We start from the raw sequence: 110,237 nt of genomic DNA, 5'->3' as shown, positions 1-110,237 counted from the left end.
CTGCGCGTCCGCGTCTCCGGGCTCAGCACCGCGGCCCTGGAGGGCGGTGCCCGCGAGGCCGTCCGGGAGGCCCTGGCCCGCCTCGCGGACCTCACGGCGGAGGGCCGTCCCGTCCCGGACCTCGGCGACCGGGTGCTCGCCGATCAGCTGGTCGTGCTCCTCTCCGACTGCCTGCCTGAGTACGGAGCGGCGGAGACGACCACGGCGCGCGGTCTGGACATCGCCAGGGAGCTGCGCCGCGCACTGCCGTGAGCCGGGCCGGCGCGGTATCCTCGCAGACACGGAGCAACGGGGCGGCGCACGGACGCGGAGCCCCGCGGCGTGCGGCTGCTCCGGGCCTCCCCGCGGCAGGATCTTCCTGCAGCGCACCGTCACACGACCGAGGAGGGCAGCCGCCATGGCTGAGCACGGAGCCGAATCCTTCGAGAAGATGAACTTCCACACCCGCAAGTGGGTGCGGCCGGAGGACCTCAACGCGAACGGCACGCTGTTCGGCGGCAGCCTGCTCCGGTGGATCGACGACGAGGCCGTGGTCTATGCGATGATCCAGCTGGGCAATCAGCGCATCGTCACGAAGTACATCTCGGAGATCGAGTTCGTGTCCTCGGCCATCCTCGGCGACATCCTCGAGATCGGCCTGCAGGCCGTGACGTTCGGCCGGACCTCGCTCACCATGCGGTGCGTGGTCCGCAACATCATCACGGAGGAGACGATCCTCTCCATCGACAGGATCGTGTTCGTGGGAGTGGACGAGCACGGAGCGCCCACACCTCACGGGTACGACAGCATCACCTACGCCCGCGATCGCTTCCCGGAGAGCCTGCGCAGCCGCACCCGCACCGTGCAGTGAGGGAGACGCGGTTCCTGCGAGCTGCCCGGGAGGACGCGGTGACCATACGGTGAGATGTGCGCCACGAGTCACGATCCGGTGTGTATCGTCCCTCACATGTTCGGACTTCCTGCCTTCACCACTGCGGTGATCTTCGGTATCCCCGCCGCATGGGCGGCGTACACGCTCATCTTCGTCTGGGCCTCGCGGAACTGGTCGCGGGAGGACGCGAAGGAGGCGGGTGAGCAGTGAGCATCGAACTCGTCTTCCTCATCATCTACTTCGTCGCGATGGGCGCGATCGGCGTCTGGTCGGTGAAGAAGGGCAGCGGTGACTCGGAGGGCTTCCTGCTGGGCGGACGCAGTCTGGGCCCGGCGGTGACCGCTCTGCGCCTGCAGAGCTCCTCGATGTCCGGCTACATGTTCATGGGCGCGGGCTCGCTGGGCAACACCCAGGGCTACTTCGGCATGTGGTACGCGATGGGCGACATCGGCGGCGGCGTGCTCAACCTCTCGATCCTCGGCCGCCGCATGCGCAAGCTCTCGCAGATGCTGGGCTCGCTCACCTCGATCGAGTACCTCGAGCACCGCTATCCCTCGAAGTGGACGCGCGCGATCGCCGCGCCCATCGCGGTGTTCTGCATCTTCTTCTACGTGATGAGCCAGTTCATCGGCGGGGGCCGCGGACTGGAGATGGTCACCGGGATCCCGTACGAATGGGCGCTGCTCATCGCGGTGGGCGTCATCGTGTTCTACACGTTCCTGGGCGGCTACCTCGCGGTGGCCTACACGGACTTCGTGCAGGCGATCATCATGCTCATCGGCATGCTGTGGATCTTCATCGCGACGATGATGGCCGTGGGTGGCCTCACGGCAGGCAACGAGAAGGTCGCGGAGATCAACCCGAACCTGCTCTCGATGTTCGGCCCGGACGGCTACCAGGGCGATGAGTGGGGGATCATCATCGGCGCGGTGCTGGTCTTCTCGATCGGCTACCTGGGCTGGCCGCACGTGGTCGTGAGCCACATGGCGATGAAGAAGCCGTCCGTGGCACGCTCCGCGAGCATGTACGCCACCGGCTTCAACCTGCTCTTCATCCCCGCCCCGTACATCATCGGCCTCATGGCGCTGCTGGTGGTGCCCGGCCTCACCAACCCGGAGATGGCGATCTTCGAGGTGGCGGACACGGTCCTGCCCCCGTTCGCGGTGGGGATCGTGATGGCGGCGATCATGGCCGCGATCATGTCGACGGCCGATGCGCTGCTGCTGCAGTCCGGGACGATCGCCAGCCAGGACCTCTACCGGCGGTTCTTCAACCGGAACATGTCCGAGAAGCAGTCCGTGTGGGTCTCGCGCTTCACCGTCCTGGGGCTGTCGATCATCGGCTACGTGGTCGCCGTCAACGATCCGCCGGCCGTCGCGGCGATCGTGATCTTCTCCACGACTGTGCTGGGTGCGGCGTTCGTGCCGGCCTACATCTGCGCGGTGTGGTGGAAGAAGGCCAACACTCCGGGCGCTCTGGCCTCGATGATCACGGGCACCGTCGTGGCGGTGGGCTGGGAGGTCCTGGGGCTGGCGGACCTCACCACCATCGACCCGATGGGCTCGGGCATCGTGTCCTCGACCCTGGCGATGATCATCGTCTCGCTCGCCACGCAGAAGTCCCATCCCGTGCCCGCGCACATCCGTGAGGCCGTCGTGGAGACGGCCAAGGTGGGCCCCATCCCGGCACGTCTCGCCGTCACGCAGAACAGCGGGCTGGCCGCGCAGGTGCCGGTCTCCGGTGCCGAGGCCGCGGACCGGGAGAGGTGACGCCCGCCTGCCACCCCGCGCTGCCGCCGGTCCTCACCGCCGCCGAGGCCCGCTCCCGGGGGCTCCACCTCCTCGAGGGGAAGGGCCGGGCGGGGGGATGGGCCACCGAGGGTGCGGCCGCGCCCTCCCGCTCAGGCCGGGCTGTCGGAGGTGCGCATGCCTCCGGTGCGGAGGCGGGCAGCGCGGAGGCGCGGCTGGTCCATCACCCCATGTGGGCCGTCCGCTTCGATGTGGAACGCGGGCCGCGCGGTCTCGAACGTCTGCTGTGCCTCGTGGATGCGGTGTCCACCACCGCCCACATGGTGGCCGAACCACAGCTGGCCGCGGCGGTGCTGGACGCGGTGCGCCGCGGGGAGGAAGGCCTCGTCGACGCCTCCGGCGCTCCTGGCGCAGCTTCCCCGCACCGTCCGCCCACGGTGTCTGCGGAGGACGCGATGGAGGCCGCCAGGGCCGTGGCGGGAGCGGCCATGCGGAAGCGGGCCAAACTGGCCTTCCTGTTCTCCCTCAGACCGGCCGCGCGCCCGGCGCTCGTCCTCAAGCCCAACTGGCTCGTGCGCGCGCAGGGGAGCGCGGCGGAGGCGGAGTTCCTGCTGGACGGCCTGGACGGGTCACACTATGTGATCGCCTTCAGGCGCCGGGCCGGGCGCGACCCGGAATAAGCGTGAAGACTGCGAATCTGCGCCTGTTTCGCCCATAGCCGCTCATAAGCGGCGGACGGTGAAGGGAATCTTGCCGAGTCTTGGACTCGTGGCGATACAGGCGAGTGAAGTGGAGCGCGCGGCATCACGCGCCCTCGGGGAGCTGCTGCGCACGCGGCGCTTGGCGAAGGCCCTCTCGCAGGAGCGGCTCGCCAACGAGATCGGCATCAACCGCAACTACTACCAGCAGATGGAGTCCGGGATCTCGCAGCGGAACCCGCGCACCCCTGCGAACCCCACCTTCCTCATGCTCATGCGCCTGAGCGAGGTGCTCGACGTGCCGGTGGGGCAGCTGGTGGATGAGGCGATCGAGGCGGGGAAGCAGGAGATCCGCAGACGCAACGGGGAGTGAGCGAGCTCCTCAGAAGCCCTCGACGAGGGCCTTCTGGAGCGTGGACAGGCCCACGGACCCCAGCCCCAGCGCTCGGGAGTGGAAGTCGCGCAGCGAGAACGCACGGCCGGCCGCCTCCTCCCGCGTGCGCACCTCCTCGCGGATCTGCTGCCAGATGCGCTGGCCCACGGAGTAGGACGGGGCCTGGCCGGGCCAGCCCAGGTACCGCTTGAGCTCGAAGTCGAGGAAGCTGTGCTCCATCGCGACGTTCTCGGTGAGGAAGGCCCAGGCCTTCTCGCGGTCCCAGACCCCGCCGCCCACGGAGGAGGGTGCCTGCTTCCTGCAGTGCACGCCGATGTCCACGCACACTCGCGCGGCGCGCAGGCGCTGCGAGTCGAGCATGCCGAAGCGGTCGCCGGGATCCGCGAGGAACCCGAGCTCGTCCATGAGCCGCTCCGCGTAGAGCGCCCAGCCCTCGCCGTGGCCGGAGACCCAGATGCCCTGCCGCCTCCACGCGTTGAGCCGGTCCTCCCTCATCACCGTCGCCCCCAGCTGGAGGTGATGTCCCGGCACGCCCTCGTGGTAGACCGTCGTCCTCTCCTGCCAGGTGGCGAACGACTCCACTCCGGAGGGCACGGACCACCACATGCGGCCCGGGCGGGAGAAGTCCGAGGTGGGCGGCGTGTAGTAGATCCCGCCCGTGCCGTCCTCCAGGACCATGCACTCGATGGTCCGCACCTCGTCCGGGATGTCGAAGTGCGTGCCGGCCAGCGCCGCGGTGGCCTCGTCGGCAGTCTCCTGCATCCAGCGGCGCAGGCCGTCGAGACCGTGGATCCTGCGGAGGGGATCGGCGTCGAGCCGCCGCATCGTCTCCGTCACGGATGAGCCGGGATACAGCTCCGCGGCGATCTCCTGCTGTTCGGCGTCGATGGAGGCGAGCTGCTCGAGTCCCCACTCGTAGGTCTCGTCGAGGTCGACCGTCGTGCCCAGGAAGGTGCGGGAGTGCAGGGCGTACTCCTCCCGGCCCACCGCGTCGTCCGCGCGTGCCTCGGGCAGCATCTGCTCGTGGAGGAAGGAGGCGAACCGCGAGTACGCGGTGCGTGCGGAGTGCGCGGCGTCGGTGAGCTCCGCCCGCAGCCCGGCGGAGATCCGGTCCGCGTCCGGCGAGTCCGCGGCTCCGGCGACGAACCGGTCGAAGTGGCCTCCGGCCTCGGCCGCGGCCTGCGCCTGTGCGATCACCGCCTCCACCTGCGTGCGTGCGGGGATGCGGCCGCCCGCCCGTGCCTCGAGGAGTGATTCGCGATGGCCCGCCAGCGCCTGGCTCACGGCGCGGAGGCGCGAGGCGTTGGCCTCCCAGTCCTCGGCCGAGGCGGTGGGCACGAGGTCGAAGAAGTCGCGCACCGCCTGCACCGGGGAGGCGATGACGTCCAGCTGCGAGGCGTCCGCGCCGATCGCGTGGATCTCGCGTTCGAGCCCGAGGCGTTCGCGCAGGGCGTGGGCGGTGACGGCGTCCGTCTCGTCGAAGGTCCCGGCGGCGCGGGAGGCCGATTCCGCGGCCTCGAGTGCGGAGAGCGTCCGCGCGGCGAGGTCGTCGCGGGCCGCCCAGCCGCCGGGGGAGAAGTCGTCGAGCTCGTCCTCCCGGCCGGGGGCTCCCACCTCCACGCGGAGCGCGGGGGAGAGGTCCAGCATGCTCCGGAAGTGGGTCTCCGCGACCTCGTCGACGGGAGTGGGTGTGCGGGGAGCCGTGGCGGGCGTGCCGGCTGCGGTGCCGGTGGCGGTCTGCTCAGTCATGGGAGCCAGCCTACTCAGGGTGCGCCCCCGCTGACGACACGACAGCGGGGGCGCCTGCGGCGGTGCGGCTCACTCCGGAGACGCGGCCTCGGCCGGTGCCGCAATGGCCCGGAGAGCGGCCAGATGGCGCTCCCAGCGGGCGAAGCCCTCCTTCGTGAGTGAGAGGGTGGTGCGCGGCCGCTTGCCCACGAAGCCCTTCGTGGCCTTCACCAGTCCCGCCTTCTCCAGTTCGGCGATCTGCTTGGAGAGGACGGAGTCGCTCACCTGGAGCTCATCGCGGAGCTCGCCGAAGGGGACGCTCTCGAGGGCGGCGAGGGAGGCGGCGATGGAGAACCGGACGGGGTGGGCGAGTGAGCTCTCGAGCCGGAAGCGCGGGTGGGCGGCCTGCGCGGTCATCGTCCTGCCCCTGCCTGCTGCGCCTGCCGTGCGTCCCGGGCCTTGGCGGCCTCCGTGCTCACGGCGATGACGAACGGGACCACGAAGGCCGGTGCGATGAACATGCCCAGCATCGTGCCGCCCAGCGTCATGCCGAGGACCCAGAGCACCGCCCAGACCCCCATGTAGACGAGCCAGCGCGTGCTCAGACCGCGGCGCCACCGCTCACGGAAGACCATGCCGGCGATGATTGCCGCACCGATCCACATGAACGCGAGGATGAGGATCGTGACGGTGGGCGACAGGCCTCCGGGAGGGGTTGTCATGTACGGGGCCAGGTGCATCCCGAGTGTGCCGAACGTGCCCACGGCGCAGAGGATGCCGTAGCAGATGAGGACGGCGGGGACCGGCGCCGGCAGGGTGCGCGCGGCACCTGCGGCCTGCGCGAGCATGGCCTGCGCCTGGGCCGCGCTGGGCTCTCCGCCCGGGCTCTGCGCCTCGCGGTCGGGTGGTGCGGGGTGGCTGGTGGGATGTTCCGGTGAGCGTGACATCGTCGTCTCCTCCTGTGCGGCTGCGGCTGCCCTGTGCGGCCGCCGCGGCCTCTGCGTCCCGAGCCCGGGTGAGGGGCTGCGGCTTCATCGATCGCCCTGTGGGTCCGTCCGGACTCTGCGGCGATGGATCCAGTATTGCAAGCACTTTCCAATCATGCAAGTACTTTCTTGAGGCTCCCCGGGGCCCGGGCGAGCGCGGGACGAGGCGTACGATGGTGAGGTTCTGCCGCGCCCGCGAGCGCGGCCGCCGCTGCACCCGCAGCCCCGTCCCTTCGTCAGAGGAGCAGTGCCCCCACGTGCCCGCATCGGAACCGCAGCCCGCGCAGGAACCGCAGATCCCCCAGCCGCTGTGGACGAAGACCTTCGTCATCGGCATCGTCGTCAACCTCTTCATGTCGATGGTCTTCTACCTCCTCATGACGACGATGGCGCTCTACGCGGTGGAGAGGTTCCGGGCCGCGGAGACGGGCTCCGGTCTCGCGTCCTCCGCGTTCATCATCGGCGCGGTGGCGGGACGCGTGATCGCGGGCAAGTTCCTTGACTTCATCGGCAGGCGCCGGTTGCTCCTGGTCTGCATGGCGCTGTTCGTGGTCGTGGGGCTGGCGTACCTGCCGGTGGGCGACCTCACCCTGCTCATCGTGCTGCGGCTGGTCCACGGCGTGGCGTTCGGCATGGGGAACACCGCCCTCGTCGCCTCCATCCAGTCGATCATCCCCGGCGACCGGCGCGCGGAGGGCAACGGCTACTTCGGCACGGCCACGACGCTCGCGACCGCGCTGGGTCCGCTCATGGGCATCTGGCTGTCCGGCCAGTTCGGCTTCGGCATCCTCTTCTGGATCTCGTCCGCCTGCGGCCTCGCCGCCATGGCGGCCGCCTACTTCTACGTCGTGCCGGAGCGCGAGCCGGACAGCGAGGAGCGCCGCCGCAAGTGGTCGCTCCACCCCTCCACCTTCATCGACGTGCCGACGCTGCGGATCGGCTCCGTCATGGGGATCGCGGGCCTCGCCTACTCGGCCGTGCTGGCCTTCCTCAGCGTGTACGCGAACGGGCTGGGTCTGCCCGGGGCCTCGGCGGTCTTCTTCCTCGTCTTCGCGGTGGGCTCGCTGGCCGCACGCCTCTTCGCCGGACGGCTGCAGGACAGCTTCGGTGACAACGTCGTGCTGATCCCCGTGTTCGTCTGCTATGCGGTCGGCATGATCATCGTCGCCCAGGCGCATGCGACCTGGGCGTTCGCCCTCGCCGGCCTGCTGGTGGGCCTGGGCTTCGGATGCCTGCTGCCCTCGCTCCAGTCGATCCTCATCGCCCGCACCCCGGCGGCGCGGGTGGGCGTGGCGACCTCGACCTTCTACCTCATGCTCGACGCGGGCACGGGAGTGGGTCCGGTGGTGCTGGGGGCCGTGGCGGGCAACGGCGGGTACTCCGCCATGTACTGGCTGTGCGGCGGGCTCGTGGTCGTGGCGGCCGCCGTCTACCTGCTGGTGCACGGACGTCGTGCCCGAGGCGGCCTGCAGGGGCGCTGAACCGCCTCGGGCCATCCGCTCATGTCTCACTCCACGTCGATGTGGGACCGGAGAATCCGCGCAGAGTGAGACATGAGCGGCGGGAGAGCGCTCCCCGCCGTGGTCAGCTCGCGCTGTGCGGGTGCACCCGCACGAGGCGCTCGTTCGTGAACTGGCCGAGGGCCCAGCGCTCGTTCTCCCGGCCGTAGCCGGAGCGGTCGATGCCGCCGAACGGGTACTCCGGTCCCGATTCCTGGTGTGCATTCACGAGGCACATGCCCGCCTCGACCCGCTCGGCGAATCGCCGGCCCCGGTCCTCGTCCCGCGTCCACACGGAGGACATGAGGCCGTACTCGGTCTGATTGGCGAGGCGCAGGGCGTCCTCCTCGTCGGCGGCCCGGTAGACCATGACCGCCGGACCGAAGAGCTCCTCCCGGCCCAGATCGGACTCCGGATCGATGTCCGTGAGCAGCGCCGGGGACATGAAGAAGCCGGGACGGTCGAGCACGCGGCCGCCGGTGCGGAGCACTGCGGTGCCCTCCTCCACGGCCTTCTCGATGCGGGCGACGACCTCGTCACGGGCGTCCTCGGAGGAGAGCGGGCCCATGTCCGTGTCCGGGGCGTCGTAGTCGCCCACGCGCACGCCGTCCACGGCCTCCTCGGCCGCGGCGACGAAGTCGTCGTAGAGCTCGTCCACGACGATCATGCGCTTAGGCGAGGTGCACACCTGACCGGCGTTCGAGGTCCGGATCCCCACGAGCTTCCGTGCGAGCGCGCCCACGTCGTCCGTGTCGAGGACGACGGCGGGGTCGTTGCCGCCCAGCTCCAGCACCGAGCGCTTGAGGTACTTCGCGGCGATGCCCGCGACGGAGGCCCCCGCGGCCTCGGAGCCGGTGAGGGAGAAGCCCTTGACCCGGGGATCCTTCAGGACCTCCTCGGCGTCCGAGCTGTTGAGGTAGATGTTCGTGTAGACCCCGCCGGGCAGTCCGGCCTCCTCCAGCATCTCCTGGAAGGTCCGGGAGGAGCGCGGGCAGATCGAGGCCTGCTTCATGAGGATCGTGTTCCCCACCATGATGTTCGGCAGGGCGAAGCGGGCGATCTGGTTGTACGGGAAGTTCCACGGCATGATGCCCAGGAGCACGCCCAGCGGGTCGTGCCTCACATAGGTCCGCGAGGCCACGGGCGCGTCCGGCAGCTCGGTGGGTTCGAGATGGACCTTCGCGTTGTCCGCGAACCAGCGGGCGGTCGCCGCCACCTTCTTCGTCTCCGCCACTCCCTGCGGCTTGGGCTTGCCCATCTCGTGGCCGATGATGTCCGCGAGCTCCTCGGCCCGCGAGTCCACGATGTCCGCGAACGTGCGCAGGATCGCCGCGCGCTCGTCGACGGACGTCTCCCGCCACGTGAGATGCGCCTCGTGTGCGCGGTCGATGAGCGCGGGGATCTCGTCCTTGCCGAGGGAGGGGAAGGTCTCCTCGACGACGCCGGTGTTCGGGTTGGTCACTGCGAATGTGCTCATGTCCGCCACCCAACACCCCCTGTGCGCTCATGTCCAGGGGGAGAGGCGTGTTTTCAGCTCGGAGCGCACAGACGCCCGGCGCACGGTCCGCCGGGCGCCGGGCGGTGTCTGCGGACTGCTGCGGGTCTCAGAACCGCGACCGCCAGCTCCCGCGCAGCGGACGCCGGACCGCGCGGGCGGGGGAGGAGAAGCCGCCCCGTCCCCGGTCCGCGGCACCGCTGCTCCCGGCGGCTCCGAGGCCGCGGTCCGCAGTGCCGCCGTCGTCGGTGCCGGCCGCGGTGCCGCGGAGGCGGCCCAGCGCGGTGAGCGCGGCAACCGCGCCCTGCTGCGCGAGGGTGCGCTCGAGGGCGGTGGTGCGGGAGGCGCGCGTGCTGCGGCCGCTCACAGCGGGATGTTCCCGTGCTTGCGCGCGGGCTGGTCCACGTGCTTGTTCTCCAGCGCGCGCAGCGAGCGGATGATCCTCGCGCGGGTCTCCGAGGGGCGGATGACCGCGTCTATGTAACCCTCCTCGGCCGCCAGGTAGGGATTGAGCAGCTCGTCCTCGTACTCCTGGATGAGCTCCGCGCGGCGGGCCTCGACATCGCCCCCGGCCTCCTCGACCGCCTTGAGGTCGCGGCGGTAGACGATGTTCGCCGCGCCCTGCGCCCCCATCACCGCGATCTGCGCCGAGGGCCAGGCGAGGTTGATGTCCGCCCCCAGCTGCTTGGAGCCCATCACGCAGTACGCGCCGCCGTAGGCCTTGCGGGTGATGAGGGTGATGAGCGGGACGGTCGCCTCGCCGTAGGCGTAGATGAGCTTGGCCCCGCGCCGGATGATGCCGCTGTACTCCTGGTCCGTGCCGGGGAGGAAGCCGGGCACGTCCACGAATGTGAGGATGGGCAGGCCGAACGCATCGCACAGCCGCACGAACCGGGCGGCCTTCTCCGAGGCGTCGATGTCCAGGGTGCCGGCCAGCTGCATGGGCTGGTTGGCGATGATTCCCACCGCGCGGCCCTCGACCCGGCCGAACGCCGTGATGACGTTGGGGGCGAAGAGCTCCGCGACCTGGAGCAGGGTGTCCTCGTCCAGCACGGTCTCCACGACGTCGAGGATGTCGTAGGGCTGGGAGGGGGAGTCCGGCACGAGGCCGTCCAGCGCGCGGTCCGCCTCGGACTCCTCGAGGTCCGCGGGCTCCTCGTAGGCCGGCACCGGGTCGAGGCTGTTCTGCGGCAGGTAGGAGAGCACGTCGCGGACGTAGTCGAGCGCGTCGGCCTCGCTGGAGGCGAGGTAGTGGGCATTGCCGGAGACGGCGTTGTTGGTGCGGCCGCCGCCCAGCTCCTCGTGGCCCACGTTCTCACCCGTGACGGTCCTGATGACGTCCGGGCCGGTGATGTACATGTGCGAGGTGCCGTCGACCATGACGGTGAGATCGGTGAGGGCCGGCGAGTACACCGCGCCGCCGGCGGACGGCCCCATGATGAGCGAGATCTGCGGGATGACGCCGGAGGAGGCGACGTTGAGGCGGAAGATCTCCGCGAAGAGCGCGATCGAGCCCACGCCCTCCTGGATGCGGGCGCCGCCGGAGTCGTTGATGCCGATGATGGGGCAGCCGAGCTTGAGGGCGAGCTTCTGCACCTTCACGATCTTGCGGCCGTTGGCCTCCGCCAGGGAACCGCCGAGCACGGTGAAGTCGTGGGCGAACACCGCCACGGTGCGTCCTTCGACGGTGCCCAGTCCGCAGACCACGCCATCCCCGTCCGGACGGTTGCGCTGCATGCCGAAGTGGGTGTTGTGATGCCGGACGAACTCGTCGACCTCCTGGAAGGAGCCTTCGTCGAGAAGCTGTGCGATCCTCTCGCGGGCGGTCTGCTTGCCCTTCTTCCGCTGGTTCTCGATCGACCTCTCCGAGCCTGCGTGCGCGGCGGCGCGGCGGGCCTCGAATGCGGCGATGCGCTCAGCCGTGGTGCGCGGGACCGAGGGTGCGGGGGAGGATGCCGTGGACTCACTCATGGGTCACAAGCCTACGTGCGTCCGCACTGTGGTGACGAGAGTCCCAGGACGGGCCCGCCCGCATTGTGGTGCCGCGCCAAAACGGACTACGGTGATGTGGTGCACACAGAGCAGTACCGTTCGCCTCTCTTCCCCGCCGGATCGCCCGGCTCTCCGCTTCTGACGGGCCCCGATGCGCCGGTGGTCCAGGAGTGGCCCCCGGAGCAGACCTCGACCAACACCCGGCTCGCCGAACTCCTCGAATCCGGCGTCCGCATCCCGGACTTCGCGGCCGTGGGCACGGACCATCAGGTGAACGGCCAGGGCAGGCTCGGCCGCACCTGGACGGTGCCCGCAGGGGCCGCGCTCACCTTCTCCGTCCCCGTCGCGCTCCCGCAGAACGCGGACCTCGCGGGGCTGGGCTGGATCCCCGTCGTGACCGGCCTCGCGGTCACCCGTGCACTGGCCGGTCTGGGCGTGGCCGCCCGCATCAAGTGGCCCAACGACGTGCTCACCCCGGACGGGCGCAAGCTCTGCGGGATCCTCTCCCGTCTGGTCCTGCGCCCTGACGGGGGCCGCAGCGTGGTCGTGGGCGCCGGCGTCAACGTCTCGCTCACGGAGGAGGAGCTGCCGGTGGAGACGGCCAGCTCCGTCCTGCTCGAGGGCGGTGACCCCGATCGCGCGGCCCTGCTCGTCGGCATCCTCACCCACCTGCCCGGTCTGGTGCGCGAGGTGCTGGCCGCGGGCACCGGCTTCTCCCGGTCGGAGGCTGCCGCCGAGGTGCGTGCGGCGATGGCGACGCTGGGCTCCCACGTGCGCGTCCACCTTCCCGGCGACACCTCCTTCACCGGGATCGCCGTCGACCTCGACGACGAGGCGAACCTCCTGGTCCGCGACGACTCCGCCCCGGCCTCGGCGGAGCCCGTGCGGGTGTCCGCCGGAGACGTGGTGCACGTGAGGCCGGCATGAGCGAGGAGACGCCCGCCCAGTCGGGTGCTCCCTGGACCGGTTCCGTCCGCTGGGCGGATGCCGCGGACCCGGAGGCGTGGAAGCCGCGCACGCAGGCCCTGCCCCTCGTCGAGGAGCCGGCGGAGGCGCTGGAAGCCGGTGGGAGCGGAACCTCTGCCGCAAGCTCTCGTGCCGAGGGCGCGGACGAACGGGCTGAGGCGGACTCCGGTGGGCAGGAGGATGCCGAGGCCCACGCAGACGCGGAGGCCGGTGCCGCGGTGCCGGTCCGTGCAGGCGGAGATCTCCCCTCGGCAGAGGCGCATGCAGACGCGAGCTCTCCGGGAGGCGAACCGGAGGCATCGAGCGGTGACGCCTCGGCGCGGTCCGCGGAGGCCGAAGGGGAGCACGCGTCCGCTCCCTCCGCGGACGGCACCTCGCGGGCTCGGACCGGCGAGGAGCCAGCGCCCCTTGCGGACGAGTCCGGCGAGTGGTCGGTCCCCGGCGATCCGGACGCCGAGCGCGAGCTCTACGAGGAGGCCGCAGCGCGTGAGGCGGACGAGGTCGCGGACACCGTCTACGAACTCCGCAGCGCCGCGCAGCGCCTCGAGGAGCTGCTGATCGGAGGCAAGCGGGTCCTCACCCGCAAGGAGGTCGCGCAGCTCGCGGAGGTCTCCTCCGTGTCCGCGCGGAAGCTCTGGCGCGCCCTCGGCCAGCCGCTCATCCCGGAGGGGGAGGCCGCCTACACCGTCAAGGACGCCGAGGCCGTGCGCAGCATCGCGGACCTCGTCGCCTCGGGCCTCGTCGACGAGGAGACCGCGATGCAGTTCGCCCGCGGCGTGGGGCAGATGACGGACCGCCTCGTCGTCTGGCAGATGGAGGCGATGGTCGAGTACCTCACGGAGGAGAAGGATCTCAGCGATGCCGAGGCCCGCCGTGCCGTGCTGGACGTCTTCGCGGACCTCGTCGATCCGCTGCAGGGACTCATGGTCTACGCCTGGCGGCGCAACCTCGCCGGTGTGCTCAGCCGTCTCAACGTCAACGTCGAGGACGCACTGGAGATCGGCGGGGTGGCCCGCGGGCACGATGCGACGATGCCGCTGGCCCGTGCGATCGGATTCATCGACCTCGTCTCCTACACGCGGCTGTCGCAGCAGCTGGACTCCCGCGAGCTCGGCCAGCTGGTGAAGCACTTCCAGTTCCTCGCCTACAACATCGTGGCCGCCGGCGGAGGCCGGGTCATCAAGACCGTGGGGGACGAGGTCTTCTTCTCCGCGGAGACCCCGCAGTCCGGTGCCGAGATCGCGATGACCCTGCTGGAACAGGTGAAGGCGGATGAGAGCCTGCCCCAGTGCCGGGTGGGCATCTCATGGGGGAGGGTGCTCTCGCGCATGGGCGACATCTTCGGCACCACCGTGAACCTCGCCGCCCGCCTCACCGCCGTGGCGGAGCCCGGCACCGTCGTGACGGACGCGGACACGGCCCGGATCATCGAACGGGACCGGACCTTCGAGTTCAGCGGCCGCCGCGACATCTCGCTGCAGGGCCTGGGCGAGGTGGGCGTGGTGGAGATGCACCGCCTCTCCGCCGGCACCATCGCCACCGAGGACATCATCGACTGAGACGCTCCGGCCGCGGCGCTGCCGGCGGGTTGCCGCGGGCACCGTGACCGGCACCCGCAGCTGTGCCGCTCAGTCCGTGGTGCCTGCCCTGCGCACGGTGAAGCGGGGCGTCTCGCGCAGGCTCTGCCCCACCACGCAGTAGCGCTCGGTGGAGGCGGCGAGGCGTTCGAGCTTCGCATCGTCGGCATCGCAGTCCACCTCCGCGACGACCTCGATCGGTCCCACGCCCACCGGTACGGAGGAGTCCATCCCGAGGGTGCCGCGGGCGTCGAAGGAGCTCCGCGCGCGCAGGCGGGCGCTGCGGATCTCGAGGTTCATGGCGGTCGCGACGCTGCGGAGGGTCACGCCTGCGCAGCCGAGCAGCGCCTCCATGAGCATGTCGCCGGAGCAGGCGTCCGCCCCGTCACCGCCGGTCGCGGAGTGCAGTCCCGCGCGGGTGGGGCCGGACCAGGTGTCGACGGTCGCGGTGATGCCGTCGTCGCGCCAGTCTCCCTCCGCGGCGATGGGAGTGTGGGCGGAGTCCGGGTCCTGGGTGTAGCGCTCGCGGAGCGGGGCCTGCAGTGCGCGGAGTTCTGTGCGATCCATGGTCCGGATTCTCCCATGCGCAGGCCGGCGGCGGTGCCGCAGATGTCATGAACGCGTCATGGTGTCGTGATGACGCGATGTTATAGTGTAGCCATGCGTACGACCCTGGACATCGACCCGGTGGTGCTGAGTGCCGCACGGGCGAAAGCGGCTGCGGAGCGGATCTCACTGGGGCGGGCGCTGTCGGACATCGCGCTGGCCGCTTTGGCTCCGCGATCGGTATCGTCACAGCCGGATTCCGCCTTCCCCGTGCTGGCTGGGAATCCGGCGCACAGAGTGACAGATGAACTGGTTGCGGACTTCCGTGATGACGACTGATCCTTCACGGCCCGCGCTGCTCGATGTCAACGTCCTGCTCGCTCTGAGCTGGGACCAGCACGTCCATCATGCCGCCGCGCACGCGCAATTCGGGAAGCTGATCGGCTGGCGGACCAGTCCGGTGACCGAGGCCGGCCTGGTCCGCCTGTTGCTCACCGAAGCGGTTGTGGGCAGGAAGGTGACAGGGCAGGAGGCGCTTGGGCAGCTGAAGGCGCTGCGAGGCGTCCCCGGGTGGGGGTGGCTCGAAGACGACCAGTCCCTTGCGGTGCCCATCGTGGACCTTCGCGTTCTCATGGGGCGCCGACAGGTCACGGATCTTCAGCTGGTGAATACTGCTGCCGCGCACGGTGCTGTGCTCGCCACATTCGACGCTGGTCTCCGTGATTCCCTTGCACCTGCGGATCGGCAGTGGGTGGAGGTCTGGTGAGACGCTTGCGTCGGATGGGCTGAGCGCGGTCACGAGACGCACAGCTGCGCAGGACCGCTCAGCTGCGTGCGGTCTGGCGCTGCCGGACTTCCTCGGAGACAGGTGCTCCGTCGCAGTCCAGGCCGGCGGCGATCAGTTCGCGGTAGTGGTCGATCTTGCCCTCCAGCGCGGCCTCGGCTGCATCGAACGCCCTGCGCCGCTCCGCCAGCATCACCCGGGTCTCCTCCAGCAGGGCGATGCGGCGGCCGTGGCTCGCGGCACCTCCCGCGAGCAGCGCCACGAAATCCTTCATCGCCGCCGTGGGCATGCCGTGCCCCGGAGCGTGGTGAGAAGCAGGACGAGGTCGCGCTCACGGGGGCTGTAGGTGCGGCGCCCGGTGGGGCCCCGGTTCACCGGCGGGAGGATGCCCTCCTTCTCGTACCAGCGCAGGGTGTCCGGGCTGAGCCCCGAGAGCTCCGCCATCTCTGTGATGCCCATGCCGGTCGTCTCCGCCGTCACCGCTTCTCCCATGGGCGAAGGCTAGCTCCTGGAGCGGACTCCAGGGCAAGACACGGCCGGAGTCCCGTCCGGGCCCGGGGGAGGTGGGCATCGACGTGACGACGGCGGGCATCGGCCTCATCGCCGCCTTCTGGGCCTCCGGAGTGATGCCGCAGGCGCCGGGCTTCATCCCCGGACTCGAGGTCTCCGGCATCGTGCGGGAGCTCGGTGAGGGGGTCACCGGGCTTGCACTCCGCGTCCGGGAGGGCTGACGCCTGCGCGGCACCCGAGGCGCGCCCCTGCGCCGTGCCGGTGCGACACGCGCAGGTGGCAGGATGGTGGGTGCCGTCTCCCTTCTCGCAGGATTCGGCGCTCCGACCGCCGAGTCCCGAAGGGTGCCACGTGACCGCCTCCTCTGCTCATCCGCGCACGCGCTGGGCCGCCGTCGCCCTGCTGCTGGTGGTCGGCATCGCCGCAGCCATGCAGTTCGCCAAGGTCGCGACGGTCTTCGTGCCGGTCTCGCAGGCCTACGGCGCGGCCGGCACTGCGGGTGCCATGCTCATCTCCGCTCCCGCCGTGGTGGGACTGGCGCTGGGCCTCACGGCGAGCGTGCTGGTCTCCCGGCTGGGGTTCCGCCGCGTGGTCCTGGGCTGCCTCGCGCTGGGGGCGGTGCTCTCCCTCACCCAGGCGCTGCTTCCGCCGCTGCCGCTCTTCCTCGCCGCCCGTGCGCTCGAGGGCGTGGCGCATCTGGGTCTCGTGATCTCCTGTCCCGTCCTCATCATCCAGCTCAGCGCACCGCGCCGGGTCTCGCTGGCGATGAGCATCTGGGGCACCTTCTTCGGCCTCGCCTTCGCCATCGCCGGCTGGCTGGGACCGCTCGCTGCGGAGGCCTGGGGCGTGGGCAGCGTGTTCCTGGGGCACGGGCTCCTGCTCGCCGTGCTGTTCGCAGCCGTGCTCACGGTGCTGCCGCGCACCCCTGTGGACGGGCCGCAGCCTGTCTCCGCGCATGACGGCTTCCTGCGTGCGCACCTCTCCGCCTACCGCAGTCCGCGTGCCGTGCTGCCGGGGTGCGTGTTCGTCTTCCACACGCTCATGTACACCGCGCTCATCACGTTCCTGCCCCTCTTCACGGACTCCGGGACCGCGGCGACCCTGCTCATCTGGATGCCGCTCGTCTCCATCGCAGGCACGGTTGCGGCGGGACTCCTCGCGGACCGGCTGATGAGCACCTCCGCCGTGCTGCTGCTGGGCTATGCCGGGGTGGGCGTCCTCGTCGTCCTGGTCTGGGCGCTGCTGGGCGCAGGCTCCGGGATCCTGACCGCGGCGCTGGCGATGATGTTCTTCTCCGGGCTCATCCAGGGAGGGTCCTTCGGCCTCATCCCCGCACTGTCGACGGACCCCACCGTCGCCGCCCGGTCCAACGGCGTGCTCACCCAGCTGGGCAATGTGGGCAACCTGCTGGGACCGCCGCTCTTCGCCGCGGCGATCACCTCCGCCGGCGGAGCGGGCGCCGGGCCGCAGGCGTTCACCCCCGCGACGGTGTGGGTGGTCGTCTTCTGCGCGGCGGGCGCGGTGGTGAGCCTCCTGGCTCTCCGGCTGACCGGAGCACGGGCACCGCAGCGCTGACCGCGCGGAGCCGGTGCGGGCCCGGCACCAGGCCCGGCCCGCGGGATGATCGGCCCTGAGCGGGTCATCTGCGCAGGGATCCGGACCGGCTCAGAACAGCGGGTCCGGGCCGTCCTCGGAGTCCTCGTCGTGCGAGACGATGACCGCGCCGTCCGCGTCTGCACGGGCGCGGGCGATCTCCTCCCGGCGCGCGGCCTCCGGGTCTTCGTCGTCCGTGAGCAGAGGGATCGTGCCCGAGGCCATCCCCGCGACGGAGCCGGTGCGGGCACCGGCGCCCGCACGCGAGCCGGCCGCGGCACCGGTTCCAGCAGCGTGTCCGCCCGAGGCGTCCGCACCGGTGCCGCCGCCTGTGCCGGAACCGCCGGCCGCTCCGTTCGCCCCCGCGCCGGCATCCGCCTCGAAGGGCACCGTCCCCACCGCGTCGATCTTCGCCTCGAGCGGGGCACCGGAGCCGTCGCGGCGCGTGAGCGACTCGGGCAGGCTCCGCGCACCGCCTCCCGCGGAGGCCGCCTGCGGCGACCGGCCCACCCAGCCGAGCGCCAGCTCCGTCTCCCCGGTGAGGAAGCGGTGCGCGCGGACCCCGCCGGTGGCCCTGCCCTTGGCGGGGAACTCCGCGAAGTCCGAGACCTTGATCGAGGAGACCGGGTCGCCGTAGAAGTTCTCCCCCTTGGCGATGGTCACCACCCGGTGCTCCTCCGCCGGGTCGAGGAGGGAGAAGGCGATCACGCGTGCGCCGTCGGTGAGCCGGATCCCGGCCACGCCTCCGGCGCTCCAGCCCTGCGCCCGCAGCACGGAGGCGGAGAAGCGCAGCAGCTGTGCGTTCGAGGTGAGCAGGGCGATCTCCCAGGAGTCGGCCTCGGCCCCGGGGCGCGCCTGCGCGGCACCCACGACGGAGTCCTTCCCCTTGAGGGTGATCGCCTCCCACTCGGTCCGGTTGCCGGGCGCCCCCGCACCGGCCGCGCGCTTGACGACGCCGGCGGCCGTGGCGAGGAAGACGTCCTGCTCCGGGTCCACGAGGGCCAGCACGTGCTCTCCCCGGCCCAGCTCCACGAGGTCCTTGGCCGGCACGCCGCCGGCAAGGGCGGGCCGCGTGGCCTGCGGTGGGAGCTGAGGGAGCACGACCACGTCGAGCAGGACCATCCGGCCGAGGTTCGTCACCGCCGCGACCTTCCCCTGCGCCGTGCTCGGCACCTGGGAGACGAGGGCGTCATGGCTGGCGCGGCGCCCGGTGGTGGGCAGCGGGTCCTGCGCCGTGGTGCGGGCGACGCGTCCGGAGGTCGAGAGCAGCACCCAGCACGGGTCGTCGGCGACGGTGAGCGGCGCGGCGGACTTCCTGCGGCCCTTCGCGGAGAGCTCCTTGAGGGAGCCCTCGACGAGCACGGTGCGCCGGGGGTCAGCGATCCGGTCCGCGATCTCGCCCAGCTCCGTCGCCACCAGCTCGCGGAGCTCGTCCTCGTGGGCGAGCAGCCGCTCGAGCTCCTCGATGAGACTCCGCAGCTCGTCCCTCTCCGCCTCCAGCTCCAGGCGGGAGAAGCGGGTGAGGCGGCGCAGCTGCAGGTCGAGGATGTAGGTCGCCTGGATCTCGGAGAGGTCGAAGACCTCCATGAGCCGGGTGCGCGCCGTCGCCGCGTCGTCGGAGGAGCGGATGAGCTGGATGACCTCGTCGATGTCGAGGATCGCGATGAGCAGGCCCTCGACCAGGTGCAGCCGGTCCTTCGCCTTCGCCAGGCGGAAGCCGGTGCGGCGGCGCACCACCTCGATGCGGTGGTCCACGTACACCTGGAGGAGATCGCGCAGGCCCAGCGTGCGGGGCTGCCCGTCGACCAGGCAGACGTTGTTGATCCCGAAGCTGTCCTCCATGGGGGTGAGGCGGTAGAGCTCCTCGAGGACCGCCTTGGGATCGAAGCCGGTCTTGATCCCGATCACCAGCCGCATGCCCTTCTTGCGGTCGGAGAAGTCGTCGATCGAGGCGATGCCGGCCAGACGCTTGGCCTGCACCTGGTCCTTCACGCGCTCGATGATCTTCTCCGGACCCACGAGGTAGGGCAGCTCCGTGACGACGATGCCCTTGCGGCGGGCGCTGAGGCTCTCGAACTTCACGCTCGCCCGGGTGCGGAACGTGCCGCGGCCGGTCTCATAGGCCTCGCGGACTCCGTCGAGGCCGATGATGCGGCCGCCGGAGGGCAGGTCCGGTCCCGGCACGAACCGCATGAGCTCGTCCAGCGTGGCGTCCGGGTGCCGGATGAGGTGCTGGGCGGCGGCGATGACCTCGCCGGGATTGTGCGGGGCCATGTTCGTGGCCATGCCCACGGCGATCCCCGAGGCGCCGTTGACCAGCAGGTTGGGGAAGGCGGCGGGCAGCACCTCCGGCTGCGTGATGGTGCCGTCGTAGTTGGGGACGAAGTCCACGACCTCCTCGTCCAGCCCGGCAATCATCGCCATGGCGGAGGAGTGGAGACGGGCCTCCGTGTAGCGGGGTGCGGCGGGGCCGTCGTCGAGGCTGCCGAAGTTGCCGTGGCCGTCCACGAGGGGCAGCCGCATGGTGAACGGCTGGGCCAGGCGGACGAGCGCGTCGTAGATGGCGGAGTCGCCGTGCGGATGGAGCTTGCCCATCACGTCGCCGACGATGCGTGAGGACTTCACGAACCCGCGGTCCGGGCGCAGGCCCATCTCGCCCATCTGGTAGACGATGCGCCGCTGGACCGGTTTGAGGCCGTCGCGGGCGTCCGGGAGGGCGCGGGAGTAGATGACGGAGTACGCGTACTCGAGGAAGGACGTCTCCATCTCCTGGGAGACGTCGACGTCCTCGATGCTCCCCGGCGCGTCGCGCCCTGCGGTTCCGTCTGCCATGTCCCTAGCCGCTCTCCGTTCCCGCTCCCGCGAGCTGTGTGCATCCTGCGCCGAGCGCCTGCCCTGCGCGCGGACCCGGTCTGTCACGTGCAGGGACATCCTAGCCGTTCGAGCCCGATTCGAACGCGTGCCGGTGCGGGCGCGTGTCGGGCGGGAAGCGGCGTTCGCGCGGAGGCGCGGGTCAGTCCTGCTTCCCGGTCGTCTCCGGGACGTGGGTGCGCATGCGGCTGAGGCGCCCGCCCACCGCGCTGATGATCCTGTCCACGGCGAAGCCCACGACCGTCCCGAGCACCACGCCGACCACCATCGCGAGCAGCGGCGAGTCGCTGAGGAAGTATCCTGCCGCCAGGCCCATCGCGACGGAGAAGCAGGCCCACAGCACGGAGGCGATGCCCGCGACGATCCGGAACCGCGCGGGCGGGAAGCCGACCGCGCCGGCGGTGAAGTTCACCGCGACCCTGCCGACGGGGATGAACCGGCCGGCGAGGACGAAGGTGGTCCCGTTGCGCTTCAGCAGCAGCCGGGTGCGTTCGAGGATCCGCGCCCCCCGCGCGCCGCGGAAGCCGGGGATGCGATGGACGGGCACCCGGGTGCCGATCCGGTAGGCGATGAGATCTCCGGTGAAGGCGCCCGCCGCGGCCGCGAGGACGAGGCCCGGCAGGAAGAGGACGGAGCTGTCGCCGGAGACCGCGAGCGAGGCCGCGGCGATGACGATGGACTCGCTGGGCACCGGCGGGAAGAACCCGTCGATGCAGGAGAGGACGGCGACCGCGAGCAGCAGCCACGGGGAGGCCCCCAGCTCCACGGCGTAGCCCTCGAGGTGCGTGAGCACCTCGCCGAGCGTGCTCAGCAGGTCCATCCTCGTTCCCTCCCAGGCCGGTGCGGTGCCGCGATCCGCCGGGGCTCAGGCATGCGGCAGGACCGCATGGACGCGGAAGCCGCGGTCCGGTGCGGGGCCCGCCTCCACGATACCGCCGAGCGCCTGGGCCCTCTCTCGGATTCCTCGCAGGCCCAGCCCGGCGCCGGGTGCGGGCGTGAGGGGTCCTGCCTGCGGCGACGCCTCGTTGGACACGTCCACGACGACCGTCTCCGCGCCCACGCTCACGCTCACCGCGATCGGTGCGCCGGGCGCGTGGCGGACCGCGTTGGACAGCGATTCCTGGACGATCCGGTAGACGGTGAGACCGGTGGCCGTGCCCACCTGCGCCAGAGCGTCGGGGGAGAGCCGGGCTCCGGGGGAGAGCCGGGCCCCAGCCGCGGAGTCGTCCTCGGCCTCGGACCCGGCGGCCGCGGCGGACGGCTGGGCGGAGAAGCGGATCTCCGCTCCCGAGGCCCGGGTCGCCTCCACGAGTGCCGGCAGGTCCGCCAGCGTGGGCTGGGGAGCGAGCGGGGCCTCGGCATCGGCGGCGCGGAGCACGGCGAGGAGCCCGCGCATCTCCGTGAGCGCACGCCGGGAGGAGTCCGCGATGGCGGCGAATTCGGACCGCTCCCGCTCGTCCATCTCCTCGATGCGATACGGAGCCGTCGTGGCCTGCACGCTGATCACGGACATGCTGTGGGCGACGACGTCGTGGAGCTCCTGGGCGATGCGGTTGCGCTCGGCGAGATCGCGCTGCCGGGCATCGAGCTCGGCGCTGGTCCTCCGTTCGGCGGCCAGCGCACCGCGGCTCTGCAGGAGGGCGCGCACCCCTGCGCCCAGCAGTCCCGCACCGGCCATGACGGAGGCACCGGTGATGAGACCGGCGAGTGCGCCGGGGGTGAGGCCCGCAGCGGCGGATCCGCCCGGGACGAGTGCGGGGGCGAGCATCACCGCGGCGAGCACCGCCGCCTGGGTGAGCACCCACGCGGCCGCCGCGCGGTGCCAGGGCCCGCGGACGGCGAGGACGAGCACCGTGGCGCTCGCGGCGAGCAGGCTCGTGACCAGCCAGGGCCAGGGCTGTCCCGGCGCGGGTGCGCTGAGGAGCGTGCTTGCACCGGCGGCGGCGGCCGTGAGCACCACCGCGGGGTAGGGCAGACGCACCGCGAGCAGCAGCGCGGCGCTGTGGGCGCCGGCCAGCAGCATGGCGAAGACCACGGGCACACCGTAGGCGGCGGCCGTGACCGGCCAGCCCACCGCCAGGAGGACGGCGGCGGAGAAGCCCGCCGCGATCCAGGTCCAGCCCTCGGCGGAAACACCGGTGGCCGAGGCCGCGGCAGCCGCGCCCTCAGGAGCCGTGCCGGTGGGTGCCGGGCTGAGGGCGGAACCTGCGGGCAGTGGCACGGTGGTGTCCTCGCCGACCGGATCTTCACCCACGGGCCTCCTACCCACGGGCACCGTGCCGGTGGAACCCGTGCCCGAATGCCCGCCGCTCAGCGCGGCCTGCGTCGTGAGCGCATCGAGGAGGGCGCATCCCCGGATGACGGGCGGCAGGCTCACGAGGAAGACGAGGCCGAGCACCGCGTTGCCGATCGCGTCGATGAGATAGCGCTGGCCGGTGTCCGCCGGCGCGAGCAGGCCGCTCACGTCGACCAGCAGGAGCGTGGCCAGCGCACCGTCTCCGTCCGAGTGGGGGAGGAACAGGCCCCAGAACCAGTAGGTGAGTCCGCCCAGGGCGCCTCCGACCCAGGCGACCGCCAGAACGAAGGTGACGAGGCGCAGCGGGAAGGCGACGAGGGTCTCGAAGAGGAGGTCCAGCCAGCGCCGCGGGTCCGCCATGATGCCGAGGACACCGCGGACACCGCGTCGCTGAGGACGGTACCGGGGTGCGGGGACCTCGGCGCCCCAGGCGCGGAGGCGGGCGCGGGAGAGACCGGCGAAGGCGGAGGCGAGCAGGAGGGTGAGCGGCAGGAGGAGCAGGCCCACCCACACCACCGCCGTGCCGATGCCTGCGGCCGTGAGCGGGACGAGGAGGCTGAAGGCGAGGGTGGACAGCACCATGCCGGGCAGCACGTAGGCGAGGTCGCGGAGCACGTGCGCGGGCGCGTACAGGCGGCGCGCGGGAAGAGCGCTCGCCGCCGGCGGCGCGGTGCCGGGGGAGAGCGGGGCGTGGCCGGGGTGGGCGGCGCTGCCGGTGTGGGCGGACATGGGTCCATCCTCTCGTGGTGCGGGGGCCGGCGGGGAGTCCGGCAGGGGAGGGCGTGCAGGTGTCCCAGGTGCGAGGTGCGGGGACGTGCGGTGCGGAGGCGCGGCCGTCATCGGACGGCGCCTTCCCGCGCGCGGACCCCGGCGGCGGGCGAGGCGGTGAGCGAGGCCGGCACCGCCTCGGCCGCGGCCCGCCCTCCCACGCCGGGGTGATGACGGGCGAGCATGCCGATCCCCGCGAACGCGACGAGAGCGCTGACGATGAGAAGGCTCAGGACCTCAGGCGGCATCGGCGCGTACTCGCCCAGCAGCAGGGCTCCCACGGCGACGGCCGTGAGTGGGTCCACGACCGTGAGTCCTGCCAGCACCGTCTCCGGCGGCCCGGAGGCGTAGGCGGTCTGCACCAGCCACATCCCCGCGCCCGAGGCCGGCGCGAGTGCGAGGACGAGGAGCCACACGGAGGGGGACAGGGCGCCCCAGTCCCCGGAGCGTGTGAACAGCTCGGCGGCAGCCAGGTGCGCTCCGGAGGCCACGGTGCCGAACAGCACGCCGGCCGTACCCACCCGCGCGAGGTGGCCGGCGCCGCTGCGGGCGAGCGCGACGGCGGCCGCCGCACCCAGACAGAGGAGGAGGACGAGTGTGCCGGCCGCCTCCTCGCTGACCTGGGCGGGGAGCGAGCAGCGGGCCGTCAGACCCACGAACACGGCGATGGATCCGGTGGTGAGGGCGATGGAGGCGAGCAGGCGGCGGGTGAGCGGCACCCGCAGCGCGCGGGCGCTGATGAGGGCCGCGCACACGAGGGAGAGCGCTCCCACCGGCTGGACGAGCGCCACCGGGGCCAGACCCAGGGCGAGGATGTTGAGGACGGTCTCCGCGGCGATCAGCGCGGTGCCCAGCAGCCAGACGGGGCTGCGGAGGACCGCGAGGCGCACGGCCGTGCCCGCGCCGCGGCCGCGGGTGACGGAGAGATGCTGCAGATGGGTGCCGACGGCGAGGAGGACGGCACCTGCCGCGGCCGCCGCGACCGCGGCGACGAGGACGGGGGAGAGGATCATGGCAGCGAACCTACGGGGCGGTCCCCGTCCGGTCGTCACGCCTGAGGATGATCTTCGGTGATACCTGCGAGTGACCGCTCCTGCCCGCCGTCCTCCGGCGGCCCGGATCCGCCCGCTACGATCTGCCGTATGGCATCCCATCCCGGCAGCAGCGCAGACGGACGGCCCACACCCGCGGCGACGGGAGGGGATCCGGTGCCTGACCGCGAGCGCGATGCGGCCGCCACCTCGCCCGTGACCGTGCGACGGGAGGCACCCGGCGGTGCTGCGGTGCGGGTGGCCGTGGTCGACGATCAGGCCATGGTGCGCGAGGGATTCGGCGCCCTCCTCGACGCGCAGCCGGACCTCGCGGTGGTGGGCAGCGCGGACGACGGCGCGGGCGCGGTGGACCTGGTCCGCCGGACGCGGCCGGACGTGGTCCTCATGGACATCCGGATGCCGCACATGAACGGCCTCGACGCCACCCGCGCGGTGCTCGCCATGCCGGGGGAGAAGCATCCCAAGGTCATCATCCTCACCACCTTCGACGCGGACGAGTACGTGTTCTCCGCGCTGCGGGCGGGCGCCTCCGGCTTCCTGCTCAAGGACGCGACGGCCGAGGAGCTCGTGTCCGCCGTGCGGATCGTGGCCGCGGGCGACGCCCTGCTCTCGCCCCGGATCACCCGCACGCTCATCGCGGACTACGCCTCCCGCCCGGCGCCCCGGCGGACTCAGACGCTGTCCGAGCTCACGGAGCGGGAGCTCGACGTCATGAAGCTCGTGGCGACGGGCAGGTCCAATGCGGAGATCGCCGAGGACCTGTTCCTGTCCGAGCAGACGGTGAAGACGCACGTTTCCCGCGTGCTGTCGAAGCTGGGCCTGCGCGACCGGACGCAGATCGTGGTGACGGCCTACGAATCCGGGGTGGTGAGCGTGGGCGGCTGAGGCTTCGCCGCGGACCTCCGGTGGGCGTCTCACCGGTCGGGTGAACGCGTTCCCGAGGCCCGCCTCACTCTCCGGGTGGTTCGCCGTTCCCTCCTGTGGGTGATGCCCCGGCGGCGTGCGCCTCCGTACGTTCCTGGGAGTCGATCCGAGGAGCGCCCATGTCAGTCGTCCCCACACACCCGCGCAGCGCAGACCGGACCGTCCTCGTGCGCATCGCGGAGCGCGACGGGAGCATCGACGCGGTGCGGGCGCTCTCCCTGCTCGTCGTCGTGATGCTCCACGCTCTCATGGCGGGCGCAGGGCGTGCGCCGGACGGCGGCCTCACCGCCTCCGTAGCCATGGCCGGTGAGGGCTGGTTCGTGCCCGTGAGCTGGGTGGTCCAGGTGATGCCGCTGTTCTTCATCGCGGGCGGTTTCGCCGGCCTGCACCAGTGGCGGCGGATGCAGGGCCGAGGTGACAGCGCTGTGGACTATGTGCGTGTACGGGCGATGCGTCTCATCCTGCCCGCCGCTGTCATGATCGGGCTATCCGGGCTCGTGCTCGCCGGTGCCTCCGCGGCAGGAGCGGACGGCGAACTCGTCGCCGAGGCCGGCCGCAGGATCACGCAGCCCCTCTGGTTCCTCGCCGTCTATCTGGGCGTGACCTCACTCGTCCCCGTCATGGCCCGGCTCCACGAGCGGCACCGGGCTCTCACCCTCGCAGTCCTGGCCGCAGCGGTGCTGGGCACGGACCTCCTCCGCATGCACACGGACCTGCCGGTCGGGTATCTCGGCCTCGGGCTCGTGTGGCCGCTCATGCAGCAGATCGGCTTCCTCATGCACGACGGCGCATGCGCGCCGCGCTCCGCAGGCGGTCGATGGACGCCGGCGATGCTCCTGACCGGGGCGGGCCTCGCCACCGGCGGCCTCGCAGCTCTGGTCTCCTGCGGCTGGCCGGCGGACATGCTCGTCAACCTCAACCCGCCCACGGCTGCGCTCGCCCTCCTGGGCGTCGTGCAGTTCTTCCTGCTCCAGCTCGCGCGTCCGGCCCTCGACCGCTGGATGCGCAGACCTCGACCGGCCAGAGCCGTGCGGGCCGCCGGGGCACACGCAATGACGGTGTACCTGTGGCACATGCCTGTGGTCCTGCTGCTCGTGGCCGTGCTCTGGGTGACGGGAATGCCGTTGCCGGACCCGCACACTGCGGCCTGGTGGGCGACCCGTCTGCCGTGGCTGGCGGCGGTCTGCGCCCTCGTCGTCCCGGCAGCGCTCCTGCTCGCGGGAATCGAGCGCGGGAGCCGGCGCGCGCAGGCGGGACGAGCGGCGGCGCCGGGCGCTCGCCTTGCGGCGAGGACCGCGCTCGCGGTGCTCTGCGGGATCGCCGGCGTGACCCTCGCGCTCCTCGCCGGTGCGGCCGACCTGCCGGCGGTGATCTGCGCGGTGGCGCTGCTCGCGGCGGGTGCGGGGCTGTCCGCCGGACGCGGACGGTGAGGACCGGAGTGCTCTGTTCGTTCAGGTGCTGCACGGTCGGGTGTGACGGTCTATGGACCCGCGGACTCGTCCTCCCAGGGATTCACGATGCGCACACCGGTGCCCTCGAAGTCGCGGGCGTTCCGAGTTGCCAGTGCGCAGTCCCGGGCGAGGCAGATGGCGGCGATCATCAGGTCCTCGGCACTCATCGTTCGTCCTGCGGCTCTGCCGGCAGCGCGGACCTGTGCGTACTGCCGGGCTGCCGCCTCGTCGAAGGGAAGCTGACGTGCGCCCGCCCCCTCGATCAGTGTTTCGACCTGCTCGTGCAACCGTGTTCTGCGTGCGCCGTCAGGGAGCCGTCGAACGCCGTAGAGAAGCTCTGCGATGCTGATGGTGGTGAGCGCGGATTCCAGGGAGTGCTTCTGCATCCACGTGAGCACCGCGGGAGAGGGGTGGGGCTTCAGCGGCTCCGAGAGGACATTCGTGTCCAAAACGATCATGACAGTGAGATATCTCTGGGAGCGGAGCGAGTCGGCAGTTCGAACTCGCCGCGCACCTCGACGGCTCCGCGGAGCCACTCCGCGATGAAATCGACCCGCGGCGCCGCAGCGGCTTCGAGAATCGTCCGCGCCTCAGCTTCCATCGAGCGGTTGTGCTCTGCGGCCATGCGCTTGAGCGCACGCCTCGTCTCCTCCGGCAGGCCTCTGATCGTCAGCGTCGCCATATCGCCCTCCTCATTTGCTTTCAATGCTAGCAAGCTGCCGCTGGAGTGAGAAGCCTCGTCGGTGGCGAGAGCGCGCAGCGCGGAGAGGGTTCGGTATGCGGAGAGGCGGTGACGGAGACCAGCCGGTGCTCACACGCGCCGGAGCCGGCGCAGGCCGAGGGCGAGGCCGCCTGCGAGTGCACCCCAGACGAGATTGGTCACCAGCACCATCGGGATCGCGACAGGGTGGGCGAGAGGACCTTCGAGACGTCCGAGGAGCAGAGGGGAGAGAACCCCGGAGAGCAGGATCGCGAGCACACCGTAGGCGAGTCCGGCCAGGAGGAGCGTGAGGAACGGCCGCGGGATCCGGCTCAGCCCCACCACGAACACCCACACGAGGGTGATGGCGACGGTGGCACCCAGGGAGCCGGCCGCGGAGGGGACCGGGCCCGCCTCCCCGACGACGCCGGTGATCTTCAGCAGCGGGCGGCTGAGTGCGAAGGCACCGAGGACCAGGGCCCAGACGAGGCTGGTCGAGGGGAGCCGAGGTGTGCTGCCGTCCGCTGGGCGCGGGGCGGGAGGAACTGCGGTCATGACGGGTCTCCGTGGGATTCTCGGTGCGAGGTGGGAGGTGCAGGGCACCAGGTGCATGGGGCAGGGGGAGCGGAGGGGCGGCCGTTCAGGTGCCCCGCACCCCGCGCGTCCGCGCACGAGCGAGCAGTGCGCTCAGACCTGCGGCGACGAGTCCGCACACCGCACCCACGAGCGTGCCGGTGACCAGACTGGAGAGCACCGCGAAGCCGCGGAGGATGAGGTTCTGCGCCGCAGGGGCGAGTTCCGTGAGATTCCCGCCCAGCCGCGGAGCGCCGGCGGGAAAGGCCGTCGTCCAGAAGATCTGGTGGATGACGGCGAGGAGGACGCCGTAGACCGCACCCACCAGGAGCAGCGTGAGGAACGGCCTCCGGATGCGGAGGAAGAGCACTGCGGCCACCCACACGAGGACGGGGACGTACACGAAGAGCGCATTCAGCGCTGTGCCCTCCTCGAGGATGTGCAGGTCATGGAGGATCACACGGGGTGCGCCCAGGAGCGCCAGGCCGAGGACGAGGAGGACGAGTCCCCCTCCTCGTGGGCCGGCGGCTGCGGAGTGTGGGTCGCCGGGTGCGGGCTGAGAGCTGATCGTGCTGCGTTCTGAGAAGGTCATGCCTCCACGCTAGGAACCGGGACGCCCCTCCCACATCCGTCCGGAAGCGACAGCTCGCGCCCGGCAGCTGTCGCCTCGGAGCGACTGTGCGGCGCCGCCGCCGTTCCTACACTGAGGTCATGACGTCGAGAGGCAGCCCGGAACGAGGGAACGGCCCGCGTGCGCGGGTGTTCGACCTCGTCCTCGCCGTGCTGGTGTGGGGCTCCGTCTCCTGGCTCATCACGGCCGATCAGGCGGGAGACCGTGCCCCGGACGCCCTGGCCTACCTCTGGGCGCTGGGCCTGGGCTGCCTCATGCTTGTCCGCCGCCGGTATCCGCTGCTCGTCCTCTGGATCACGGTGGCCGCGCTCTTCGGCTACTACACGGCCGGCTATCCCGCGGTGGGCCTGAGCGTGCCGGCGGCCGGCGCGCTGCTCACCGCTGCGGAGTTCCGCCGCCTGCGCTGGCCACTGCTGGCCTCGGCCCTCCTGCTCACCGTGAGCTACGGTGCCAGGACGCTGCAGGGACAGGATCTCACCCGGATCATCGGCTACGAGCTGGTGGGCCACCTGGGTCTCATGGCGGCTGCGATCGCCCTGGGCACGAGCATGCGGCTGCGGCGTGAGCTGCAGGAGCGCACGGCACAGCTCGTGCGCGCGGTGCGGGAGAAGGAGTGCCGCGAGGCCCAGGCCGCGCTCGCCGCCGAGCGCACCGCGATTGCCCGGGACCTGCACGATTCGCTGGGCCACCGCCTCGCGGTGCTGTCCCTGCACACCGAGGTCGCCGCCGAGGCGGCCGATGCGTCCGCGGCGCGCTCCGCGCTCGCCGTCATCCGGGAGACCGTCGACGCCATGTCCGTGGAGCTGCACCGGACCGTCCGTGCGCTGCGGCGGAGCGAGGACGGTCAGGGTGCGGTGCGCTCGCCGCGCTCGCTCGCCGGCCTCGAGTCCCTGTTTGCCGCCCTGCCCGTGGAGACGCACGTGACGATGGACCGCGCGCTGCGCACCGGTGCCGTTCGTCTGCCCGCGCCGGTCGAGGCTGCGGCCGTGCGGATCGTCCAGGAGGCCCTCACCAATGTCGTCCGGCACTCACTCGCCACGCGGGCGCGAGTCACGATCACCCTCGGGTCCGGGAGCGGGACCGAGACCGAGGCCGAGACCGAGACCGGGATCGAGGCTGGGACCGGGAGCAGGACCGAGGCCGGAGACGGAGGCGCCACCGAGACGCGGAGCGGAGCTGCGCCGGAGGGCGCCGAGCGACTGCACCTGGTGATCGCGGATCCGGGCCCGCCTCGGCGCGAATCGCTCGCGGACCGCCCCGAACCGCGGGACGGCGTGCCTCGGCGCGCGGCTGAGGACGGTCTCGGCGGCCTCGGCCTCCTCGGCATGCGCGAGCGAGCTGAGGCGCTGGGAGGCTGTTTGGAGGCCGGTCCCCGGGCGCTCGCGGACGCCGACCGCGCAGGCCCCGACGACGCAAGTCCCGATGGCGCAGGCCCTGACAGTGCAAGCCCCGATGGTGCAAGCCCCGACGGTGCAGGTCCCGGCGACGCAGCCCGCAGTCAGAGGGATCCGCTCGCCCGGGGGTTCGTCGTCGAGGCGCGGCTGCCGCTCGGTGCGGACGGGGGAGAGGAGGAGCACACGTGATCACCGTGCTCCTGGTCGACGACCAGGACCTCGTACGCGCCGGTCTGCGCGCCCTCCTGGAGAGCACGGAGGACATCGAGGTGGTGGCGGAGGCCGCCGACGGTGCACAGGCTCTCCGCGCAGTGGCCGCCCACGCGCCCGATGTGGTCCTCATGGACCTCCGCATGCCGGTCATGGACGGGATCGAGGCCATGCGCCGCATCCGCGGGGACGCGGCGCTGGAAGGCACCCGCGTGCTCGTGCTCACCACCTTCGACGACGACGCGGACGTCCTCGACGCGGTGCGTGCGGGGGCGGCGGGCTATCTGCTCAAGGACACGCGGGCGGAGGCGCTGCGGGAGGCAGTGCGCAGCACTGCGGCCGGCGGCAGCCTGCTCTCTCCGCGCGTGGCCCGGACGGTGCTGGACCACGTGGCCGCAGGTCCGGGGGCCGCCGGGGCGGGTTCGGCCCCTCCTGCTGCTTCCGTGACAGCAGCCCTGCACCAGCTCACGGAGCGGGAGCGCGAGGTGCTGGCACGGCTCGGGTACGGGGAGACGAACGCGGAGATCGCACAGAGGCTGTTCCTCAGCCCGGCGACGGCGCGGACCTATGTGAGCAGGATCCTCACGAAGCTCGGAGCCAGGGACCGGACCGAACTCGCGCTGCTGGCGGTGCGCGCCGGACTCACCGCTGAGGATCGCTGATCCGGGAACGAGCCCCGCATACCGAGGGCGGAGCACCGGTTCGAGAGGACCGAGCCGTGTGAGAGCAGATCCGCAGCGTGCCGAGCCTCAGCGCGCGGCCTCGGCCTCGCAGCGCGCGCAGGGGATGGGCTCGAGGCGTTCGTAGTCGGCGCGGCCGCGGCGCCAGTAGCCGTCCACGCTCCAGCTGTCGCGCGGCAGGCCCTCGCGGAACATGAGGTGGCAGCGCAGCGACTTCACGCTCAGTGCCTCTCCGGCGGCCCAGACATAGCCGCTGCGGTCCGGGAGCGTGTGCCGCATGACGGCGTCGGCGAGCATCGTCGTGGTGCCGGGAGCGGCATCGCCGCGGTGCAGCCAGTGGACGGTGAGATCCGCGCGGGTGGGCAGGTCGATGTGCGAAGCCGCGTCCTGGACCTCGACGTAGGCCGTGACCGGGGTGCCCTCGGGAAGGGACTCGACCCAGCGGGCCAGGGCGGGCAGCGCGGATTCGTCGGCGGCGAGCAGGTACCAGTCGTAGACGTCGTCCTTGACGAGGTACGCACCGCGCGGGCCCAGTGCGCCGAGCCGGTCACCGGGAGCGGCCTCGGCCGCCCAGTGCGCGGCGACACCGTGGGTGCCCAGGACGAAGTCGATGTCGAGGGTGCGCGCCTGCGGGTCGAACCAGCGCACGGTGAAGTCGCGGTGGACCGTCCCGCGGGGCGACCACTGTCCGCCGGAGAACTCCGGCAGCACCGGCTCTCCGGCGGCGTCCGTGTCGAAGATGAGCTTGAGGTGGTCGTCCGGGCTGATGAACGGGAACTCGGCGAAGTCGTCGTCGGCACGGAACCGCACCCGCTTGAGATTCGCGGAGAGCTGCGCGGCGCCGACCACGGTGAGCACGCGGGCGCGGGGCGTGAAGCGATAGGTGGCGGTGCGTGCGGACTCCCGCATCGCCTCGTGGGGCGTGCGGAACGCCGGACGGGGGACGGCGGGGGAGAGCTCCGCGAAGCGGCCTGCACCCGTGGTTCCCGGGATGCCGTCCGTCAGCAGAGTGCTCACTGTGTCCTCCTCAGACCTCGCGTGTGCTTCCACGGTACTCCGCGAGGACAGGTCAGGCAAGGCTAAGTGAGCGCAGTGTTGCCTGACCTGGGGGCTCAGCTCTGCAGGTCGATGAGGACCTTGATGTCCTCGGGACGATGTTCGAAGGCGGTGTCCAGCTCCGTGAGCGGGACCCTCCGGGTGACCAGCGAGGCCAGCCATTCCCCGTCCGCCCGGGCGAGCGCCTCGGCCGCCGTGGTCCAGTGGCGGACATTGGCGTTGACGGAGCCCAGCACCACGGCATTGCTGAGGACCATCCGCGTGCCGAGGGCCGCGAGGTCCAGCGCCTCGGAGCGGGCGCCGTCCCCCAGCCCCACCAGCGCGGTGAGGGAGTACGGGCGGTCCCTGCCGAGCACGGCGCTGATCACCGGGCCGGCACCGGTGGTCTCGAGCACGATGTCCGCCTCCGTCTCCGCGAGCACCGCGCCGGGATCCTCCGCGTGGTACTCGGCGCCGAGCGCTCCGACGAGCGCGGGCTTCCCACCGTCCTCCACACGATCGACCACATGGACCTCCAGCCCCCGCTGTCTGCCCATGAGCGCGGCCAGCAGACCGATCGGCCCCGCACCCGTCACCACCGCGACGGCCGGGCGGTACCAGGCGCGGGCTCCCACCCGGTCGAGCTGGTCCCATGCCTTCGCCACCACGGAGGCCGGCTCCAGCAGTGCACCGCTGAGCCCGAGGGCCGCGTCGACGCGGACGGCGAACTCCGGTTCCACGGTCCATCGCTGCGCACCGAAGCCGTCGAGCTCCTTGATGCCGCGCTCCCGGTAGCGGCCGTTGCGGCACATGTCGAACTCACCGTGCGCACAGGCCCCGCACGGCTCCGGGTCCGGGCGCCGGACGACGCCCACCACGTGCTCGCCGGCCCGGAAGCCGGAGCCCGGCGGCGCGGAGAGCACGCGGCCGAGCGACTCGTGGCCGATCACCAGGCGACTCCGCCCGGTCGGAGCCGAGCCGTACACCCCTGAGAGCAGCTCGCGGTCCGTGCCGCAGATCCCGAGCGCGAGGCCCTCCACGAGCAGCTCTCCGCCGGCGGGCTCCGGCGCGTCGATCTCCTCGACGCGCACGGAGCCGGCGCGGCCGGGCTCTGCGGTGATCGCCTTCATGACGGTTCCTCCTCGTCCGGTGCGCGGGCTCATCCCGCGAACGGTCTGACGGGCCGGCCGACGGCACCGGGCTTCACGGTGAAGACCGCCCCCGCCTGCGGCTGGGACCCCGCGGGCACGTTCTCGCGGGTGGTCGTGATGAAGAGCTCGTCCAGCCGCTCCCCGCCGAAGGCGCAGGCCGTGACGTTCGTCACCGGCAGCTCCACCACCTCGGCGAGGCGTCCGGAGGGCTCGCGGCACTCCACGCGGGAGCCGCCGTAGATCGCGGTCCACACCCTGCCCTCGGAGTCGACGCAGAGCCCGTCCGGCCCGATGGCGCCGTCCCGTTCGTCCAGTGCGAAGAGCGTGCGCGGTTCGCCGAGGCCGGTCTCCGGGTCCCAGGGGGAGACGGTGGTGCGCCGGGCCGGTGTGTCGTTGTGGTAGGCGAGGGTGCCGTCCGGGCTCCAGTCGATGCCGTTGGAGACCGTGAGGCCGCGGCGGACGGTCCGCACCTCCAGCTCCGGGGTGACCTCCAGCAGCACCGCGCCGCCGTGCGCCTGGTCGTAGCGCATGGAACCGCAGAGCAGTGAGCCGGTGGGAGAGGCGCCGCCTTCGTTGAAGCGCACGCCCGGGTCGTCCAGCACGGACAGCGCCGGGCGCAGATCGCTCAGTGCCGGGTCACGGGACAGGCTGAGGCCGTGCTCCGTCACGACGGCCGCTCCGCCGCCTGCGCGCGGTCGGAGGAAGGCGGCGACGGGGCCGCCGACGTCCGCGTGCGAGACGCCCGCGGCGGTGAGGGTCAGCACCCGTCCGCGGGTGAGGTCGACCCACCGCAGGGAGTTCGCGAGCGCCGAACCGTCGTCAGGCCACCACACCGGTCCCTCGGCGTGGAAGGAGAGGGGCTCCGTGTGCTGTGCGGCCTTCATCCCTCCACTGTAGGAGCACACCCCGCCGGAGCACGAGGCCTCCCGTGCAGAGGATCCGGGGGGTCTCCGCCGGGCGGGGCACGGGCTCGGGCGGGGCGGCGTCCGCATCCGCCCGAGCCCGGGGCGGTTCAGGCCAGCCGGCGGCGGCCGGAGTCGATCCGGTCGTGGGACTGCCGCAGGACCACGCGGACACTGAGCAGGTGCGCGTCCGCGGGCGTGGCGACCACGGGGTGGATCTCCAGATCCGCGATGGAGGGAACGTCGTCCACCAGTGCGGACACGCGCAGCAGCAGGTCCTCGAGCGGCGCGACGTTCGCCACCGGCAGCCCCTTGTAGCCGAACAGGCGGGGAGCGGACTTCACGGAGCGGATCATGGAGGCGGCGTCCACATCCGTGAGCGGTGCGACGCGGTGGGCGATGTCGCCCACGAGCTCCGTCGTGTCACCGGCGAGGGAGAACGAGACGATGGGCCCCAGCAACGGGTCCTCGCCGGCACGGATGACGCAGGGGATGCCCGGGGGCGCCATCTGCTGGACGTCGATGCCGCGGGGACCGCCCGGCTCCGCGTACTCGCCCACGAGTTCCTGCACCTGCTGGTAGTCGTCCCGCAGCTCCTCCGGGGTCTCGATGTTCAGCCGCACGCCGCCGAGCTCCATCCGGTGCCGCAGCCGCTTGTTGACGGCCTTGATGGCGACGGGGTAGCCCAGCCGGTCCGCTGCCTCGAGCGCCTCGTCGACCGTCGCGGTGGTCACCAGCGGCAGCGCGGAGAGCCCGTAGGCGGAGATGAGCTCGCGCGTCTCCGCCGGTCCCAGCAGGACGGGACCGTCGTCCGCGGCCTCGAGCGCCTCGGCGACCACGGTGCGCGCCCTCCTCCTGTCGATGCCCTCCAGCTCCGGGTAGCGGCCGTGGTCCTCCGCCCGCCACATCGCGTAGTCGACGGTGCGGGCCAGCGACCAGACCGCCTCCTCCGGGCCGAAGTAGCTGGGCACCGAGCGCGAGGCCCGCCCGCCCTCCGCGTCCGCGACGAAGGCCGTGAGCTCCTCGCGCACGCCCTGCACGCCGGAGAAGCACGCGACCGTCGTCTTCTCCGACGTGGCGGCGAGCTCCGAGAGCGCGGCGGCGATCTCGGACTCCGAGGCCCCTGCGGACGGGGTGAAGCTCACGATCACGGAGTCGACGTCGTCGCGGTCGAACATCTCCGCGAGCGCCTGGGCGAACTCGTCGGCCTGGACCTCCGGGTGGAGGGAGACCGGGGGGACGGACACGTCGAGGCCCTCCGCCCGGGCGCCCTGCGCCAGCAGCGTCGCGACGGCCGCGGAATTCCCCACGATCCCCAGGCGCCGGCCGGCAGGCAGGGGCTGGGAGGTGAGGACCTGGGCCACGTCGAAGAGCTGCCGGGTGGAATCGGCGCGGATGACGCCCGCCTGGGTGAAGATCTCGTCGAGGGCGCTCGAGGCCCTCTCCTCGAGCCCGGAGAGCCGCACCTGGTGGCCCGGCGGCAGCTCCTGCCCGGTCAGGTCGCTCTTGACCACGACGACGGGCTTCACCCGGGAGACGCGGCGGGCGATGCGCGAGAACTTGCGGGGATTGCCGATCGACTCGAGGTAGAGGCCCACGGCCGAGGTCGCGGGATCCTCCTCCCAGTACTGGAGGACGTCGTTGCCGGAGAGGTCCGCGCGGTTGCCGGCGGAGACGAAGGTCGAGATGCCGAGCCCCAGCTGGGTGGCCCGCGCCAGCAGCGCCGTGCCCAGCGCCCCCGACTGGCTGAACAGGCCCAGCGTGCCGGCCTCCGGGAAGAAGGGGGAGAGGGAGGCGTTGAGGGCGACGTCCGCAGCGGTGTTCGCGATGCCGAAGCTGTTGGGGCCCACCAGGCGCATCCCGTGCATGCGGGCGGTGGCGACGACCTCGCGCTGCAGCTCACGGCCCTCCTCGCCGGTCTCCGCGAAGCCGGAGGAGACGACCACGACGGCCCTGACCCCGTGGGCGGCGCAGTCGCGCACCACCCCGGAGACGGCCTCGGCGGGCACGGCGATGACCGCGAGGTCCGCCGGTTCCGTGAGCTCTTCGAGGCTGCGCACGGTCGGCAGTCCGGCGATCGAGTCCGCCTCCGGGTGGACGATGGTGAGTGTGCCCGTGAACCCTGCGGAGGAGAGGTTGCGCACCAGCAGATTGCCGGTGGAGTGCCGCTTGCGGGAGGCGCCGATCACCACGACGGAGCGGGGGTGGAGGATCTGGCGGACGCTCAGCGACTCCGCACGGTGCTCTCGTGCCGCTGTCACCTGCATCGATTTGTCGGTGGGGTCGATCTCGAAGCGGACGGCGACGACCCCGTCGTCGAACTCGCGCGAGACCGCGTAGCCGGCGGCGGCGAAGACCTGGAGCATGGAGCGGTTCTGCGGCAGGACCTCGGCGGTGAAGACGGTGATGCCGTTCTCCAGCGCGGCGGCGGCGAGGTGCTCGAGCAGGATCGAGCCGATCCCGCGGCCCTGGTGGGCGTCCGCGATGTTGAACGCGACCTCGGCGGAGACCGCGTCCAGCCGGTCGTAGCGGCCCACCCCGATGATCTCCTCTCCCACGAGCAGGATGAACGCCACGCGGTCGGAGTAGTCGACGGTGACGAAGCGCTGGAGCTCGCGGGGCGGGAGCTCCGGCATGGGCGCGAAGAAGCGCAGGTAGACGGACTCGGGCGACTGGGCCTTGTGGAAGCGCTGGAGGGCGTCGGCGTCCTCGGGCACGATGGGGCGCAGATGTGCGGTGCCCCCGTCGCGGAGGACGACGTCGGCCTCCCACTGGGCGGGATAGCTCTTCATGGTGGAAGTCTATGCTGGTCGCATGTCCGTTCCCCATGCACTCGTCAAGGACCTGCAGGCTGCCGGCTACTATCCGCAGCTGGCGGGGACCATGCTCCTCGAGAGCCTGTTCGACGAGGAGATCATCAGCCATCTCGTCCACATCGACACGCATGTGGACCTCGATTCGATCCACCGCCACGTCACGGCCTTCGCGCTCACGCCCACGCGTCTGCTCATCGCCCACGTCGACGACGATCCCCAGCCCGCGCCGCCGGGGGAGCCTCCCCGCGGCATGACCTCCTCGGAGGCCGTCGAGCTCACCGACGTGCGCACCGTGCTGATCGGGCGCACCTACGAGAAGCCGGCGGGGTTCAGCCCCGGGCAGCCCCCGGTGGAGGTCTCCCTCACCCTGGGCTGGGGGCAGAACGCGCGGATCGACGCCTTCCCGGAGTCCTGTGCCGACCCGCAGTGCGATGCCGACCACGGGTACGGGGGGAGCCTGCTGTCCGAGGACCTCAACCTGCGCATCTCCGCCCAGGCGGAGGGGCCGGAGGTCGTGGAGCGCGCGGAGTCCTTCGCGGTCGATCTGCGCCGGGCCGCCTTCCGGGCGCGCCGCGGGCTGGTCTGAGCATGGGCGGCGCGGTGCCGGCCGGACCGGCGGCCGGGGCGGTGGGAGCGGCCTCGGGGGCGGCGGCCTCCGGTGCGGAGGAGGGCGCGGCCGAGGCGCTGGTGCGGGGCCCGGACTACTCCGGCCCCCTGCTCTCCGACGTGATCCCGGCGGCGGCGCTGGCCGTGGGCGCGGAGCAGATCCTCGACGCCGAGGCGATCGCCCGGGCCCGGCGCATCGCACCGCAGGCCGCGGCCCGGACCGCGGTGGTGGTGCTGGTGGACGGCATGGGCTCCCTGCTGCTGCGCAGACGCGCGGCGCACGCGCCGTTCCTCCGCTCGCTGCTACGGGACGAGCAGCTGCTGAGCGCGGGCTTCCCCTCCACCACGGCCAACTCCCTGTCCTCCCTGGGCACGGGCCTGCTGCCGGGAGCGCACGGCGTCATGGGCTACCGCCTGCTGGACCCGGAGCGCGACGAGGTCTTCAACCAGCTCACGGGCTCCGAGCACGTGGACGGCCGCGCCTGGGTCCCGGACGACACGCTCTTCGACCGGCTCACCGCAGGCGGTGTGGAGGCCGTCAACCTGGGCGAGCCCAAGTTCGCCGGCCGCGGTCTCAACACCGGCTCCATGCGCGGGGCGCGGTTCCGGGGCTCGCAGTCGCTGGACGAGCGCGTGCGGCACGCCGTGGAGGAGGCGAAGCGGCCGGGCTCACGGGTCGTCTACCTGTACTGGGGAGCGCTGGACAAGACCGGCCACGGCCGCGGCGTGGACTCCTGGGAGTGGCTGGAGCAGCTCGAGCACGTCGACGAGCAGCTGAAGGTGCTTGCGAACAGCCTGCCCGCGGATTCGACCCTGCTCATCACCGCGGACCACGGCATGGTCGACGTGCCCCACGAGGGCCGCCTCGACCTCGCAGAGCATCCTGACCTGCGCGGGCTCCTGCGCGCCGTGGGCGGGGAGCCGCGGGCCGCGCACCTCTATGCCCGCCCGGGCGCCGTCGCCGAGGCCGCCGCGGGTCTGCGCGAGCGCGTGGCCGGGAAGGCGACGGTCCTCACGCGTGAGGAAGCCGTGCGGGCCGGCCTGTTCGGTCCCGTGCACACGGTGCGGCCGGAGAACCTGCCGCGGGTGGGCGATCTCCTCGTCATCGCGGGTGAGGGGTTCGGGATCGTGGACTCGCTCAGCGACTCCGCCTCCGCGCTGTCCCTGCTGGGCCACCACGGCGGAGTGACCGCCGAGGAGCTGGAGATCCCGCTGCTGACGGTGTGAGGTCGCCTCGGGGCGGCGGACCGTCCGCCGCGGCACCGCGGTTAGCCTCGCCCGGAGCCGGCCTCCGCGCCGTCGGTGCTGGCACCGGTCTCGTCGAGGCGCCCGCCCTCCTCGAGATCCACCCGCTGCCGCCGCGGCGGGCGGTGTTCGCCGCGCGGGCGGTAGAGGACGAAGCGGTACATGCTGTAGCGGAAGACATTGCCCAGGGCCGCTCCCACGATGTTGCCGGAGACGTTGTCCGCCAGCGCGGAGGTCAGCCCGAGCACGTGGTTGGAGAACCACAGGCAGGCGACCGCGAGGAGCAGGCCGGCGCCGTTGACGGCGAAGAAGCCCACCGCCTCGAGCGCGGGGGAGTTGGTCTTCCCGTCCTTGAAGGTCCAGTACCGCGAGCCCAGCCAGGCGACGAGCGTCGCGGCGGCGACGGAGGCCACCTTCGCCCAGATCGGGCCGATGCCCAGTGCCTCGATGCGCAGCGCGTTGAACAGCGCGATGTCCACGACGAAGGCCACCCCGCCCACAGCGGAGAACTTGCCCAGACGGCGGATCTCCCTGCCAGCTCCCATGCCCGTCACGATAGCGAGCGCGGCTGAGCATCGCGTGCAGGCGGCAGCGGGCGGCCCCGCCGTCCACGTCAGGCGAGCGGTTCCGAGCGGCCGGAGCGGGGCTTCCGCGCCGAGGCGGCGCCGTCCTGCGAGCGCCTGGCGCGGCGGGGGAGGCAGTTGCATAGACTGGCGCCTGTGACTTTCCCCAAGATCGGCGTCGTGGGCGGCGGACAGCTCGCCAGGATGATGGCGCCAGCAGCTGAGGCGCTCGGCGTCTCCTTCCATGTCCTCTCCGAGGCCCCGGGCTCCTCTGCGGCCCAGGTCTCCTCACAGGTGACGGTGGGCGACTACCGGGACTTCGACACGCTCCGCGCGTTCGCGGAGTCCGTGGACGTCCTCACCTTCGACCACGAACACGTGCCGCCGGAGCATCTGCGGGCGCTCGAGGCCGCCGGCCACAGCGTGCACCCCACCCCGGACGCCCTCATCCACGCGCAGGACAAGATCGTCATGCGGCGCAGGATGGACGAGCTCGGCCTGCCCAACCCCGCGTGGGCTGAGGTGGGCAGCGTCGAGGAGCTGCGGACGGCCGCGGAGCGGATCGGCCTGCCGCTGATCCTCAAGACGCCGCGCGGCGGCTACGACGGCCACGGCGTGCGCGTCATCTCCGACCCCGCCGAGGCCGCGGACTGGTTCGAGACCGCCTCGGGCACCCTGCTCGCGGAGGAGAGGGTGGACTTCTCCCGCGAACTCGCCGTCATGGTGGCCCGCTCGCCCATGGGCCAGACGGCTGTGTGGCCGGTCGTGGCCACCTACCAGGAGAACGGCGTCTGCAAGGAGGCCGTGGCACCTGCGCCGGGCCTGGACGCCGAGGTCTCGGCGCGGATCCAGCGCGACGTCATCGAACTGGCCGCGCGGCTGGGCGTCACCGGCGTCATGGCGATGGAGATGTTCGAGACCGCGGACGGCTACCTCGTCAACGAGCTCGCCATGCGCCCGCACAACACCGGGCACTGGACGCAGGACGGTTCCCGGACCAGCCAGTTCGAACAGCACCTCCGCGCCGTTCTCGACCTCCCGCTGGGCGATCCCGCCGCACAGTTCCCCGTCACCGCGATGGTGAATGTGCTCGGGGCCGAGCACAGCGACCTCTACGGCGCCTACCTCCACGTGCTCGCGCACGACCCGGAGGTCAAGGTCCACATGTACGGCAAGGAGGTGCGGCCCGGCCGCAAGCTGGGGCACGTCAACCTCACCGGCGCCGGCAGGCCGGAGGACATCGTGGCCCGTGCCCGCCACGCCGCGGACTTCATCGCGGGCGTCGACACGGATCCGCATCCGGACCTGCCCGTCCCGGCGAGCCTCAGCAGCGCCGGAGCCGGCCTGCTGAGCACGGCTCCGGACGGTGCAGCTCCGAACCAGGGCGCCTCCGAGGTTCGTCCCCGCGTGGGCATCGTCATGGGCTCCGACTCGGACTGGCCCACGATGGAGGCCGCGGCGGCGCAGCTGCGGGACTTCGGCATCGAGTTCACCGCCGAGGTCGTCTCCGCCCACCGCATGCCGCACGAGATGATCGAGTGGGGCGCGACCGCGGCCGCCCGCGGCATCGAGGTCATCATCGCCGGTGCCGGGGGAGCGGCCCACCTGCCGGGCATGCTCGCCTCCGTCACCTCGGTCCCCGTCATCGGGGTGCCCGTGCCGCTCACGTACCTGGACGGAATGGACTCGCTGCTCTCGATCGTGCAGATGCCTGCCGGAGTGCCGGTGGCGACGGTCTCCGTGGGCGGGGCCGCCAACGCCGGTCTGCTCGCAGTGCGCATCCTCGCCGCCGGCAGCGGCGAGGACGCCGCCGCGCTCACCGCGGCCCTCGACGACCACCGCGACGGGCTCCGCGAGACGGCCGCCGCCAAGGGCCGTGCGCTGCAGGAGCGGCTGGCCGGCGGGGAGTGAGCCCGCGGGGACCCATCCCGCCGCAGGACGCCGCGGCAGGACCACACCCTACTGAGAAGTAGGATGTGGTGTGGATCTCGGCACCAGCGGATCTCGAGCGAAACCCCATGTCTGACGAGCAGAGCCGTCTCTCAGAGGAGAGCCTGACAGAACGGAGAACTCCATGAACGATCTCTATCGCCCCACCGAGGAGCACGAAGAGCTGCGTGCTGCCGTCCGCGAGGTGGTCGAGGCGAAGGTCGCCCCGCACGCGGCGGAGGTGGACTCCGAGGCCCGCTATCCGCAGGAGGCGCACGACGCGCTGCTGGCCACCGACTTCTTCGCGCCCCACGTGCCGGAGCAGTACGGGGGAGTGGGTGCGGACGCACTCGCCACCGCGATCGTCATCGAGGAGGTGGCGCGCGGCTGCGCCTCGTCCTCGCTCATTCCGGCCGTGAACAAGCTGGGCTCCCTCCCGGTGGAGCTGGGCGGCGGTGAGGAGATCAAGCAGAAGTACCTGACGCAGCTGGCGGAGGGGCACGGCTTCTCCTACGGACTCTCCGAGCGTGAGGCCGGTTCCGACACCGCGTCCATGAAGACCCGTGCGGTGCGCGACGGCGACGGCTGGCGCCTCAACGGCGTGAAGACCTGGATCACCAACGCGGGCGTCTCCGACTTCTACACCGTCATGGCCGTCACGGATCCGGAGGGACCGCGCGGTCGCAACATCACCGCCTTCGTGGTGGAGAAGACGGACGAGGGCTTCACCTTCGGGGAGAAGGAGCGCAAGCTCGGCATCAAGGGCAGCCCCACGCGCGAACTCTTCTTCGAGGATGTGTACCTGCCGGGTGACAGGATCGTGGGCGAGGAGGGCGAAGGTCTCAAGATCGCTCTCCGCACCCTCGACCATACGCGGGTGACGATCGCCGCGCAGGCCGTGGGGATCGCCCAGGGCGCGCTCGACTACGCGATCGGCTACATCAAGGAGCGCAGGCAGTTCGGCAAGGCCATTGCGGACTTCCAGGCGATCCAGTTCATGGTCGCGGACATGGGCATGAAGCTCGAGGCGGCGCGCCAGCTCACCTACACGGCGGCGGCCAAGAGCGAGCGCAGCGACGCCGACCTCGGCTACTTCGGAGCGGCGGCGAAGGCCTACGCCTCGGACGTCGCGATGGAGGTCGCGACGGACGCCGTGCAGCTGCTGGGCGGTGCCGGCTATGTGCAGGACCACCCGGTGGAGCGCATGATGCGCGATGCCAAGATCACGCAGATCTATGAAGGGACGAACCAGGTGCAGCGCCTCGTGATGGGCCGCAAGCTGCTGGCCTGAGCATATGGCCTGGTGAGAGGCACCCTCCGCCCCGGAGCTTCCCTGGCTCCGGGGCGCAGCTCTCGCAGCTGCTGCCGTCCGGGTGGACAGAGGGTGCACGCTCAGACAGGCGCTGCGTTCTACGGCGCAGGCGCCGTCGAGGCATGCGCCGGCGGTCTCGCGGCCCTGCGGGATCTGCTCGGAGAACCGGCCTCCCGTCGCGCTGGCCGCTGCCCGGTCCGCCGGATGCAGTGCCTGCCGGATGGGGAACGGCCACGCACACGGCTGTCCCGTGCGACACTCGGACGGCAATATCCCTTGAGAGTTCTCTCGGCGTGTGCTGGATGCGGGTGTCACCGTCCTTCGGTACCGTCGCGGCCATGGTGACTTCCGAGCAGAGGACCCCCGGCCGCGCCTCGGGAAGGGCCGCGCCCGGCTCCCGGGGCAGTGGCCTCCTGCGCGCCGGCGCGGGCACGCGAGCGGGTGCCATGCTCCACTTCGTCGCGGTCAGCTGCATCGCCGGCCTCGTGGGTGCCGGCCTCGCGATCCCCGGCGTGGGCCTGGCCGCCGTGGGCGCGGACACCGGAGCGGAGGTGTTCGAATCGCTTCCGGCGGAGCTCGACGAGCGGCCTCTCGCGCAGCAGTCGCGCATGCTCGCAGCGGACGGTTCGGAGATCGCGACCTTCTACTGGCAGAACCGCGAGGAGGTCGGCTTCGACGAGATCTCGCAGGAGATGAAGGACGCCACCGTCGCCGTCGAGGACTACCGCTTCTACGACCACGCCGGGGTGGACCTGCAGGGGATCGCGCGTGCCGCCGTGAACAACCTGGTCTCCGACTCCACCCAGGGCGGTTCCACCCTCACGCAGCAGTACGTGAAGAACGTGCTCGCACAGAACGCCTCCCAGGAGGAGAACGACGAGGCCTACGAGGAGGCCACCCGCGCCGATGGGGCGGAGGGCCTCGCCCGCAAGCTGCGCGAGGTCAAGCTCGCCGCCGCGGTGGAGAACCGCTACAGCAAGGACGAGATCCTCCACCGCTACCTCAACATCAACAACTACTCCGGTTCGCCCAACGTCTACGGGGTGGAGGCGGCCGCACACCGGTACTGGGGCGTGTCCGCCTCCGAGCTGAATGCGGCGCAGGCGGCGACGCTGGCCGGCATCGTGCAGAATCCGAGCGCCTTCAACCCGGAGCGGCACCCCGAACGCACACTCGAGCGCCGCAACACCGTGCTCGCCCTCATGCACGAGCACGGCTTCATCGACGAGGAGGAGCACGAGCAGGCCCGGCAGAGCGATCTGGACCTCGACATCCAGTCCACCCCCAACGGCTGTGCCGCGGCCGGGGGAGAGGCGTACTTCTGCGACTTCGTGCAGCAGGTCATCGAGAACGACGAAGCCTTCGGCGAGGACGCGGACGCGCGCCGGCAGCTGCTGCAGCGCGGCGGCCTCACCATCCGCACGTCCCTCGACCCGGACATCCAGAAGATCGCGGACGAGGCCGTGCGCAGCCGGGTGCCGGCCGACGATCCCTCCGCCGCCGGGCACACCGCCGTGACGGTGGAGCCGGGCACCGGGCGCGTCGTCGCGATGGCGCAGAACCGCGACTACACCGCCGGGGAGGCGGAGTCGACGGCCGAGACGCAGCTCAACTACAACGTCGGCAGCCACGTCGGAGGCACCGCCGGCTTCCAGGTGGGCCCCACCTGGAAGCCGTTCGTGCTCGCGGAGTGGCTGCAGGAGGGCAACGGCCTCGACACGACCGTCGACGCCTCGCGCCGCACCTTCCCGGCCGACGCCTGGCACTACGGCGACTGTCCCGCCATGGGCGGGGAGTGGGACCCTCGCAACGCCGGCGACAGCGACGCGCGCCCGTCCATGTCCGCGCTCGAGGCCACGCAGCAGTCCGTCAACACCGCGTACGCCGCGATGGGCTCGCGGCTCGACATGTGCGGCATCCTCGACACGGCGGACTCCCTGGGTCTCACCTACGGCAACGGGGACCCGCTCGACACGGCGGACGGCGACGGCTTCATCCCGGCGCTGAGCCCCGCCTCGATCCTGGGCACGGTGCAGGCGGCCCCGCTGGACATGGCCTCCGCCTACGCCGCCTTCGCCGCGGACGGTGAGTACTGCAGGCCCACACCCATCGAGGGCATCACCGACGCGGACGGCACGGAGCTCGAGACGCCCTCGGCGGACTGCGAGCAGGCGCTCGACCCGCAGACGGCGCAGGGCGTCGCCTATGCCATGAGCCGGACGTTCGACGGCGGCACCACCAGCGGCCTCGGGATCGGCGTGCCCGCCGCTGCGAAGACCGGCACCACGAACTTCGAGGTGGGCTCCACCTCCCTCGCGGGTTTCACCCGCTCGCTCTCGACCTACGTGTGGACCGGCGACCCGGACGGCGGGCGGGACTGGCGCACGGAGGGCGCGGGCGCCGTCAGCGGCGAGATCTTCGGTGCGACGATCTCCGGCCGCACGTGGCAGGACATCATGCGGCAGGCGGCCCCGCAGCGCGAGGGGAACACCGGTTTCCCCCGGCCGGCCGGGGGCTGAGTTCGACCGGACCACACGGGCGTGCGGACAGGTCGCTTCCCCCGCCCCCCGCCCGCGGGCAGCCGAGCGCCGCCTCGGCACCTCCGCGCGGAGTGCACAGTGCTCTCCCCGCGCGCCTCCACAGGATCCCCAGCGGCATGCGGCACAGTGGTGGGGCGGGCGGACCTGCGCGTCTCCCGTGTCCTTCCCCGTGCGAGTCAGACGGAGCAGCCAGCGTGAGCGAAGTGAAGCGGACCGAACACCGCCTGCGGATCGCAGACCCCCTGCGAAATCCCACTCGGCTGGATGCCGCGCACCGCGACGTGCGCGGCTGGGTCCTGCTGCTGGCGACCGTCCTGCTCCCGGGGAGCGTCCAGTCGTACTTCCGCTCCCGCCGCTCGCGGATCGCGCTCGGCATCACCCTCGTGGTCTGGGTGTGCGCGCTGCTGGCCCTCGTCCTCGTGCTGGTGCGCCGGCAGTTCGCCTTCTCCCTGGCGACCAATCCGATCCTCCTGCCCGTGGTGCTGCTCGTCGTCGCGGTGGGCGGCGTCAACTGGCTGCTCTGCCTGCTCGACACCGTCAGACTCGTGCGGCTGCACACCCTCAGCCGCAGGGCCCGTCCGCGGTTCCTCGCCGCGGCGCTCGCCGCCGTGCTCCTCGTCACCGGCGGCACCGCCTGCGCCGGGGTGATGGTCAACAGCCAGCGCGGCCTCATGTCGGAGCTGTTCGCCTCCGGCAAGGCCGCCAAGCCCGTGGACGGCCGGTACAACATCCTCCTGCTGGGCTCCGACGCCGGCAAGGGAAGGCAGGGCATCCGGCCGGACAGCATCACACTCGTGAGCATCGACGCGAAGACCGGCGCCGCCGTGATGGTGGGACTGCCGCGCAATATGCAGAATGTGCCCTTCCCGGAGGGCACGCCGCTGGCCGGTGAGTACCCGCAGGGCTTCGACTGCGGTGACGAATGCCTGCTCAATGCCGTCTACCAGGCCGGCGAGGAGCATGCGGACGCCTTCCCGGACGCGGAGACGGCCGGAGTCCAGGCGATGAAGGACGCCGTCACCGGAGTCACCGGCCTCGAGGCGCAGTACTACGCGATGATCGACCTGCAGGGCTTCGAGGATCTCATCGACGCCATGGGCGGCATCACAGTGGTCTCTCAGAAGCGCGTGCCCATCTCCAGCAAGGTGGATCCCGCGACCGGCAAGCACGGCCCCGTGAAGGGCTGGATCGAGCCGGGGGAGCAGAAGCTCGACGGCTATCACGCCCTGTGGTTCGCCCGCTCCCGCGAGTTCTCTTCCGACTACGAGCGCATGGTGCGGCAGCGCTGCGTCCAGGACGCGATGCTCCGGCAGCTGAACCCGCAGACGGTGCTGCTGCGGTTCCAGGACATCGCCAAGGCCGCCCCCGAGGTGGTCTCCACGGACATCCCGCAGGTCCAGGTGGACGATTTCGTGGATCTCGCGCTCAAGACCCGCGCCGCCGGCACCACCTCCGTCGATCTCACCCCGCCCGAGGTCAACCCCACGCACCCGGACTTCGACTCGGTGCGCGCCCTCGTGGCGGAGACCGTGGAGAAGTCGCAGGCCTCGGCGGAGGAGACCACGCCTGCGGCCGCCCCCGCTCCGGCGGGGAGCCTGCTCATGGCTCCCGGAGCCGTGCTCACGGCCGGTCCCGCCACCGCGCTCGCAGCCGGTGCCGAGGACGGCGGGGGCTCCGGGGATGGCGGCGACGAGGAGATCTGTTCGGTGCCCTGATCTGTGCGGTGCCCGGAGAGGTGCCCCGCCGGTCGGCCGGCTGCGTGCGCCGGCCGTCACGGTCGTGCTGCGGAGGCTGCGGCTGCGTGCCTCTCTCCACCCTGCCGAATTCGCACGATTCGCGCTCCCGACTCCCTGCCGGTACGATTCTCGCGAGCGAATGGAGCAGTTCTCGGCGTGTCCTCCTCCTGCGCCGTGAACTGATGAGGTAACGGGCAGATCTTTTTCCGAGCGCTCCTCCCGCGTCAGCATGCGGAACTACATCGGTGTAGTTATGGTCATCCGAGGATTTTCAACTCAGACACGCCCAAAGTATGTAACAATTCTGAGATGTTGGGGCGTCACCTCACACCCAGTGAGGAGCCGGCCCTGCAGAAGCCTCAACTTCCCTGTCTTCCTCGAAAAGGCTGAAACGATGAGAATCCTCCTGCCTTCCGCAGCGGCATGCGCTGCGGCGGTGATGGTGACGACCATCGGTCTGAGCGGATCGACGGACGCGGTCGCCGCGCCGGTGAACCCCGATGTCAGCGAGACACCGCTGACAGAGATCGATGAGGGCGGACTGGACGCTCCGGGCGCCCGCGCCTCCTCCAACAGCACCGCGGCGGTCTCCAACCGCAGCACCACGAACCTTCCCGGGCTCCTCCGGGCGCCCACCGCGGCGCAGAACCTCTCCGCCGGACCGGCCGCAGCGGCCGCCGCTGCGGGTTCCGCCTTCTCGGCCACCCCGATGGGCCTCGCGGACTCGTCCGCCGGCTCTTCCGGCGAGGAGGGCGATGCGGACGGCGACTCCGAACAGCAGGCGCCCGCGGAGACCCAGGCGCCCGCTGAGGCGTCGACCCCGTCCCCCGCTGAGGCGGAGTCCGAGGAGCCGGATGCCTCCGAGGCGCCGGCGGACGAGCCGACCGAGGGGCCGGCCGGCGTGGGCTCCGTCAAGGACCAGACCGAGGACGGCGTGACGATCGCCGCCATCAGCGAGGTCATGGAGGTCCCCTCGAAGAATCCCAGTGTGGTGGGCGTCGCCTACGAGGGCACCGCGGACGTCACCTTCGAGATCCGTCAGAAGTCCGGCGACTCCTGGGGCGCCTGGGAGGACGTCGACCTGGACTCCTCCGCGGAGGGCCTCAGCGGTTCCGAGCCCTTCGTCGTGGTGGGTGCCCAGGAGGTCCAGGTCCGCGCCCTCGGTGAGAGCGGCACGCCGGCCTCCACCCAGCTGGTCCTCGTCGACCCCAAGCGGTCGAACTACGACGCAGAGGCGGTGCGCAACAACGAACCGGTCGCGCCGCCTGCCGTCTCCGGCGACTCCGGTGCGGACGCTGCCGAACAGCAGGACGCGGCGGGCTCCCTCGACACGGCCGGCACGGAGGCGACCAACGTCTCCTACGCGCCGGGCTCCGCGAGTGTGGGCAACACCGCGGTGAAGAAGGTCTCCAAGCCCAAGATCGCCTCCCGCAAGGAGTGGGGCGCCAACGAGTCGCTGAAGAACGGCAGCCCCTCCTACGCCTCCTCCGTCAAGGCTGCGGTCGTGCACCACACGGCCGGTGCCAACGGCTACTCGGCCGAGGACGTGCCCTCCATCCTCCGCGGCATCTACTCCTTCCACACGAAGGGCCAGGGCTGGGCCGACGTGGGCTACAACGTCCTCGCGGACAAGTACGGGCGCCTCTGGGAGGGCCGCGCAGGCGGTCTGGACCGGGCCGTGGTCGGAGCGCACGCCCAGGGCTTCAACACCGGGACGTTCGGCATCTCCGTGATGGGCACCTACGACAAGAAGGCCCCGCCGCAGAAGACGATCGACGCGGTCAGCCACGCGATCGCCTGGAAGCTGTCCAAGGACGGCGTCTCCTCCAAGGGGACGACGACCGTCAACGGCAAGAAGATCAAGACGGTGGTGGGCCACCGCGACGTGGGCCAGACCTCCTGCCCGGGTGACGCCTTCTACAGCAAGCTCGGCGGCATGCGCGACGCGATCTCCAAGATGGAGAGCGGCGGCGCGACGCCGGACGAGAAGAAGGACGACGGCAAGAAGGACGACAAGAAGAAGGACGAGTCGAAGTCGCCCATCGAGAAGAAGTACGAGGGCCACGTCAAGCAGCTCGGCAAGCCCAAGGGCAAGGAGTACTCCGTGGCGGGCGGCCGTGCCCAGGAGTACGAGAAGGGCCGCATCTACTGGACCAAGGACACCGGCGCGCAGATCGTCAAGGGCGCGTTCAACAAGGCCGTGGACGAGGATCTGCTCAAGCAGATCGGATTCCCCACGGCCGATGAGAAGGGCGGCCTCAAGAACGGCGGCTACTACCAGGCCTTCCAGAAGGGGGCGATGCACTACACGAAGGACACCGGTGCACAGCCCACCTGGGGCGTCCTCCAGGACTACTGGAAGGACAAGGGCACGGAGAAGGGGCACCTGGGCTATCCCACAGGAGCGCCGACCGTGACCGACGGCCGTGCCGAGCAGACCTTCCAGGGCGCGCGCCTGGTGTGGGCGGAGGGCTACGGCACCACGGAGTTCTCGCCGCGGGGCGACATCCGCGCCGCCGTGCACGACGACAACGCGGCCCAGGGAGGTGAGTCCGGTGGGTCCGGGGAAGATTCATCGGACCCGACTCCCTCGCAGTCGCCCAGCGCCGAGCCCTCGGCCACCCCGAGTGCAGAGCCGTCCGCCTCGCCCGAGCCCACTGCCGCACCCGAGGAGAAGGAGGACGAGGGGAAGTCCGACGACTCCGGGAAGAAGGACGACGGCAAGAAGAAGGACGAGAGCAAGGACGACGGCAAGAAGAAGGACGAGAGCAAGAAGGACGACAAGAAGGACAAGGAGAAGGCGGAGGCCGCCAAGCGCGATGACATCATCGCAGAGGCCAAGAAGCACATGGGCGTCCGCTACCGCTGGGGTGGCACCAGCCCCACCTCCGGCTGGGACTGCTCCGGCTTCACCCAGTACGTCTTCAAGCAGAACGGCATCGACATCCCGCGCACCTCGGGTGCCCAGCGCAACGCCGGGAAGGTGATCTCCCAGAAGGAGGCGAAGCCCGGTGACCTCATCTGGGTGCCCGGCCACATCGGCATCGTCTCCGAGAGCAAGGGGAAGATGTACGACGCGGGCAGCTCGCGGACCAACACCTCCAAGCGCAGCTACGACTGGATGCTCAAGCGGGGCGCAGTGTTCATCCGCGTGATCTGAGCCCTGCGCGAACCGCTCACCGCAACCGGTACGCGGGCCGCACGGGCGGCCGCCGCGCCGGCGGGGCCGGAACACTCGACCGCATCTGCATGAACAGCAGATGAGCAGTCGGTGCTCCGGCCCCGCCGGCGCTTCCGGCCGTCATACCATGGTCCGGATATGGAACACACGCCGGCGAGAGGAACGATGTGGAGCTGCTGGAAGGCACGGTGCGCGACTACGCGTGGGGCAGCCCCTCGGGGATACCGGAGATCCTGGGCCGGACGCCGGACGGGACGCCCGTGGCCGAGCTCTGGCTGGGTGCGCATCCGCAGGGACCGGCCGCGGTGCGCGGACGGGAGGGCGTCGATCTCCACACGCTCATCGGTGAGGATCCCGGCAGGCTGCTGGGGGCCGAGGTCCTCGAACGCTACGGCCCTCGTCTGCCCTTCCTGCTGAAGCTCCTCTCCGCCCGGACCGCACTCTCGATCCAGACCCATCCGAGTCTCACGCAGGCACGCGCCGGATTCGCGGCGGAGGAGGCGGCAGGCATCCCGCGGGACGCCCCGGGGCGCAGCTATCGGGATGCCTGGCACAAGCCCGAACTCGTCTGCGCGCTCACCGAATTCCACGCTCTCTGCGGCTTCCGGCCGCTGCGGGCGCTGCGCGCCACCGTCGAGAGGTTCCGTGCGGTCGCGGACTCGCTGCCGGGCCGGGAGGCACAGGCGCTGGAGGACTGGTGGCTGCTCCTCGACCCCGCAGCGACCTCGGCGGAGGCCGGTGAGCGCTTCACTCTCGAGAGGACCCTCGCTGCGCTGCTGGGGGAGCGCGAACGCTACGGTGCGCTGGCCGATGCGCTCGCGGACTCCTCCCTCGGCGAGGCACCGGCGGACCACGCCTCCCGCGAAGGCACCTGCACGGACCCCCTCGTGACGCTGCGCGAGACCAACCGTGACTTCCGCACGGACCCCGGCGCCCTCGTCGCGGTCATGCTGCGGCGCTTCCGCCTGGAGCCGGGGGAGTGCCTCGCACTCGAGGCGGGTGTCATGCACGCCTACCTCGGCGGCCTCGCGGTGGAGATCATGGCCTCCTCGGACAACGTGCTGCGCGGCGGGCTCACCTCCAAGCACATCGACGTCGAGGAGCTCCGGCGCACGGCGCTCTTCTCCACCGCCGCCCCCCGGGTGCAGCGAGCCGTGGGCGGCAGCGAGCTGAGGGGGAGCACGGACGACTTCGCGCTCACCGTCGTGGACACCCGGCACGCGGAGGGCGGAGGGCCATCCGCACCCGAGGTCCTCTCCCGCCCGGGTCCTGATGATCCGCGCGACCGGGAACTCGGCCGCGCACCCCAGGTCCTCTCCCGCCCGGGTCCTCTGATCCTCCTGTGCACGGAGGGCGAGTTCTCCGTCACCGTGCCCGAGGCCTCGGGCACCGGCCCCTCCCAGCTCGCCCTCGGCCGGGGCGACGCGGTCTTCGTGGGCGCGGACGAGCCCCGCCCCGCGGTGCGCGGGACGGGGCTCCTGTTCGCCGCCTCGACGGCTCTGTGACGCCGCCGGGCCGGTGAGGCCGCGCACCGCCGTGAGCCCGTGGGCTCTCTCCGTGGAGCGGTCGCGGCCGTGCGCCGGCCTCAGGCGGCGACGGTGATCTCCGGGATCTCGCCCTCGACCGGTGCGAGACCCTCGGTCTTCTCCGCGATCTCCTCAGGGCTGACCCCCGGCGCGCGCTCCACGAGGCGGAAGCCGCTGCCGGTGACGTCGAGGACCGCGAGATCCGTGATGACCCGGGAGACGACCTCGCGCCCCGTGAGCGGCAGCTCGCAGCGCTGCAGCAGCTTGAGCGAGCCGTCCTTGGCGGTGTGGTCCATGAGGACGATGACCCTGCGGGCGCCGTGCACCAGGTCCATCGCCCCGCCCATGCCCTTGACCATCTTGCCGGGGATCATCCAGTTGGCGATGTCGCCGTTGCCGGCCACCTGCATGCCGCCCAGGATCGCGGCGTCGATCTTGCCGCCGCGGATCATCGCGAAGCTCTCCGCGGAGTCGAAGTACGCCGCGCCCGGCAGCATCGTGACGGTCTCCTTGCCGGCGTTGATGAGATCCGGGTCCAGCTCCTCGCGGGTGGGGTACGGGCCCACGCCCAGGAGGCCGTTCTCGGACTGGAGGACGACGCTCACGCCCTCGGGGATGTAGTTGGGGACCAGCGTGGGCATGCCGATGCCGAGGTTCACGTAGGAGCCGTCGGCGAGCTCGGCGGCCGCGCGGGCGGCCATCTGGTTGCGGGTGAGCGCCATGTCAGGCCTCCTTCAGGGTGGTCTTCTCGATGGGCTTGTCCGCGGCCTGCTCGGGCGTGAGCGGCAGCACCCGGGTGACGTAGACGCCCGGCACGTGGACGCAGGCAGGATCGATCTCGCCCACCTCCACGAGCTCCTCCACCTCGGCGATGGTGATCCGGCCGGCCTTGGCCGCCGGCGGGTTGAAGTTCTGTGCGGACTTGTTGAAGACCAGGTTGCCGGCGCGGTCTCCCTTGGCCGCGCGCACCAGTGCGAAGTCCGGCGCGAGCGACTCCTCGAGTGCGTACTCCTTCTCCTCGCCGAACGTGGAGAAGGTGCGGACCTCCTTGGCGGGGGACTCCTTCACGACGTTCCCCTGGTCGTCGTACTTCCAGGGGATGCCGCCCTCGGCCACCTGCGAGCCCACGCCGGTGACGGTGTAGAACGCCGGGATCCCGGCGCCGCCGGCGCGGAGCTTCTCCGCCATGGTCCCCTGCGGGGTGAGCTCGACCTCGAGCTCGCCGGAGAGGTACTGGCGCGCGAACTCCTTGTTCTCGCCCACGTAGGAGGCGATGATGCGGCTGATCTGACGGGTCTCGAGCAGCTTTCCCAGCCCGCGGCCGTCGACGCCGGCGTTGTTGGAGATGACCTCCAGATCCTTGGCGCCGCTGTCGCGGAGCGCGTCGATGAGCACCTCGGGGACGCCCACGACCCCGAACCCGCCCACCGCGATCTGGGAGCCGTCGACGATGTCGGCCACGGCCTCGGCAGCTGTTGCAACGGTTTTGTCCATGGGCCCGATTATGGCACGGGTCTCACTCCCGCCGCCGGGCGGGAGGCCGGCGGCTCCGCGGAGGCGGGTCCGGTGGGAAGGGCCCTCGGCCGGTCGGGTGCCGGTGGGCCGCCTGTTCGGGCCGTGGGCTCAGGCCGTCCGCTCAGGCCTCCGGCCCGGGGGCGAGGACCAGTGTGCCGCCGAGCAGTGCGGTGAGAGCCTGCCGCCAGTGCTCGGCCGTGCACGGAGCGGAGCCCAGCACGGTCTCCTGTGCCGCGCCGCCCGCCTCCGCGTCCTGCAGCGCCTTCGCAGGCGCCCAGGTCTCCGTGCGTGCGGCATCACCCGCCCGCACCGTGGGAGTCTCGCCGAGCGCGGCCTGGTCCGGCTGGCTGCGCACGGCCGCGGAGAAGTCGGTGAAGCCGGCGGGCACCTCGACCGTGAGCGCCAGGGGCGCAGCGGCGTAGACCAGCACCTCCTCGGCGGATCCTGTGATGGGCTCCTGGGCGCAGTCCTCGTGGGCGAGCGCCACCCAGGGACCGGCGGGCCCCTCGCCCGCGGCCGGGTCGAGCACGCGCACCGTCGCCCCCAGGCTCCAGGCGGCGAGGGCGCCGGCAAGTGCGCGCCAGTGCAGGCCGGTGCGGTCGACGATCCCGAGGTCCGTCCCCGGGCCCACCTCGAGCTCCGCGAGCAGGCCCGCCGACTTGTGCACCCAGTTCGCGAGCACGGGTCCGGTGAGTTCGAGGACGGCGCCCTCGCCGTCCTCCCAGCGGAGCACGGGGCGGCGGCGTGTGGCGAGGTGTTCGACGAGGGTGCGCAAGGGATCTCCTGGGGTGAGCGGACGGGGCCGTGTGCGGTGTGAGCGGCTCAGGGCACGGCGGGAGCCGCGGCGGGCTGGGTGAGTGAGAGGCGGATGTCGCAGCCGGCGGGAACGCCGTTGTCCCGCCAGTGCCAGTCCGTGACGGCGCCCAGGTCCTCGGCCGCCAGCGCGGTGACGATGCGCTCGACGAGAGAGCCCAGGCCCACCGCGGCCTCCACCACGGCGTGCCCGCCCGCCTCCGGCTCCGCCGGGGACTTCCGCATCCGCACCGAGATGACGGAGCCGGCGCCCTTGACGGTGGCGGCCCAGGAGCGGTGGCCGGGCGTCCGCGGCGTCCCCTGCCGTGCGACGGCGAGCGCGCGGCCGGCCCTGCTCGTGAGCCCCTCGGAGCCGTCCGCGGACGGCGGAGCGATCTCGGGGGAGGCGTGGTCCGTGCCCAGCGCGGACCAGACGGACTCGGCGGTGCCGGTGCGGAACCAGTCCTCGTCCAGCGGTCGGGTGAGTGCCTCCGCCGCGGTCCGCGCCCGTGCCTCGCCCACCATTTCGGCCACCCCGCGCACCACGGCGGCGGGCCGGCCGCGGGCGGAGCCCTTGACGAGGTCGGCCGCGGAGGCGATCTCGTCGGCCACGGCGCGGACGGTGAGCGACTGCGTGCGGCCCGTGTCGTCGGGCAGGCCTCGCTGGGAGTCCAGCGGAGCCAGGCCGGCGCAGCCGAGGGCGATGTCGGAGACCCCGGCGCGCCACGGACGGGAGGAGGTGTCGGAGACGATGACCCCCACGTCCACGCGCAGCATCTCCCACAGCGCGGTGCGGATGCGTGCGGCGGACGCGTCGGCGTCCTCCGGCTGCAGCAGGACGTGTGAGGCCTCCGGTGCACCGGGAACCTCCGGGGCGTCCAGGTTGGAGGTGTCGAGGCCCGCTGCGGCCTGCACGGTGCCCGCGGGCGTGCGGACGATGCTCAGGGTGCGGCCGGAGGCATAGGCGCGGCGGGCCACCACGTGGGTGCCGACGGCGGAGACGAGACGCTCGAACTCCGCCCGGTTCCGGACGGCGGCCAGCGCGCCCTCCGCCTTGGACACGATCTTCGAGGCGACGACGAGCACGTCCCCGTCCTTGAGTTCGAGCCGGGAGTCCACGAGTGCCGCGCCGAGCTCCCTGCCGAGGTCCGTGCCCGGGCGGATGCGTCCGATGCCGGGGACCGCGTAGACGGTGAGGAGCCTGCTCGCCTCCGCGGCCGGAGGGCGCGCACCCGTGGGGGGAGCCGGGCGGGGTGCGGGGTCGCTCGCCTCCGCGCGTCGGAGGTGCGCGGAGGCGCCGGGGGAGTGCTCTGCTGCCATGCGGACATCTTCCCAGACGGAGGCTCCGCACAGGATTTCACCAAGCGAATTCACATTCAGGCACAATTTGTGTTGCTCGGATCGCCGTCGCACTACATGTAGTGTGGCGGATGCCGGTGCGGCGGATCTCCCTCGAACGCGCGTTCTATAAGCGGGGCAATGTACCAGGCCGCCGCTTGACGGGGGGCGAATGACACACGTGTAATTCATGTGTGATGAGTCGCCGGAACACCGACGGCAGAGGGGGATACCAGTGGCAGAAGCACGCAGGATGAACGCTGCACCTGAGCAGTGGGAGGTGCTGCCCCGCGAGACCGTGGGTGACAGGGCCGCCCAGGACTGGTTCGTGGATCCCGGTGCGGACCTCCCTTCGTACCGGCCGGACCCGCTTGACCTCGATCCCGTCTCACTGGCGCCCCGGCCCCGCTCCGGCGACCAGGGCGAGGCGGTCTCCCCGCTCTCGCTCCTGCTGGGCGGCTCCGGGGACGGCGATCTCGCCTGGCAGGACCAGGCGCTGTGCGCCCAGACGGATCCGGAGGCGTTCTTCCCGGAGAAGGGCGGGTCCACCCGGGAGGCGAAGAAGGTGTGCGCGTCCTGCGAGGTGCGCTCCGAGTGCCTCGAGTACGCACTGTCGAACGACGAGCGCTTCGGGATCTGGGGCGGCATGTCCGAGCGTGAGAGGCGACGGCTGAAGAAGCAGGCTGTGTGAGCGACGGCGTCGTCGTCGCGAGGGATTCCGCGGAGGCGTCCGCCGCCGAGGAGTTCGCACGCGCACTGGCCGACGGCGCGGAGTGGATCTGGCTGCAGGGGCCGGAGGACCGGCCGCAGCCCGGGGCGCTCGCCCATCTGCTTGAGGTGGCGCACTCCGGTGACGCGGTGGGGCTCGTGGGCCCGCGGCTGCAGCTCGCGGGCTCCGAACGCCTCGTCTCCGCCGGGGCGACGACTACCGCGGCCGGCCACCGGCTCAGCTCCGTGCACCCCGGCGAGGTGGAGCAGGGCCAGTACGGCCGCACGGAGGACGTCTACGCCCTCGACACCCCCGGCCTGCTCGTCTCCGCCGCCGCTGCACGGGAAGTGGGTCCCCCCTCGGGCGCCCTGCCCACCTCCTACCGCGGCATCGACTACTCCCGCCGCGTCCGTGCCGCCGGCTTCCGCGTGGTCCTCGCGCCCTCTGCGGCGGTGGAGGTGCCCGCGCACACGGCGCGTGCGCTGGTCTCGTCGCCGCGCCCTCTCCGCGCGGCGGCGGATGCGCGCGCGGAGCACAGGTACCGGCTCTCCCGGGTCCGGCCCACGGCCGCGTGGCACCTCGTCCTCCGCCTCCTCTGCGCCGCACTGCTCGCCGCCGCCGGCAGGCTCTGCGCCAACGACCTCGCCGGCGCCGGTCGCTGGCTGAGCGCCGCGGGCTCGCTGGGCGCGGACGCGCGCGCCGTCGCCAGGCTGCGCCGGAGCGCTCCGCGCACGGAGCCCGCGCCGGCGCTGCTGGCCGCGCGGGCGGACCTCGCCGCGGCCCGCCGCGAGCAGCGCGAGGCCGGGACGGACGGCACCGCCGCCTGGTGGCAGACCGAGGCCGCGGGCGAGGGCGGCACCGGCTCCGCCGAGGAGGCCGCGGCCAACACCGGCGAGGAGCTCCAGTCCTTCTCCCGGGTCGACACCGTCTCCTCGCGCAGCGTGTTCGCCCACCCCTTCACCTGGGTCCTCCTGGGCACCCTGCTCGCCGGTGCCCTCCTGGGCCTGCGCCTCGTGGGGCCGGGGGCCCTCACCGGCGGCGCCCTCCCGCGCCTCGACGTGGACCCGGGGCAGACGATCGAACGGCTGCTGAGCCTCCGCCACGACGCGGGCCTGGGCGCCCGGGCCCCGGCGGACCCCCTGCTCGTCGTCCTCGCCGTCCTCTCCCTGCCCTTCGGGGGCAGCGCGGACGCAGCCGCGCGCGCACTGCTCCTGCTGGGGCCGGCGGCCGCCGCCGCGACCATGTATGCGTCTGCCGGGATCCTCACCCGCGCACGCTCGCTCCGCGCACTGCTCGCGCTCGTCTGGGCCGCCTCGCCCGCCTTCCTCGTCTCCGTGACGGAGGGACGGCTGGGCACCGTGCTGGCATGGCTGCTCATGCCCGCCGCGGTGCGTGCGCTGCGCACGGCGGTGCGACGCCGGAGCATCGAGGCCGCGGCCGCGGCGGGCCTGGCGCTCGCCGTCGTCTGCGCGGGCATGCCCGTGCTCCTCGTCCCGGCCGTGACGCTGGGGATCGTCCTGCTCGTCCGCACCCGGCGGCTCCGGCTGATCTGGACGGTGGTCCCGGTGCTCGCCCTCCACGCACCCTGGCTGGTCGGCGCGCTCCGTCACCCCGGAGCGCTGCTGGCGGATCCGGGCCTCACGCTGCCGTTCCTCGTGGGCCGCTCCTGGGGACTGCTGCTGGGCTGGCCCGAGGTCCCCGTCTCGCAGGCGCTGGGCGACCTGCCGGCGGCCCAGTTCGCCTGGCTCGCGCCGCTGCTGTCCCTCCCGCTGCTCCTGGCGGCCGGCTCCGCCTACTTCCGCCCCTCCGCGCCGGACGGGCTCGTCATCGCCTCGACCGTCCTCACCGTGGGCGGCCTCAGCCTCGCCATCGTGCAGACGATGACCGCCGCCGGCACCACCGCCGTGCGCATGGTCTCCGCCTGGCCCGGCGCCGGGCTCGCGCTCCTCACGCTGGGCGCCTGCGGTCTGCTCGCCTCCTCACAGCTGCGCGGGAGCGGGCGCCGCGGCGCGGAGCTGCGTCCCCGCACGCCGCTGGTCCGCGCCGCCGTCGTGGGTGCGGCTGCCTCGGCGGTGCTCGTGCTCGTCGCGCTCACCGCGGAGGGAGCCGCGGGCGGCACCCAGCTCGGCCGCACGCAGGACTCCCGGCTGCCCGTCTTCGCCGGTGAGCGGGCGTCCGGCCCCCTCGCACAGCGGACCCTCCTGCTGGAGGTGTCCGACGGCGAGGTGGCCGGACGCCTCGCCGGTCCGGATTCCGGCAGCGTGCTCGAGACCTCGACCGTGGCCGCCGCCGCGCAGCTCGAGGGGTTCCCGCCGGAGCGGAGGCCGGCGGCACTCGACGCGGCGGACACCGCCCTGGCCGAGGCCGTGGGCGGGCTCACCTCCGGAGCGGGCGACCCTCAGGCGCTCGAGGAGCTGGGCGTCGGCTTCGTGGTGCTCTCCGGGGACGGGGGGGAGGTCCTCGAGGAGGCCTCGCGCTCCGTCTCCGCCACCCATCGGCTCACCCGCCTCGGTGATGCGGATCAGGGCCGCCTGTGGCAGGTGGACGGCGCAGGAGGAGCGGAGGTCGCCTGGGCGCGGACCGTCGACGGCGACGGCGCGACCGCACCGGTGCCCGTGGTCGACGGGGTCCTGCAGGTGCCCGAGGGCGAACCCGGCCGCCGGCTCGTGCTCGCGGAGCGGGCAGGGGTGCTCGACGCCCGTGCCTCCTCCGGGGCGCTCGAGGAGGCCGAGCCGGAGAACGGCTGGGCGCAGTCCTTCACGCTCCCCGGCGACCGGCTCGAGGTGCGCGTGAGCGCCTCGCCGTGGTGGTTCCGCGCGCTCGCGCTCGCCTCCGGTGCGGTGGTCCTCGTCAGCGCAGTCGTCTCCGTGCCCTTCGGAAGGAGCACCCGCAGATGAGCGGAGTCAGCCGTACGACGGCCACGGTCGCAGGCGTGGCGCTGCCGGGCGTGCTCGTCGCCGTCACCGCATTCCTCGCGCCGGTGCCCGCGGGCTCGGGCACCCGCGGTCCGGAGCAGATCCGCCTGCCCGCCCAGGACACCGCCTCCCTCTGCCCCGGGCCGTTCGAGCTGGGTGCGGAGGCGGAGGGCCTCGACGAGGAGTTCGCCTCCGCGGGTGCGCCGGAGACCCGCGCCCGCGCCGTCACGGTGGAGGCGGGTGCGCCGGACGGCTCGCGCAGCACGGCGGCGATCCGGGCCGAGCAGCTTCCCGCGGTCGCGGGGGGCGGCGCCGGCGGGAGCGCGGACGGCGGCAGGACCCTGCGGTTCGAGACGGCCGCCGAACCCTTCGTCACCGGCGACGACGTGGTCGACGGTCCCGCCCTGTTCACGGGTCTGGCCGCGGATGAGGCCCCGGCGCTCACCTCGGGCGTGCAGACGGCCTCGGCGGACTCCGGGGACGTCGCCGGGCTCGCGGCGCACACCTGCGACACACCCCTCACTCGCGCCGTGTTCTCCGGGGTCTCGACGATGACCGGCGACGACGCGCAGCTGGTCCTGGGGAACCCCGGCGATGCGCCCGTCAGCGTGCGGATCGCGCTCACCGGGGAGACGGGGCCCGTCGACATCGCGGGGACGGACGCCTTCACGATCGGGCCGCAGCAGGTCCGTCACATCCCCCTGGGCGCGCTCGCCACCGGCGTGCCGATCCTGGGCGCGGAGGTCACCGCCGAGGACGGGCAGGTCACCGCCGCCCTCCAGCACGTGCGCCGGGACGGGCTCACCGCCCGCGGCATCGAGTACGCGAGTGCGCAGACGGTGCTCGACGAGGTCGTCGCCGTGCCGGTGGCGACGGCCGGTGCGGTCCGGCTGCGGGTGACCAACCCGGGGGACCGGGCCGTGACCGCCGAGCTGAGCGCGCACGCGGCGGACGGTCCGGTGGAGCTGGACCGGAGCTCGGTCGCCCTGCCCGCCCACGGCACGGCCGAGGTGGAGTTGGGCGAGGACCTGCCGGAGTCGAGCGTGCGCGTCGAGGCCGAGGCTCCCGTGACGGCGCAGGCCACCGTCACCGGCGGGGACGACCTCGCCCACTACGCCGCCGCGGAGCCCCTGGGCGACACCCAGCTGGCCGTGCTGCCGGAGACCGGCGACGGTGTCGAGGGCAGCCTGGTGCTCTCCGCGGGCAGCGGCACCGTCGAGATCGCGGAGATCGGGGCGGGCGGCTCTCAGGCGGGCACCCGGCTCGTGGACCTCGCCGAGGACCGGGCCACCGTGCTGTCGCTGGCGGAGTTCCCCGAGGCCGTCGCCCTCGAGCTGCGCAATCCCGCCGGGGCTGAGGTGAGCGCGGCGCTCGGCCTCCGCTCGGAGGCCGGGGTGAGCGGGTTCGCCGTGCCCGCCCCGCCCACCGGAGTGGACTACCAGGACGTGCGTCTGGAGCGCTAGCGGCGGGTGCCGTCTCAGTCGCGCAGCTCGTCCGGGTCGAGGCCGGTGAGCAGACTCGCCTGGTCCGCGAGCACCCCGGAGAGGAGCTCGCCGAGCTCCTCGTCCGTCTCGCAGCGGGCGATCACGGGGAGACGGTGGACGACGACGGCGGCGGGAGAGCCCCGCCGGGCCGGGAGGACGCAGGCCAGCTCCAGCCCGGCCTCGGGCGCCGGCACGTCGTCGACGAGGAGCTCCACCGCGTCCAGTGGCCCGCCGGCGCGCTCGCGGATCCGGGAGAACAGCAGCGCGGCGTGGTGGGCGAACGCCTCCGCGCGCGTGCGGGCGGCCGGCACGCGGCCCCGGAACACCACGGGGGAGCGGCCGTGACGCTCGTGCCTGCGTGCGGATGCCATGAGGGCGAGTGTAGGCGGGGACGTGAGTGCCGGGCATGTAGAATCGCAGGCGTGTCTGGAGTCCGTATGTGTTCGAAAGCCGGCTGCGCCGCGAGCGCCCGATTCACGATGACGTACGTGCACCGTGAAGCCACCGTCGTCGTCGGTCCCCTCGCCACGCGTGCGGAGCCCGGCGCCCTCGATCTGTGCGACGCGCATGCGGAGAGGATGACGGCACCGCAGGGCTGGACGCTGCTGCGTCTGGACGCCGGCGACGAGGCCCCCGAACGCTCCCGGGACGATCTGCTCGCCATCGCGGACGCCGTGCGTGAGGCCGCGCGCCCCCGCCGCGAGCGCACCAACCCGGCCGCCGTGCCCGCCGCAACCGGCGGCCGCGGCCATCTGCGCGTCATCCCGGAGTCCGGGGAGTGAGCGCCCACGACCGCCGCGCCCGGTACGACAGGACCCTGGGCGCCTACGACCTGCGCGGCCGGATCGGTGCGGACCTCGACGAGGACCTCCTCTTCTCCCTGGGCTGGGGCGCGGCCAGGCACTTCGCACAGCCGGAGCACGGGGGTACTGCGGAGATCGTCCTGGGCTGCGACATGCGGCCGGACTCGCCGCGCTTCGCCGCCGCCGCGGCGGCCGGTGTCGTCGCCGCGGGCCTCCGCGCCCGCTTCGTGGGCATGTGCTCGACGGACCAGCTCTACTTCGCCTCGGGCCACTGGGACATGCCCGGGCTCATGGTCACGGCCAGCCACAATCCCGCCGACTACAACGGCGTGAAGGTCTGCGGTCCCGGTGCCGCGGGGGTGTCGCGCGAGTCCGGGCTCGGCGCAGTCCGGGACCTCGCGCTCACCGCGCCGGAGCGGGTGCGCGCCACCGATGATCCCGAACCGGATCCGGAACGCGCCGCAGAGCTCGCGCGTGCCTTCGCGGAGAGGCTGCGCGCGCTCACGGGGATCGACACGCTCTCCCCGGTGCGTGAGCTCACGGTGGTCGCGGACGCCGGCAACGGCATGGCGGGCAAGCTCCTGGGTGAGGTGTTCGGCACGGACGCCGGCCTGGAGCCGGTGCCGTTCAGGGTGATCGGCCTCTACACGGAGCTCGACGGCACCTTCCCCAACCACCCGGCCAACCCGCTGGTGCCGGAGAACCTCGCGGACGTCCGCGCCGCGGTCGTGGAGCACGGTGCGGATCTGGGGCTCGCCTTCGACGGGGACGCTGATCGCTGCTTCTTCATCGACGGCACCGGCGCGGTGCTCTCACCCTCGGCCGTGGGCGCGCTCGTCGCGGAGCGGGAGATCGCCCGGGCGCGCGCCAACGGCGAGGAGACGCCGGTGGTGCTGCACAATCTGCTCACCTCGCGGATCGTGGCGGAGACGATCGAGGCCGCCGGCGGCAGGGCCGTCCGCACCCCTGTGGGCCATTCCGGGATCAAGCGCCTCATGCGCTTGCACGACGGCGTCTTCGCCGCCGAGCACTCCGCGCACTTCTACTTCCGCGACTTCTACTCCGCGGACTCCGGCATGCTCGCGGCCTGCCACCTGCTGGCGATCCTCGCCCGGACGCACGAGTCCGCGGAGCAGATCGTCGCCGGCCGGGAGCGCTACGCCGCCTCCGGGGAGATCAACTCCACGGTGGACGATCCGGACGCCGTGCTGGCGGAGTTCGAACGGCGTGCCCGTGCCGGGGAGTTCGGCGCCGGGGAGGTGGACGTGTTCGACGGCGTCTCCCTGCAGGGCACCGACTTCTGGGCGAACGTCCGCAAGTCCAACACGGAGCCGCTCGTCCGCTTCAACTGCGAGACCCCGGACCGCGCGCGGACCCGTGCCCTCACCGATGCCGTCCTGGCACGGGTGAGGTCCGAACGACACGTCTAAGGAGACTCCATGACGCACCCCGCACCTCCGGCACCGCTGGCCCCCGGCGACTTCCGGGTCGCAGATCTCTCCCTGGCCGAGGCCGGGCGGCACCAGATCCGTCTGGCCGAGAGGGAGATGCCCGGTCTCACGGCGCTGCGCGAGGAGTACGCCGAATCGCAGCCGCTGGCCGGCGCGCGGATCGCAGGCTCCCTGCACATGACGGTGCAGACCGCCGTGCTCATCGAGACGCTCACGAGCCTGGGCGCCCAGGTGCGCTGGGCCTCGTGCAACATCTTCTCCACCCAGGACGAGGCCGCGGCCGCCGTGGTAGTGGGCGCCGGCACCCCGGAGGCGCCGGCCGGAGTGCCCGTCTACGCCTGGAAGGGCGAGTCGCTGGAGGAGTACTGGTGGTGCACCGACCGGATCTTCCGCTTCCCGGCCGCCGAGGGCGTGCCCGCCGGCCCCACGCTGATCCTCGACGACGGCGGTGACGCGACCATGTACCTGCTCGAGGGGGCGGCTGCGGAAGACGCAGGCGGCGTCCCCGCCGACGGCGAGGACGATCCGGCGGAGGTCCGGGCCTTCCGCGCGCAGCTGCGCACGGCGCTCGCGGAGCTGGAGGCCGCCGGTGAGACCGGCCGCTTCAGCCGCATCGCCGCGCAGCTGGAGGGCGTGAGCGAGGAGACCACCACCGGCGTCAACCGCCTGTACCGGCTGGCGGAGGCCGGGAACCTCCCGTTCCCCGCCGTCAACGTGAACGACTCCGTGACGAAGTCCAAGTTCGACAACCGCTACGGCATCCGCCACTCCCTCCCGGACGGCCTCAACCGCGCCACGGACGTGCTGATCGGCGGCAAGGTCGCCCTCGTGATCGGCTACGGCGACGTGGGCAAGGGCGCCACCGAGGCGATGGCCGGACAGGGCGCGCGCGTGCTCGTGAGCGAGGTCGATCCCATCTGCGCGCTGCAGGCGGTGATGGACGGCTATCAGGTGGTCACGACGGCGGAGGCCGTGCCCGAGGCCGACTTCGTCATCACGACGACCGGCAACACCCGCGTGCTCACGGTGGAGGATCTCCAGCACCTCAAGCCCGGCGCGATCGTGGGCAATGTGGGGCACTTCGACGACGAGATCGATCTCGCCGGCCTGGCGAAGCTCCCGGGCGTTTCCGCCGTGGAGATCAAGCCGCAGGTGCACGAGTGGACGATTCCGGCGGCGGAGGGCACCGGGCGGGAGACGACGAGCATCCTCGTGCTCTCGGAGGGCCGTCTGCTCAACCTCGGCAACGCCACGGGGCACCCCAGCTTCGTCATGAGCGCCTCCTTCGCCAACCAGGTGATGGCGCAGATCGAGCTGCACTCCGGTGAGACGCAGTACGAGGCGGGCGTGCACCGGCTGCCCAAGGTGCTCGACGAGAAGGTCGCGCGGCTGCACCTGCCGGCGCTGGGGGCACGGCTGAGCGAGCTCACCAAGGAGCAGGCCGAGTACATCGGCGTGGACGTCGCCGGGCCCTACAAGCCGGAGCACTACCGCTACTGAGCGGCAGGACGCGCGGAGCGCAGGACGTCGGGCGCGCGGAGCGCCGGGCCCTGGGAGCATCAGGGCACACGGAGCGCCGGGCGCGTGGAACGTAGGGCGCACGGCGAGCAGCTGACAGACGGAGAGGGCTGGACCTGCAGGTCCGGCCCTCTCCGCTGTGACTCCCACCCGCTGACGTTCCATTGTCGACTGATCAGTTTCCCAGGCCGTCACTGGCGGAATGGCTGGGGAAAGTGATCACACAGCGGCGCGGTGTGAGCGTCTCCGCCGAGGCGGGGGCTCAGGTGAGGCGGAGGCTCAGCCGCTGCGGGCGTTCAGGTGAGGTGGAGCCCGTGCGGCAGGGTCCCCATGCGGTCGCGGAAGCGTGCAGCGGCCGCCTCGGTCCGCTGCTGCCGCTGGCCGTACTCCCAGCGCGAGCGGGCGATGACGGCGGAGAGGAACATCTCCGGCGAGGTGCCCGGCGGGGGAGGGGGCGCGACGAAGGCGTTGAGCTCCTCGGCGAGTTCGATCGCGCGCTCCTGCCGCGATTCCGGCGTCCGCTGGGAGGCGGAGGTGAGGAACTGGACGATCCGGTAGTGGAGGCCGGCCGGGACCGGGGAGACGTCCGCCTGCGGGATCCAGCCGTAGAGGTGGGGGCTGAGGACGATCTGCTCCGGTCTCGGCGCCCGCGCGCGCTCGCTCACCGCCAGAGTGCCGGCGAGCATGTCCCCCAGTCGCCGGCTGCTGGGGGAGAGGAGGCCGACGAGGGCGGCGACCCCGCCGCCGGTGGCGAGCACCTCGAACTGCCACAGGAGCGCGCGGATGAGGGCATGGCGGAAGCTGATGGCGCCGCCGTCGGCGCGGACCACGCGCAGGCCGAGCGCGAGCTTGCCCAGGGAGCGTCCGCGGCTGAAGGTCTCGACGGCGCAGGGGATCGCCACGGTGGTGAACACCGTCAGCAGGATGAGTGCGGCGTTCATGAGGAGGTCGAAGCGGACCTGCAGGGCGGACAGGAGCCACGCGGCGGAGACGAACAGCGCCACGTAGACGATGAGGTAGGCGACGTAGTCGATGAGTGCGGACAGCGCCCGGGCCGCATAGTGGGCGGGCTGCACGCGGAGTGCCACCGCCTCTCCCGTCACCAGCACGCTCATGGACCCATCGTGCCATATGGGAGGCCGCGGACGGCCGGCCCCGGTCCCATATAGGCTTGTGTCCCATGGACCCCGCACTGCTGGCTCAGATGCACGGCGGCGACTGGCAGCGCCTCTCGGACCTCGCCAGGCGCCGGACGCTCACGAGCTCGGAGGCCGCGGACTTCATGCGGCTCTACCGGACGGCGTCGAAGGACCTCTCGCGGATCGTCACCGTCGCCCCGGACTCGGAGGCCGCGGCCCGCCTGTCCGTCATCGTCCATCGCGCACGGACCCATTTCACGGGGATTCCGCGCGGGCCGCTGTCCGCGTTCGTCCGCTTCGCGGTGCGCTCCCTGCCGGCCGCGCTGTGGCAGCTGCGCTGGATGCTGCTGGCGGTCACGGTCCTGTTCCTGGCCTCGGCGGTGCTCTCCGCCCTGTGGGCCCTGCACACGCCGGGGGTCCTCGACTCCCTCATGCCGCCGGAGGCGCAGCGGCGTCTGGCGGAGCACGACTTCGTGGACTACTACAAGGAGAACCCCAACTCGGTCTTCGCCGTGGGAGTGTGGACGAACAACGCCTGGATCGCCGTGCAGTGGGTCGCCCTGGGCATCACCGGCTTCTACGTCCCGCTCGGCCTCGTCTCCAACGGGGCGAACGTGGGCATCTCCGCCGCGGTCATGTACGACCAGGGCTATGCCGCGGACTTCTGGTCCTACCTGCTGCCGCACGGGATCCCGGAGATCACCTGCATCCTCATCGCCGCAGCCGCCGGCATGCGGATCTTCTTCGCCTGGGTGCTCCCGCGCGCCATGACCCGTGGGGCGGCGCTGGCCAAGGAGGCGCGCTCACTCATCACCGTGGCTGCGGGGCTCGTCCTCTTCCTCTTCCTGTCCGGCCTGGTCGAGGGCTTCATCACCCCCAATCCGCTGCCGGTGTGGCTGAAGATCTCCGTGGGCGTGCTGCTCACGCTCGCGATCTTCGCCTACGCCGCTCTGCTGGGCAGGCCCGTGGTCCGCGCCGGAGGCGACGGCGACCTCGAGGACGAACGCGCCGGCTACACGGTGCTCGCCGCGTACTGAGGGCGGGACGGCGACATCGCTCGTCTTCTCCGCGCCGATCACGAGAGTGCGACGGGCGCGCCCTGTCCGGATTGCAGCGTCCGCGACTCCGAGTGCCGTCGGCGGGCAGACCGCCGACGATCCCGACGCCCGCGGCAGTGGTGCCTTTCCTGCGCAGGTCCCCTTCGACCTGATCGCCGCGTGCCGCGGCGGCCGACGTCACCGGGAGTCCGCCCGTTCGGCTCCGATGCTCCGCAGGACTTCTGCCGAGCAGCTGTGGAGCTCGCGCCATGAGCCTGTGCAGCCCGGTGCAGACTCACATCCGGCCGGAGGCCTTGAGTGCGATGTAGAGGTCGGCGAGCGCCGGCGGCAGGTTCTCCGGCGATTCGTGCACGGAGTGCACGCCCAGCCCGGAGAGCGCGTGGATGAGCGACCGCGACTCGAGGAGCTCGCGCTCCGCCGCCGCGGCCCGGTAGGCCTGGGTCGTCGAGTAGCGGCCCTCCCGCATCTCCTCGAGCACCGGATCCGCCACGGAGGCGATCGCTACGGTGTGCCTGCGGGTGAGCAGCGGCAGGACCGGCAGCAGGTCCTCCGTGAGCGTGGGCGTGTCCAGCGCCGTCACGAGGACCACGAGCGAGCGGTGGGAGGTGAGCCGGAGCACCGAGGCGGCGATGTCCTCCCAATCGGGCTCCAGCAGCTCCGGGAACACCGGGGTGAGGGTGTGCATGAGGGTGTCCATCGGTGCCTGGCGGCCCAGCGGCCCGGCGTGCGCGCGCACCCGTGCATCCGCCGCGAGCACGTCCACGCGGTCCCCGGAGCCGGCGGCGAGTCCGGCCAGCAGCAGGCCGGACTCGATCGCGGCGTCGAACGCGGTGCCGTCGCCCACGCGCCGGGCGGACAGCCGCGAGGAGTCCAGCACGATGATGACCCGGCGGTCCCGCTCCGGCCGGTAGGTGCGCACCATGATCTCCTGGGCGCGGGCCGTGGCCCGCCAGTCGATGGCGCGGACGTCGTCGCCGCGCACGTATTCGCGCAGGGAGTCGAACTCCGTGCCCGCGCCCTTGAGCATCACCGCCGTGCGTCCCTCGAGCTCGCGCATGCGGCGCAGCTTCGACTGCAGGTGCCGGCGCGAATGGAACGGCGGCAGCACCGTGATCGAGGCGGGGACCTCGATGCTCCGCTGGCGGGCGACGAGGCCCACCAGGGTCCGTGAGCGCAGTGTGACCCGGTCCGCTCGCAGCAGGCCGCGGCGGGTGGGGGTGAGGGCGGTGCGGTGCTCGTGGGACTCGTCCCTGCGCAGCTGCGCGGAGAAGCGCGTGGACTCCGGCCCGGATGCGGCGGCCCCGGCGGACGGAGCCCAGGCGTCGCGGACCGTCAGCCGCAGGGTCCGCTTCCCCTCGTTCCTCACGGTGAGCACGGCGTGCGTCTCACCGCCCAGCCTGATCCGCGGTCCGGGGGTCCGCTGCAGGCCCACCCGCAGCGGGCTGGGGGAGAGCAGCCAGTCGAGCAGGCCCGCGATGAGCAGGACGCCGATCATCACCGCGATCGTCGTCCAGTGCGGACGCAGCGCGACGGGGACGCCGGCGAGGACGGTGAGTGCGAGGAAGCGCCAGGTCAGTGCCATGGGTGGGGTCTCAGCGGGGGACTGCGACGGTGTCGAGGATGGAGGCCAGGACGCGGTCCACGTCCGCACCCTCCATCTGTGCCTCCGGCCGCAGCGTGATGCGGTGGCGGAACGTCATGGGCACCAGGGACTTCACGTCGTCCGGTGTGACGAAGCCGCGCCCGGCGAGCCAGGCCTGCGCCTGGGCGGCCGCCAGCAGGCGGGTGGCACCGCGCGGGGAGACGCCCAGGGAGAGCGAGGGCGCCCTGCGGGTGGCCTGGACGATGTCGACGATGTAGGCGAGCACCTCCGGTGCCACGTGGATCTGCCGTACGCGCGCACCTGCCGCGAGCAGCTGCTCCGGACCCGCCACGCGCTCGATCCCCACGTCCCGGAGCCTGCGGGAGTCGAACCCGGCTGCGTGGCGGGCGAGGATCCGGAACTCCGTGTCGCGATCCGGCAGGTCCAGGACCAGCTTGAACAGGAAGCGGTCGAGCTGCGCCTCCGGCAGCGGATAGGTCCCCTCGTGCTCGACGGGGTTCTGGGTGGCGGCGACGAGGAAGGGGCTGGGCAGACGGCGGGTGATGCCGTCCGTGCTCACCTGCCGCTCCTCCATCGCCTCGAGCAGGGCCGACTGGGTCTTGGGCGGCGTGCGGTTGATCTCGTCCGCGACCATGAGGTGCGTGAAGACGGGACCTTCGCGGAAGGTGAAGTCGCCGGTCTTCGCGTCGTAGACGAGCGACCCGGTGACGTCGCCGGGCATGAGGTCGGGGGTGAACTGGAGGCGCTGCGAGGTGAGGTCGAGCGCCTGGGCGACGGACCGGACCAGCAGCGTCTTCGCCACTCCGGGCACACCCTCGAGCAGCACGTGGCCCTGCACCAGCAGGCCGATGAGGATGCCCCGGACGGCCGCCTCCTGGCCCACCACGGCCTTGGCCGTCTCCTCCCCGACCCGGAGCAGGACCGTGCGCAGCCGGGCGTCCTCCTCCGTGAGGCGGAAGGCGTTCTCCGGGGGAGCCGAGTGCGTCTGGCGCTGAGCGGACTGCACGGGGCCGGGGTGGGGCCCACTCTGCTCTCCGGGTGCTGCCGGCTGCTCCGTCCGGCCGTGCCGGCCGGCCTCGGGCGGAGGCGCGAAGCGGGAGTTCTGCGGTGCCGGGTGCGGCTGCTGCGGGGGAGGATTCGTCATAGGAGGTCGACCTCTCTCTCGATCGAAGTGATGTCGGCGGACAGACGGACGAACGTCGCATCGTCCCCGGCGGGCTGGGTGAGCAGGACTGCCTCGGTCCACGCCGGATCCAGGCCGGCGGCGGCCGCCGCCCGGGCACAGACCTCGGTGGCCGGAGTCTCCGGCCCCAGCGCGAGCCGCCTGCCCAGGCGCACGAGCGCGGCGGCCCGCAGATCCCTGAGCGCGGTCTCCCGGTCCTGTGCGCGCTGGAGCAGCGCGCTGCGGCCCAGCACCGTCTCCGCGGCGGGCACCACCACGGGCAGCGGCTCCACGGCAAGCGGGCCCAGACGCCGCCCGTACACCAGCATCGCCACGAGGGCGACCGGCAGCAGCCAGAGGACCGCCCCCACCGCCCAGTCCGGGAAGAGCCCCATGAGGGGGATCGGGAGCTGCTCGTCGTCGGCACGGGGCTGGTCGCCGCTGTCCGGGTAGTAGTACGTGAGCTCCCCGTCCCCGGCGACGGCACCGGCCACGAGGGACATGTGGCCCTCGTCCGCGAGCGTCTCGTTGCTCAGCCACTCCTCTGCGCCCAGCACCGTGAGCGTCGACGCGCCGCGGTCCTCGACGGCGTAGAGGCCGTGGGGGACGGAGGCCTCGTCGATCGCGCCGGTGCCCGTGCCGGGATAGCAGAACTCCACGTCCTCCGGTTCCGGAGAGGTCGAGTAGTAGTCCGCACCCGCCGCCCGGGAGGACACCGCCCCGGCGGTCTGCGCCTCGGGCACCTCGCACTCCGGAGCACGCCGGGTGTCCGGGGAGACCTCGCCCAGGTAGTCGGTCTCGAGGGCGTCCGTCCAGTCGGAGACCGTCAGGTCAGGGGCGATGAGCACCACGTCCGTCCCGGCCTCGTCCGCTGCCGCCATGAGTTCGCCGGGAATCTCCGGGTCCAGCACGTCACCGGCCGCATAGACGAGGAGCGTCCCGCCGCCCGCGGCCGCCTCACGGGCCTCGGCCAGCGACTCCGTGGTCGTGACCTCACGGCCCTGGGTGCGCAGCACCTCCGTGAAGGCGCGCCCGCCGTCCGGCTGCGTGGAGTCGTAGTGGAGGGGCCGCACGGCCTCCCTGCCCTGCATGAGCACCATGACGATGGCGGCGAGCAGGACGACCACGGCGGCGACCACCCACAGGGCGGCGGAGCGGAGGACGCCTCCGGCACGGGCGCGGAGGCCCGCGGAGCTGCCGCGCACGGTCCCCCGGACGGCGACGTCGATGCCGGCGCTCACGCCCTCACCTCCCGCGCGCGGTCCTGCACGGCGGCGTCGAGCGCACGGGCGCGGTCGTAGGCCTCGGGTCCGGTGGCGGTGCCGGAGAAGGTGACGGTGTCGAAGAGGCCGCCCAGCTCCGCGAACGCGGAGGCGGCGGGAGGCACCGCGCTGCCCGCCGCCTCGGCGAGCTCGTGGGCGGTCGAGGAGCGGTCGATCGCGATCCTGCCCGCACGGGACTGCTCCGCGAACACGGCCCGGACGAGGTCCTGGACCGCGCGGCGCCAGTCGCGCGCGGCCGCCGCCTCCGCGGAGGTCCTGCGCAGGACCTCGGGGTCCATCTCCGCATCGAAGACCGGGGCGGACTCCGGCTTCCGGTCCAGGGGGACGCCCGCCGCGCGTCGGGTGAACCAGACGATGCCCACCACGAGGGCCGCGACGGCGAGGATGACGACGACGATGAGCGCGGGGTGCTCGATCCGGGTCACGCCGTCGAGCAGATCGGCGAAGAACTCGGAGATCGCCCTGCCGATCCGTTCGAGCAGGGTCGTCTCGGCCTCGTGGTAGCGGGTCTTGGAGAGCTCCTCCTCCGCCCAGCGCCGGCCCTCCTCCCGGCTGGGCTGGGACAGGAGGTCCGCCTGGGTGAGCAGATCAAGCCGGCCGGCCGGTCCCTGCGGGGCGAATGATCCCTGCGGGATGAACGATCCCTGCGCGGTGAGCAGCGCTGCGGCGCTCATGCGGCCTCCTCCGCCCGGCGCAGCAGGACGAGGTCATAGCCCTCCAGCCGCATCCTCCGGTCGAAGTAGACGCAGGAGACCGTGCCGCAGAGGTAGGCGAAGAGCAGTGCGCCCGAGGCCATCGCGAAGGCCGCCATCGCCACTCCGAGGCCGCCGAACAGCACGGCGGCGAGGGTGAGCGTCAGCCCGCCGCCCACGCCCAGGAAGATCGACAGGGCGAGCAGGGCCACGAGCAGGATCGTGAGGACGGGCGACATGATGAGGCTCACGACCTGGGAGGAGAGGAAGTAGGCGAGCACCAGCTGTCCCAGCGTCTTCCAGAAGCTGCCGCGGGTGAGTGCCCAGGAGCGGCGCAGCGCCTCCCGCACTCCGGTCCGCTCCACGGCGAGCACGGAGCCCGCCAGGGCGAAGCGGGCGAACGCGGCGGCGGTGACCGGCAGCCAGGCGAGGAACCCGAGCGTGCCCAGGACCATCCCGGCCGCCGGCGAGACGAGGAGGAGCAGGAGGCCGGGCAGCATGAGGACGAGCAGCGCGCCCACGTGCGCGCCCATGCACAGGAGCGTGAGGCCGATCAGTCGCAGGCGCACGCCGGCGAGCCGCCGCCAGACCTCGCGCAGGCTCATGCGTGCGGTGCCGAACGCGGAGTCGCCGGCGACCGCGGAGAAGCCGCTGAGCAGCTGGCCCACGGAGAGGGAGGCGAGCGAGCCCGCCGTGGCGCCCGTCTGCAGGAGGATGTTGAGGCCCAGCCCCGCATCCGGGGAGGAGAAGAGGGTGCGCATGAGGAAGCCCGCGCTGCCCACGGCCACGGCGGTGATCGCGAGCGCCACGAGGAGCGCGGTGAGCGTCTGGACGATGAGGGCGATGCCGAAGGTGGAGCCGGGGGCGAAGCGGAGGAGGCGGAAGCCGCCGTCGAGCGTCTCGAAGAAGGTGAGCGGGCGCTTGGGCATGGTCCCCGGCTGCGGGGGCGGCCGCCAGGCCCCCGTCCGCCGGCCCGCTCCCGGCGTGCGGGCGCGCAGAGTGCCGGTCCGCCAGTCGACCTGGGCGTTCCAATCTGCGTGCTGCGAGGACGTCACGCCTCCCATCCTGCCAGGTCGGCCCCGGTCGGCACACCTGACGGTGCGGCGCGGACCGCCCGGCGGCGCGGCGGCGGGCGCTGCGGCCCGGTCGCCCTCGGCCGGCACACCCGGCACGGTGCGGCGGGTCGTGCGTGCGCTCGTGCCGGGGTTTGGGACAATGGCCGGTATGAATGCACGGATTCTCGTCGTCGACGACGACACAGCACTCGCGGAGATGATCGGCATCGTCCTCAAGAGCGAAGGGTTCGACCCGGAGTTCTGCGCCACGGGGGACGGTGCGCTCGAGGCCTTCCGCACGACTCGCCCGGACCTGGTCCTGCTCGACCTCATGCTCCCGGGCAAGGACGGGCTGGAGGTCTGCCGGGAGATCCGTGCGGAGTCCGGCACGCCCATCATCATGCTCACCGCCAAGTCGGACACGGTGGACGTGGTGTCCGGGCTGGAGGCCGGGGCGGACGACTACGTGCCCAAGCCGTTCAAGCCCAAGGAGCTCATCGCGCGGGTGCGCGCGCGCCTGCGGCTCTTCGAGCCCACCACTCCGGAGATGCTCCAGGTCGCGGACGTCTCGATCGACGTCGCGGGCCACCAGGTGACGCGCGGCGGCGCACCCATCTCGCTCACGCCGCTGGAGTTCGACCTGCTCGTGGCGCTCGCCCGGAAGCCGTGGCAGGTGTTCTCCCGCGAGACGCTGCTCGAGGAGGTGTGGGGCTACCGGCACGCTGCGGACACCCGCCTGGTCAACGTCCACGTCCAGCGTCTGCGCTCCAAGATCGAGAAGGATCCCGAGAACCCCGAGATCGTCGTGACGGTGCGCGGCGTGGGCTACAAGGCCGGACAGAGCGCGTGAGGCCCCGTCCCGCATGAGCCGCACTCCTGCGCTCGCCTTCGCCTTCCGCAGCGTGTGGCAGGGGCTCGCTCGCGGGGCGCGGGGGTTCGTCTCCCTCTTCTTGCGTTCGCTTCAGGTCCGCGTCGTCCTCCTCACCATGGTGCTCACGGCCGTCGCGCTGTTCGGCGTGGGCTCGTACATGACCCAGGTCATCGCCCGCGGGCTCTTCCAGTCCAAGCTGGACTCGCTGTCGTCGCAGACCAACGGCTACACCGGGCAGCTCGAGTCGCTCGCCGCGGACGCGGATCTGGACGAGGCGCTCGGCGTACAGCTGCGCAGCATGTACTCGCGCTCGCCCACACCGCTGCGCGCCATCATCCTGGTGCCCCGTGATCCCGCCGGCGCAGGCGAGCCCATTGTGGTGACGGACAAGCGCGCGGACACCCCGGAGGTCGCCGAGCTGCCGGAGGAGTTCCTCCGCACCGTCGCCGATTCCCCGACCGGTCAGCAGGCGTACCGCTCGCTGAGCTTCACCGGTGACGGCTCCGCCCCCGGCGTCGTCGTGGCACAGCCCGTGGTGGTGCCCGGTGCGGGACAGTTCGAGCTCTACCTCGTCGCGGACCTCGAGGAGGAGCAGTCGATCCTCGACTTCGTCACGCGTGCCGTGGGCGTGGCGGGCGTGGTCCTCGTCGTCCTCGTGGGCGCGGTGGGCCTGCTGGTCTCGCGGCTCGTCGTCACCCCCATCCGCACCGGCTCGGAAGTGGCCCGGCAGATCGCCGACGGCGATCTCGACCGCCGCATGCCGGTCGCCGGGCGCGACGAGATCTCGCACCTGGCGGAGAGCTTCAACGACATGGCGGACACCCTGCAGGACCAGATCACCCGCATGGAACGCCTGTCCGTCCTCCAGCGGCAGTTCGTCTCCGACGTCTCGCACGAACTGCGCACACCGCTCACCACGATCCACATCGCCTCGGACATGCTCTACGAGTCCCGCGACGACTTCGACGAGACCACCCGGCGCAGCGCGGAGCTGCTGCGCTCACAGGTGGATCGCTTCGAGGCGCTGCTCGGGGACCTGCTGGAGATCTCCCGGTACGACGCGGGCGCGGCGGAGCTCGTGCCGCACCCGCACGATCTGGGCGAGATCGTCGCCGGCGTCGTGGAGACCGTGAGCGTCGTCGCGGACCAGGCCGGCACCCGCATCCGGGTGCACGCCCCGGCCACGCCGGTGATGGCGGAGGCGGACCGCGTCCGCGTCACCCGCATCCTCCGCAACCTCGTGGTGAATGCGGTGGAGCACGGAGAGAGCCGTCCCATCGACGTGTACCTCGCCTCCAACGCCGAGGCCGCCGCCGTCTCCGTCCGCGACCACGGGGTGGGCATGAGCCGGGAGGCCGTGGAGCACGTCTTCGACCGCTTCTGGCGGGCCGACCCCTCCCGCAAGCGCACCCTGGGAGGCTCCGGACTGGGACTGGCGATCGCGCTCGAGGACGCACATCTGCACGGCGGCTGGCTGCAGGCCTGGGGAGAGCCGGGGGAGGGCTCCTGCTTCCGCCTCACGATCCCGCGCCGCCACGGGCAGGCCATCTCCTCCTCGCCCCTGCCGCTGCCGCCGGCGGACGCCAAGCGCGGGCAGGCTCTGGTGGCGGGTCCCACCAGCTCGGACGGCTCCGTCCGCATCCAGACCGGGAGCATCCCCATCGTCGTGGAGAGCGGACCGGAGAGCGCGGACGCCTCCGCGGACGGTGCGCCCCGGGAGCGCACGGGGCACACTGGAGGGGACGCGGAGGGCAGTGCGCCGCCCGGCGGTGCGGACGCCGTGCGGCCCGGCGCGGTGCGAGGGGACGGAGGTGCCGACGATGCGGACTGAGCCACCGGTGCGCGGGCGGTCGCGCGGCCGCCTGCGGGCGCTGGCCTCGGGCGTGGCCGTCGCATGCCTGCTGCTCTCCGGCTGTGCCTCGATCCCCGTCGACGGGGAGACCGGGACCATCGAGGTCGAGGAGCCGGTCGACGGGCTCGGCTCGGAGTTCGAGCCGGACGGTCCCGCCGAGGGCGCGGAGGCCCACGACATCGTCCGCGGCTTCCTCGCCGCCGGCGCGGGCTACGCGGACGACTTCGCGGTGGCCCGCTCGTTCCTCACGGAGGACTTCGCGAAGGAGTGGGATCCGCAGGCGGGCGTGACGGTGATGCCCGCGGACACGAGCTTCGACTCCCTCATCCCCAACGTCACCTCGGACAGCCGGGACGTCCGGCTGCGCCTGCCCGTGGACGCCATGCTCAACTCCCAGCACGTCTACCGGGAGCAGCGGCCGGACACCGAGGCGGAGTGGGAGTTCTCCCTCCGGCAGGTCAACGGGGAGTGGCGCATCTCCGACGCACCCCAGGGGCTCGTGCTCACCCACGCCTCGTTCGCAGCGGTCTTCGACTCGTATCCCCTCTACTTCTACACGGACGGCTACGACCATCTGGTCCCGGACACCCGCTGGTTCATCCGGTCCACCTCCACGGCGACGGAGGTCGTCTCCGCCCTGCTGGCAGGCCCCGCGGACCACCTCCGCGGCGCCGTGACCTCGGCCGTCCCGGACGGCACGCATCTGGACCCCCGCTCCGTGACCGTGGAGGGAGGGATCGCGCAGGTGGCCCTCGACGCCTCCGTCCAGGGCCTCGACGGGGAGGACGAGGGTCGCCTCGTCAACCAGATCGCGGCGACCCTGCGCGGACTCTCCTCGACCAACTCCGTCTCCGTCACCTCCCCGGCGGGGGAGCTGTCCGCGCAGGGCACGGAGATGCCGCCGGTGGGCGTGCAGACGGACCAGCGGCCGGTCGTCGTCTCCGGCGGTGTACTGGCCCGGCTCACGGATGCGCGGGTGGAGCCGGTGGCGGGCCTGCCGGAGCCGGCGCCGGGGGTGAACGAGCCGGCGGTGTCCTTCGACGAGAAGACCTACGCCTACCTCGCCCGCGGGGACACGGAGCTGCACCGGATCGTGCCGGAGTCCGGGGACGAGGGCGTGGTGCTCAGCGACGCGCAGGGGCTCGTGGCCCCCAGCTTCGACCGCTTCGGCAACATCTGGACGAGCACGCGCAGCAACGACGGCGGAGTGAGCGTCCTGCGGCCCTCCGGGGATCTCGTCGAGGTCCCGGCACAGTGGCTGGCGGGACGGGACGTCGTCACGCTGGCCGTCTCCCGCGACGGCACGCAGCTGGCGGTCGTCTCCGCGGAGGACGACGGGGGCCGGCGGATCGACGTGATCGGCATCCTCCGCAACGACGACGGCGTGCCCACGGGCCTCACCGGGGAGACGCCGCTGCGGGTGGGCGCCGGCTTCACGGACGTCGTCGACTTCTCCTGGGCGGGTGCCGCCCAGCTGGCGGTGCTGGGCTCGCTCGACGGCGAGCCCGCCCAGCCGTACTCCGTCGGGGTGAGCGGGCCCAGCCGGGAGCTGGGCGAGGTCGAAGGGGGCGTCTCCATCACCGCCAGCTCCGATTCGCCCTCCATCAGGATCACGACCGAGGCCGGGGAGCTGTACTCGTACGGCTCCGACAGCTGGCAGAAGCTCGTGGACATCGTCGCCTTCGACCCGGCCTACCCGGGCTGAGTCCGCGAGGCACGGGTGTGGCATGGGAGCGTACGGGGAGCGGTCGTCGTCGGAACGGGCCGGGCGTGCCGATGGATCCGGTGGGCGGCTGACAGAGCGGGAGCGGTCACCGGCGATGGGGGCCGGGCGTGCTGATGGATCCGGTGGGCTGCGGGCGTTCGGCTCCGAGGCGCTCGACCTGCTCCTGCCGCGCAGCTGCGCCGGATGCGGAGCGGAGACCGTCAGCATGTGCGGCGCCTGTCTGAGCCACCTCAGCCCGGAGCCGCGCACCGTTCTCCCGCGCTACGGGCTGCTGCCCGTGACGGGGGCGCGTGCGTACACGGGCCCGCTGCGCCACGCGATGGTGGCGCTCAAGGAGCGCCGCCGCCGTGATCTGCTCCCCGTCCTCGAACTCCTCCTGGCGGCGGCCCTGGGGGCCGCGGTCGAGGCCTCCGGCCACCGCGGCGGGACGGTGGCGGCGGTGCCGGTGCCCAGCTCGCCCGCGGCGGTGCGTGCGCGTGGCACGGACCTGGTCGCCGCCCTCACCCGGCGCGCGGTCGCGGTCCTCGCGGAGGACGGGCTGGACATCACGGTCGCCGCGCCCCTGCGCACGCGCGGTCACCGTGACCAGGTGGGATCCGGCGCGAAGCAGCGCAGGCGCAACGTGGCGGGGACGCACACGGTGGGCACGGACGCGGCGGCGCGCTCGGCACTGCAGTGCGTGCGGCGGGCACGGACGGTGGTGCTGGTGGACGACGTCCTCACGACGGGTGCCACCCTCGCGGAGGCGGCGCGCGCCCTGACCGCGGCGGGCGTCCCGGCACACCGGTGCGCCGTGCTCGCGCTCACCGGGGACGGCTCCGGGGATCTGCCCGCACCCTCGTCTCCCGAGGGCGGAACCGGCACAGACATCTCTGACACTACACGCTTCTGAACTGCACAGATGCACCCACGTCGCATGTCGGGACGCTGTGCGACACCGGGTGCGGGAGGCTTACGCACGGGGCGGAAAATGGTGTTCAATGGGGTGTACCCATCAGACGGTGGGTACGGAGCGATCCGTCAAGCGAGTCGCCAAGGAGACATCATGGATGTCGTAGTCAAGGGCCGCAATCAGGCCGTTTCCGACAGCTTCCGCGCGCACGTGGAGGACAAGGTCTCGAAGGTCGAGCAGCTCTCCCCCCGGGCTCAGGCCGTCGAGGTCCAGGTCAAGCACGAGAACTCACGCAACCCGGAGATCGAGGAGCGCGTGGAGATCACCGTCTTCGCCAAGGGCCCGGTGCTGCGGGCCGAGGCCGCCGCTGACGACAAGTACGCTGCGCTGGATCTCGCCTGGGCCAAGCTCCTCGAGCGGCTGCGCAGGGCCAAGGACCGGAGTAAGGTCGCCCGGTCCGGCCACCGCCGCAAGAGCTCGACCGCAGAGGCGCTCGCGCACATGGAGGTCGTCGACCCGCTGGTCCCGTCCGACGGCGGCGTGGGCGGTGCCGCCTCGGACGAGGACGACGCGAACGCGGCCAAGACGAACGGCAGGATCCAGGCGGAGGGCGACTCCCCGGTGGTGCTGCGTGAGAAGAAGTTCCCGGCCCAGCCGATCGGCATCGAGGAGGCGCTCAACCGGATGGAGATGGTGGGCCACGACTTCTACCTCTTCATCGACGAGGAGACGGAGCACCCGTCCGTGGTCTACCGGCGCAAGGGCTGGAGCTACGGCGTCATCGCCCTCGACGGCGCGGCTGCGGCCGAGGGCTGAGTGAGCAGGTCCGGGCCCGTCCGGATGAGACCGGAGGCGGCGAGGCGTATGGCGCTCGCCGCCTCCGGTCTGGCGCGTGCGAGGCCCCAGCGGCCCGACGCCGGGCATCTGCGTCGCACCTTCTCCCGGCTGGGCGTCGTCCAGGTCGACTCCGTGCAGGCGGTCACGCGCTCGCACTACCTCCCCTTCTTCTCCCGGCTGGGCCCGTACCCGCGGGAGACCCTCGACCGTCTCCTGTGGGAGGAGCCGCGGATGGGCGTGGAGTACTGGGCCCACGAGGCTGCGTACACCGCGCCGGAGACGGTGGGGCTCTTCCACCGGCGGCGCGCGGAGTGGTACGTGCACGACTACGGGCAGCGCGATCCCCGCACCGGCGCGGCCTTCGCCGCGCTCATGGAGCAGATCTGTGCGGAGCTGGCGGCCGGTCCCGGCTCCGCCCGGGAGCTCTCCGCGCGCGTGCCGCACAGCCTGCCGGAGCGTGCCCGGGACCACTGGGGCTGGAACCCCTCCCGGGTGAAGTCCGCGCTCGAGGCCCTGCTGCGCTCCGGTCGTGCGGCCTGCGCCGGACGGAACGCGCAGTTCGAGCGCATCTACGCCCTCCCGCAGCACGTCCACCCCGCGCTGCCGCAGCCGCCGGCGTGCTGGGGCCCGGAGGAGGACCCGGAGCTGGGGCTGAGACCGGACGCGGGGAGGATCCCGCGGGGCGTGAGCGGCGAGGCCGACGACGCGCTCGCGCTCGTCCGCCTCGCCGCACCCGCGCTGGGCCTCGGCACCGTGGACTGCTTCGCGGACTACTTCCGGCTGCCGAGGGCCGCGACGGCGGAGGCCGTGCGCACGCTGGCGGGGACCGGCGAGCTCGTCGAGGTCGACGTCGACGGCACCCGCGCCTGGCGCTGGCACTCCGCGGTGGCTCCGCGCACTGCGGAGGGCAGCGCCCTGCTCGCCCCGTTCGATCCCCTCGTCTTCAACCGGCGCAGGCTGAGCTGGCTGTTCGGCTTCGACTACCGGATCGAGATCTACACGCCGGCGGAGCGGCGGCGCTACGGCTACTACGTCATGCCGTTCCTCCACGACGGCCGGATCCGGGCGCGCGTGGACGTGCGTGCCCGCCGCGGCGAGGGGGTGCTCGTCGCGGGTGTGCACATGGAGCCGGGCGAGGACTGCTGGGCGGCCGTGGAGGAGGAACTCGGCGAACTCGCAGGGTGGCTGGGGCTGGGCGAGGTCGTCATCGGGCGGAACAGGCCGATATGCTTGGACGCTGGACCACAGGCGAGGACCGTGCGCCGAGAGCGCGGGTGAAGGAGAATCGTGGCGAATCTGCTCGAGAAGCTGTTGAGGACCGGAGAGGGCCGCACTCTCAAGCGGCTGCGGAACTACACGACGGCGATCAACAACCTCGCAGAGGAGTTCGAGGCCCTCTCCGACACCGAGCTCCGGGAGGAGACGGACCGCTTCCGGACGCGCCACGAGGACGGCGAGACGCTCGAGCAGCTCCTGCCGGAGGCATTCGCCGCCGTCCGCGAGGCCTCCTCCCGCACCCTGGGGCTGCGCCACTTCGACGTCCAGCTCATGGGCGGTGCCGCACTCCACCTCGGCAACATCGCGGAGATGCGCACCGGTGAGGGCAAGACCCTCGTGGCCACCGCACCGGCCTATCTCAACGCGCTCTCCGGCAAGGGCGTCCACATCGTCACGGTCAACGACTACCTCGCCGGGTACCAGTCCGAGCTCATGGGCCGCGTCTTCCGCTTCCTGGGCATGGAGACCGGGTGCATCAAGGCGCAGATGAGCAGCGAGCTGCGGCGGAAGCAGTACGCCGCGGACATCACCTACGGGACCAACAACGAGTTCGGCTTCGACTACCTCCGTGACAACATGGCCTGGTCCGTCGACGAGATGGTGCAGCGGGGCCACAACTTCGCGATCGTCGACGAGGTCGACTCGATCCTCATCGACGAGGCGCGCACGCCGCTCATCATCTCCGGTCCGGCCGAGGGCGGCGTGGACCGCTGGTACGCCGAGTTCGCCCGCGTGGTCACCCGTCTGCGCCCGGACCGCGACTACGAGGTCGACGAGAAGAAGCGAACGGTGGGCATCCTCGAGGCCGGCATCGACAAGGTAGAGGACTACCTGGGGATCGGCAACCTCTACGACACGGACAACACCCCCCTCATCAGCTTCCTCAACAACGCGATCCGCGCCAAGGAGCTGTTCAAGCGGGACAAGGACTACGTGGTGCTGGGCGGCGAGGTGCTCATCGTCGACGAGCACACCGGCCGCGTGCTCCGCGGCCGCCGCTACAACGAGGGCCTCCACCAGTCGATCGAGGCGAAGGAGGGGGTGGAGATCAAGGCGGAGAACCAGACGCTCGCCACGATCACCCTCCAGAACTACTTCCGCCTCTACGACACCCTCTCCGGCATGACCGGCACGGCGGAGACCGAGGCCGCGGAGTTCATGTCGACGTACAAGCTCGGCGTCGTGCCGATCCCCACCAACAAGCCGCCGCAGCGCCTCGACCAGTCCGATGTGGTCTACAAGCACGAGCAGGCGAAGTTCGCGGCGATCGTCGACGACATCGCCGACCGCCACGAGGCCGGCCAGCCCGTCCTCATCGGCACCACGAACGTGGAGAAGAGCGAGCTGCTGTCGAAGATGCTCGCCAAGCGCGGGGTGCGCCACGAGGTCCTCAACGCGAAGAACCATGCGCGCGAGGCCTCGATCATCGCCCTCGCCGGCCGCAAGGGCTCGGTCACCGTCGCGACCAACATGGCCGGCCGCGGCACGGACATCATGCTGGGCGGGAACGCGGAGTTCCTCGCCGTGGCCAGGATGGAGGAGCTGGGGCTGGACTCCCGGGAGGACCCGGAGGCGTACGAGGCGAAGTGGCCGGAGGTGCTCGCGGAGGTCGAGAGGACCGTGGACGCGGAGGCCGAGGAGGTCCGCGAGCTGGGCGGCCTCTACGTGCTCGGCACGGAGCGGCACGAGTCCCGGCGCATCGACAACCAGCTCAAGGGCCGTTCCGGCCGCCAGGGCGACCCCGGCGAGAGCCGCTTCTACCTGTCGCTCACCGACGACCTCATGCGGCTGTTCGGCTCCGGCGCGGCAGAGCGCATCATGTCCGTGGCGAACGTCCCGGACGACGTCCCGCTCGAGGCCAAGATGGTCTCCCGCGCCATCCAGTCCGCACAGAGCCAGGTGGAGTCGCGCAACGCCGAACAGCGCAAGAACGTCCTCAAGTACGACGACGTGCTCAACCGCCAGCGCACCGTCATCTACGCCGAGCGCAGGCGCGTCCTGGAGGGCGCGGACCTCGAGGAGCAGATCTCCGGCTTCCGCCGCGACGTGGTGGGCGCCTATGTGGAGGGCGCCACCAAGGGTCCGCCGGAGACCTGGGACCTCGACGCCCTGTTCGAGGCGCTGAGCCGTCTCTACACGCCGTCGTTCACGGCGGAGGAGCTCGCCGAGGACGCGGGCGGGAAGGGCGGCCTCACGAGGGCCGGGGTGCTCGCGGAGATCCTGGAGGACATGGAGCTGTTCTACGGCCGCCGCGAGGAGGAGCTGGGCGAGGAGGCGACCCGCGAGATGGAGCGCCGGGTGACGCTCTCCGTCATCGACCGGAAGTGGCGCGAGCACCTCTACGAGATGGACTACCTCAAGAACGGGATCGGTCTGCGCGCGATGGCCCAGCGCGATCCGCTCGTGGAGTACCAGCGTGAGGGATTCGAGATGTTCACCGCGATGCAGGAGGGCATCCGCGAGGACGTCGTCCGTCTCACGAACACCCTCGAGGTCAAGGTTCGCAGGCAGGGCGAGGCCGCGGACGGCTCCGGTGCGAAGCTGGCCGCCGCGGCGGCGGACGCCTCCGGGGGCGGCGTGACGGTGGAGGCCGAGGAGCTGGTCCCGCGCACACCGCGCCTGCAGCTGAGCGCTCCCAGCGACGGCGGAGGCGTGCAGGTGCGCAGCGAGGACGAGGCTCCCGCGGCGGAGCCGAAGAACCGCGCGCAGCGCAGGAAGCGCAGGAGCTGAGCTCCCTCTCCGCCGCGCACGCCGCCGGCAGCGGCCGGCTCAGACGCTCACGAACTCCGTGAGCCTCCACCGCGCCCGTGTCCGCTCGAACCTCATGGCGAGCGCACGGGCGCGTCTGCGTGTGCGGACGACGACGCTGGCCTCGACGACGGTGCCCGAGACCGGGCTGAGCCGGTGGCCGCCGGCTGCGGCCACCGTGTCCGGACGGACGCCGGTGTGACGGCTGAGGGAGGCGCGCACGGCGGCGTGCGTGCGGATGCGCTCGCAGAGCTCCGGCGTGACCCAGCGTTCGACGGAGTGCACGGGTCGGCGTCCCACCAGGACCTCCACGAGGGCGGTGCCGAGGGCGGGGACCATCTGGTCGAGCAGGGCGAAGTCCTCCTGGGAGAGCGTGTGCGGTCGCCGCTGCGGCGTGTCCGCGGCCGGTGCGGCCCCGGACGGCGGGCCGGACCCGGAGGAGGCGGACACCGTGCCGCGCGCAGCCGGGGGCGCGGCGGGTGCGCCGCGGGTGCCGGCGGACGCCGGGAGCGGGCGGATGAGGGTGAGGGCGGGTGCGGCGGTCATGGCAGCTCCAGTCGTTGGCCGGGCAGGATGAGCGAGGGATCGGGGCCGATCATCGTGCGGTTGGCGGCGTGGAGGGCCTCGACTCCCTCCGCGACCTGCTCGGGCGGGGCCTGCGGATCCGCGTCGCGGACGATGGACCACAGGCTCTCTCCCGGGGCCACCCGGTGCGGGCGCGGAGCCTCTCCGCCGGAGACGGCACCGTCGGCGGGAGCGCTCTCCGTGCCGGCCGGCGTGTGCTCGCTCCGCGGGCTCCTCCTGTCCCCACCGAGGTCCGCCTCGGCTGTGGGGGAGGCCGCGGGCCGCACCGGCTCCGTGATCGGCCAGGCGAGCGGTGACGGCGTGCGCGCAGTCTCCGAGGAGGCGGGCGGGGCTGCAGGCGCCGGCGGACCCGCGGCGTGCGCCGTACCCGCCAGGGATGCGAGGCCGATGCCGCCTGCCGCTGCGGCGCAGAGCGCGCCTCGCAGGGCTCGCGGTGCCAGCCGGATCGCCGCGGCGTGCAGGGTCCGTGTGCGCAGCCCTGCGGCGGAGAGCACGGCGGCAGCGGCGGCGAGGTGGACGGCGACTGCGGCACGTGCGCTCAGGAGGAGAGCGGCAGCCGCCGCGCACCGGAGGAGCAGCGCACCGGGATCCGTCGTCCCGGTGACATCCTCTGCGGTCACCGCGAGCAGAACGACGGAGGCCGTGTGCAAGCATGCGCAGAGGGACAGGAAGAGCATTCTCATGAGCCACTCCTCGATAGGTTGCACTCAATAGTTGCAAAAGACATCAAATGACGTCAATAGGTTCCATATAAGAACAAGACTGCCATTCTTCCCAGGATCGATGCGCGAGCGGCTGCTCCCGAGCCGCTCCGGTGTGATCTGAGGCATACTGCACTCATGCGATTCTCAGAGTCCTCGAACGACGGCCGGTGTGAGATCCCGGCCGATGAGGCAGGTCTCGATGCAGGTCCGCTCCTGCCTCCGGAGCTCGGGGCGCAGGAGGAGGCGCGCTTCTCCCGCCTCTTCGAGGACCTCGAGGCCGTGGAGGCGGGGCGGGAGCTCCACGCGCGGGCCGGGGAGTACGGCGACCTGGTGGTGGGCGAGGTGGCGGACCACGGTCTCGCGCAGCGCCTCGCGGGAGCGGTGAGTGCCCCGGTCCGCCTCACGGCGGCGGGTGCGGCGGTGAGCGGTGTGCTCGAGCGGGCAGGGGAGGCCTGGGTCCGGATCGGGCATCCGGGGGAGGGGTGGGCGACGCTGGTCGCGCTGGAGCACGTGGAGGAGCTGCGGCTGGGTGTGCGGCGGCATGCGCAGCCGGCGGAGACCCTCTCCTTCGCCTCCCAGCTGCGGGGACTGAGCGAGGCGCGGGCCGGCGTGGCGCTGGGCCTGACGTCCGGGGCTGCGGTGCGCGGCCGCCTGGGCCCGGTGGGGCGCGACTACGCCGAGTTCCACGGGGAGGCCGAGACCAGCGGCGCGCGGCCGGTGCCGGTGCTCCTGCCGCTGCGGCGGATCGCATGGGTGCGCGCGGCGGCGCGGACGGCGGAGGGGCCGTGAGCGGGGCGCCCTCTACGGGCGGGGGAGGTGCGCGCCCGTGTGAGCGGCGGGGGAGTGAGCGGCGGTGCGCGCTCTCACTCCGCGGTGCCGGCGGCGACCTCGTCGCGCACGGACTTGTACATCCGCTGGATGTAGTCCTCGAGCTCCGTCTTCTCCACCCGCCACTGTCCGCGTCCGCCCACCTTGATCGCCCGCAGCTCTCCGGAGCGCACCAGTGCACGTGCCTGTGCGACGGAGACGTTGAGGACCTCGGCGACGTCGGTCAGCGGCAGGAAGCGTGTCTCCACGGCCATGATCAGTCCTTTCCGGCTCGTGCCCGCTCATCCGTTCCACGGTGTCCGCGTGACGGGCGTCTGTATGACGGGGCCGGTGCGCGCGAGGCGTGCGCGGGGCGGTGGGAGAGGGGCATGGGTGCTGAGATAGGTGGTTGGCACCTGATAGGTGCCTGTATAGGGTAGACGGTATCACTTGGCATCGTTTCCTGCCATCCTCTCCCCTCCCCACACCGCAGCGGCCTGCACCGTCGCAGGGCCTGCGCCGCGGGCCGGGAGCGCGGCGGGAGCGGGACGACGAGGAGGTCGCACCATGGGAGCACTCACCGGCGCCGGACGCGCCCGGAGGGCGGAGCGGCTGCGCGCGCCGCGCTGGCGGGATCCGCGCCTCCTCGTGGGCGCCCTCCTGGTGCTCGTCTCCCTGACCGCCACCGTGCTGGTGGTCCGCGGGGTGGCGCAGACGACCCGCATCTGGGCGGCGGCCCAGCCGCTGGTGCCCGGCGCGGAGATCACCGAGGACGCGCTCGTGCCGGTGGAGGTGAAGCTGCCGGACTCCTCCGCGGGGTACATCTCCAGCGATTCGGCACTGGAGCCGGGCACCACGGTGCGCGCGGTGGTGGGAGAGGGCGAGCTCCTGCCGCTGTCCGCGCTCGTCTCCCTCGGCGACCTCACCGGGCGGGTGGTCTCCGTGGACGTCTCGGCGGTGCTGCCCGCGGCGGTGGACGCCGGTGCGGCCGTCGACGTCTGGGCCGCTGACGCGGGAGGTACGGAGGCGGCCGAGCCCGCGGAGATCCTGTCCGGTGTGGAGGTCATCTCCGTGGACCGGGGCGGGCGTGACCTCACCTCTGCCGGCAGCGGCCGGATCGAGGTCTACGTGCCCAGCGGTGAGATCGGCGCGGTCGTCCGTGCGCAGGCCTCCGGACACCACATCTCCGTGGTGGCGGTGCCGCGGGGCGGAGCGACGGCGGAGGCGGCGGGATGATTGACGTGGTCGTCGCCGTCGACGTGGAGTACGAGGCCGCGGTGGTCTCCGCCGTGTCCCGGCTGGCGGACGCCCAGGTCGTCCGCCGCCCCGCGGACGAGACGGAGCTCCTGGCCCTCGCAGCGGGCGGCACCGGGCAGGTCGTGGTGCTCTCGCGCTGGTTCCCGGGTGCGGACGCGGACGTGGTCGCCCGCCTGCTGGCGCTCGGCGGGCGGATCGTGGGATACGGGGACGACGAGGCCCTCTTCGCCCGCTGGGGGATCGCGCACACCGTGAGAGCGGGCGCGGAGGCCGGCGAGCTGGGTGCGGCGCTGCGGGACTGTGCGGAGGCGCTGCGCGTCCCGCCCCGGCCCACGTCACCGCCGGGTCGGGCGGAGGTCCCGGCACCGCGCTGCGCAGGGCCGGTGACGGCGGTGTGGGGCACGGGCTCCTCCCCGGGGCGCTCCACCGTGGCGGTCGTCGCGGCCCATCTGCTGGCCCGCACCTCGGGCCGCACCGTGCTGGTCGACGCGGACACGGTCTCGTCCTCGCTCGCCCCGGCGCTCGGCCTGCTCGACGACGCCCCGCAGCTCGCGGCGCTGTGCCGCCTCGTCACCGCCGGGGCGGCGGGGTCCGAGGCGGTGGGCGAGCGCCTGTCCCTCCTGGAGCCGGGCTTCGAGGTGGTCACGGGCCTCGCGCGTGCGGAGCGCTGGCCGGAGATCCGCGCCGGGGTGCTCACCGACGTCCTCGACCACCTGGCCGCGCGGGCGGAGCACGTCGTCGTCGACGTCTCGGACAGGATCGACCCGGACGATCCCTACGCGGACCCCCACTATGACAGGCACCAGGCCACGCGGTCGGTGCTCGACCGCGCCGACCACGTCCTGCTCGTCGCCTCGGCGGATCCACTGGGCCTGCAGCGTCTCGTGCGACTGCTCGAGTCCGAGCGCGCCCACGGTCTGCGGCGTCCTCGGGCAGTCGCCGAGGACGCCGCAGCGGGCCCCGGAGATGCTGCGGGCCACGAGGGAACGAGCAGCGGCGGCGAGGACGGCGGAAGCACGGGAAGCGGCCTCGAGGGCGGCCTCGGCGGGATCGCGGGGACCGGTTCCGGGGGCTGGGCGGGAGCCGGCGGACAGGAGGGCCCCGGCATGACCGTGGTGGTGAACAGGGTGCGGGAGAGCGCCGCCGGTCCGGGTGCGGAGGAGCGGATCCGCGGCGTGCTCGAGCGCTTCGCGGGTCTCACGGATCTGGTCCTGCTCCCGGAGGACAGGCCGGTCGTGGATGCGGCGGTGCTGAGCGGCCGCTCGCCGGTGGAGACCGCACGGCGCTCCGCCCTGGTGCGGGCGTGCGAGGAGCAGTTGCTGCCGCGGCTGCCCGGCGTGCGGCCCGGCCGGGCGCGGTCGCGGGGAACGGGGAGGGGCCGGCGCGGGCGCCGGGACGGGCGTGGGAGGATGAGCGCATGATCCGTGCATACCTCCCCCTCACCGGCATCGAGCTGGCCCGGCAGTGGCCCGCGCTCGCCCCCGCCGTCGCACTCGCGCCCGGCCGCAGCCAGCGGGCGCTCGGCGGAGAGGAGGCCGAGGTCTGGGAGTACCGGGCCATGCTCGCGGCCGCCGCGAGCATCGCGGAGGACGCTCTCGCCGCGGGCTGTCCGCGCGCGGTCCTCGCCTGCGACCTCCCGGACGGGGCGGACACGGCCGCCGTGCCGGTCACCGAGGGTGTGGTCGCGATCCCGGAGACCGTGGTGGACCCTGCCCGGGTGGTGAGCGTGCACATCGACGATCCGGAGGGCTTCGGCCTGCTGCCCGAGGACCGCGCGCAGGCCCTCGCGGCCCTTGCGGAGTCCGATCTCCTCTGGTTCGACTCAGGCGAGGTGGGCGACCTCGTGGAGCTGTTCGGCCAGCTGGGTGCGGACGACGGGCTCGAGGGCTGACTCGACCATCCCGCCCAGGAAGGGCACCGACGACTCGAGCTGCGCCTGCGCGCTCAGCACGGAACCGGACTCCTCGCCCCCGGCACGCACGTCCAGCCGCACCCGCACCTCGGCGGGCGCCCCCGGGACCGTGAGCACCAGTCGCAGCGGCTCCGCACCGGCGGCCTCCCCGGAGACCTGCACCTGCAGGCCGGCCTCGCCCCGGACGAACCGGGAGAGCGCATCCGGCAGCTGGTCCGCGCGGAGCGGGAGCACGGCCGTGAGGCCGTCGGCGGCGGGTGCGGCGGAGGAAGCGCCCAGCCGCTCCCAGGTCCGCGGGCTCAGCAGCGCGGACCGGGCGGCGGCGGGCGAATGGGGCGAGGCGACGTCGAGCGAGAACTCCTTCATGCGGACAAGTCTGCCGCATCCGCCGCGGCCCGCCGAACTCCTCCGCGAGCCGCACCGCGGTGACCGCGCCGGCCCTCGCGCCCACCGCTGCGACGGCCGGCGGGCGCGGAGGCCGCGCAGGGCATAGGCTGGAGCCGGGGTCGACGACGATGAGGCCCCTGCACCCGCCCGACCCGTATTCGAGGTGAATGAGTTGACCGAGGTCGACCTGACCGACATCGCCCGTGCATGGACAGAGCTCACCGGCACCACCCCGCCGGAGAATCTGCTCGCTGAGTACTACCCGCGACTCAGTCCCTCCGAGAAGAGACGCGTGGGACCGGCGGCGCTCGCCCGCATCGCCGCCGCGCACTGGGAGCTCGCCTGCGCCGAGGAGGGGGAGGGGGTGCGGATCGCCATCCGCAACCCCGCCCACGACGCCGTGGACTACACCGGCAGCCGCACCTTCATCGACATCGTGCTCGCGGACGTGCGCCACGCGGTCTCGACCGTCGTCGCGGAACTCACCCGGCAGGGCCTGGCCATCCGCGAGGTCCACCACCCCATCATGGCGGTGCGGCGCACGGAGTCCGGCCTGAGCGTGCTGCCGGACTCCCAGCTGGAGCGCGTCTCCACGGACACCTCGGTGCTGCCGGTGATCGCCCCCGGGCGGGAGGCGGACGGCGGACCCGGCCCCGTCTCCGAGTCCTGGATCCACGTCGAGGCCGACCGCGTGCCGGAGGAGGACTTCCCCGCTCTCACGCAGGCGCTCACGGAGGCGCTCGAACTCGCCCGCGCCGCGGATGCGGACCGCGAGCGCATGCAGGCCCGGGCGGAGGAGATCGCCGCCGAACTGCGCGCGCACGCTCCGCGGCCGGAGCTCGCCGCCGAGGCCGCCGAGGCCGCGGACCTGCTGGAGTGGCTGGGCAAGGGCTTCGTGTTCCTGGGCTTCCGGGAGTACCGGCTGGTCACGGACGGCGAGGACCGCAGCCTCGAACCCGTGCCAGGCACGGACCTCGGCATCTCCTCGCTGCGGCGGGCCTCCACCTCGCACCTCACGCAGGCGGTGGCGGACAAGGCGGAGGAGCCCCACGTCCTCGTCCTCACCGAGGCGAACTCGCGCTCCCGGGTGATGCGGCGCGGCTACATGGACTACGTGGGCGTGAAGCGGTTCGACGAGACCGGCGCCATCGTGGGCGAGCGGCGCTTCGTGGGCCTGTGGACCAACCGCCTGTACTCCGCCTCCGCCCTCGAGGTGCCGGTCATCCGCGAGAAGGTGGGCTCCGTCCTCCGCAGCTCGGGGCTCGCGAAGGACACCCACGCCGGCGACGAGCTGCTGGGCGTGCTCGAGTCCTACCCCCGCGACGACCTGTTCTACGCCTCCACGGAGGAGGTCCGGGCGACGGCGATGGCGGTCATCGACCTCCAGGAGAAGCACGAGGCGCGCGTCTTCCTGCGCCGCGATCCCTACCAGCGCTACGTCTCCGTCCTCGTCTACCTGCCCAAGGACGTCTACGACACCGCCGCCCGCAAACGCGTGCAGAAGGTCCTCCGCGAGTACTACTCGGCCTCCGAGGTGGACTACGACGTGCTCCTCACGGACTCCGCTCTCGCGCGGCTGCACTTCACGGCCCGCGTACCGCGCGACGCCCAGCTGCCGGAGATCGACGAGGCGGAGGTCGAGTCCCGCATCGTCGCCGCGCTGCGGTCCTGGAACGAGGACCTGTGGGAGATCCTCGCCCCGGCCGCGGAGAAGAGCCCGCTCTCCTCCGCGGAGCGCGCACGCCGCTGGGCCGAGGCCTTCCCCGGTGCCTACAAGGCCACGCACACCCCCGCCCGCGCGGTGGCCGACAGCGAGCAGCTCGAGCGCCTGGGCGCCGGTTCCGCGCCCGTCGTGGAGGTCCGTCCCCGCGGCGACTCCGAGGTGCTGCTCGTCCTCTACAGCGCAGTGCCCGTCACCCTCACCACGGCGCTGCCCTACCTGGCGAACCTCGGGGCCGAACTCCTCGACGAGAAGCCCTTCGAGGTCCGCCCGGCCGGACAGGACTCGGTCTGGATCTACGAGTTCGGCCTCGCCTTCCCGGCGATGCCCGGACCCGAGGTGCTGGCCTCGCTGCGCGACGGCTTCGCCGCGGCGTGGGCGGGCCTGCGCGAGACCGACGGCCTCGACCGCCTCCTGCTCTCCGGACTCCGGTGGCAGGAGGTCAGCCTCGTCCAGTCCTTCGCCAAGTACCTCCGGCAGGCCGGCTTCACCTATTCCGACGCCTCCATCGCGGAGGTCTTCACCTCCGTGCCGGAGCTCACCCGCGACCTCCTCGAGGTCTTCGCGGTGAAGTTCGACCCGGACCGGTCCTTCCCCACCCTGCAGGCCCGGGCCGAGGCCGCGCAGGAGGCTGCGAGCGCCCTCGAGCGGCGGCTGGCGGACGTGCCCTCGCTCGAGGTGGACCGTGTGCTGCGTTCCGCCCTGGAGATGGTGGGCGCGGCGGTCCGCACGAACTTCTACCAGCCCGCGGACGGTTCTCTGCCGGAGGCCGTCGTCATCAAGCTGCGCTCGACGGAGCTGGACTTCCTGCCCAAGCCGCGCCCGGCCCTGGAGGCATGGGTGCACTCGCCCCGGGTCGAGGGCGTCCACCTGCGGTTCGGCACCGTGGCACGCGGCGGTCTGCGCTGGTCCGACCGCCGCGACGACTTCCGCACCGAGGTGCTGGGACTGGTGAAGGCGCAGATGGTGAAGAACGCCCTTATCGTGCCCACCGGCGCCAAGGGCGGCTTCTTCCCCAAGCGGCTGCCGGACCCGGCGCTCGACCGCGAGGGCTGGGCGGCGGAGGGGCAGGCCGCCTACGAGGTCTTCATCTCCTCGCTGCTGGACGTCTCCGACAACCTCGAGTACTCCTCGGACCTCACGGAGACCGTCGTGCGGCCGGAGCGCGTGGTCGCCCACGACGGCGACGACCACTACCTCGTCGTGGCCGCGGACAAGGGCACGGCGCGGTTCTCCGACGTGGCGAACGGGATCGCGGAGCGCCGCGGCTTCTGGCTGGGCGACGCCTTCGCCTCCGGCGGCTCGACCGGCTACGACCACAAGAAGATGGCGATCACCTCGCGCGGCGCCTGGAAGTCCGTCGAGCGGCACCTGCGCGAGCTGGGCATAGACGCGGCGAACGATGACTTCACGGCGGTGGGTATCGGCGACATGAGCGGCGACGTGTTCGGCAACGGCATGCTCCGCAGCCGGCACATCCGGCTGGTGGCGGCCTTCGACCATCGCGACGTGTTCCTGGACCCGGATCCGGACGCGGCGGTGGGCTTCGCGGAGCGGCAGCGGCTGTTCGACCTCCCGCGCAGCTCCTGGCAGGACTACGACCGCTCGCTCATCTCCGCCGGCGGCGGGGTGTTCTCCCGCAGGGAGAAGGCGATCGAGGTGAGTCCGCAGGCGGCCGCGGCGCTGGGCATGCCCGCCGGTCCGCACACCCCGGACCAGGTGATCAGCGCGATCCTCGCAGCTCCCGTGGACCTGCTCTACAACGGCGGGATCGGCACCTACGTGAAGTCCCGCGAGGAGTCCCACGCCGCCGTGGGTGACCGTGCCAACGACGCGATCCGGATCAACGGCGCGGACATCCGCGCACGGGTCGTGGGCGAGGGCGGCAACCTGGGGGCGACCCAGCTGGGACGCATCGAGGCCGCTCTGCACGGGGTGCGCCTCAACACGGACGCCGTGGACAACTCGGCCGGCGTGGACAGCTCGGACCACGAGGTCAACATCAAGCTGCTGCTCGCCGCGCTCATCCGCGCCGGCGAGTTCGCGGAGTCCGAGCGGGTGGACGTGCTGGAGTCGATGACCGACGAGGTGGCGGACCGCGTGCTCGCCAACAACTACTTCCAGAATCTCGCCCTCGGCGAGGCGCGGGAGTCCTCCCTCGTGATGACGGAGACCTTCCTGCGGCTGCTGCGGTACCTGGAGCGCGAGGCGGACCTGGACCGCGCCGTGGAGTTCCTGCCGTCCGCGGAGGAGCTGCGCGAGCGGGCGGAGACCGGGACGGGGCTGACCTCGCCGGAGCTGGCCGTGCTGCTGGCCTACGTGAAGATGGACGCGGCGGCCAAGATGCTCGAGTCCGGGGTGCCGGACGAGCCCTGGACGGCGGGTCCGCTGGCGGACTACTTCCCTCCCAGCCTCGAACCGTACGCCGGGCACTTCGCGGAGCATCCGCTGCGCCGGGAGATCTCCACCGCGCGCATCGTCAACGCCGTGGTGGACCGGGGCGGCCTCACCTACCTGTTCCGCCTCCAGGAGGAGACCGGGGCGGCCCTGCCGCACCTGGTGCGCGTGTTCACGGTGGTGAGCGAGGTCTACGGCCTCGACGCGCACCTGGACGCGATCTGCGCGCTGGACAACGTGGTGGCGACCGAGGTGCAGAACCGCATGCTCGCCTCCGCCCACCGCCTCCTGGACCGGGCCTCCCGGTGGCTCGTCCACCAGAGCCCGGAGACGCTCGACGTGGACGCGGGCATCCAGACCTACCGCGGGGTTCTCGCCCGGCTGCGGCCGCAGCTCACGGAGTTCCTGCGCGGGGAGTCACGCGAGGCCTACGACGCGGCGAAGGCCGAGTACGTCGCCCTGGGCGTGCCGGAGGATCTCGCGGGACGTTCGGCAGGCCTCCTCGAGGAGTTCTCGCTGCTGGACATCGCGCAGACGGCCGCGCGCACGGGGGAGGATCCGGCCGAGGCCGCCCGCGTGTACCACGCCGTCTCGGACATGGTGAGCGGTTCGCGCCTGCTCATGCTCATCCGCGGGCTCGATCGCTCCAGCCGGTGGACGGCGCTGGCCCGCGGCGCGCTGCGGGACGACTTCTACCAGGCCCTCATGTCCATCACCATCGCGGTGCTCGAGGACACCGAGCCCGGCGGCGGCGCGGCACGCGTCGACGCCTGGCGCGCGCACGCCTCGGCGGTGCTGGACAAGGTGCTGGACATGATCGCGGAGCTGGGCGAGCTCGACCACGTCGACCAGGCCCCGCTGTCCGTCCTCCTGCGCCAGATGCGCGGCATCGTGCGTTCGGCGGAATTCAGCAGGGAGACGGAATGAGGGCCGGACGTCCGGACAGGGGGAGCGAATGAGCGTGCTGGGACAGCTCCGCGAGAGCGGGTTCGACGAGGGGGACCTCGAGCGCCTGCACCTCCTCATAGGGGACTGGCAGCTCATCGCGGACCTCTCGTTCGCGGACCTGGTGCTGTGGGTGGACCGCAGGCAGGCGGCGGGGCGGCCCGAGGACGGGGACGGCCCCGATTTCGTCGCCGTGGCGCACTGCCGTCCCACCACCGGCTCCACCGTCTTCCCGGTGGACGCGGTGGGGGAGAAGCCGCCGCCCCGCCACCGGGAGCTGCTCGTCCGCGCCCTCACGGAGGGCGTGACGGTGATCGCGGACGACGACGGCTCGCAGTTCGCCAAGGCCGATGTGGTGCCGGTGCGCCACGACGGCCGCATCATCGCGGTGCTCACCCGCCACACGGAGGAGTCCAAGCGCAGCGGGGTGTCCCGGTTCGAGCGGAACTACCGCGCCTGTGCGGCCTCGCTGCTGGACATGGTGGGGGAGGGCTCGTTCCCGCCCCCGGAGCTGCCCTCGAGCGCCAAGCGCGGTGAGCCCCGGGTGGGCGACGGCCTGCTGCTGCTCAACCGCGAGGGGCGGATCCGCTACGCCTCGCCCAACGGGGTGTCCGTGCTCTACCGGCTGGGGTCGGAGGGGGACATCGAGGGCCGCTACCTGGCGGACCTCGTCGACGAGCTGGTGGCCCAGCGCGGCACGGTCGACGAGTCCCTGCCGCTGGTGCTCACCGGCCGCGCCCCGTGGCGCTCGGAGATCGAGTCCGGCCGGGCCAGCATCTCCCTGCGCTCCATCCCGCTCATGCGGGAGGGCAATCGGACCGGGGCGGTGATCCTCGCCCGGGACGTCTCGGAGATCCGCAGGCGCGAGCGCGAGCTGCTCAGCCGCGACGCGATGATCCGCGAGATGCACCACAGGGTGAAGAACAACCTCCAGACGGTCTCCGCGCTCCTGCGGCTGCAGGCGCGCCGGGTGTCGTCCGCCGACGCCCGGTCGGCCATCGAGGAGGCGATGCGCAGGGTCTCCGTCATCGCCGTCGTCCACGACGCGCTCAGCCAGTCGATGGACGAGTCCGTGGAGTTCGACGACCTGGTGGACCGCGGGCTGCGGCTCACGCCGGACCTGTCGTCCCCGCTCGTGGACCTCGAACTCACGCGCTCGGCTAGCTTCGGGCCCATCGGCGCCGAGGACGCCTCGCCGCTGCTGCTGGCAGTGACGGAGCTCGTCACGAACGCGGTGGAGCACGGCTTCCCGGTGGACGGCGAGAACCCGCAGCCGGTCTCCGGCTCTGTGGAGGTACGGCCGGAGAGGCACGGGAACCATCTGCGCCTGCGCATCCTCGACGACGGGGCCGGGCTGCCCACGGGAACCGGCCGGACCCCGCAGACCCCGCCGGGCAACGGCCTCGGCACCCAGATCGTGCGGACGCTCATCACCTCGGACCTGCGCGGTTCCATCGAGTGGCACGAGCGGGACGGCGGCGGCACCGAGGTCGTGATCGAGGTGGACCTCACCCCGGTGGAGCCCCGGGCCTGAGGGCAGGGAGAAGGCCGAGGGCCCGTCCTGAGGACGGGCCCTCGGCCTGGGTCTCCCGGCAGCGGATCACCGCTGCGGCGTGCGGCGCGGGCTGGGCGGCGAGCCTGCGGTGAGGCTCAGCCTGCGCGGCGGGCGCGGGCGGCGCGGCGCTTGAGCGCACGGCGCTCGTCCTCGCTCATGCCTCCCCAGACGCCGGCGTCCTGGCCGCTCTCGAGTGCCCACTGCAGGCAGGTCTCCACGACCTCGCAGCGGCGGCAGACCTTCTTGGCCTCTTCGATCTGAAGCAGAGCGGGGCCGGTGTTGCCGATGGGGAAGAACAGCTCAGGATCCTCATTCAGACACGCTGCACGATGGCGCCAGTCCATGGATTCCTCTCGGGAGTAGGGGGTGCCCGCGTCCTGACCCTCGCGGAGTGCCGGGAGGGGCTTCGGAGCACGAAGACTACGGGCGGTAGAAACGGTGTGCCCCCAGGATCACACGCGGGACAGACCGCCACAAGACGTTCGGCGTGTGAAGTTTCTGACAGGAAACAAGGTGTGATTGGATTGACAGGCATGAGCCGAAACCACGCTGAGGGCACTGCCGCCCCCGCCTCCGCACCGTCGTCCTCCGCACCCGCGGCCACCGGCCCGGTCCGTCCCGGCCGTCTTGGAGACGTCCGCCTCATCGAGGTCGACGGCCGTGCTCCGCAGATCCATGAGACCGCATTCGTCGCCCCGGGCGTCACGCTCATCGGCGATGTGCGCATCGGCGCGCGCGCCTCTGTGTTCTACGGCTGCGTGCTGCGGGCCGAACGCGCCTCGATCACGATCGGCGAGGACACCAATGTGCAGGACAACACCGTCATGCACTGCGATCCGGGCTTCGACGTGCGGGTGGGCTCTCGCGTCTCGATCGGCCACGCCGCGATGATCCACGGCTCCACGGTCGAGGACGACTGCCTGATCGGGATGAAGTCGACGGTCCTCAACGGCGCGGTGGTGGGCTCCCACACCCTCGTCGCCGCCGGTGCGCTCGTGCTCGAGGGCGTCGAGATCCCGCAGGGCTCGCTGGTGGCGGGAGTGCCGGGCAAGGTCCGCCGGGAGCTCGACGAGGAGGGCCTGGCGCACATCGACCGCAACTGGCGCAGCTACCGGGAGATCGCGCAGATCCACACCGAGCGCTCGGTGGTGCTGTAGGCGGTGCCGTAGGGGATGTCGGCGAGCATGCTGGGCTCTGACACAATGGCCCGGTGAAGAATGTACTGGATCGCTCGCAGAACCGTGTCGTCATCATCGGCGCCGGGCCCGGAGGCTACGAGGCGGCCCTCATCGCCGCACAGCTGGGCGCGGACGTCATGCTCATCGAACGCAACCGCTGCGGCGGCTCCGCCGTGCTCACGGACGTGGTGCCCTCGAAGTCGCTCATCGCGACCGCCGAGGTGATGGGCCAGTCCAATCGCGGCGGGGACTTCGGCCTGTGCGCCTCGGCCGAGGAGCTCCCGGCGGGCGGGTCCGAGGGGCCGGGCCCCGTGAGCGCGGACCTCTCGGCCATCAACCGGCGGATCCTGGGCCTGGCGGACGCGCAGGCGACGGACATCCACGACGGGCTCGTGCGAGCCGGGGTGAAGGTGATCGGCGGTTCCGCCCGCATCGTGGGCCGCGGACGCGTGGCGGTCACGGAGACGACCGGTGCCGAGTACGAGCTCGAGGCGGACACGATCCTCGTCTCCGTCGGAGCGCATCCCCGTGAGCTGCCCACCGCGCTCCCGGACGGGGAGCGCATCCTCACCTGGACGCAGCTGTACGGCCTCGAGGAGATGCCCGAACACCTCGTCGTCGTGGGCTCCGGCGTGACCGGTGCAGAGTTCGCCTCCGCCTACAACGAGCTGGGCTGCAGGGTGACCCTCGTCTCCTCCCGCGACCGGGTGCTGCCCGGTGAGGACGAGGACGCCGCGGAGGTGCTGGAGAACGTCTTCCGCTCCCGCGGCATGAACGTGCTCTCGCGCTCCCGCGCGGACTCCGTGGTGCGTGACGAGGAGACCGGCGGCGTCGTCGTCACGCTCGCCGACGGCCGCATCGTCAAGGCCAGCCACTGCCTCATGGCGGTGGGGTCCGTGCCCAACACGGATGAGGTGGGACTCGACACCGTGGGGATCCTCCGCACGGAGAGCGGCCACATCCAGGTGGACGGCGTCTCGCGGACCTCCTCGCCGGGGATCTACGCCGCCGGCGACTGCACCAACGTCATGCCGCTGGCCTCCGTCGCGGCGATGCAGGGGCGCATCGCAATGTTCCACGCGCTGGGCGATGCGGTGGTCCCGCTGCGGCTGCGCAACGTCGCCTCGAACGTGTTCACCCAGCCGGAGATCGCGACGGTGGGCTTCACCCAGTCGGACTACCGCAACGACGCCCATGACATCGAGACGGTCACGCAGCCGCTGCACACGAACGCGCGTGCCAAGATGCTGGGCATCGAGGAGGGCTTCGTGAAGATCTTCTGCCGCCGCGGCTCCGGCTCTGTGATGGGCGGCGTGGTGGTGGGCCCGCGGGCCAGCGACCTCATCCTGCCCATCACGATGGCGGTGGAGAACCGGCTGACGGTCGATCAGCTCGCCTCCACGTTCGTGGTCTACCCCTCGCTGTCCGGCTCCGTCACGGAGGCGGCGCGGAAGCTGCACCACCACCAGGCCTGAGCAGGGCTCCACACACAGCGCACCCCGCACTCATCGAGTGCGGGGTGCGCGGCGTTGTCAGGGGACTGCCGTCCCGCGCTCAGTCCTCGAACTCGATGAGCATGTCCCCGGAGCGCACGCCGGCGCCCGCTGCCACGGCCACGGACTTCACCACGGCGTCCTGCGGCGCCTTGAGCGGCTGCTCCATCTTCATCGCCTCGATGACGGCCAGCCGGTCACCGGCGGAGACCCGGTCCCCGGGGGAGACGTCCACCGCGACGATGGTCCCCTGCATGGGTGCGGTGAGGCCGGAGATGTCCTGTGCGACGGTGGTGCCGCGGCGGGAGATCCGGCGGCTCCTCCGCCGCTCCGGCGCAGGAGGAGCGGCGAGGGCGGCGGGCACGCAGACCGTGAGCCGGTGCCCGTCGACCTCGACGACGACCTCGACGTCCTCCGCCGGGGCGGCCGCGCCGTTCTGCTCGGCAGGAGTGAGGGAGGCGGTCCAGCCGGGCATGAAGTCCTCCTCGAGCCAGCGGGTGTGCACCGTGTGACCGCTGCCGGCGAAGGCGGGCGCGTCGACGAGCGCGCGGTGGAGGGGGAGGAGCGTGGCCACTCCCTCGAGCCGGTACTCGTCCAGCGCGCGGCGGCTGCGGGCGAGCGCGGCCTCGCGGTCCTCACCGGTGACGACGAGCTTCGCGAGCATGGGGTCGAAGTCCGTGCCCACGTGGAAGCCCTCCGTCACGCCGGAGTCCATGCGCACGCCCGGGCCCGCCGGCTCGCGGCAGGCGGTGATGGTGCCGGTCGAGGGGAAGAAGCCCCCCGCGGGATCCTCCGCGTTGATGCGGAACTGGAAGGCGTGCCCGCGGGGCGCGGGGAACGCCTCCGGGAGTCGCTCTCCCGCGGCGATCCTCAGCTGCCAAGCGACGAGGTCCACACCGGTGACCTCCTCCGTGACGGTGTGCTCCACCTGGATGCGGGCATTGGCCTCCATGAAGGACAGGCGGCCGTCCGCGCCGAGGAGGAACTCGCAGGTGGCGGCGCCCACGTAGCCCACGTGGGAGAGGATGCTCGCCGAGGCCTCGGCGAGCACCTGCTCCTGTTCCGCCGTGAGGCCGGGGGCGGGCGCCTCCTCGACGACCTTCTGGTTGCGGCGCTGCAGCGAGCAGTCGCGGGTGGAGAGGACGCGGACGGTGCCGTGGGCGTCCGCCAGGCACTGGGTCTCGATGTGACGGGGCGCGACGATCTGCTGCTCGATGAGGCACTCGCCGCGGCCGAAGGCGGCGGCGGCCTCACGGGAGGCGGCCTCGAACGCGGTGGGCAGCTCGCGGGCGTCCGCGGCGGTGCGGAAGCCGCGCCCGCCGCCGCCGTGCACGGCCTTGACGGCCACGGGGAAGCCGATCTCCTCGGCGATGCGCAGGGCCTCCTCGACGCCGTCCACGGCGCCGGCGGAGCCGCGGGCGATGGGAGCTCCCACCGCCTCGGCGACGGCACGTGCGCCGGTCTTGTCGCCGAGCGCGGTGATCGCGGACTCGCTGGGTCCCACCCAGGTGAGGCCGGCGGCGGTGACGGCGGCGGCGAACTCGCCGCTCTCCGCGAGGTAGCCGTAGCCCGGGTGCACGGCGTCCGCGCCCGCGCGGTGGGCGATCGCGAGAAGGGCGGGGATGGAGAGGAAGGTCTCCTGGGGGCCGGTGCCCTCGAGGCGGTAGGCGTCGTCGGCCAGCTCCACGTAGGCGGAGCGGGCGTCCGCGGCGGTGTAGACCGCGACGGAGGCCAGCCCCAGGTCGCGGCATGCGCGGATGACGCGGAGCGCGATCTCACCGCGGTTGGCGATCAGCACGCGGGTGAGGGGGCGCGATCCGGATGCGGGTGCGGGGGCGTCCGTCATCGGCATTGCGGTCATCGGTTCTCCTCGGCGGGTGGAAGCAGGGGCTCAGCTGCGGAGACCGCAGCACGACTGCTGGACAGCCTCGCCGAATATATGGGTGAACGCGAACCCTTTGTCGGATGCCGACAATTCCCGGCGCTGCGCTTCGCACGGAGGGGAAGTGCTGTGGTTTTCGGCCCGTGCGGGGCCGCTCCGCGGTTCAGGGGCGCGCGGTGCCCCCGGCCTCGGGGGTCGCCGCGCCGGTCATGGCCGCGGCCGCGGTCCCGCTCGTCCAGAGATCCGTCCAGCGGAGGCCCATCTCCATGAGCATCCGGCGCAGCAGGGGCAGGCTCAGGCCGATCACATTGTGGTGATCGCCCTCGATGCCGGTGACGAACGCGCCGCCGAGGCCGTCGATCGTGAGCGCGCCCGCCACCTCGAAGGGCTCCTCGGTGGCGATGTAGGCCTCGAGCTCCGCGTGCGTGGGGGAGGCCAGGTGCACCGTCGTGGCGGCGGAGGAGGCCCGGTGATCGGCGAGGTGCCAGGGGGCGTCTGCCGTCTCGCGGGTGAGGAGGCCCGCCCAGTGCGCGCTCCAGAGCACGGGCGAGGTGCCGGCCATCCGCGCCCAGAGCGCGCGGGTGCGGTCGGCGGTGTGCGGCTTCCCGACGGCCTCCCCGTCCAGCTCGAGGACGGAGTCGCAGGCGACGAGGACGAGTGAACGCGGAGCCTGGCCGTCGCCGCGGTCCGCGAGCTCCGGCAGCAGAGGGGCGGGATGCGTCGCTGTGAGGGCGTCTGCCACGGCGCGGGCCTTGGCCTCGGCGAGGATGCCCACGAGTTCGCGCACGGAGGCCCCGGGATGTGCGGCCTCGAGCGCGTCCTCGTCCACGGCGGACGCGTGCACGAGGGGGTCGATCCCCGCCGAGCGCAGGATGCGCCGCCGTGAGGGCGAGGCGGAGGCCAGGAGCAGGCGGGGTGCGGTGGGGACGGGGGAGGCGGTCACAGGTCGTCGTCCTCGGAGTGGGGAGCGGGCGGAGGTGCAGGAGGGGCCGCGGAGCCGGAGTCCTCCAGCTCCGCCTCGGGAACGGGGACGGAGGCGCGGGGGGAGTCCATGCGGTCGGCGAGCGCGGTGAGCACCGCAGCGGCCAGCTGTGCGCTGCCCAGGCGGCTGGGGTGGTGTCCGGAGGGCGCCAGCAGGCCCACGCGGGTGGTGCCGGAGAGGATCCGGGTGGTGGACAGCGGCAGAGCGCCCGCGGCGACCGCTGCGAGCCACTGGGAGCCGGCGAGCACGCGGGAGTAGCGGCGGACGACGGTGCGCAGGGGATTCCGCATCCCCGGGAGGGAGGAGAGGTTGGGGCAGCACAGGACGATGACGGCATAGCCCTCGCGCTGCAGCCGGGTAAGCGCGGAGGTGAGCACGCCCAGCGAGATCGAACCGGTGACGGGGTGCAGGACGTCCCCGGTGCCCATCGAGACGACGGCGATCCGGAGCTCGCCGGCCCGTGCCTGGTGCGGGTCCGCGAGCACCCGGTCGACCTGGTCGGCCACCTCGTCGGCACGGGCGGACGGCCGGGCGCAGGCGGACAGGCGCACGTCCGCACCCGTGAGGGCCGCGAGGCCGCGCGCCATGAGCGCGGGCGGGTCCGCGGGTCCCGTGCCCGCGACCCAGGAATCGCCGATCACCGCGAGCGCGGCCTCGGGGGAGGCGGTGCCGTGCGGGTCAGGGGGTGCGCTCCGGTGGGACGCGGGCCCGCCGTGGGCGTCGTGCACGCCGCGGGCCGCATCGCTGCGGACCACGCTCCGGTGGACCTGTGCGACGCCCTCCGGGCCGCGTGCGGCGTCGAACTCGCGCCGCAGGCGGGCGGCCTGCGCGTTGAGCAGTGCGGTGCCGGCGCTGGCGAGCACCACCGGCACGCCCAGGAACGCGACGACGGCTGCCGTGGCCCTGCGTCGCATGCCGTCTCCTCTCCACTCCGCGTCCGTGCCGCCTAGAGCCTATCGCCGTCGGCGGTGATGGCGGGGAAGCGGGTATTCCCAGCGTTCCCGCTGACTTCCACCCCGCAGAGTGTCCGCTGCCGTACTAGTCTGTGAGCATGGCAGAGGAGCAGAGACCAGGCGTTTCACAGCGCCTGCAGAATGCATGGCGCGGACTCAGGAGCTTCCGGGGGGAGCCGCAGGGAGGTCCGCTGCTGGGGGCGCCCGCGGCGGGCCCGTTGGAGTTCTCGGAACCCACCGAGGACGAGCTGGGCAGGGGGGCGTACGAGCCGTACGTCTCCCCGTCGATGAGGCTGGCCGCCGCGTGGAGCTGGCGGGGGATCGTGGTGGTCGCGGCGATCGGAGTGGCCGGCTGGCTGCTGTCCAAGGTCTCCGTCGTGGTCATGCCCGCGCTCATCGCCCTGCTGCTGGCGGCACTCCTGAGCCCGCTCAACGGTGTGCTGGTCCGCAAGGGCTGGCCCAAGGCGCTGGCCGCCGCGACGGTGTTCGTGGGCTTCATCGTGCTGGTGGCCGGTCTGCTTGCGCTCGTGGGGCAGCAGATGGTCGTGGGCTTCCAGGACCTCTGGGGCCAGGTCGTCAAGGGCTTCCTCACGATCTCCGACTGGCTGAACTCCAATCCGTTCGGGCTCGACTCCTCGATCATCTCCGAGCAGCTCGACGCGGCCGTGGACCAGGGCGTCCACTACCTCGAGAACAACGCCTCCAACCTGGCCGGCGGCGCGGCCGGCGCGGTGATGAGTGTGGGCAGCTTCTTCACCGCGCTCGTCCTCACCCTCTTCACCGCCTTCTTCCTCATCAAGGACGGGCGGCAGATCTTCTCGTGGGGCATCCGGCTGCTCCCCGAACCTGCGCGGGCCAAGACGGAGGGGGCGCTGCTGCGCGGCTGGCAGACCCTCGTCCAGTACGTGCGCGTGCAGATCATCGTCGCCGGGATCGACGCGATCGGGATCGGCCTGGGCGCGTTCATCCTGGGCCTGCCCCTGGTGATCCCGCTGACGCTCATGGTCTTCATCGCCTCGTTCGTGCCCATCGTGGGCGCCGTCCTCACCGGCGTGATCGCCGTCCTGGTGGCTCTGGTGTCCGACGGCTTCGTCACCGCGATCATCATGCTGGCGATCGTCCTGGCGGTGCAGCAGATCGAGTCCAACGTGCTGCAGCCCCTCATCATGGGCCGTGCGGTCTCCGTCCACCCGCTGGCCGTGGTGCTCGCCGTGGCCGCGGGCGGCTTCCTCGCCGGCATCCTGGGCATGGTCTTCGCCGTGCCGGCGGTGGCGGTGGCGAACACCGTCGTCAAGAGCTTCGTGGGGCGCGGGGACGAGGTGGTCGAACTGGACGAGGACCCGGAGACGGACACCGGCCCCGCCGCCTCCGCGGAGACGACGGCGGACAGAGCTGCGGCGAAGGCTGCGGAGAAGGCGGCCGAGGCCGTGGGTGCGCGCGTCCCGGAACAGGCGCGCACGGGTGAGGCCGCGGACCCCGCCTCCGCCGGCGACGGAGACGCGGCAGGCGGCCCCGGGCGCGGCATGGGCGAGGCGCCCGGCGACTCACCGGCGGACGGTGGGGGCGGCCGGCCCTCGGGCGGCTGACTCTGCGCGCAGAGACGGCGAGGGGCCGGCGGGAAGGATCTTCCCGCCGGCCCCTCGCCGTTCCCGTCGGCTCAGGAGAAGGGCTCGACCTTCTCCACCGTGACGGTGATGGACTTGCCGTTGGGCGCCTCGTAGGAGGTCGACTCGCCCACCTTGGTGCCGTTGACGGCGGCACCGAGCGGGGAGGCCTCGGAGACGACGTCGATCTCCGAGTCCGTGCCGACGATCTCCCGGGACCCCAGCAGGAAGCGCATCTCCCTGCTGGCGACCTTGGCGGTGATGACCGTGCCCGGCGAGGCCGCACTGAGGTCCGTGCTGGCTCCGCCGACCTTGGCGTGACGGAGGAGGTGCTCCAGCTGGCGGATGCGGGCCTCGATCTTGCCCTGCTCCTCACGCGCGGCGTGGTAGCCGCCGTTCTCCTTGAGGTCGCCCTCCTCGCGCGCCGCATCGATCTTCTCGGCGATGTCCGCACGGCCCTGCACGGAGAGATTCTCGAGCTCCTGCGAGAGCCGGTCGAAGGCCTCCTGGCTCAGCCAGGTCTCCTCTCCGGTGACTTCTTCCGTCATTTCTCCTCCTAGTGTGCGAAAGGCCCGCCTGGAGTGCGGGCCCGGACTCGCAGGCCCCACGGCCCGCGTTCCTACAGTGAAGGATCCCGGAGGCAACGTCTGCCATCCGGGATCGTTCCTGAGACCGGATCCTATCGGGGAGTGAGCGTCATCTCAACCGGAGTCCCTGTGCATGTCCTGAGCGACGAGCGCAATGCGACCTGTTCCGGCAGTGCGGGCGCCGCTGCGGCTGCGGTGCCGTGTGGGCCCCGCACCGGACCCGGGCGCATCCGCTCAGAGGGTCGTCCTCACTGCGGCGGATCGTCCGCGTACCAGCACGTGTCGAGGTGGCCGCTGGAGGCCAGCTGGGTGGTGGCGATCTCCGCGTGGAGGGTCACCGGCCGGGTGGTGTCGGCCTGCGGATCCGCAGGCACCTCCATCTCCACGTAGCCCACCACGGCATCGCGCTCGCTCACCGCCTGGACGCCGCAGACGATGTCTCGCTCCTCGTCCGGCACCACGGAGACCGTCGCGAGGGTGAGGGTGGAGTCGACGACGTCATAGCTGATGTTCTTGGTGCCCTGGGGGGTGCCCGTGGGGGCGAACGCGAACCATGCGGTCACCCCGCAGGCCACGAGGAGAGCGGCGACGACGGCGAAGGCGGCCGAGCGCTTCAGCGGTCTGCGTCCCCGCTCGCCGGGAGCGGCCGGCGGACGTGCGGGCGTGCGCTTGCCGTAGCGGGAGGAGAGGTCTGCCTGTGCGGTCACGCCCCCATTCTCGCAGACGCCGGAGCGTGCGCCGCACCGGCCTCGGGCCCGCTCGTCCCCGCCCTCGCTCCGGGTCCCCGGGGCCGGGTCCGCCGGGCGGTTCCTGAAGCTCCGCTGAGGTGCGGTCGCGCCGCGCACCGACTACCCTGTAGGGGCCTGTGCGCACCCCGCGCGCAGGAACTGCACGACGGAGGACTCATGCACAAGCGGGAAGCAAGACAGCCCGGCCCCTACGCCGGACTGCGACTGCTCGCCGTGCACGCGCACCCGGACGACGAATCGTCGAAGGGCGCTGCCACGACAGCCAAGTACGCGGCGCTCGGTGCGCAGGTCACGGTCGCGACGATGACGGGCGGCGAGGCCGGCGACATCCTCAACCCCGCACTGGAGGGATCCCCGGCGGCCATCCGCGACATCGCGGGCCTCCGCAGGGAGGAGATGGCCGCGGCCGCACGAGTGCTGGGTGTGGACCACGCCTGGGTGGGCTACGTGGACTCCGGCCTGCCGGACGGCGACTTCGACGAACTGCTCCCCAAGGGCGTCTTCTACCGCGTGCCGGACGACGTGGCCGCGCGTCCCCTCGTGGAGCTCATCCGGCGCCTGCGCCCCCAGGTCGTGACGACATACGACGAGCTGGGCGGCTATCCGCACCCGGACCACATCAAGGCGCACATCGTGACGATGCTCGCGGTGGAGCGCGCGGCCGATCCGGACGCCAACCCGGAGCTGGGCGAGCCCTGGCAGGTGCAGAAGGTCTACTACAACCAGGACCTCTCCGGGCGGAAGTTCCTAGCGATCCACGAGCGGATGCTGGCCGACGGCCTCGAGTCGCCGTTCGCGGAGAGACTCGACTGGTTCGCGGAACGTGATCGGGAGCGCCACACCTGGCTGTCCACGAGCGTTCCGTGCGGTGAGTTCATCGACGTGCGGGACCGTGCGCTGCTGTCCCACGCCACCCAGATTGACCCCAACGGCGGCTTCTTCGCGGGGCATCGGGAAGCGGCCAAGAAGTACTGGCCCTACGAGGAGTTCGAGCTGGCCCTCGACCTCACCGGCCGTGAGCCCCTGCCGCACGAGGACTTCGTCGAGAGCGACCTGTTCGCGGACGTGCTCTACGACTCCGGCGAACGGGTCCCCGCCGATCTCCTCATGGTGCGGCAGGAGGTCGCAGGATGAGCGCCGCGTCCGTGGCGCACGCGCTGACGGGTATGTGGGCCTCGGGCCCGGTGACCCTCGCCGCGCAGTCCCCGGCGCCGGGGGAGTCCGCCCCGCCCGGTGAGGGCGCCTACCCCGATGCGGAGCTCGTGACCCCCGGCACCATCGGCTTCGTCGTGACGTTCCTCCTGGCCGTGGCGGTCGTGCTGCTCGCGCGGAGCCTGCTCAGGCGGCAGCGTGCGATGCGCGCACGGGAGGGCGTGGTGCGCAGACATCCTATCCCCGTGGAGCGGGAGACGCGCAGGGCGCAGGAGCACGCCGCGCCGGCGCAGACGGCCGGGTCCGCACAGACGGCAGAGCCCGCGCAGTCCCCGGAGGACGACGCAGCGGGGACGGCCGCCGAACACCGCTGAGGCCGCTCGCACGCCGCTGACGGACGCACCCCGCCTCCCTGTGTGACAGGGGAGGCGGGGTGCTGCTGTGCGGTGCGCCGGCCTCGGGCGCGGGCCCCTCACCGGGCCGATTCCCGAACCGCACCGGGACGGCTGACCCGCCGGTGCGCGTTCTGAGCCTGCGGAACGCGCACCGCGTTCGAGTCGGGACCGGCCTCAGTAGTGATGCGAGGCCGCGACGAGGAGTGCCGCGAGGTGGCAGCCGTAGCCCAGCACCGTGAAGGTGTGGAAGATCTCGTGGTAGCCGAACACGCGCGGAGCGGGATCAGGCCGCTTGATGCCGTAGACCACGGCCCCTGCGATGTAGAGCGCGCCGCCGGTGACCACGAGGATCCCCACGGGGAGGCTCTCCGTCCAGATGCCCGGCACGTAGCCCACCCCGGCGAGGCCGATCGCCACGTACACCGGCACGAACAGCCAGCGCGGTGCCGTCGTCCACAGGAGCCGGAAGCCCACGCCCAGCAGGGCGCCCGTCCACATGACGGCCAGCAGGGTGATCGCAGAGCGGGGCGGCAGGCACAGCACCGCCAGCGGTGAGTAGGTGCCCGCGATGACGAGGAAGATGTTCGCGTGGTCGAAGCGCCTCAGCAGCAGCTTGATCCGCGTCCGCCACCGCCCTGTGTGGTACACGGCGGAGGTGCCGAACAGCAGCATCCCGGTCACCGCGAAGACCGCGGCGGCCAGGCGCGAGGGAATGGTGGGGGACACGATGACGAGGGCGAGCCCGCCGAGGACGGCGAGGGGGAACGCCGCGGCGTGGATCCAGCCGCGCCAGCTGGGCCGGATCTGCCCCGCCAGCTTGGTGAGCTCCTTGCGGAGGGCCGCGCGCCGGTGGGAGCCGCGTCCCGGGGCGGGCGGCGCGGCGGTCGAGGTGGGCGGGCTCGTGCCCGGTGCGGTGCCCGGCGCCGTTTGGTGATCGGTGAGGAGGTCCATCCTCTGATAGTAGAGTGAGGGCCTGAGTACGGCCTCGGCAGAACGCCCGGCCTTCGCCTCACGCACTTCCCAGGAGACCGCCGCATGCAGCCCCAGCCCCCGAGATGGCTCTACCGTCTCTACAACAGGCGGATCGCAGCGGGGCTGGAGCCCACCGGGCGTCTGCCCCGTCACGTGGGCGTCATCACGGACGGCAACCGGCGGTGGGCCAAGGAGTTCGGCCAGACCACCGCGGACGGGCATCGTGCCGGGGCGCAGCGGATCCTCCAGTTCATCGACTGGTGCGACGAGCTCGGCATCGAGGTCGTCACCCTCTACGTCCTCTCCAAGGAGAATCTGCAGCGCAGCGAGGAGGAGGTCTCCGTGCTGGGCGCGATCATCGGGGACCTCGTCGACGACATCGCCGGCCGCGACGGCTGCGAGGTGCGTCTGGTGGGCGATCTGGGCCTGCTGCCGGAAGGGCTGCGGGAGAGGCTCACGGCGGCCGCGCGCTCCTCCGCGGGTCGCGAGAACGGGCGGGAGCCCGCGCGGATCCGGGTGAACATCGCAGCCGGCTACGGCGGACGGCAGGAGATCGTGACGGCCGTGCGTGAGCTGCTGCGGGAGGGCGAGGCCGCCGGCATGAGCCTGTCCGAGGCGATCGAGAGCGTGACGGAGCAGGGCATCTCCGAGCACCTGTACACCAAGGGCCAGCCGGACCCGGACCTCATCATCCGCTCCTCCGGGGAGCAGCGGCTCTCCGGGTTCCTCATCTGGCAGAGCGCCTATACGGAGTTCTACTTCTGCGAGGTCTACTGGCCGGCCTTCCGCCGCACGGACTTCCTGCGTGCGCTGCGCGACTACGCGGAGAGGGGCCGGCGCTACGGGAAGTAGGCTCTCGCTTCCTGCGCTTCCCGCCGGTGTCTCAGTCTGCATCGGAATCTGCCGGGATTCTCGATGCGGATGGAGACATGGACGGGACACCGGCTCTTCACGCAATCGTCATGCGACGCACTCCCCGGTCTCTGCGGACACGGGGTGCTCCGGCGCTAGCGTGAGGAGCGTCGGCAGGAAGCCGGCTCGGGCCCACACCGCGGCGGTGGGCAGCGCCTGAGTCGAAGACGGGGCGCACGCGGCCGCGCGGTGCGGCTCCGATCCGATGACGCAAAGGGAGCTCCCTGTGAGCACATCCGTCACGTACGTTCTCGACACCTCGGTCCTCCTCGCGGACCCCCGGGCGATGTTCAGGTTCGCCGAGCACGAGGTGGTGATCCCGCTGGTGGTGGTCTCCGAGCTGGAGGGCAAGCGGCACCATCCGGAGCTGGGCTTCACGGCGCGCCGTGCGCTGGGGCTGCTCGACGAGCTGCGGGAGGCGCACGGCCGGCTGGACGCGCCGGTTCCGGTGGGGGAGGACGGCGGCACGGTGCGGGTCGAGCTCAACCACATCGACGCCTCGGCGCTGCCCCTCGCCTTCGATCGCAGCGAGAACGACACGCGCATCATCGCGGTGGCGCGGAACTTGCAGGCGGAGGGCGACTCCGTCGTGGTCGTCACCAAGGACGTGCCGATGCGGGTGAAGGCGGCGTCCCTGGGGCTCGCGGCGCAGGAGTACCGCAACGAGCAGACCGCGAACGCCGAGTACACGGGCATGGCGGCGCTGGATCTGAGCGAGGAGGAGATGGGCCGGCTGTTCGAGACGGGCCGGCTGCACACGGACAGGGCGGACGGCGAGGTCGTGGGCACCGGTCTGGTGCTCTCCAGCCCGCGGGGCTCCGCGCTGGGGCGGCTCACGAGCCCGGGTGCGATCAAGCTGGTGCGCGGGGACCAGAACGTCTTCGGCGTGCAGGGGAGGTCCGCGGAGCAGCGCGTGGCGATCGACATCCTCAGCGACGAATCCGTGGGGATCGTGAGCCTGGGCGGCCGCGCGGGGACGGGGAAGTCCGCGCTGGCGCTCATGGCCGGACTGCAGGCGGTGCTCGAGGACCGGACGCACTCGTCCATCAAGGTCTTCCGGCCGCTGTACGCGGTGGGCGGGCAGAACCTCGGCTACCTGCCCGGCAGCGAGGGCGAGAAGATGAACCCGTGGGCTGAGGCCGTGTTCGACACCCTGGGTGCGCTGGTGAGCCAGAACGTCATCGACGAGGTGCTGCACCGGGGCATCCTCGAGGTGCTGCCGCTCACCCACATCCGCGGCCGTTCGCTGCACGACTCCTTCGTCATCGTCGACGAGGCGCAGTCACTGGAGCGCGCGGTGCTGCTGACGGTGCTCTCCCGGCTGGGCACGAACTCCCGGGTGGTGCTCACCCATGACGTGGCGCAGCGGGACAACCTGCGGGTGGGGCGCCATGACGGCGTCACCGCGGTGGTCGACAGGCTCAAGGGCCACCCGCTCTTCGCACACGTGACCCTCATGCGCTCGGAGCGCTCCGCGATCGCCGCCCTCGTGACTGAGGTGCTCGAGGAGTACGAGCTGGTGTGAGGGTGGGCTCGCGGCGCGTGCCTGGGGCGTCGGGCGCGGCGGTCCCGGTTAGTCGCCCGCCGCACAGCTCTCGCTCAGTGGTCGTTCCACTTCGCTAGTTTGCCGAACCGACGAGGTGGAACGACCTCTGAATGGTGGCCCTTATGCGTAGCGAGCAGCTGCCTGCAGAAGCTGGTCGGAATACTGATAGATCTCCGGAAGGCCGTTCAGATAGATGAGGGTCCCCTTCTTATTCTCGTCGAGGAGCTCGAGACGAAGATTATCTGTGTTGTGGAAGTGGAAGCGACAGATGGGCTTTCGATTGTTGTCGTCAAGAAGTATGCCGCAATAGGACTTCGTGTCGCGCATGGTGATGCGTGTGGGATCATACTCGCGGCTGAGAATCGCTTGGACGATGAGATGACCCTGCATCTCTTCTGCGGTTGTGATGATGTCCGGCTGCTGTCCGTTGTCCTCCTCGTCGGAGTCCTCCTGCCGGAGTTCCGGTGCAGGCCCCTTCACGCCTTGGCTCCCGCCCAGTGCGGTCTGGAGGCGATAATTCACCTGGTCCGAGATGAACTGCAGGTATCCCTTCGCTACGAGAGGAGTGAGCTGTTCTCGAACCTTGGCGGTGAGGCGTCCGCTGTAGATCCGCGGAAGGATGACGCTGGCTATGTCATCGGACATCTCGCGAGCTTCCGCTGCAAACTCTCGTTTGGCGGCGGAGACATACTTCAGCTCCTCCGCAGCCGACAGGACGGACTCGAGGTCGAAGTTGGTCTTGCGCAGTTTCTCGAGTTCAGGGAAAAGGCTGGAGTCAAGATCGTCCAGCTGCAGCTCCAGGAACGGTCTCGAATCCATTTTGTTGGGCGCATCGAGGTCAGTGTAGAGCTGGTATTGATTTCCATTCGTCAGTATGGCGATTCGCGCAGAAGTGACTGTAAAATATCGGAAGAGTTGTGCGGCGTTCTCAAGGTTCAGTGCTTCGCCGACCTTCTTGCATTCGATAAGGATCGCAATCTCGTCGTTGTTTACGATTGCGAAATCCACCTTCTCACCCTTCTTCATGCCAACATCCGCGACGAACTCCGGAATCACTTCTGTAGCGTCGAAGACATCGAAGCCGAGAACGTTCTGAATGAACGGCATGATGAGGGCTGTCTTGGTCGCTTCTTCGGTGGAGAGTGAGTCTCTCGTGCGCTCGAGCTTCTGGGCAAGATTGCTGAGCTGGTCGGCGATGTTGGACATGTGGTCTCCTTGGCGGCTTCTGTACGGGTAGTGCGCGCTGCGGAACTTGATGATGAAGGGGGTCCCCTCCGTCTTTCGCGACAGGCGATCTCACTTCCGCATAGTACTGGATCTGGAGCGTTTGCCGGGCCGCTGGGAACGACAACGGCGCCTGAGC

Annotated in this window: 97 protein-coding genes and 1 pseudogene; 52 read left to right on the top strand and 46 right to left on the bottom strand. The window is 72.2% G+C overall.

Features of this window, described 5'->3' with window-relative positions; genetic code table 11:
- From ABD240_RS00560 to ABD240_RS00535, 6 genes are all read left to right on the top strand, one after another.
- Positions 1-252, top strand: a 252-nt coding sequence (locus ABD240_RS00560) for a hypothetical protein (protein WP_344334364.1), incomplete at its 5' end; no start/stop codon positions are given.
- A gap of 145 nt (positions 253-397) precedes the next feature.
- Positions 398-850, top strand: coding sequence for an acyl-CoA thioesterase (locus ABD240_RS00555; RefSeq protein ID WP_291798883.1), 453 nt, complete (start codon positions 398-400; stop codon positions 848-850).
- Between the two features lie 96 nt (positions 851-946).
- Entirely contained in the window at positions 947-1,081 is a 135-nt protein-coding gene (locus tag ABD240_RS00550) for a hypothetical protein (protein WP_291798886.1), read from the top strand.
- Positions 1,078-2,640: a sodium/proline symporter gene (locus tag ABD240_RS00545; protein ID WP_344334359.1), complete on the top strand. Its 1,563-nt coding sequence runs from the start codon at positions 1,078-1,080 to the stop codon at positions 2,638-2,640. The genes ABD240_RS00550 and ABD240_RS00545 overlap by 4 nt, the downstream gene beginning before the upstream one ends.
- A complete protein-coding gene (locus ABD240_RS00540; RefSeq protein WP_344334357.1) occupies positions 2,637-3,299 on the top strand; it encodes a hypothetical protein in 663 nt (220 codons plus the stop codon). The genes ABD240_RS00545 and ABD240_RS00540 overlap by 4 nt, the downstream gene beginning before the upstream one ends.
- A gap of 88 nt (positions 3,300-3,387) precedes the next feature.
- Complete coding sequence (locus ABD240_RS00535; RefSeq protein WP_291791398.1) at positions 3,388-3,690, top strand: helix-turn-helix domain-containing protein; 303 nt, start codon at positions 3,388-3,390, stop codon at positions 3,688-3,690.
- A 9-nt stretch (positions 3,691-3,699) separates the two neighbouring features.
- Here ABD240_RS00535 and ABD240_RS00530 read toward each other — a convergent pair whose 3' ends face one another.
- The 3 genes from ABD240_RS00530 to ABD240_RS00520 form a co-directional block, all read right to left on the bottom strand.
- A complete protein-coding gene (locus ABD240_RS00530) occupies positions 3,700-5,460 on the bottom strand; it encodes a DUF885 domain-containing protein (protein ID WP_291791395.1) in 1,761 nt (586 codons plus the stop codon).
- A 69-nt stretch (positions 5,461-5,529) separates the two neighbouring features.
- Positions 5,530-5,856, bottom strand: a complete 327-nt coding sequence (locus ABD240_RS00525; RefSeq protein ID WP_291791393.1) for a transcriptional regulator — start codon at positions 5,854-5,856, stop codon at positions 5,530-5,532.
- Positions 5,853-6,386 (bottom strand): MFS transporter, encoded by a 534-nt coding sequence (locus ABD240_RS00520; protein WP_344334353.1) that lies wholly within the window; start codon positions 6,384-6,386, stop codon positions 5,853-5,855. The genes ABD240_RS00525 and ABD240_RS00520 overlap by 4 nt, the downstream gene beginning before the upstream one ends.
- Before the next feature lie 296 nt (positions 6,387-6,682).
- On the opposite strand from ABD240_RS00520, the gene ABD240_RS00515 reads away from it, so the two are divergent.
- Positions 6,683-7,906, top strand: coding sequence for an MFS transporter (locus ABD240_RS00515; protein ID WP_291791388.1), 1,224 nt, complete (start codon positions 6,683-6,685; stop codon positions 7,904-7,906).
- A gap of 103 nt (positions 7,907-8,009) precedes the next feature.
- Here the strand turns inward: ABD240_RS00515 and ABD240_RS00510 are convergent, their stop codons facing one another.
- The 3 genes from ABD240_RS00510 to ABD240_RS00500 form a co-directional block, all read right to left on the bottom strand.
- A complete protein-coding gene (locus tag ABD240_RS00510; RefSeq protein ID WP_291791386.1) occupies positions 8,010-9,401 on the bottom strand; it encodes an NAD-dependent succinate-semialdehyde dehydrogenase in 1,392 nt (463 codons plus the stop codon).
- A 127-nt stretch (positions 9,402-9,528) separates the two neighbouring features.
- The gene (locus ABD240_RS00505; RefSeq protein ID WP_344334350.1) at positions 9,529-9,786 is read right to left on the bottom strand and encodes a thiamine pyrophosphate-dependent enzyme; all 258 of its coding nucleotides are present in this window, start codon (positions 9,784-9,786) and stop codon (positions 9,529-9,531) included.
- Positions 9,783-11,390 carry an acyl-CoA carboxylase subunit beta gene (locus ABD240_RS00500; protein WP_344334349.1) on the bottom strand — a complete coding sequence of 536 codons (1,608 nt, stop codon included), beginning with the start codon at positions 11,388-11,390 and terminating at the stop codon, positions 9,783-9,785. Before ABD240_RS00500 ends, ABD240_RS00505 begins: the two co-directional genes overlap by 4 nt.
- Before the next feature lie 99 nt (positions 11,391-11,489).
- Here ABD240_RS00500 and ABD240_RS00495 point away from each other — a divergent pair, with 99 nt between their 5' ends.
- Positions 11,490-12,338, top strand: a complete 849-nt coding sequence (locus ABD240_RS00495; protein ID WP_291791380.1) for a biotin--[acetyl-CoA-carboxylase] ligase — start codon at positions 11,490-11,492, stop codon at positions 12,336-12,338.
- Positions 12,335-13,936, top strand: coding sequence for an adenylate/guanylate cyclase domain-containing protein (locus tag ABD240_RS00490; protein ID WP_344334345.1), 1,602 nt, complete (start codon positions 12,335-12,337; stop codon positions 13,934-13,936). Before ABD240_RS00495 ends, ABD240_RS00490 begins: the two co-directional genes overlap by 4 nt.
- 69 nt (positions 13,937-14,005) lie before the next feature.
- Here ABD240_RS00490 and ABD240_RS00485 read toward each other — a convergent pair whose 3' ends face one another.
- Entirely contained in the window at positions 14,006-14,521 is a 516-nt protein-coding gene (locus ABD240_RS00485) for an OsmC family protein (RefSeq protein ID WP_344334344.1), read from the bottom strand.
- Between the two features lie 93 nt (positions 14,522-14,614).
- Here ABD240_RS00485 and ABD240_RS00480 point away from each other — a divergent pair, with 93 nt between their 5' ends.
- On the top strand, positions 14,615-14,839 hold the full coding sequence (locus tag ABD240_RS00480) for a hypothetical protein (protein WP_291794473.1): 225 nt from the start codon (positions 14,615-14,617) through the stop codon (positions 14,837-14,839).
- Positions 14,829-15,266, top strand: a complete 438-nt coding sequence (locus ABD240_RS00475; protein ID WP_291794472.1) for a TA system VapC family ribonuclease toxin — start codon at positions 14,829-14,831, stop codon at positions 15,264-15,266. Before ABD240_RS00480 ends, ABD240_RS00475 begins: the two co-directional genes overlap by 11 nt.
- A 58-nt stretch (positions 15,267-15,324) precedes the next feature.
- On the opposite strand, the gene ABD240_RS00470 is transcribed toward ABD240_RS00475, so the two are convergent.
- Positions 15,325-15,558, bottom strand: coding sequence for a MerR family transcriptional regulator (locus ABD240_RS00470; RefSeq protein ID WP_344334340.1), 234 nt, complete (start codon positions 15,556-15,558; stop codon positions 15,325-15,327).
- Positions 15,555-15,776 (bottom strand): MerR family DNA-binding transcriptional regulator, encoded by a 222-nt coding sequence (locus ABD240_RS00465; protein ID WP_344334338.1) that lies wholly within the window; start codon positions 15,774-15,776, stop codon positions 15,555-15,557. Before ABD240_RS00465 ends, ABD240_RS00470 begins: the two co-directional genes overlap by 4 nt.
- A gap of 71 nt (positions 15,777-15,847) precedes the next feature.
- On the opposite strand from ABD240_RS00465, the gene ABD240_RS00460 reads away from it, so the two are divergent.
- Both ABD240_RS00460 and ABD240_RS00455 read left to right on the top strand, forming a co-directional pair.
- Complete coding sequence (locus ABD240_RS00460; protein ID WP_344334336.1) at positions 15,848-16,015, top strand: hypothetical protein; 168 nt, start codon at positions 15,848-15,850, stop codon at positions 16,013-16,015.
- A 130-nt stretch (positions 16,016-16,145) separates the two neighbouring features.
- Positions 16,146-17,369 carry an MFS transporter gene (locus tag ABD240_RS00455; RefSeq protein ID WP_344334334.1) on the top strand — a complete coding sequence of 408 codons (1,224 nt, stop codon included), beginning with the start codon at positions 16,146-16,148 and terminating at the stop codon, positions 17,367-17,369.
- A 90-nt stretch (positions 17,370-17,459) separates the two neighbouring features.
- Here ABD240_RS00455 and ABD240_RS00450 read toward each other — a convergent pair whose 3' ends face one another.
- The 4 genes from ABD240_RS00450 to ABD240_RS00435 form a co-directional block, all read right to left on the bottom strand.
- Complete coding sequence (locus tag ABD240_RS00450) at positions 17,460-20,219, bottom strand: DNA gyrase/topoisomerase IV subunit A (RefSeq protein WP_291795181.1); 2,760 nt, start codon at positions 20,217-20,219, stop codon at positions 17,460-17,462.
- Between the two features lie 181 nt (positions 20,220-20,400).
- Complete coding sequence (locus tag ABD240_RS00445) at positions 20,401-21,078, bottom strand: DedA family protein (protein WP_291795183.1); 678 nt, start codon at positions 21,076-21,078, stop codon at positions 20,401-20,403.
- 45 nt (positions 21,079-21,123) lie between these two features.
- Entirely contained in the window at positions 21,124-23,283 is a 2,160-nt protein-coding gene (locus ABD240_RS00440) for a sensor histidine kinase (protein WP_344334331.1), read from the bottom strand.
- 107 nt (positions 23,284-23,390) lie between these two features.
- Complete coding sequence (locus tag ABD240_RS00435; RefSeq protein ID WP_291794679.1) at positions 23,391-24,335, bottom strand: DMT family transporter; 945 nt, start codon at positions 24,333-24,335, stop codon at positions 23,391-23,393.
- Positions 24,336-24,464: 129 nt separating this feature from the next.
- Here ABD240_RS00435 and ABD240_RS00430 point away from each other — a divergent pair, with 129 nt between their 5' ends.
- Both ABD240_RS00430 and ABD240_RS00425 read left to right on the top strand, forming a co-directional pair.
- Positions 24,465-25,259: a response regulator gene (locus tag ABD240_RS00430; RefSeq protein WP_344334329.1), complete on the top strand. Its 795-nt coding sequence runs from the start codon at positions 24,465-24,467 to the stop codon at positions 25,257-25,259.
- Positions 25,260-25,417: 158 nt separating this feature from the next.
- On the top strand, positions 25,418-26,728 hold the full coding sequence (locus ABD240_RS00425) for an acyltransferase family protein (RefSeq protein WP_344334328.1): 1,311 nt from the start codon (positions 25,418-25,420) through the stop codon (positions 26,726-26,728).
- 50 nt (positions 26,729-26,778) lie between these two features.
- Here the strand turns inward: ABD240_RS00425 and ABD240_RS00420 are convergent, their stop codons facing one another.
- The 4 genes from ABD240_RS00420 to ABD240_RS00405 form a co-directional block, all read right to left on the bottom strand.
- Positions 26,779-27,207 (bottom strand): type II toxin-antitoxin system VapC family toxin, encoded by a 429-nt coding sequence (locus ABD240_RS00420; protein ID WP_291794677.1) that lies wholly within the window; start codon positions 27,205-27,207, stop codon positions 26,779-26,781.
- Entirely contained in the window at positions 27,204-27,431 is a 228-nt protein-coding gene (locus tag ABD240_RS00415; RefSeq protein WP_291794676.1) for a FitA-like ribbon-helix-helix domain-containing protein, read from the bottom strand. The genes ABD240_RS00420 and ABD240_RS00415 overlap by 4 nt, the downstream gene beginning before the upstream one ends.
- A gap of 129 nt (positions 27,432-27,560) precedes the next feature.
- Positions 27,561-28,004: a hypothetical protein gene (locus ABD240_RS00410; RefSeq protein WP_291794675.1), complete on the bottom strand. Its 444-nt coding sequence runs from the start codon at positions 28,002-28,004 to the stop codon at positions 27,561-27,563.
- Between the two features lie 85 nt (positions 28,005-28,089).
- Positions 28,090-28,614 carry a hypothetical protein gene (locus ABD240_RS00405; RefSeq protein WP_291794674.1) on the bottom strand — a complete coding sequence of 175 codons (525 nt, stop codon included), beginning with the start codon at positions 28,612-28,614 and terminating at the stop codon, positions 28,090-28,092.
- Positions 28,615-28,733: 119 nt separating this feature from the next.
- Here ABD240_RS00405 and ABD240_RS00400 point away from each other — a divergent pair, with 119 nt between their 5' ends.
- Together ABD240_RS00400 and ABD240_RS00395 are read left to right on the top strand one after the other, a co-directional pair.
- Positions 28,734-30,236, top strand: coding sequence for a histidine kinase (locus tag ABD240_RS00400; RefSeq protein WP_291794673.1), 1,503 nt, complete (start codon positions 28,734-28,736; stop codon positions 30,234-30,236).
- Positions 30,233-30,919, top strand: a complete 687-nt coding sequence (locus tag ABD240_RS00395) for a response regulator (protein WP_344334325.1) — start codon at positions 30,233-30,235, stop codon at positions 30,917-30,919. The genes ABD240_RS00400 and ABD240_RS00395 overlap by 4 nt, the downstream gene beginning before the upstream one ends.
- Before the next feature lie 87 nt (positions 30,920-31,006).
- Here the strand turns inward: ABD240_RS00395 and ABD240_RS00390 are convergent, their stop codons facing one another.
- From ABD240_RS00390 to ABD240_RS00375, 4 genes are all read right to left on the bottom strand, one after another.
- Complete coding sequence (locus tag ABD240_RS00390; protein WP_344334323.1) at positions 31,007-31,954, bottom strand: siderophore-interacting protein; 948 nt, start codon at positions 31,952-31,954, stop codon at positions 31,007-31,009.
- Positions 31,955-32,049: 95 nt separating this feature from the next.
- On the bottom strand, positions 32,050-33,102 hold the full coding sequence (locus ABD240_RS00385) for a glucose 1-dehydrogenase (protein WP_344334322.1): 1,053 nt from the start codon (positions 33,100-33,102) through the stop codon (positions 32,050-32,052).
- A 29-nt stretch (positions 33,103-33,131) separates the two neighbouring features.
- Positions 33,132-34,007 (bottom strand): SMP-30/gluconolactonase/LRE family protein, encoded by an 876-nt coding sequence (locus ABD240_RS00380; RefSeq protein WP_344334321.1) that lies wholly within the window; start codon positions 34,005-34,007, stop codon positions 33,132-33,134.
- A 128-nt stretch (positions 34,008-34,135) separates the two neighbouring features.
- Positions 34,136-36,817 (bottom strand): GNAT family N-acetyltransferase, encoded by a 2,682-nt coding sequence (locus ABD240_RS00375; protein WP_291795098.1) that lies wholly within the window; start codon positions 36,815-36,817, stop codon positions 34,136-34,138.
- Positions 36,818-36,839: 22 nt separating this feature from the next.
- Between ABD240_RS00375 and ABD240_RS00370 the strand changes: the two genes are divergently transcribed.
- Both ABD240_RS00370 and ABD240_RS00365 read left to right on the top strand, forming a co-directional pair.
- A complete protein-coding gene (locus ABD240_RS00370) occupies positions 36,840-37,427 on the top strand; it encodes a DUF5998 family protein (RefSeq protein WP_344334319.1) in 588 nt (195 codons plus the stop codon).
- A gap of 14 nt (positions 37,428-37,441) precedes the next feature.
- On the top strand, positions 37,442-38,674 hold the full coding sequence (locus ABD240_RS00365) for an alkaline phosphatase family protein (protein WP_344334317.1): 1,233 nt from the start codon (positions 37,442-37,444) through the stop codon (positions 38,672-38,674).
- Positions 38,675-38,715: 41 nt separating this feature from the next.
- On the opposite strand, the gene ABD240_RS00360 is transcribed toward ABD240_RS00365, so the two are convergent.
- Positions 38,716-39,237, bottom strand: a complete 522-nt coding sequence (locus ABD240_RS00360) for a GtrA family protein (protein ID WP_344334315.1) — start codon at positions 39,235-39,237, stop codon at positions 38,716-38,718.
- A gap of 174 nt (positions 39,238-39,411) precedes the next feature.
- On the opposite strand from ABD240_RS00360, the gene ABD240_RS00355 reads away from it, so the two are divergent.
- The 6 genes from ABD240_RS00355 to manA all read left to right on the top strand — a co-directional run bounded on the left by ABD240_RS00355 (position 39,412) and on the right by manA (position 51,458).
- Positions 39,412-41,166, top strand: coding sequence for a 5-(carboxyamino)imidazole ribonucleotide synthase (locus ABD240_RS00355; protein ID WP_344334313.1), 1,755 nt, complete (start codon positions 39,412-39,414; stop codon positions 41,164-41,166).
- 163 nt (positions 41,167-41,329) lie between these two features.
- Entirely contained in the window at positions 41,330-42,475 is a 1,146-nt protein-coding gene (locus tag ABD240_RS00350; protein WP_291795038.1) for an acyl-CoA dehydrogenase family protein, read from the top strand.
- A 359-nt stretch (positions 42,476-42,834) separates the two neighbouring features.
- Entirely contained in the window at positions 42,835-45,015 is a 2,181-nt protein-coding gene (locus ABD240_RS00345) for a transglycosylase domain-containing protein (RefSeq protein WP_344334311.1), read from the top strand.
- Between the two features lie 215 nt (positions 45,016-45,230).
- Positions 45,231-46,751, top strand: coding sequence for an LCP family protein (locus ABD240_RS00340; RefSeq protein WP_344334309.1), 1,521 nt, complete (start codon positions 45,231-45,233; stop codon positions 46,749-46,751).
- A 415-nt stretch (positions 46,752-47,166) separates the two neighbouring features.
- Positions 47,167-49,932 carry an NlpC/P60 family protein gene (locus ABD240_RS00335; protein WP_344334307.1) on the top strand — a complete coding sequence of 922 codons (2,766 nt, stop codon included), beginning with the start codon at positions 47,167-47,169 and terminating at the stop codon, positions 49,930-49,932.
- A 188-nt stretch (positions 49,933-50,120) separates the two neighbouring features.
- On the top strand, positions 50,121-51,458 hold the full coding sequence (manA, locus tag ABD240_RS00330; RefSeq protein WP_291795034.1) for a mannose-6-phosphate isomerase, class I: 1,338 nt from the start codon (positions 50,121-50,123) through the stop codon (positions 51,456-51,458).
- Between the two features lie 80 nt (positions 51,459-51,538).
- Here manA and ABD240_RS00325 read toward each other — a convergent pair whose 3' ends face one another.
- The 4 genes from ABD240_RS00325 to ABD240_RS00310 all read right to left on the bottom strand — a co-directional run bounded on the left by ABD240_RS00325 (position 51,539) and on the right by ABD240_RS00310 (position 55,106).
- A complete protein-coding gene (locus tag ABD240_RS00325; protein WP_291795033.1) occupies positions 51,539-52,201 on the bottom strand; it encodes a 3-oxoacid CoA-transferase subunit B in 663 nt (220 codons plus the stop codon).
- Between the two features lies 1 nt (position 52,202).
- On the bottom strand, positions 52,203-52,973 hold the full coding sequence (locus tag ABD240_RS00320; protein ID WP_291795032.1) for a CoA transferase subunit A: 771 nt from the start codon (positions 52,971-52,973) through the stop codon (positions 52,203-52,205).
- 142 nt (positions 52,974-53,115) lie between these two features.
- Positions 53,116-53,769 carry a TIGR03089 family protein gene (locus ABD240_RS00315; RefSeq protein ID WP_291795031.1) on the bottom strand — a complete coding sequence of 218 codons (654 nt, stop codon included), beginning with the start codon at positions 53,767-53,769 and terminating at the stop codon, positions 53,116-53,118.
- 47 nt (positions 53,770-53,816) lie between these two features.
- Positions 53,817-55,106: a coenzyme F420-0:L-glutamate ligase gene (locus ABD240_RS00310; protein ID WP_344334304.1), complete on the bottom strand. Its 1,290-nt coding sequence runs from the start codon at positions 55,104-55,106 to the stop codon at positions 53,817-53,819.
- Between the two features lie 466 nt (positions 55,107-55,572).
- Between ABD240_RS00310 and ABD240_RS00305 the strand changes: the two genes are divergently transcribed.
- From ABD240_RS00305 to ABD240_RS00295, 3 genes are read left to right on the top strand one after another with little or no spacing between them, the layout of a single operon-like run.
- Positions 55,573-55,815, top strand: coding sequence for a WhiB family transcriptional regulator (locus ABD240_RS00305; protein WP_344334435.1), 243 nt, complete (start codon positions 55,573-55,575; stop codon positions 55,813-55,815).
- Positions 55,812-58,730, top strand: a complete 2,919-nt coding sequence (locus ABD240_RS00300; RefSeq protein WP_344334302.1) for a glycosyltransferase family protein — start codon at positions 55,812-55,814, stop codon at positions 58,728-58,730. Before ABD240_RS00305 ends, ABD240_RS00300 begins: the two co-directional genes overlap by 4 nt.
- Positions 58,727-60,211, top strand: a complete 1,485-nt coding sequence (locus ABD240_RS00295) for a DUF5719 family protein (protein ID WP_344334300.1) — start codon at positions 58,727-58,729, stop codon at positions 60,209-60,211. The genes ABD240_RS00300 and ABD240_RS00295 overlap by 4 nt, the downstream gene beginning before the upstream one ends.
- A gap of 14 nt (positions 60,212-60,225) precedes the next feature.
- Here the strand turns inward: ABD240_RS00295 and ABD240_RS00290 are convergent, their stop codons facing one another.
- Positions 60,226-60,603 (bottom strand): hypothetical protein, encoded by a 378-nt coding sequence (locus ABD240_RS00290; protein ID WP_291795340.1) that lies wholly within the window; start codon positions 60,601-60,603, stop codon positions 60,226-60,228.
- A 108-nt stretch (positions 60,604-60,711) separates the two neighbouring features.
- Between ABD240_RS00290 and ABD240_RS00285 the strand changes: the two genes are divergently transcribed.
- The 3 genes from ABD240_RS00285 to ahcY are packed head-to-tail and all read left to right on the top strand — an operon-like array spanning position 60,712 to position 63,986.
- Positions 60,712-61,014: a DUF3499 family protein gene (locus ABD240_RS00285; protein WP_425546974.1), complete on the top strand. Its 303-nt coding sequence runs from the start codon at positions 60,712-60,714 to the stop codon at positions 61,012-61,014.
- Positions 61,011-62,465, top strand: coding sequence for a phosphohexomutase domain-containing protein (locus ABD240_RS00280; RefSeq protein WP_291795336.1), 1,455 nt, complete (start codon positions 61,011-61,013; stop codon positions 62,463-62,465). Before ABD240_RS00285 ends, ABD240_RS00280 begins: the two co-directional genes overlap by 4 nt.
- 9 nt (positions 62,466-62,474) lie before the next feature.
- The gene (ahcY, locus tag ABD240_RS00275; RefSeq protein ID WP_291795334.1) at positions 62,475-63,986 is read left to right on the top strand and encodes an adenosylhomocysteinase; all 1,512 of its coding nucleotides are present in this window, start codon (positions 62,475-62,477) and stop codon (positions 63,984-63,986) included.
- A 314-nt stretch (positions 63,987-64,300) separates the two neighbouring features.
- Here ahcY and ABD240_RS00270 read toward each other — a convergent pair whose 3' ends face one another.
- Positions 64,301-65,119, bottom strand: a complete 819-nt coding sequence (locus ABD240_RS00270; RefSeq protein ID WP_291795332.1) for an RDD family protein — start codon at positions 65,117-65,119, stop codon at positions 64,301-64,303.
- Between the two features lie 65 nt (positions 65,120-65,184).
- On the opposite strand from ABD240_RS00270, the gene ABD240_RS00265 reads away from it, so the two are divergent.
- Positions 65,185-66,180: a stage II sporulation protein M gene (locus tag ABD240_RS00265; RefSeq protein WP_344334297.1), complete on the top strand. Its 996-nt coding sequence runs from the start codon at positions 65,185-65,187 to the stop codon at positions 66,178-66,180.
- A gap of 24 nt (positions 66,181-66,204) precedes the next feature.
- On the opposite strand, the pseudogene ABD240_RS00260 reads toward ABD240_RS00265, so the two are convergent.
- The 6 genes and pseudogenes from ABD240_RS00260 to ABD240_RS00235 all read right to left on the bottom strand — a co-directional run.
- A pseudogene (locus ABD240_RS00260) lies at positions 66,205-66,318 on the bottom strand (3-oxoacyl-ACP synthase); the annotation flags it as partial.
- 157 nt (positions 66,319-66,475) lie between these two features.
- Complete coding sequence (locus ABD240_RS00255; RefSeq protein WP_291795328.1) at positions 66,476-67,783, bottom strand: DUF58 domain-containing protein; 1,308 nt, start codon at positions 67,781-67,783, stop codon at positions 66,476-66,478.
- A 10-nt stretch (positions 67,784-67,793) separates the two neighbouring features.
- Complete coding sequence (locus tag ABD240_RS00250; RefSeq protein ID WP_344334295.1) at positions 67,794-68,948, bottom strand: AAA family ATPase; 1,155 nt, start codon at positions 68,946-68,948, stop codon at positions 67,794-67,796.
- Positions 68,945-70,207, bottom strand: a complete 1,263-nt coding sequence (locus tag ABD240_RS00245; protein WP_291797029.1) for a DUF4350 domain-containing protein — start codon at positions 70,205-70,207, stop codon at positions 68,945-68,947. Before ABD240_RS00245 ends, ABD240_RS00250 begins: the two co-directional genes overlap by 4 nt.
- The gene (locus ABD240_RS00240) at positions 70,204-70,923 is read right to left on the bottom strand and encodes a DUF4129 domain-containing protein (protein ID WP_291797026.1); all 720 of its coding nucleotides are present in this window, start codon (positions 70,921-70,923) and stop codon (positions 70,204-70,206) included. Before ABD240_RS00240 ends, ABD240_RS00245 begins: the two co-directional genes overlap by 4 nt.
- Positions 70,920-71,996, bottom strand: coding sequence for a DUF7544 domain-containing protein (locus ABD240_RS00235; protein WP_291797023.1), 1,077 nt, complete (start codon positions 71,994-71,996; stop codon positions 70,920-70,922). The genes ABD240_RS00240 and ABD240_RS00235 overlap by 4 nt, the downstream gene beginning before the upstream one ends.
- A gap of 169 nt (positions 71,997-72,165) precedes the next feature.
- Here ABD240_RS00235 and mtrA point away from each other — a divergent pair, with 169 nt between their 5' ends.
- From mtrA to secA, 7 genes are all read left to right on the top strand, one after another.
- Complete coding sequence (gene mtrA, locus ABD240_RS00230; protein WP_291797020.1) at positions 72,166-72,846, top strand: MtrAB system response regulator MtrA; 681 nt, start codon at positions 72,166-72,168, stop codon at positions 72,844-72,846.
- 13 nt (positions 72,847-72,859) lie between these two features.
- The gene (gene mtrB / locus ABD240_RS00225) at positions 72,860-74,698 is read left to right on the top strand and encodes an MtrAB system histidine kinase MtrB (protein ID WP_344334291.1); all 1,839 of its coding nucleotides are present in this window, start codon (positions 72,860-72,862) and stop codon (positions 74,696-74,698) included.
- Positions 74,688-76,424 (top strand): LpqB family beta-propeller domain-containing protein, encoded by a 1,737-nt coding sequence (locus tag ABD240_RS00220; RefSeq protein ID WP_291797014.1) that lies wholly within the window; start codon positions 74,688-74,690, stop codon positions 76,422-76,424. Before mtrB ends, ABD240_RS00220 begins: the two co-directional genes overlap by 11 nt.
- A gap of 115 nt (positions 76,425-76,539) precedes the next feature.
- Entirely contained in the window at positions 76,540-77,337 is a 798-nt protein-coding gene (locus ABD240_RS00215; protein WP_291797011.1) for a ComF family protein, read from the top strand.
- 153 nt (positions 77,338-77,490) lie between these two features.
- Complete coding sequence (gene hpf, locus ABD240_RS00210; protein ID WP_291797008.1) at positions 77,491-78,153, top strand: ribosome hibernation-promoting factor, HPF/YfiA family; 663 nt, start codon at positions 77,491-77,493, stop codon at positions 78,151-78,153.
- Between the two features lie 48 nt (positions 78,154-78,201).
- Positions 78,202-79,452 (top strand): winged helix-turn-helix domain-containing protein, encoded by a 1,251-nt coding sequence (locus tag ABD240_RS00205; protein WP_291797004.1) that lies wholly within the window; start codon positions 78,202-78,204, stop codon positions 79,450-79,452.
- Positions 79,453-79,461: 9 nt separating this feature from the next.
- Positions 79,462-82,182 carry a preprotein translocase subunit SecA gene (gene secA / locus ABD240_RS00200; RefSeq protein WP_344334286.1) on the top strand — a complete coding sequence of 907 codons (2,721 nt, stop codon included), beginning with the start codon at positions 79,462-79,464 and terminating at the stop codon, positions 82,180-82,182.
- A gap of 39 nt (positions 82,183-82,221) precedes the next feature.
- Here secA and ABD240_RS00195 read toward each other — a convergent pair whose 3' ends face one another.
- Both ABD240_RS00195 and ABD240_RS00190 read right to left on the bottom strand, forming a co-directional pair.
- Positions 82,222-82,746, bottom strand: coding sequence for an Rv3235 family protein (locus ABD240_RS00195; RefSeq protein ID WP_344334285.1), 525 nt, complete (start codon positions 82,744-82,746; stop codon positions 82,222-82,224).
- Complete coding sequence (locus tag ABD240_RS00190) at positions 82,743-83,468, bottom strand: LysM peptidoglycan-binding domain-containing protein (protein WP_344334283.1); 726 nt, start codon at positions 83,466-83,468, stop codon at positions 82,743-82,745. Before ABD240_RS00190 ends, ABD240_RS00195 begins: the two co-directional genes overlap by 4 nt.
- 156 nt (positions 83,469-83,624) lie before the next feature.
- Here ABD240_RS00190 and ABD240_RS00185 point away from each other — a divergent pair, with 156 nt between their 5' ends.
- On the top strand, positions 83,625-84,278 hold the full coding sequence (locus tag ABD240_RS00185) for a hypothetical protein (RefSeq protein ID WP_344334281.1): 654 nt from the start codon (positions 83,625-83,627) through the stop codon (positions 84,276-84,278).
- Positions 84,279-84,352: 74 nt separating this feature from the next.
- Here ABD240_RS00185 and ABD240_RS00180 read toward each other — a convergent pair whose 3' ends face one another.
- A complete protein-coding gene (locus tag ABD240_RS00180) occupies positions 84,353-84,571 on the bottom strand; it encodes a helix-turn-helix domain-containing protein (protein ID WP_344334280.1) in 219 nt (72 codons plus the stop codon).
- Positions 84,572-84,863: 292 nt separating this feature from the next.
- Between ABD240_RS00180 and ABD240_RS00175 the strand changes: the two genes are divergently transcribed.
- From ABD240_RS00175 to ABD240_RS00165, 3 genes are read left to right on the top strand one after another with little or no spacing between them, the layout of a single operon-like run.
- Positions 84,864-85,532, top strand: a complete 669-nt coding sequence (locus ABD240_RS00175; protein ID WP_344334278.1) for a hypothetical protein — start codon at positions 84,864-84,866, stop codon at positions 85,530-85,532.
- A complete protein-coding gene (locus tag ABD240_RS00170; RefSeq protein WP_344334276.1) occupies positions 85,529-86,974 on the top strand; it encodes a CpaE/TadZ family protein in 1,446 nt (481 codons plus the stop codon). The genes ABD240_RS00175 and ABD240_RS00170 overlap by 4 nt, the downstream gene beginning before the upstream one ends.
- Positions 86,971-87,444, top strand: a complete 474-nt coding sequence (locus tag ABD240_RS00165) for a DUF6912 family protein (RefSeq protein ID WP_344334275.1) — start codon at positions 86,971-86,973, stop codon at positions 87,442-87,444. The genes ABD240_RS00170 and ABD240_RS00165 overlap by 4 nt, the downstream gene beginning before the upstream one ends.
- On the opposite strand, the gene ABD240_RS00160 is transcribed toward ABD240_RS00165, so the two are convergent.
- Positions 87,376-87,831, bottom strand: coding sequence for a DUF2505 family protein (locus ABD240_RS00160; protein ID WP_291795465.1), 456 nt, complete (start codon positions 87,829-87,831; stop codon positions 87,376-87,378). The two genes, ABD240_RS00165 and ABD240_RS00160, sit on opposite strands and share 69 nt — an antisense overlap.
- A gap of 184 nt (positions 87,832-88,015) precedes the next feature.
- On the opposite strand from ABD240_RS00160, the gene ABD240_RS00155 reads away from it, so the two are divergent.
- Both ABD240_RS00155 and ABD240_RS00150 read left to right on the top strand, forming a co-directional pair.
- Positions 88,016-92,896, top strand: coding sequence for an NAD-glutamate dehydrogenase (locus ABD240_RS00155; RefSeq protein WP_291795462.1), 4,881 nt, complete (start codon positions 88,016-88,018; stop codon positions 92,894-92,896).
- A gap of 28 nt (positions 92,897-92,924) precedes the next feature.
- Positions 92,925-94,448, top strand: coding sequence for a sensor histidine kinase (locus tag ABD240_RS00150; protein ID WP_344334272.1), 1,524 nt, complete (start codon positions 92,925-92,927; stop codon positions 94,446-94,448).
- Positions 94,449-94,564: 116 nt separating this feature from the next.
- Here the strand turns inward: ABD240_RS00150 and ABD240_RS00145 are convergent, their stop codons facing one another.
- Positions 94,565-94,813, bottom strand: coding sequence for a WhiB family transcriptional regulator (locus ABD240_RS00145; RefSeq protein ID WP_291795457.1), 249 nt, complete (start codon positions 94,811-94,813; stop codon positions 94,565-94,567).
- Between the two features lie 189 nt (positions 94,814-95,002).
- On the opposite strand from ABD240_RS00145, the gene ABD240_RS00140 reads away from it, so the two are divergent.
- Together ABD240_RS00140 and ABD240_RS00135 are read left to right on the top strand one after the other, a co-directional pair.
- A complete protein-coding gene (locus ABD240_RS00140) occupies positions 95,003-95,626 on the top strand; it encodes a gamma carbonic anhydrase family protein (protein ID WP_344334270.1) in 624 nt (207 codons plus the stop codon).
- A gap of 53 nt (positions 95,627-95,679) precedes the next feature.
- The gene (locus ABD240_RS00135) at positions 95,680-97,122 is read left to right on the top strand and encodes an NAD(P)H-quinone dehydrogenase (protein WP_291795451.1); all 1,443 of its coding nucleotides are present in this window, start codon (positions 95,680-95,682) and stop codon (positions 97,120-97,122) included.
- A 79-nt stretch (positions 97,123-97,201) separates the two neighbouring features.
- Here the strand turns inward: ABD240_RS00135 and ABD240_RS00130 are convergent, their stop codons facing one another.
- From ABD240_RS00130 to ABD240_RS00120, 3 genes are all read right to left on the bottom strand, one after another.
- A complete protein-coding gene (locus tag ABD240_RS00130; protein WP_344334267.1) occupies positions 97,202-99,001 on the bottom strand; it encodes an acetyl/propionyl/methylcrotonyl-CoA carboxylase subunit alpha in 1,800 nt (599 codons plus the stop codon).
- A gap of 184 nt (positions 99,002-99,185) precedes the next feature.
- Complete coding sequence (locus ABD240_RS00125) at positions 99,186-99,965, bottom strand: Maf family protein (protein ID WP_344334266.1); 780 nt, start codon at positions 99,963-99,965, stop codon at positions 99,186-99,188.
- Entirely contained in the window at positions 99,962-100,918 is a 957-nt protein-coding gene (locus tag ABD240_RS00120) for an SGNH/GDSL hydrolase family protein (protein WP_344334264.1), read from the bottom strand. Before ABD240_RS00120 ends, ABD240_RS00125 begins: the two co-directional genes overlap by 4 nt.
- Before the next feature lie 137 nt (positions 100,919-101,055).
- Here ABD240_RS00120 and ABD240_RS00115 point away from each other — a divergent pair, with 137 nt between their 5' ends.
- Entirely contained in the window at positions 101,056-102,543 is a 1,488-nt protein-coding gene (locus ABD240_RS00115) for an AI-2E family transporter (protein WP_344334262.1), read from the top strand.
- Between the two features lie 71 nt (positions 102,544-102,614).
- On the opposite strand, the gene greA is transcribed toward ABD240_RS00115, so the two are convergent.
- Positions 102,615-103,109, bottom strand: a complete 495-nt coding sequence (gene greA, locus ABD240_RS00110; protein ID WP_291795313.1) for a transcription elongation factor GreA — start codon at positions 103,107-103,109, stop codon at positions 102,615-102,617.
- Between the two features lie 287 nt (positions 103,110-103,396).
- A complete protein-coding gene (locus ABD240_RS00105) occupies positions 103,397-103,855 on the bottom strand; it encodes a DUF4307 domain-containing protein (RefSeq protein ID WP_291795315.1) in 459 nt (152 codons plus the stop codon).
- A gap of 198 nt (positions 103,856-104,053) precedes the next feature.
- Between ABD240_RS00105 and mca the strand changes: the two genes are divergently transcribed.
- Complete coding sequence (gene mca / locus ABD240_RS00100) at positions 104,054-105,031, top strand: mycothiol conjugate amidase Mca (RefSeq protein ID WP_344334259.1); 978 nt, start codon at positions 104,054-104,056, stop codon at positions 105,029-105,031.
- A complete protein-coding gene (locus ABD240_RS00095) occupies positions 105,028-105,423 on the top strand; it encodes a hypothetical protein (RefSeq protein WP_344334258.1) in 396 nt (131 codons plus the stop codon). Before mca ends, ABD240_RS00095 begins: the two co-directional genes overlap by 4 nt.
- A gap of 195 nt (positions 105,424-105,618) precedes the next feature.
- Here the strand turns inward: ABD240_RS00095 and trhA are convergent, their stop codons facing one another.
- Positions 105,619-106,395 carry a PAQR family membrane homeostasis protein TrhA gene (gene trhA / locus ABD240_RS00090; RefSeq protein ID WP_344334257.1) on the bottom strand — a complete coding sequence of 259 codons (777 nt, stop codon included), beginning with the start codon at positions 106,393-106,395 and terminating at the stop codon, positions 105,619-105,621.
- Positions 106,396-106,479: 84 nt separating this feature from the next.
- Here trhA and uppS point away from each other — a divergent pair, with 84 nt between their 5' ends.
- Both uppS and phoH2 read left to right on the top strand, forming a co-directional pair.
- A complete protein-coding gene (gene uppS / locus ABD240_RS00085; protein ID WP_291795324.1) occupies positions 106,480-107,268 on the top strand; it encodes a polyprenyl diphosphate synthase in 789 nt (262 codons plus the stop codon).
- A 265-nt stretch (positions 107,269-107,533) separates the two neighbouring features.
- Entirely contained in the window at positions 107,534-108,853 is a 1,320-nt protein-coding gene (gene phoH2, locus ABD240_RS00080) for an RNA 5'-3' helicase PhoH2 (protein WP_344334253.1), read from the top strand.
- A gap of 141 nt (positions 108,854-108,994) precedes the next feature.
- On the opposite strand, the gene ABD240_RS00075 is transcribed toward phoH2, so the two are convergent.
- Positions 108,995-110,080 carry a type I restriction endonuclease gene (locus tag ABD240_RS00075; RefSeq protein ID WP_344334251.1) on the bottom strand — a complete coding sequence of 362 codons (1,086 nt, stop codon included), beginning with the start codon at positions 110,078-110,080 and terminating at the stop codon, positions 108,995-108,997.
- Between the last annotated feature and the right edge of the window lie 157 nt (positions 110,081-110,237).

The organism is Brevibacterium salitolerans, from assembly GCF_039531405.1.
GTDB classification, from domain to species: Bacteria; Actinomycetota; Actinomycetes; order Actinomycetales; family Brevibacteriaceae; genus Brevibacterium; species Brevibacterium salitolerans.
The sequence above is the reverse complement of the archived record's forward strand: the minus strand, read 5'-3'. Positions and strand labels throughout refer to the sequence as shown.

What these genes read in the sequence shown, in the direction of transcription:
- ABD240_RS00555 (WP_291798883.1), top strand. Translation starts at nt 398, where the DNA reads ATGGCTGAGCACGGAGCCGAATCCTTCGAGAAGATGAACTTCCACACC.
- ABD240_RS00550 (WP_291798886.1), top strand. Translation starts at nt 947, where the DNA reads ATGTTCGGACTTCCTGCCTTCACCACTGCGGTGATCTTCGGTATCCCC.
- ABD240_RS00530 (WP_291791395.1), bottom strand. Translation starts at nt 5,460, where the DNA reads ATGACTGAGCAGACCGCCACCGGCACCGCAGCCGGCACGCCCGCCACG.
- ABD240_RS00525 (WP_291791393.1), bottom strand. Translation starts at nt 5,856, where the DNA reads ATGACCGCGCAGGCCGCCCACCCGCGCTTCCGGCTCGAGAGCTCACTC.
- ABD240_RS00520 (WP_344334353.1), bottom strand. Translation starts at nt 6,386, where the DNA reads ATGTCACGCTCACCGGAACATCCCACCAGCCACCCCGCACCACCCGAC.
- ABD240_RS00510 (WP_291791386.1), bottom strand. Translation starts at nt 9,401, where the DNA reads ATGAGCACATTCGCAGTGACCAACCCGAACACCGGCGTCGTCGAGGAG.
- ABD240_RS00500 (WP_344334349.1), bottom strand. Translation starts at nt 11,390, where the DNA reads ATGAGTGAGTCCACGGCATCCTCCCCCGCACCCTCGGTCCCGCGCACC.
- ABD240_RS00490 (WP_344334345.1), top strand. Translation starts at nt 12,335, where the DNA reads ATGAGCGAGGAGACGCCCGCCCAGTCGGGTGCTCCCTGGACCGGTTCC.
- ABD240_RS00485 (WP_344334344.1), bottom strand. Translation starts at nt 14,521, where the DNA reads ATGGATCGCACAGAACTCCGCGCACTGCAGGCCCCGCTCCGCGAGCGC.
- ABD240_RS00480 (WP_291794473.1), top strand. Translation starts at nt 14,615, where the DNA reads ATGCGTACGACCCTGGACATCGACCCGGTGGTGCTGAGTGCCGCACGG.
- ABD240_RS00475 (WP_291794472.1), top strand. Translation starts at nt 14,829, where the DNA reads ATGACGACTGATCCTTCACGGCCCGCGCTGCTCGATGTCAACGTCCTG.
- ABD240_RS00470 (WP_344334340.1), bottom strand. Translation starts at nt 15,558, where the DNA reads ATGAAGGATTTCGTGGCGCTGCTCGCGGGAGGTGCCGCGAGCCACGGC.
- ABD240_RS00465 (WP_344334338.1), bottom strand. Translation starts at nt 15,776, where the DNA reads ATGGGAGAAGCGGTGACGGCGGAGACGACCGGCATGGGCATCACAGAG.
- ABD240_RS00450 (WP_291795181.1), bottom strand. Translation starts at nt 20,219, where the DNA reads ATGGCAGACGGAACCGCAGGGCGCGACGCGCCGGGGAGCATCGAGGAC.
- ABD240_RS00445 (WP_291795183.1), bottom strand. Translation starts at nt 21,078, where the DNA reads ATGGACCTGCTGAGCACGCTCGGCGAGGTGCTCACGCACCTCGAGGGC.
- ABD240_RS00440 (WP_344334331.1), bottom strand. Translation starts at nt 23,283, where the DNA reads ATGTCCGCCCACACCGGCAGCGCCGCCCACCCCGGCCACGCCCCGCTC.
- ABD240_RS00435 (WP_291794679.1), bottom strand. Translation starts at nt 24,335, where the DNA reads ATGATCCTCTCCCCCGTCCTCGTCGCCGCGGTCGCGGCGGCCGCGGCA.
- ABD240_RS00430 (WP_344334329.1), top strand. Translation starts at nt 24,465, where the DNA reads ATGGCATCCCATCCCGGCAGCAGCGCAGACGGACGGCCCACACCCGCG.
- ABD240_RS00425 (WP_344334328.1), top strand. Translation starts at nt 25,418, where the DNA reads ATGTCAGTCGTCCCCACACACCCGCGCAGCGCAGACCGGACCGTCCTC.
- ABD240_RS00420 (WP_291794677.1), bottom strand. Translation starts at nt 27,207, where the DNA reads ATGATCGTTTTGGACACGAATGTCCTCTCGGAGCCGCTGAAGCCCCAC.
- ABD240_RS00415 (WP_291794676.1), bottom strand. Translation starts at nt 27,431, where the DNA reads ATGGCGACGCTGACGATCAGAGGCCTGCCGGAGGAGACGAGGCGTGCG.
- ABD240_RS00410 (WP_291794675.1), bottom strand. Translation starts at nt 28,004, where the DNA reads ATGACCGCAGTTCCTCCCGCCCCGCGCCCAGCGGACGGCAGCACACCT.
- ABD240_RS00405 (WP_291794674.1), bottom strand. Translation starts at nt 28,614, where the DNA reads ATGACCTTCTCAGAACGCAGCACGATCAGCTCTCAGCCCGCACCCGGC.
- ABD240_RS00400 (WP_291794673.1), top strand. Translation starts at nt 28,734, where the DNA reads ATGACGTCGAGAGGCAGCCCGGAACGAGGGAACGGCCCGCGTGCGCGG.
- ABD240_RS00385 (WP_344334322.1), bottom strand. Translation starts at nt 33,102, where the DNA reads ATGAAGGCGATCACCGCAGAGCCCGGCCGCGCCGGCTCCGTGCGCGTC.
- ABD240_RS00380 (WP_344334321.1), bottom strand. Translation starts at nt 34,007, where the DNA reads ATGAAGGCCGCACAGCACACGGAGCCCCTCTCCTTCCACGCCGAGGGA.
- ABD240_RS00375 (WP_291795098.1), bottom strand. Translation starts at nt 36,817, where the DNA reads ATGAAGAGCTATCCCGCCCAGTGGGAGGCCGACGTCGTCCTCCGCGAC.
- ABD240_RS00370 (WP_344334319.1), top strand. Translation starts at nt 36,840, where the DNA reads ATGTCCGTTCCCCATGCACTCGTCAAGGACCTGCAGGCTGCCGGCTAC.
- ABD240_RS00360 (WP_344334315.1), bottom strand. Translation starts at nt 39,237, where the DNA reads ATGGGAGCTGGCAGGGAGATCCGCCGTCTGGGCAAGTTCTCCGCTGTG.
- ABD240_RS00350 (WP_291795038.1), top strand. Translation starts at nt 41,330, where the DNA reads ATGAACGATCTCTATCGCCCCACCGAGGAGCACGAAGAGCTGCGTGCT.
- ABD240_RS00345 (WP_344334311.1), top strand. Translation starts at nt 42,835, where the DNA reads ATGGTGACTTCCGAGCAGAGGACCCCCGGCCGCGCCTCGGGAAGGGCC.
- ABD240_RS00335 (WP_344334307.1), top strand. Translation starts at nt 47,167, where the DNA reads ATGAGAATCCTCCTGCCTTCCGCAGCGGCATGCGCTGCGGCGGTGATG.
- ABD240_RS00325 (WP_291795033.1), bottom strand. Translation starts at nt 52,201, where the DNA reads ATGGCGCTCACCCGCAACCAGATGGCCGCCCGCGCGGCCGCCGAGCTC.
- ABD240_RS00320 (WP_291795032.1), bottom strand. Translation starts at nt 52,973, where the DNA reads ATGGACAAAACCGTTGCAACAGCTGCCGAGGCCGTGGCCGACATCGTC.
- ABD240_RS00310 (WP_344334304.1), bottom strand. Translation starts at nt 55,106, where the DNA reads ATGGCAGCAGAGCACTCCCCCGGCGCCTCCGCGCACCTCCGACGCGCG.
- ABD240_RS00295 (WP_344334300.1), top strand. Translation starts at nt 58,727, where the DNA reads ATGAGCGGAGTCAGCCGTACGACGGCCACGGTCGCAGGCGTGGCGCTG.
- ABD240_RS00290 (WP_291795340.1), bottom strand. Translation starts at nt 60,603, where the DNA reads ATGGCATCCGCACGCAGGCACGAGCGTCACGGCCGCTCCCCCGTGGTG.
- ABD240_RS00285 (WP_425546974.1), top strand. Translation starts at nt 60,712, where the DNA reads ATGACGTACGTGCACCGTGAAGCCACCGTCGTCGTCGGTCCCCTCGCC.
- ahcY (WP_291795334.1), top strand. Translation starts at nt 62,475, where the DNA reads ATGACGCACCCCGCACCTCCGGCACCGCTGGCCCCCGGCGACTTCCGG.
- ABD240_RS00270 (WP_291795332.1), bottom strand. Translation starts at nt 65,119, where the DNA reads ATGAGCGTGCTGGTGACGGGAGAGGCGGTGGCACTCCGCGTGCAGCCC.
- ABD240_RS00265 (WP_344334297.1), top strand. Translation starts at nt 65,185, where the DNA reads ATGGACCCCGCACTGCTGGCTCAGATGCACGGCGGCGACTGGCAGCGC.
- ABD240_RS00255 (WP_291795328.1), bottom strand. Translation starts at nt 67,783, where the DNA reads ATGGCACTGACCTGGCGCTTCCTCGCACTCACCGTCCTCGCCGGCGTC.
- ABD240_RS00250 (WP_344334295.1), bottom strand. Translation starts at nt 68,948, where the DNA reads ATGACGAATCCTCCCCCGCAGCAGCCGCACCCGGCACCGCAGAACTCC.
- ABD240_RS00240 (WP_291797026.1), bottom strand. Translation starts at nt 70,923, where the DNA reads ATGAGCGCCGCAGCGCTGCTCACCGCGCAGGGATCGTTCATCCCGCAG.
- mtrA (WP_291797020.1), top strand. Translation starts at nt 72,166, where the DNA reads ATGAATGCACGGATTCTCGTCGTCGACGACGACACAGCACTCGCGGAG.
- mtrB (WP_344334291.1), top strand. Translation starts at nt 72,860, where the DNA reads ATGAGCCGCACTCCTGCGCTCGCCTTCGCCTTCCGCAGCGTGTGGCAG.
- ABD240_RS00220 (WP_291797014.1), top strand. Translation starts at nt 74,688, where the DNA reads ATGCGGACTGAGCCACCGGTGCGCGGGCGGTCGCGCGGCCGCCTGCGG.
- ABD240_RS00215 (WP_291797011.1), top strand. Translation starts at nt 76,540, where the DNA reads ATGGGGGCCGGGCGTGCTGATGGATCCGGTGGGCTGCGGGCGTTCGGC.
- hpf (WP_291797008.1), top strand. Translation starts at nt 77,491, where the DNA reads ATGGATGTCGTAGTCAAGGGCCGCAATCAGGCCGTTTCCGACAGCTTC.
- ABD240_RS00205 (WP_291797004.1), top strand. Translation starts at nt 78,202, where the DNA reads ATGGCGCTCGCCGCCTCCGGTCTGGCGCGTGCGAGGCCCCAGCGGCCC.
- ABD240_RS00195 (WP_344334285.1), bottom strand. Translation starts at nt 82,746, where the DNA reads ATGACCGCCGCACCCGCCCTCACCCTCATCCGCCCGCTCCCGGCGTCC.
- ABD240_RS00190 (WP_344334283.1), bottom strand. Translation starts at nt 83,468, where the DNA reads ATGAGAATGCTCTTCCTGTCCCTCTGCGCATGCTTGCACACGGCCTCC.
- ABD240_RS00185 (WP_344334281.1), top strand. Translation starts at nt 83,625, where the DNA reads ATGCGATTCTCAGAGTCCTCGAACGACGGCCGGTGTGAGATCCCGGCC.
- ABD240_RS00180 (WP_344334280.1), bottom strand. Translation starts at nt 84,571, where the DNA reads ATGGCCGTGGAGACACGCTTCCTGCCGCTGACCGACGTCGCCGAGGTC.
- ABD240_RS00175 (WP_344334278.1), top strand. Translation starts at nt 84,864, where the DNA reads ATGGGAGCACTCACCGGCGCCGGACGCGCCCGGAGGGCGGAGCGGCTG.
- ABD240_RS00170 (WP_344334276.1), top strand. Translation starts at nt 85,529, where the DNA reads ATGATTGACGTGGTCGTCGCCGTCGACGTGGAGTACGAGGCCGCGGTG.
- ABD240_RS00165 (WP_344334275.1), top strand. Translation starts at nt 86,971, where the DNA reads ATGATCCGTGCATACCTCCCCCTCACCGGCATCGAGCTGGCCCGGCAG.
- ABD240_RS00160 (WP_291795465.1), bottom strand. Translation starts at nt 87,831, where the DNA reads ATGAAGGAGTTCTCGCTCGACGTCGCCTCGCCCCATTCGCCCGCCGCC.
- ABD240_RS00150 (WP_344334272.1), top strand. Translation starts at nt 92,925, where the DNA reads ATGAGCGTGCTGGGACAGCTCCGCGAGAGCGGGTTCGACGAGGGGGAC.
- ABD240_RS00145 (WP_291795457.1), bottom strand. Translation starts at nt 94,813, where the DNA reads ATGGACTGGCGCCATCGTGCAGCGTGTCTGAATGAGGATCCTGAGCTG.
- ABD240_RS00140 (WP_344334270.1), top strand. Translation starts at nt 95,003, where the DNA reads ATGAGCCGAAACCACGCTGAGGGCACTGCCGCCCCCGCCTCCGCACCG.
- ABD240_RS00130 (WP_344334267.1), bottom strand. Translation starts at nt 99,001, where the DNA reads ATGACCGCAATGCCGATGACGGACGCCCCCGCACCCGCATCCGGATCG.
- ABD240_RS00120 (WP_344334264.1), bottom strand. Translation starts at nt 100,918, where the DNA reads ATGCGACGCAGGGCCACGGCAGCCGTCGTCGCGTTCCTGGGCGTGCCG.
- ABD240_RS00115 (WP_344334262.1), top strand. Translation starts at nt 101,056, where the DNA reads ATGGCAGAGGAGCAGAGACCAGGCGTTTCACAGCGCCTGCAGAATGCA.
- greA (WP_291795313.1), bottom strand. Translation starts at nt 103,109, where the DNA reads ATGACGGAAGAAGTCACCGGAGAGGAGACCTGGCTGAGCCAGGAGGCC.
- mca (WP_344334259.1), top strand. Translation starts at nt 104,054, where the DNA reads ATGCACAAGCGGGAAGCAAGACAGCCCGGCCCCTACGCCGGACTGCGA.
- ABD240_RS00095 (WP_344334258.1), top strand. Translation starts at nt 105,028, where the DNA reads ATGAGCGCCGCGTCCGTGGCGCACGCGCTGACGGGTATGTGGGCCTCG.
- trhA (WP_344334257.1), bottom strand. Translation starts at nt 106,395, where the DNA reads ATGGACCTCCTCACCGATCACCAAACGGCGCCGGGCACCGCACCGGGC.
- uppS (WP_291795324.1), top strand. Translation starts at nt 106,480, where the DNA reads ATGCAGCCCCAGCCCCCGAGATGGCTCTACCGTCTCTACAACAGGCGG.
- phoH2 (WP_344334253.1), top strand. Translation starts at nt 107,534, where the DNA reads ATGACGCAAAGGGAGCTCCCTGTGAGCACATCCGTCACGTACGTTCTC.
- ABD240_RS00075 (WP_344334251.1), bottom strand. Translation starts at nt 110,080, where the DNA reads ATGTCCAACATCGCCGACCAGCTCAGCAATCTTGCCCAGAAGCTCGAG.